Origin of the sequence: Syntrophus buswellii, from assembly GCF_046097065.1 — a bacterium.
Classification (GTDB): domain Bacteria; phylum Desulfobacterota; class Syntrophia; order Syntrophales; family Syntrophaceae; genus Syntrophus; species Syntrophus buswellii.
Genome location: NZ_CP175563.1, coordinates 1265471 through 1380813, shown reverse-complemented (window position 1 = coordinate 1380813; position 115343 = coordinate 1265471). Strand labels below are relative to the sequence as shown.

The 115343-nt window shown below is 56.7% G+C and carries 92 protein-coding genes and 5 tRNA genes (2 of these 97 running past the window's edge); 24 read left to right on the top strand and 73 right to left on the bottom strand.

All coding sequences use genetic code 11. The annotated features are described in order from the left end of the window. The 24 genes from ACJ77P_RS06185 to miaB form a co-directional block, all read right to left on the bottom strand. Positions 1-1258, bottom strand: partial view of a PilZ domain-containing protein gene (locus ACJ77P_RS06185; protein ID WP_367360406.1) — the 5' portion only. It extends 746 nt beyond the left edge of the window; 1258 of the gene's 2004 nt are visible here — the first part of the coding sequence; its start codon is at positions 1256-1258; the stop codon falls past the left edge of the window. A gap of 356 nt (positions 1259-1614) precedes the next feature. Beyond that, positions 1615-2235: an alpha/beta hydrolase gene (locus tag ACJ77P_RS06180; protein ID WP_367360407.1), complete on the bottom strand. Its 621-nt coding sequence runs from the start codon at positions 2233-2235 to the stop codon at positions 1615-1617. 20 nt (positions 2236-2255) lie between these two features. Further along, positions 2256-3272: an ABC transporter ATP-binding protein gene (locus ACJ77P_RS06175; RefSeq protein ID WP_408999291.1), complete on the bottom strand. Its 1017-nt coding sequence runs from the start codon at positions 3270-3272 to the stop codon at positions 2256-2258. Beyond that, positions 3265-4326 carry an ABC transporter ATP-binding protein gene (locus ACJ77P_RS06170; RefSeq protein ID WP_367360409.1) on the bottom strand — a complete coding sequence of 354 codons (1062 nt, stop codon included), beginning with the start codon at positions 4324-4326 and terminating at the stop codon, positions 3265-3267. The genes ACJ77P_RS06175 and ACJ77P_RS06170 overlap by 8 nt, the downstream gene beginning before the upstream one ends. A gap of 84 nt (positions 4327-4410) precedes the next feature. After that, entirely contained in the window at positions 4411-5928 is a 1518-nt protein-coding gene (locus ACJ77P_RS06165; RefSeq protein ID WP_408999290.1) for a leucyl aminopeptidase, read from the bottom strand. 389 nt (positions 5929-6317) lie between these two features. Next, positions 6318-6392, bottom strand: a tRNA-Cys gene (locus tag ACJ77P_RS06160). 9 nt (positions 6393-6401) lie between these two features. Beyond that, positions 6402-6476 (bottom strand) — tRNA-Gly (locus ACJ77P_RS06155). A 74-nt stretch (positions 6477-6550) separates the two neighbouring features. Next, the gene (gene pgsA / locus ACJ77P_RS06150) at positions 6551-7135 is read right to left on the bottom strand and encodes a CDP-diacylglycerol--glycerol-3-phosphate 3-phosphatidyltransferase (RefSeq protein ID WP_408999289.1); all 585 of its coding nucleotides are present in this window, start codon (positions 7133-7135) and stop codon (positions 6551-6553) included. A 48-nt stretch (positions 7136-7183) separates the two neighbouring features. Continuing rightward, positions 7184-7837, bottom strand: a complete 654-nt coding sequence (fsa, locus tag ACJ77P_RS06145; RefSeq protein WP_408999288.1) for a fructose-6-phosphate aldolase — start codon at positions 7835-7837, stop codon at positions 7184-7186. A 296-nt stretch (positions 7838-8133) separates the two neighbouring features. Then, positions 8134-8640, bottom strand: a complete 507-nt coding sequence (gene folK, locus ACJ77P_RS06140; protein WP_367360413.1) for a 2-amino-4-hydroxy-6-hydroxymethyldihydropteridine diphosphokinase — start codon at positions 8638-8640, stop codon at positions 8134-8136. Positions 8641-8697: 57 nt separating this feature from the next. Then, positions 8698-9504: a 4-hydroxy-tetrahydrodipicolinate reductase gene (gene dapB, locus ACJ77P_RS06135; RefSeq protein WP_408999287.1), complete on the bottom strand. Its 807-nt coding sequence runs from the start codon at positions 9502-9504 to the stop codon at positions 8698-8700. Positions 9505-9585: 81 nt separating this feature from the next. Beyond that, complete coding sequence (dapA, locus tag ACJ77P_RS06130; protein WP_367360415.1) at positions 9586-10461, bottom strand: 4-hydroxy-tetrahydrodipicolinate synthase; 876 nt, start codon at positions 10459-10461, stop codon at positions 9586-9588. Between the two features lie 33 nt (positions 10462-10494). After that, entirely contained in the window at positions 10495-11763 is a 1269-nt protein-coding gene (gene lysA, locus ACJ77P_RS06125; RefSeq protein ID WP_367360416.1) for a diaminopimelate decarboxylase, read from the bottom strand. Continuing rightward, on the bottom strand, positions 11756-12217 hold the full coding sequence (locus ACJ77P_RS06120; protein ID WP_367360417.1) for a hypothetical protein: 462 nt from the start codon (positions 12215-12217) through the stop codon (positions 11756-11758). Before ACJ77P_RS06120 ends, lysA begins: the two co-directional genes overlap by 8 nt. 38 nt (positions 12218-12255) lie before the next feature. Beyond that, positions 12256-13674: an argininosuccinate lyase gene (argH, locus tag ACJ77P_RS06115; RefSeq protein WP_408999286.1), complete on the bottom strand. Its 1419-nt coding sequence runs from the start codon at positions 13672-13674 to the stop codon at positions 12256-12258. Positions 13675-13717: 43 nt separating this feature from the next. Beyond that, a complete protein-coding gene (locus ACJ77P_RS06110; RefSeq protein ID WP_367360419.1) occupies positions 13718-14923 on the bottom strand; it encodes an argininosuccinate synthase in 1206 nt (401 codons plus the stop codon). A 15-nt stretch (positions 14924-14938) separates the two neighbouring features. Beyond that, complete coding sequence (gene argF / locus ACJ77P_RS06105) at positions 14939-15847, bottom strand: ornithine carbamoyltransferase (RefSeq protein ID WP_367360420.1); 909 nt, start codon at positions 15845-15847, stop codon at positions 14939-14941. Further along, positions 15844-17037 (bottom strand): acetylornithine transaminase, encoded by a 1194-nt coding sequence (locus tag ACJ77P_RS06100; protein WP_367360421.1) that lies wholly within the window; start codon positions 17035-17037, stop codon positions 15844-15846. Before ACJ77P_RS06100 ends, argF begins: the two co-directional genes overlap by 4 nt. Before the next feature lie 67 nt (positions 17038-17104). Continuing rightward, positions 17105-17995 (bottom strand): acetylglutamate kinase, encoded by an 891-nt coding sequence (gene argB / locus ACJ77P_RS06095; protein WP_367360422.1) that lies wholly within the window; start codon positions 17993-17995, stop codon positions 17105-17107. An 86-nt stretch (positions 17996-18081) separates the two neighbouring features. After that, a complete protein-coding gene (gene hslU, locus ACJ77P_RS06090; protein WP_367360423.1) occupies positions 18082-19464 on the bottom strand; it encodes an ATP-dependent protease ATPase subunit HslU in 1383 nt (460 codons plus the stop codon). A 24-nt stretch (positions 19465-19488) separates the two neighbouring features. Then, the gene (gene hslV / locus ACJ77P_RS06085) at positions 19489-20073 is read right to left on the bottom strand and encodes an ATP-dependent protease subunit HslV (RefSeq protein ID WP_367360468.1); all 585 of its coding nucleotides are present in this window, start codon (positions 20071-20073) and stop codon (positions 19489-19491) included. Positions 20074-20092: 19 nt separating this feature from the next. Next, positions 20093-21022: a tyrosine recombinase XerC gene (xerC, locus tag ACJ77P_RS06080; protein WP_408999285.1), complete on the bottom strand. Its 930-nt coding sequence runs from the start codon at positions 21020-21022 to the stop codon at positions 20093-20095. Between the two features lie 51 nt (positions 21023-21073). Further along, entirely contained in the window at positions 21074-21574 is a 501-nt protein-coding gene (locus ACJ77P_RS06075) for a bifunctional nuclease family protein (RefSeq protein WP_367360425.1), read from the bottom strand. A gap of 14 nt (positions 21575-21588) precedes the next feature. Next, a complete protein-coding gene (miaB, locus tag ACJ77P_RS06070) occupies positions 21589-22908 on the bottom strand; it encodes a tRNA (N6-isopentenyl adenosine(37)-C2)-methylthiotransferase MiaB (RefSeq protein ID WP_367360426.1) in 1320 nt (439 codons plus the stop codon). Positions 22909-23555: 647 nt separating this feature from the next. Here miaB and ACJ77P_RS06065 point away from each other — a divergent pair. After that, positions 23556-24989: a tetrathionate reductase family octaheme c-type cytochrome gene (locus tag ACJ77P_RS06065; protein ID WP_367360427.1), complete on the top strand. Its 1434-nt coding sequence runs from the start codon at positions 23556-23558 to the stop codon at positions 24987-24989. A 201-nt stretch (positions 24990-25190) separates the two neighbouring features. On the opposite strand, the gene ACJ77P_RS06060 is transcribed toward ACJ77P_RS06065, so the two are convergent. Then, positions 25191-25267 (bottom strand) — tRNA-Arg (locus ACJ77P_RS06060). Positions 25268-25706: 439 nt separating this feature from the next. On the opposite strand from ACJ77P_RS06060, the gene ACJ77P_RS06055 reads away from it, so the two are divergent. The 4 genes from ACJ77P_RS06055 to ACJ77P_RS06040 all read left to right on the top strand — a co-directional run bounded on the left by ACJ77P_RS06055 (position 25707) and on the right by ACJ77P_RS06040 (position 28730). Beyond that, positions 25707-27269 carry a flavocytochrome c gene (locus tag ACJ77P_RS06055; RefSeq protein WP_367360428.1) on the top strand — a complete coding sequence of 521 codons (1563 nt, stop codon included), beginning with the start codon at positions 25707-25709 and terminating at the stop codon, positions 27267-27269. Positions 27270-27335: 66 nt separating this feature from the next. Continuing rightward, complete coding sequence (locus tag ACJ77P_RS06050) at positions 27336-28055, top strand: cytochrome c3 family protein (protein ID WP_408999284.1); 720 nt, start codon at positions 27336-27338, stop codon at positions 28053-28055. A gap of 42 nt (positions 28056-28097) precedes the next feature. Beyond that, positions 28098-28253, top strand: a complete 156-nt coding sequence (locus tag ACJ77P_RS06045; protein ID WP_367360430.1) for a hypothetical protein — start codon at positions 28098-28100, stop codon at positions 28251-28253. 174 nt (positions 28254-28427) lie between these two features. Next, positions 28428-28730: a hypothetical protein gene (locus ACJ77P_RS06040; RefSeq protein ID WP_367360431.1), complete on the top strand. Its 303-nt coding sequence runs from the start codon at positions 28428-28430 to the stop codon at positions 28728-28730. Between the two features lie 269 nt (positions 28731-28999). Here ACJ77P_RS06040 and ACJ77P_RS06035 read toward each other — a convergent pair whose 3' ends face one another. The 4 genes from ACJ77P_RS06035 to ACJ77P_RS06020 all read right to left on the bottom strand — a co-directional run bounded on the left by ACJ77P_RS06035 (position 29000) and on the right by ACJ77P_RS06020 (position 33122). Continuing rightward, positions 29000-31777, bottom strand: a complete 2778-nt coding sequence (locus tag ACJ77P_RS06035; RefSeq protein WP_408999283.1) for a cytochrome c3 family protein — start codon at positions 31775-31777, stop codon at positions 29000-29002. A 767-nt stretch (positions 31778-32544) separates the two neighbouring features. Further along, positions 32545-32621 (bottom strand) — tRNA-His (locus ACJ77P_RS06030). Between the two features lie 9 nt (positions 32622-32630). Beyond that, a tRNA-Arg gene (locus ACJ77P_RS06025) sits at positions 32631-32707 on the bottom strand. A gap of 247 nt (positions 32708-32954) precedes the next feature. Then, entirely contained in the window at positions 32955-33122 is a 168-nt protein-coding gene (locus tag ACJ77P_RS06020) for a hypothetical protein (protein ID WP_367360433.1), read from the bottom strand. Between ACJ77P_RS06020 and dprA the strand changes: the two genes are divergently transcribed. From dprA to trmFO, 3 genes are read left to right on the top strand one after another with little or no spacing between them, the layout of a single operon-like run. Beyond that, a complete protein-coding gene (dprA, locus tag ACJ77P_RS06015; RefSeq protein ID WP_408999282.1) occupies positions 33121-34305 on the top strand; it encodes a DNA-processing protein DprA in 1185 nt (394 codons plus the stop codon). The two genes, ACJ77P_RS06020 and dprA, sit on opposite strands and share 2 nt — an antisense overlap. Beyond that, on the top strand, positions 34290-36575 hold the full coding sequence (gene topA / locus ACJ77P_RS06010) for a type I DNA topoisomerase (RefSeq protein ID WP_408999281.1): 2286 nt from the start codon (positions 34290-34292) through the stop codon (positions 36573-36575). Before dprA ends, topA begins: the two co-directional genes overlap by 16 nt. 29 nt (positions 36576-36604) lie before the next feature. After that, positions 36605-37930 (top strand): methylenetetrahydrofolate--tRNA-(uracil(54)-C(5))-methyltransferase (FADH(2)-oxidizing) TrmFO, encoded by a 1326-nt coding sequence (trmFO, locus tag ACJ77P_RS06005; RefSeq protein WP_367360436.1) that lies wholly within the window; start codon positions 36605-36607, stop codon positions 37928-37930. Positions 37931-37951: 21 nt separating this feature from the next. Here trmFO and ACJ77P_RS06000 read toward each other — a convergent pair whose 3' ends face one another. The 3 genes from ACJ77P_RS06000 to ACJ77P_RS05990 all read right to left on the bottom strand — a co-directional run bounded on the left by ACJ77P_RS06000 (position 37952) and on the right by ACJ77P_RS05990 (position 40582). Then, positions 37952-38779: a lytic transglycosylase domain-containing protein gene (locus tag ACJ77P_RS06000; protein WP_408999280.1), complete on the bottom strand. Its 828-nt coding sequence runs from the start codon at positions 38777-38779 to the stop codon at positions 37952-37954. A 22-nt stretch (positions 38780-38801) separates the two neighbouring features. Beyond that, the gene (locus tag ACJ77P_RS05995) at positions 38802-40250 is read right to left on the bottom strand and encodes an HD domain-containing phosphohydrolase (protein WP_367360438.1); all 1449 of its coding nucleotides are present in this window, start codon (positions 40248-40250) and stop codon (positions 38802-38804) included. Positions 40251-40372: 122 nt separating this feature from the next. Beyond that, positions 40373-40582 carry a hypothetical protein gene (locus tag ACJ77P_RS05990; protein ID WP_367360439.1) on the bottom strand — a complete coding sequence of 70 codons (210 nt, stop codon included), beginning with the start codon at positions 40580-40582 and terminating at the stop codon, positions 40373-40375. A 214-nt stretch (positions 40583-40796) separates the two neighbouring features. Between ACJ77P_RS05990 and ACJ77P_RS05985 the strand changes: the two genes are divergently transcribed. Continuing rightward, the gene (locus ACJ77P_RS05985) at positions 40797-41555 is read left to right on the top strand and encodes a tetratricopeptide repeat protein (protein WP_408999279.1); all 759 of its coding nucleotides are present in this window, start codon (positions 40797-40799) and stop codon (positions 41553-41555) included. Between the two features lie 44 nt (positions 41556-41599). Here the strand turns inward: ACJ77P_RS05985 and ACJ77P_RS05980 are convergent, their stop codons facing one another. From ACJ77P_RS05980 to trpE, 15 genes are all read right to left on the bottom strand, one after another. Continuing rightward, entirely contained in the window at positions 41600-42394 is a 795-nt protein-coding gene (locus ACJ77P_RS05980) for a prephenate dehydrogenase/arogenate dehydrogenase family protein (protein ID WP_408999278.1), read from the bottom strand. Positions 42395-42428: 34 nt separating this feature from the next. Then, complete coding sequence (aroC, locus tag ACJ77P_RS05975; RefSeq protein ID WP_408999277.1) at positions 42429-43496, bottom strand: chorismate synthase; 1068 nt, start codon at positions 43494-43496, stop codon at positions 42429-42431. A gap of 92 nt (positions 43497-43588) precedes the next feature. After that, on the bottom strand, positions 43589-44149 hold the full coding sequence (locus ACJ77P_RS05970; protein ID WP_408999276.1) for a shikimate kinase: 561 nt from the start codon (positions 44147-44149) through the stop codon (positions 43589-43591). Continuing rightward, positions 44139-45422 carry a 3-phosphoshikimate 1-carboxyvinyltransferase gene (gene aroA / locus ACJ77P_RS05965; RefSeq protein WP_408999275.1) on the bottom strand — a complete coding sequence of 428 codons (1284 nt, stop codon included), beginning with the start codon at positions 45420-45422 and terminating at the stop codon, positions 44139-44141. Before aroA ends, ACJ77P_RS05970 begins: the two co-directional genes overlap by 11 nt. A 5-nt stretch (positions 45423-45427) precedes the next feature. Then, on the bottom strand, positions 45428-46264 hold the full coding sequence (locus ACJ77P_RS05960; RefSeq protein ID WP_408999274.1) for a shikimate dehydrogenase: 837 nt from the start codon (positions 46262-46264) through the stop codon (positions 45428-45430). Next, entirely contained in the window at positions 46257-47405 is a 1149-nt protein-coding gene (locus tag ACJ77P_RS05955) for a type I 3-dehydroquinate dehydratase (RefSeq protein WP_367360446.1), read from the bottom strand. Before ACJ77P_RS05955 ends, ACJ77P_RS05960 begins: the two co-directional genes overlap by 8 nt. Beyond that, entirely contained in the window at positions 47402-48496 is a 1095-nt protein-coding gene (aroB, locus tag ACJ77P_RS05950) for a 3-dehydroquinate synthase (protein WP_367360447.1), read from the bottom strand. Before aroB ends, ACJ77P_RS05955 begins: the two co-directional genes overlap by 4 nt. Further along, the gene (gene aroF / locus ACJ77P_RS05945) at positions 48493-49521 is read right to left on the bottom strand and encodes a 3-deoxy-7-phosphoheptulonate synthase (protein ID WP_367360448.1); all 1029 of its coding nucleotides are present in this window, start codon (positions 49519-49521) and stop codon (positions 48493-48495) included. Before aroF ends, aroB begins: the two co-directional genes overlap by 4 nt. A 376-nt stretch (positions 49522-49897) precedes the next feature. Then, positions 49898-50713 (bottom strand): tryptophan synthase subunit alpha, encoded by an 816-nt coding sequence (gene trpA / locus ACJ77P_RS05940; protein ID WP_367360449.1) that lies wholly within the window; start codon positions 50711-50713, stop codon positions 49898-49900. Next, positions 50710-51918 (bottom strand): tryptophan synthase subunit beta, encoded by a 1209-nt coding sequence (trpB, locus tag ACJ77P_RS05935; RefSeq protein ID WP_367360450.1) that lies wholly within the window; start codon positions 51916-51918, stop codon positions 50710-50712. Before trpB ends, trpA begins: the two co-directional genes overlap by 4 nt. Positions 51919-51947: 29 nt before the next feature. Continuing rightward, positions 51948-52634 carry a phosphoribosylanthranilate isomerase gene (locus tag ACJ77P_RS05930; RefSeq protein WP_408999399.1) on the bottom strand — a complete coding sequence of 229 codons (687 nt, stop codon included), beginning with the start codon at positions 52632-52634 and terminating at the stop codon, positions 51948-51950. After that, positions 52634-53428 carry an indole-3-glycerol phosphate synthase TrpC gene (gene trpC, locus ACJ77P_RS05925; protein WP_408999273.1) on the bottom strand — a complete coding sequence of 265 codons (795 nt, stop codon included), beginning with the start codon at positions 53426-53428 and terminating at the stop codon, positions 52634-52636. The genes ACJ77P_RS05930 and trpC overlap by 1 nt, the downstream gene beginning before the upstream one ends. Before the next feature lie 33 nt (positions 53429-53461). Next, the gene (gene trpD, locus ACJ77P_RS05920; RefSeq protein WP_367360452.1) at positions 53462-54472 is read right to left on the bottom strand and encodes an anthranilate phosphoribosyltransferase; all 1011 of its coding nucleotides are present in this window, start codon (positions 54470-54472) and stop codon (positions 53462-53464) included. A gap of 71 nt (positions 54473-54543) precedes the next feature. Next, positions 54544-55170 carry an aminodeoxychorismate/anthranilate synthase component II gene (locus ACJ77P_RS05915; RefSeq protein ID WP_367360453.1) on the bottom strand — a complete coding sequence of 209 codons (627 nt, stop codon included), beginning with the start codon at positions 55168-55170 and terminating at the stop codon, positions 54544-54546. A gap of 35 nt (positions 55171-55205) precedes the next feature. Then, on the bottom strand, positions 55206-56717 hold the full coding sequence (trpE, locus tag ACJ77P_RS05910) for an anthranilate synthase component I (RefSeq protein ID WP_408999398.1): 1512 nt from the start codon (positions 56715-56717) through the stop codon (positions 55206-55208). 459 nt (positions 56718-57176) lie between these two features. Here trpE and ACJ77P_RS05905 point away from each other — a divergent pair, with 459 nt between their 5' ends. Further along, entirely contained in the window at positions 57177-58682 is a 1506-nt protein-coding gene (locus ACJ77P_RS05905) for a diadenylate cyclase (protein ID WP_367360454.1), read from the top strand. Then, positions 58669-59736 (top strand): magnesium/cobalt transporter CorA, encoded by a 1068-nt coding sequence (gene corA, locus ACJ77P_RS05900; RefSeq protein ID WP_408999272.1) that lies wholly within the window; start codon positions 58669-58671, stop codon positions 59734-59736. Before ACJ77P_RS05905 ends, corA begins: the two co-directional genes overlap by 14 nt. A gap of 84 nt (positions 59737-59820) precedes the next feature. On the opposite strand, the gene ACJ77P_RS05895 is transcribed toward corA, so the two are convergent. From ACJ77P_RS05895 to ACJ77P_RS05860, 8 genes are all read right to left on the bottom strand, one after another. Then, on the bottom strand, positions 59821-60078 hold the full coding sequence (locus tag ACJ77P_RS05895; RefSeq protein WP_367360456.1) for a hypothetical protein: 258 nt from the start codon (positions 60076-60078) through the stop codon (positions 59821-59823). A gap of 22 nt (positions 60079-60100) precedes the next feature. Then, entirely contained in the window at positions 60101-61558 is a 1458-nt protein-coding gene (locus ACJ77P_RS05890) for an aldehyde dehydrogenase family protein (RefSeq protein ID WP_367360457.1), read from the bottom strand. Between the two features lie 66 nt (positions 61559-61624). Beyond that, positions 61625-63061, bottom strand: a complete 1437-nt coding sequence (gene gatB / locus ACJ77P_RS05885; RefSeq protein WP_408999271.1) for an Asp-tRNA(Asn)/Glu-tRNA(Gln) amidotransferase subunit GatB — start codon at positions 63059-63061, stop codon at positions 61625-61627. Positions 63062-63063: 2 nt separating this feature from the next. Further along, a complete protein-coding gene (locus ACJ77P_RS05880; protein ID WP_367360459.1) occupies positions 63064-64263 on the bottom strand; it encodes an amidase family protein in 1200 nt (399 codons plus the stop codon). A gap of 14 nt (positions 64264-64277) precedes the next feature. Next, on the bottom strand, positions 64278-66395 hold the full coding sequence (gene aspS, locus ACJ77P_RS05875) for an aspartate--tRNA ligase (protein WP_367360460.1): 2118 nt from the start codon (positions 66393-66395) through the stop codon (positions 64278-64280). 143 nt (positions 66396-66538) lie between these two features. Continuing rightward, positions 66539-68008 (bottom strand): ATP-binding cassette domain-containing protein, encoded by a 1470-nt coding sequence (locus ACJ77P_RS05870; protein WP_408999270.1) that lies wholly within the window; start codon positions 68006-68008, stop codon positions 66539-66541. 123 nt (positions 68009-68131) lie between these two features. Beyond that, on the bottom strand, positions 68132-69505 hold the full coding sequence (locus ACJ77P_RS05865) for a sigma-54-dependent transcriptional regulator (protein ID WP_408999269.1): 1374 nt from the start codon (positions 69503-69505) through the stop codon (positions 68132-68134). A gap of 20 nt (positions 69506-69525) precedes the next feature. Then, positions 69526-71316, bottom strand: a complete 1791-nt coding sequence (locus ACJ77P_RS05860) for a PAS domain-containing sensor histidine kinase (protein WP_367360463.1) — start codon at positions 71314-71316, stop codon at positions 69526-69528. A gap of 843 nt (positions 71317-72159) precedes the next feature. On the opposite strand from ACJ77P_RS05860, the gene ACJ77P_RS05855 reads away from it, so the two are divergent. The 6 genes from ACJ77P_RS05855 (at position 72160) to ACJ77P_RS05830 (ending at position 80840) form a co-directional block, all read left to right on the top strand. Continuing rightward, positions 72160-73497 carry an amidohydrolase gene (locus tag ACJ77P_RS05855; protein WP_408999268.1) on the top strand — a complete coding sequence of 446 codons (1338 nt, stop codon included), beginning with the start codon at positions 72160-72162 and terminating at the stop codon, positions 73495-73497. A gap of 462 nt (positions 73498-73959) precedes the next feature. Then, positions 73960-74823 (top strand): neutral zinc metallopeptidase, encoded by an 864-nt coding sequence (locus ACJ77P_RS05850; protein ID WP_408999267.1) that lies wholly within the window; start codon positions 73960-73962, stop codon positions 74821-74823. A gap of 39 nt (positions 74824-74862) precedes the next feature. Beyond that, on the top strand, positions 74863-75300 hold the full coding sequence (locus ACJ77P_RS05845) for a hypothetical protein (RefSeq protein ID WP_408999266.1): 438 nt from the start codon (positions 74863-74865) through the stop codon (positions 75298-75300). 105 nt (positions 75301-75405) lie between these two features. Next, the gene (locus tag ACJ77P_RS05840) at positions 75406-75762 is read left to right on the top strand and encodes a dolichyl-phosphate-mannose-protein mannosyltransferase (RefSeq protein WP_408999265.1); all 357 of its coding nucleotides are present in this window, start codon (positions 75406-75408) and stop codon (positions 75760-75762) included. Positions 75763-75826: 64 nt separating this feature from the next. Then, entirely contained in the window at positions 75827-77509 is a 1683-nt protein-coding gene (locus ACJ77P_RS05835; protein WP_408999264.1) for a dynamin family protein, read from the top strand. A 292-nt stretch (positions 77510-77801) separates the two neighbouring features. Beyond that, positions 77802-80840, top strand: a complete 3039-nt coding sequence (locus tag ACJ77P_RS05830; RefSeq protein WP_408999263.1) for a PAS domain-containing protein — start codon at positions 77802-77804, stop codon at positions 80838-80840. Here ACJ77P_RS05830 and ACJ77P_RS05825 read toward each other — a convergent pair. Next, positions 80834-82027 carry a hypothetical protein gene (locus tag ACJ77P_RS05825; RefSeq protein ID WP_408999262.1) on the bottom strand — a complete coding sequence of 398 codons (1194 nt, stop codon included), beginning with the start codon at positions 82025-82027 and terminating at the stop codon, positions 80834-80836. The two genes, ACJ77P_RS05830 and ACJ77P_RS05825, sit on opposite strands and share 7 nt — an antisense overlap. A gap of 366 nt (positions 82028-82393) precedes the next feature. Here ACJ77P_RS05825 and ACJ77P_RS05820 point away from each other — a divergent pair, with 366 nt between their 5' ends. Both ACJ77P_RS05820 and ACJ77P_RS05815 read left to right on the top strand, forming a co-directional pair. Continuing rightward, a complete protein-coding gene (locus ACJ77P_RS05820; protein WP_408999261.1) occupies positions 82394-85150 on the top strand; it encodes a PAS domain S-box protein in 2757 nt (918 codons plus the stop codon). Between the two features lie 133 nt (positions 85151-85283). Beyond that, complete coding sequence (locus ACJ77P_RS05815) at positions 85284-87860, top strand: PAS domain S-box protein (RefSeq protein ID WP_408999260.1); 2577 nt, start codon at positions 85284-85286, stop codon at positions 87858-87860. Between the two features lie 18 nt (positions 87861-87878). On the opposite strand, the gene ACJ77P_RS05810 is transcribed toward ACJ77P_RS05815, so the two are convergent. From ACJ77P_RS05810 to ACJ77P_RS05785, 6 genes are all read right to left on the bottom strand, one after another. After that, positions 87879-89246 (bottom strand): replication-associated recombination protein A, encoded by a 1368-nt coding sequence (locus ACJ77P_RS05810; RefSeq protein ID WP_408999259.1) that lies wholly within the window; start codon positions 89244-89246, stop codon positions 87879-87881. Between the two features lie 61 nt (positions 89247-89307). Then, positions 89308-89574, bottom strand: a complete 267-nt coding sequence (locus tag ACJ77P_RS05805) for a hypothetical protein (protein WP_408999258.1) — start codon at positions 89572-89574, stop codon at positions 89308-89310. 163 nt (positions 89575-89737) lie between these two features. After that, a complete protein-coding gene (locus ACJ77P_RS05800) occupies positions 89738-91108 on the bottom strand; it encodes a TrpB-like pyridoxal phosphate-dependent enzyme (RefSeq protein WP_367360860.1) in 1371 nt (456 codons plus the stop codon). A gap of 338 nt (positions 91109-91446) precedes the next feature. After that, positions 91447-92652, bottom strand: a complete 1206-nt coding sequence (locus ACJ77P_RS05795) for a hypothetical protein (RefSeq protein WP_367360859.1) — start codon at positions 92650-92652, stop codon at positions 91447-91449. A 355-nt stretch (positions 92653-93007) separates the two neighbouring features. Continuing rightward, the gene (locus tag ACJ77P_RS05790) at positions 93008-94750 is read right to left on the bottom strand and encodes an adenine deaminase C-terminal domain-containing protein (RefSeq protein ID WP_408999257.1); all 1743 of its coding nucleotides are present in this window, start codon (positions 94748-94750) and stop codon (positions 93008-93010) included. A 232-nt stretch (positions 94751-94982) separates the two neighbouring features. Then, positions 94983-95825: an SAM-dependent methyltransferase gene (locus ACJ77P_RS05785; protein ID WP_408999256.1), complete on the bottom strand. Its 843-nt coding sequence runs from the start codon at positions 95823-95825 to the stop codon at positions 94983-94985. Between the two features lie 146 nt (positions 95826-95971). On the opposite strand from ACJ77P_RS05785, the gene ACJ77P_RS05780 reads away from it, so the two are divergent. Beyond that, on the top strand, positions 95972-96724 hold the full coding sequence (locus ACJ77P_RS05780) for a universal stress protein (RefSeq protein WP_408999255.1): 753 nt from the start codon (positions 95972-95974) through the stop codon (positions 96722-96724). 8 nt (positions 96725-96732) lie between these two features. Here the strand turns inward: ACJ77P_RS05780 and surE are convergent, their stop codons facing one another. From surE to ACJ77P_RS05735, 9 genes are all read right to left on the bottom strand, one after another. Continuing rightward, complete coding sequence (surE, locus tag ACJ77P_RS05775) at positions 96733-97533, bottom strand: 5'/3'-nucleotidase SurE (RefSeq protein WP_367360855.1); 801 nt, start codon at positions 97531-97533, stop codon at positions 96733-96735. Positions 97534-97623: 90 nt separating this feature from the next. Further along, positions 97624-99540, bottom strand: coding sequence for a molecular chaperone DnaK (gene dnaK / locus ACJ77P_RS05770; RefSeq protein ID WP_367360854.1), 1917 nt, complete (start codon positions 99538-99540; stop codon positions 97624-97626). A gap of 71 nt (positions 99541-99611) precedes the next feature. Continuing rightward, entirely contained in the window at positions 99612-100184 is a 573-nt protein-coding gene (grpE, locus tag ACJ77P_RS05765; RefSeq protein ID WP_367360853.1) for a nucleotide exchange factor GrpE, read from the bottom strand. Positions 100185-100242: 58 nt separating this feature from the next. Next, on the bottom strand, positions 100243-100827 hold the full coding sequence (locus ACJ77P_RS05760) for an SIS domain-containing protein (protein WP_367360852.1): 585 nt from the start codon (positions 100825-100827) through the stop codon (positions 100243-100245). 354 nt (positions 100828-101181) lie between these two features. Then, the gene (locus ACJ77P_RS05755; RefSeq protein WP_367360851.1) at positions 101182-103302 is read right to left on the bottom strand and encodes a carboxy terminal-processing peptidase; all 2121 of its coding nucleotides are present in this window, start codon (positions 103300-103302) and stop codon (positions 101182-101184) included. A 73-nt stretch (positions 103303-103375) separates the two neighbouring features. After that, positions 103376-103675, bottom strand: a complete 300-nt coding sequence (locus tag ACJ77P_RS05750) for a hypothetical protein (RefSeq protein WP_367360850.1) — start codon at positions 103673-103675, stop codon at positions 103376-103378. 31 nt (positions 103676-103706) lie between these two features. Beyond that, complete coding sequence (locus tag ACJ77P_RS05745; protein ID WP_408999254.1) at positions 103707-104135, bottom strand: MSMEG_6728 family protein; 429 nt, start codon at positions 104133-104135, stop codon at positions 103707-103709. 179 nt (positions 104136-104314) lie between these two features. Next, on the bottom strand, positions 104315-105514 hold the full coding sequence (locus ACJ77P_RS05740) for an aminopeptidase (protein ID WP_408999253.1): 1200 nt from the start codon (positions 105512-105514) through the stop codon (positions 104315-104317). 63 nt (positions 105515-105577) lie between these two features. Further along, positions 105578-107293 (bottom strand): alpha-amylase family glycosyl hydrolase, encoded by a 1716-nt coding sequence (locus tag ACJ77P_RS05735; protein ID WP_367360847.1) that lies wholly within the window; start codon positions 107291-107293, stop codon positions 105578-105580. A gap of 158 nt (positions 107294-107451) precedes the next feature. Here ACJ77P_RS05735 and ACJ77P_RS05730 point away from each other — a divergent pair, with 158 nt between their 5' ends. Next, positions 107452-107772, top strand: coding sequence for a hypothetical protein (locus ACJ77P_RS05730; RefSeq protein ID WP_408999252.1), 321 nt, complete (start codon positions 107452-107454; stop codon positions 107770-107772). A gap of 12 nt (positions 107773-107784) precedes the next feature. Here ACJ77P_RS05730 and ACJ77P_RS05725 read toward each other — a convergent pair whose 3' ends face one another. Next, positions 107785-107985 carry a hypothetical protein gene (locus ACJ77P_RS05725; RefSeq protein ID WP_408999251.1) on the bottom strand — a complete coding sequence of 67 codons (201 nt, stop codon included), beginning with the start codon at positions 107983-107985 and terminating at the stop codon, positions 107785-107787. A gap of 494 nt (positions 107986-108479) precedes the next feature. Here ACJ77P_RS05725 and ACJ77P_RS05720 point away from each other — a divergent pair, with 494 nt between their 5' ends. The 3 genes from ACJ77P_RS05720 to ACJ77P_RS05710 all read left to right on the top strand — a co-directional run bounded on the left by ACJ77P_RS05720 (position 108480) and on the right by ACJ77P_RS05710 (position 113990). Next, positions 108480-110126, top strand: coding sequence for a PAS domain S-box protein (locus ACJ77P_RS05720; protein ID WP_367360845.1), 1647 nt, complete (start codon positions 108480-108482; stop codon positions 110124-110126). A gap of 138 nt (positions 110127-110264) precedes the next feature. After that, complete coding sequence (locus ACJ77P_RS05715) at positions 110265-111911, top strand: peptide-binding protein (RefSeq protein WP_367360844.1); 1647 nt, start codon at positions 110265-110267, stop codon at positions 111909-111911. 309 nt (positions 111912-112220) lie between these two features. Then, entirely contained in the window at positions 112221-113990 is a 1770-nt protein-coding gene (locus ACJ77P_RS05710; protein ID WP_408999250.1) for a methyl-accepting chemotaxis protein, read from the top strand. 144 nt (positions 113991-114134) lie between these two features. On the opposite strand, the gene uvrB is transcribed toward ACJ77P_RS05710, so the two are convergent. Continuing rightward, positions 114135-115343: the 3' portion of an excinuclease ABC subunit UvrB gene (gene uvrB / locus ACJ77P_RS05705; RefSeq protein ID WP_408999249.1), read on the bottom strand. 795 nt of this gene lie beyond the right edge of the window; 1209 of the gene's 2004 nt are visible here — the last part of the coding sequence; its start codon lies beyond the right edge, outside the window; it ends in the stop codon at positions 114135-114137.

The window sequence follows — 115343 nt, the reverse complement described above, 5'->3', positions numbered from 1 at the left end:
CGGCATGGTGGTGCACCATCCAGGCTTTTTCATAGGCCCTAAGCAGAGAGATATGGCTGTAGATCCGCCCATCCTTCTGATAGGTGAAATGCTTGGCGATGGCAGGACAGTCACTGTAGAGCTTTCTGTAAGTATCCTGAAAATTCTCTCGGAACGCCTGGATATGCTGGTATTTTGCCGGATAGATAAAATTGCTGTCAAACAGCAGATCCCAGAGCTGTTCCGTATCCACCTCGTTGATCATGTCTTCATCGTCTGTGGGGAAATTGTTCAACAGCTGATTCAATTTATTGTAGTCCTCAATCCCCATGTCCAGTATCGCTACCCCGAAACGGACCGATGATTCGTCCTTGCGGTAAATGACCTGCGCCTTGCAGTGAATCTTCAAAAGCCCGGCGTAACTGATCGTCATTTTCGGGATGATCAATCCCGGGATCAGAACGGCCGCATCGGACTTGTCGCTGATGGCGAAGCCCGAGGTGGAAATATCGATAATTTTGCGCTGGAAGGTTTTGCCCATGAAGGGATGCTCGAAGATGGCCGAAATCGATGGTAATTTATGCGTGCGGTGATTCCGGATCACCCTCTCTTCATGCTGTTCATCTTCAACCTGGATGGGACTGACGACAATTTCAACACCGGCAACGCTTTGCTGCTGGTAGATATGGCGGCAGGTTGCCGAGTAGAAGACGCCGTGTTCGTTGAACAGTCTGATGCTGGCCGGCACATCGCTCTTGAACCAGTAAAACAGGGCCGACAGTCCCGTCTTGAGGCGGAGGCGAAAGGCATGGGCACTGAAATCAACCAGTTCTCCCGTGGCCTGAAAGCCGTTTTGCATCAATTCGACCTTGATCTGATGGCATTGAAAGCGCGGAACCTGCCGTTTGCTCGTGATGGGGCTGGAGTCGGGGAGCTGCATCGTTAATCCGCCATCATTGGTGGTAAGTTTCCTCGGTCTGGCAAGGATGATGGACTGATCATGGTTGATGACCAGATATTCAAAATGATATCTCTCCAGCCGGTATCCTTCGTATTCCGAATCCCAGCGGCATACCACTTCGTCACCGAGGCAGGGCTCGGGATGAACCTTGACCAGAATTTCTTCATTGTACTGGGGATGCTTCAGGAGCGCATAAAGGGGATCCCCTTTGAAGTGAATGTGGTTGATAATATTGGTCAGTTTCTGCTTTTTGATGTATTCTCCGGACATGACGTCCCGGATCAGGTTGTTATGTCTGAATAGCCAGGATGGTCCCATTTCTTCCACCTGCAAACGACTGTCACATAAGGCGTTATTATTACAGATACTTCTCTCCCGAACGCTTTCAGTCATATTCATGTGTCTCCGGCAAATTTTTAATGCGATTGTCATTAATATGTAAAAATGGTGATCGGAATAGTTGTGATTCCACGGAAGACTTGCAATAATAATTCCAGTATTTTTGGGGGGACGCCGATCCAGGACGGGCCTGAAAGGCGGATCGATGCGAAGCATCAATCCGCTCCATGCGGTACGAGAGGATCAAGGCAATTCAGGACGTTACGATTTGCGGGGTTTTACGCTTTGCGGGAGGTCGGATCCGTCCGGTGAAATGAAGCATTTCTCCGAATTCGCTATTTTTCATGTCCTTCGTGGTTCAGAAAGTCATCCAAAACAGCGATCAGCTTCGATTCGTCGCCAAAAAAGAAGTGGTCCGCGTCATGAATAAGCTCAAAGCGACAGTTTATCTGTCGCGCCATATCCCTCATCCGCTCATGGGCGCAGAACGGGTCCCTCCCGCCACAGACCACAAGTCCTATCTTGCCGGCAAGGGAGGAAAAATCAAAATCCAGCAGATTGATGGGGGGTGCAATGAGCACGGCGGGGCGCACGCCGTCATGATTGGCCAGCCATTTCGCTCCGACCCAGGCGCCAAAGGAATATCCAGCAGGCAGAATATCGCCTTTCCCCTTGTTCCTCAGCCAGGATACGGCCCCCCCGATATCCTCCTGTTCGCCGATCCCGTTGCCGTAAGCCCCTTCGCTGCGGCCCACACCGCGGAAATTGAATCTCAGAGTCGAATACCCCTTGAAGAACAAGGCCGCAACCAGGGATTCCACAACATTGTTGTCCATTGAACCTCCCATCTGCGGGTGGGGATGACAAACCACGCCCCCCCTGTCTCCGGCATTTTCAGCATAGGAACCTTCCAGCTGCAAATTCCCTGAAGGGAAAAAAACGGTGTCCTCTTTCATAAAAAGCTCCTTCTTCCTCCTCATTGAACAGGGTGCTGTCCAATGTCTAAATGACAGGCCACAAAATGCCCGGGAAGCCGTTCACGCAGTTCCGGGTTCGAATCCTTGCAGGGGTCGATGCGTTCAGGGCATCTCGGATAAAAGGGGCAGCCCGCGGACGATGTGAACCGGGCCGCTGGGTCCTCCCGAAGGATCCGCCGATGCGGCTTGCCCGGATACAGTCCCGGAATGGCGGCAAAAAGGACCCGTGTGTACGGATGGAGCGGACGGCTGTAAAGTTCCCGGTTTTCCGCCAGCTCGACGATTCGCCCCAGGTACATGACGGCAATCCTGTCGCTCATGTGCCGGACGACGGCGAGATCATGCGTGATGAAGAGATACGTCAAGCCAAAGGACTGCTGAAGTTCCTTCAGAAGGTTCAATATCTGGGCCTGCACGGATACATCAAGGGCTGACACGGGTTCGTCGGCGATGATCAACTCCGGCTGCAGGGCAAGGGCCCTGGCTATGCCGATCCGTTGACGCTGCCCCCCGCTGAATTCATGCGGATAGCGGTCTATGGAATCCTTCGCCAGCCCCACCGTTTCCAGCAGTACGGAAACCCGCTCCCGGATTTCCTCCCCGTGCATGACGCGGTGAATGATCAGCGGCTCCCCTATGGCGTCCCCGGCGGTTTTGCGTGGATTGAGCGAGGCCTGAGGGTCTTGAAAGATCAGCTGAACCCTTCGAAAATAACCCTTCAATTCCTGCCGTCCATAGGCGAGGATGTCCTGCCCGCCAAACAAGATCCGGCCCTCGGTCGGCTTTTCCAGATGCATGATCAGGCGTCCCAGGGTTGACTTGCCGCAGCCGCTTTCACCAACCAGCCCCAGCGTCTCCCCCTTGAAGAGCGTCAGGCTCACCCCGTTGAGGGCGTGGATCCTGATCGGTTCCCGGCTGAAAATCTCCCGCTGGACGGTAAAGATCTTCTTGGCCCCGATGACTTCAAGCAGCGCCTCCCCTTTATTCGAATGTCCAGACGGATTTCTGTTATCCATGATGATGGCCGTTCAGTCCTGCTTCGTATCCTCTCTCAGCCCTTCCCGGAGCTCCCGCCGGCTGGTCCGCCTGGGTTTCCGGATGATACAGCCAGCAGCGGACGGCATGGCCGTGGCTCACCTCCAGCAGGCTCGGTTCCCTCTGCCGGCAGAGCTTCATGACCCGCCCGCACCGATCCTGGAAGCGGCATCCCGGCGGAAGGAGGTAGAGATCGGGGACCCCCCCGGGAATGACGGGGAGTAAGGCGGATCGATCGTAATCCCTTTCCGGCCTGGGCAGGGAGCGCATCAGCCCTTTCGTGTAGGGATGCAGGGGAGAAGAAAACAGCTCCCTGACCGGCGCCTTTTCAACCACCCATCCCGCATACATGACAACAGCCTGCTGTGCCGTGTCGGCGACAATGCCCAGGTTATGGGTAATCAGAATAACGGACATTTCGTTTTCCGATTTCAGGCGTTCGATAAGATCAAGAATCTGGGCCTGAATCGTCACATCCAGGGCCGTTGTCGGCTCATCGGCGATCAGCAGCCGGGGATTGCAGGCCATGGCCATGGCAATCATGATCCTCTGCCGCATTCCCCCGCTCAATTGGTGAGGATAGTCCCGAACGCGCTTTTCCGGATCGGGAATGCCCACCAGGTGCAGCATTTCCACGGCGTGATCCCGTGACTCCCTTTTGCTCTCCTGACGGTGAAGGCGCGTAACTTCGGCAATCTGATCGCCAACCCGGAGGACGGGGTTCAGCGACGTCATCGGCTCCTGGAAAATCATGCTGATGTCCCGCCCACGGACCCGGCGCATTTCCTCGCTGCCAAGAAGCAGAAGGTCGCGCCCTGCAAAAAAAACGGAACCGGAAACGATTCTTCCGGGAGGGGAAGGAAGAAGACGCATGATCGACAGAGCCAGGGCGCTCTTGCCGCATCCCGATTCTCCTACGATGCCGAGCGTTTCCCCTTTTTGAAGCTCCAGGTCCGCCCCATCGACCGCTCGAATGACCCCCTGGGAGGTTTCAAAGACTGCAGACAGATGTTCAACCTTTAAAAGCTGGGGCATGCCCTGTCTCCGCCGCTTCCTTTCCCGCACATCGTTAAAGGACCGTCCCCGAAGGGCGGTCTGTCTTCTCCGGAAGAAGGAGCATCAACGGGTTCCCTTCCGGTTCCTCAGCCATGAAATCAGAAGACGGACGCCGACGCCGGATGCCCCTTTCGGGACGTAGGGCCGGCCTTTGTCCAGCCAGGCGGGGCCGGCGATATCAAGATGCACCCAAGGGTAATCCCCGGCGAACCGGCTGAGGAACATGGCCGCGGTAATGGCGCCGCCATAGCGTCCGCCCGTATTTTTGTAATCGGCAATGTCGCTCTTGATCAGTTCAAGGTAGTCATCCCAAAGCGGCAATTCCCATACCCGCTCACCCGTGGCTTGTCCCGCAGCGGCCAGTTCCTTCTTCAGGGCGAAATCCGTCCCGAACATTCCGATGGCGACCTTTCCCAGGGCGACGACACAGGCTCCCGTCAGCGTAGCCAAATCCACGATCGCCCCGGGCTGATACCTTCCGGCGTAGGCAAGGGCATCGGCCAGGATCAAGCGCCCTTCCGCATCGGTGGAGATCACCTCTATCGTTTTTCCCGAAAGGGATGTCAGGACATCACCGGGCCGGTAGGCCCGCCCGCCGGGAAGATTCTCGGTGGCGGGGATGAGAGCGACGATATGAACCGGCAATTCCAGATCCGCCGCCGCCCGGACGGCAGCGATCACCGCGGCGGCTCCAGCCATGTCCGATTTCATCTCACCCATATTTTCAGCGGGTTTCAGGCTGATGCCGCCGCTGTCAAAGGTGATTCCCTTGCCGACCAGGACGATCGTTTCCTTCAGACCCTCCACCCCTTTATACGTGAGGATGATGAAGCGGGGCGGCTCATGACTGCCCCTGGCAACGGCAAGATGCGCATGCATTCCCGCTTCCTCCATCTGCCGTTCGTCAAGGACCTCCGCCTTGATCCTGGGACGGGACATGGCCATTTCAACGGCTTTGTCAGCCAGGATTCCCGGCGTCATCTCGTTTGCCGGAGCGGAAACCAGATCGCGGGCAAAGGAGACAGCCCCGGCAATCCTTTCGGCTTGTCGGGCCGCTTTCCGTACGGCGGGAAGGTTCTTCTTCTGCTCTTCTACGAGCGTGAACGCTTCGAATTCCTTGATCTTATCCCGCTCCAGGGTCTTGAAAGGCGTAAACTGATACAGGCCCAGAAGAACTCCTTCAACAATGGCCTCGGTAAGCTCTTCAAAAGAGAAACGTTCACCGGACCATTTTTTAAAATCGACAAAGGACGTCATCGTTTTTATATTGATGCCGCGGAGATACTGGGCCGCCTTGGCAAAGGCCCCGCGCAGTCTTTCCAGATCAAAGGCCTTTTTCTCCCCCAACCCCAGAAGAAGGATTCTCCGGATCGGCGGTTCCCCGCCTGGATACAGCAGGGAAACCTGATGGAGACGCCCCTGGAAATCTCCTTCCCGGATCATACGATCGATCCTGCCGGCGTACATCTCATCGAGATGTTTTGCCGCTCCGCTCAGCCCTTCCTCGCCGTCAAAAAAAGTCAGCGCGAATACTTCGCTCCCCGTCTCGGATATTTTGCCCGATTTGACCACAATCTCCATTGTCTGCTCCTTTCCCCCGGGACAAACCGAATTCCTGCATGCCTGTCACAGGCCATCTAATTACTTTCTCTTTTCGAGATTGTCAAACGGCATTGTCTCTCCTTGATGAATGGCTCCCGGACTTTCCGGTCCGCCCGGCGGCAGTGCCGGAAATTCTAAGGCCGCGGATCCTCTCGGAGCCCTGCAGGGCGGATGCTTCCCCCTGGGAACGGTTGAACGGTACCGATGGATTTCGGGAACGTGAAACCGGGCTCAGGACAATCGTGGGAAGTTGACGAAGAGGGGGACGACCTGGAGGGCTTCATGGAAATCCCCGTCATCTGGAATGGAAGGCGTTCTTAAGAAAATAAAAAGGCGTGTGAAAACACACGCCCGATTTTCCCTTAAAATGGAGGCGGCATCCGGATTTGAACCGGAGTATAACGGTTTTGCAGACCGCTGCCTTACCACTTGGCTATGCCGCCGTAAAAAAATGGAGCGGGCGAACGGATTCGAACCGTCGACGTCCACCTTGGCAAGGTGGCACTCTACCGCTGAGTTACGCCCGCTTCCTCAATCCCAGCAATGGTGGCCTGAATATAATAGATGGCCTGTTTTGTCAATAGAAATCTTACCGGCACCCCTATTCCCTGCCCATGAGGGTACTGTGATAGAACTTGATAAAGTAATCCAAGCCGGAATATACCGTAAAGAAAAGGGCAATATAGAGGATTACCATGCCCACGGCATGGGCGTCGATTCCCAGAAATGGATAGTGAATAATCAAAGCGGTTACGGCCACAGTCTGGCAGAGGGTCTTTTTCTTTCCCAGGGAGCTGGCGTCAATCACAAGTCCCTCCCCGGAGGCTATGCTGCGCATGCCGTCTACGGCAATATCCCGAATGATCGTAATCGCTACAGCCCACGCAGGGATGCGGCCGATGGGAATCATGAGAATCATGGCCGTATTCACGATAAGCTTGTCTGCAATAGGATCCAGGAACTGGCCCATTTTTGTGACAATTTCATACTTTCTCGCCAGATAGCCATCCAGGAGGTCCGTCAGCGCCGCGGCAACAAAACAGAATGCAATCACCAGGCTCCACGTCAAACCCGGGTCCATCAGAAGGAAAAAGAGGACCGGAATAAAACCGATCCTCCCCATGGTGATGATGTTGGGCAGATTGAAGATTTTCTCCCCCGATGAAATCAGTGGATGTCGATTCATTTTTTTCTGCGAGATAGTCATCTAATGCTCTGGCAAAACGGGGCTTTCCTATTTTTCAAGTTTAACAACCTTTTTCCAATCCGCGAGAAACAATTCGATGCCCTTGTCCGTCAAGGGATGCTTTGCAAGCTGTTCGATGACCTTGAAGGGTATGGTCGCAATATCGGCTCCCATAAGCGCCCCTTCAAGAACATGGCGGGGATGGCGGATGCTGGCCACAATGACTTCCGTATCAAACCCGTAGCAATCATAGATGGCTAGAATCTGTTCTACAATATCCATGCCGTTATGGGCTGCATCATCGAGCCTGCCCACAAAGGGGCTGACATAGGAGGCGCCGGCCTTGGCCGCCATCAAGGCCTGAACCGGCGAGAAGACGAGGGTCTGGTTTACGGAGATCCCCTCTGACGACAGGATCTTGGTTGCCTTCAACCCCTCCGTGGTCATAGGAACTTTGATCACCACCTGCTCACCCAGCTTGGCCAGCTTTTTCCCCTCTTCAACCATCTCCTCCACTTTCAGCCCCACAACTTCGAGGCTGACCGGTCCACTGACCCTCTCCAGAATTTCTGCGACGACGTTTTTGAAAGGCTTTTTCTCCCTGGCGATCAGGGATGGATTGGTGGTTACGCCATCCACCATTCCCAGGCTCAGGCCTTCCTCAATTTCACGGATGTTCGCCGTATCGATAAAAAATTTCATGGCATTTCCTTTCAGGATTCTTTCTTCTGAATCCTTTCATATTTTTTGAAACAGGCTTCACTGCAAAAATTCAAGGTGACCCCGTTGAGAGTCCCTTTATAGGCATCCTTTTCGGGGATGTACGTTTTACAGTAAGGGTCCTGAACGAGATCCCCCCCTTGAATGATTCGTCCGTCGAGAGAGTGGCTTACCTGAGGCTTCTTTCTGGATGCAGTGCCCAGCAGGCCCTTTGTGAGCCGGTAAAGAAGATAAGCAACAACGACAAAAAAAAGAAAACGAAAAATCATGCTGTCAATTCAACCCTGTACGATACGTTCCACTCTGCTTTCGTCCTGAAGCCTCTTCATCAATCCCCGGATGGACACCCCGAAGCCCGGATGGATGACATAGGATGCCAGTTCGTTGAGAGGAACAAGAACAAACCGTCTTCGATGAAGTTCCGGGTGGGGAATGACGAGATCGCTTTCCTGAATGACCTCCTGTCCGTAAAGAAGAAGGTCCAGATCAATGATCCGTGGTCCCCAGCGGGCCGTTCGAATTCTCCCCATGCCGGCCTCGATCTTCGAGAGGGCGTTGAGAAGCTCCCTGGCGCTCAGGACGCTCCTCACCTCGACAACGGCGTTGACGTAATCATCCTGGTCTTTCAATCCGACGGGTTCGGTCCTGTACAGCGATGAGCAGCGCAAATATTTAACGCCGCTCACGTCACCAATGCGCCTGACGGCCTCCAGGCACTGCCCCACAGGCCCTTCCCGGTTTGAGCCGATCCCGATATAACAGATGACCCCCGAGGTCTCTTCCAAAAGAATCTCTTCCGCCTGCCCCACGGTTACGCTACTTAGTTCGTTTTCCCGGATTTTCTACGTCCTGAGCCCGAGGACATCCTGCATGTCATAGAGCCCGGGTTTCTGCTCAACCACCCACTTCGCCGCCCGAATGGCCCCCTTGGCGAAGTTGTCCCTGCTGTGGGCGCGATGGATCAATTCCAGCCTCTCACCGACGGCGCCGAAAAGGACCGTGTGTTCACCCACGATGTCTCCGGCCCTCAGGGTCTGGATCCCGATTTCCCTCCGCGGACGCTCTCCGATGAGCCCTTTTCGCTCATAGATCCCCACTTCGTCCAGATCGCGGCCCAACGCCTCTGCAATGATGTGGGCCATTTTCATGGCTGTCCCGCTGGGCGCATCTTTCTTCAAGTGGTGATGGGCCTCCAGGATTTCCACATCATAGTCGTCACCGAGTATTTCCGCCACCGTCCTGATCACCTTGAACAGGACATTGACGCCCACACTCATGTTGGGGGCAAGGACACAGGGGACGTTCCCGGCTAAATCCAGGATTTCCTCCATCTCCTCCGGGGAAAAACCCGTGCTGCCTATGACCATGGGCTTCCCATGCTGTACGGCGAATCGGAGATTCTGCAGCGAGGCCGCGTGGCTCGTAAAGTCGATGGCGACATCCCCCCGGGATACGCAGTCGGAAAAATCGCTCTCGATAGCAACCCCCCGCTTTCCCAGTCCCAGGATTTCACTCACATCCCGCCCGATTGCAGGATGATCCCCTCTTTCAACGGCGGCCGCCAGATCGATCCCCTCCTCGGCCTCCATTAAACTGATTATCCGGCCTCCCATTCGTCCACCGGCACCGGTCACAACGGCTTTCACCATGGATTCCACTCCCTGCCATGCCGATTCCCGTCACGGGACAGAAATCGCGAATTTCATTAACGTATCCAACGGCTTGTGCTGCTAGGCAATGAGGCGATAATGGCGCATGGCCTGCCTCAGCCTTTCCAGATTCCCCTCCGACATCCGGCACAGAGGAAGACGGACGTCAGCCGACATTTTTCCCATCATTGCCAATGCCGCTTTGACCGGGACCGGATTGGTCTCAAGGAACAGGGCATCAATCAGGGAAACCATCCGGTCGTGCAGCTCCCGGGCTTTTTTCAGGTCTCCGGCTTCAAAGGCGTCCACGAGCCCTGCCATATCCGCCGGGGCGACATTGGAAATCACGGAGATGACGCCCTTTCCTCCCAGCGTCAACAGGGGAAGCGTAAAGAAATCGTCTCCCGATAGAACGGAAAAGGTGCTGTCGCAGAGCTGAATCACTTCATTCATCTGCTTCAGAGAGCCCGAGGCTTCCTTGACCCCCACGATGTTGTCGATTTTCGCCAGCCGGGCCACGGTTTCCGGAAGAATGTTCACTCCTGTGCGGCTGGGAATGTTATAGGGGACGATGGGCATGGGGACGCTCTCAGCCAGGGTCTTATAATGCTGATACAACCCTTCCTGGCTCGGCCGGTTATAGTATGGTGCCACCACCAGTGCGCCGTCGGCGCCGGCCTCGTGGGCGTGCCGGGTCAATCTCATGGCCTCCGCCGTGCTGTTGGAGCCCGTTCCCGCAATGACAGGAACCCGCTTTTTCACGGCGTCAATGGTGATCTCGATAACCCGGTCATGCTCGGCATGAGAAAGTGTCGCCGATTCCCCGGTAGTTCCGCAGGGGACGATACCATCCGTTCCCGATTCGATCTGGAACTCGATCAGCTCCCTCAACGCTTGCTCATCAACTTCGCCATTCTTGAACGGCGTCACAATCGCAACAATCGCTCCTTTAAACATATTCCTCCTGTCCGCCTCCCTTTTTTTTCAGGATTACCCTGGCTGTTTGATCAGAAACGGCGGGATTTCCTCATGGGATATCAAATCGGCATAAGTCTCCCGCTTACGAATGATATGATACCGATCCTCCCGCACCATGATCTCCGGAATTCTCGGCCGCGAATTGTAATTGGAAGCCATGGTGAAACCGTAGGCTCCGGCGCTGAAAACAGCCAGCAGGTCGCCTCTCTCGAAAGAGGCTATTTTTCTCGCCTTGGCAAGATAATCTCCGGATTCGCAGATGGGACCGACCACATCGGCCACAATTTCCTTCCTGTTGTCCAAGGCAACCGGCCGGATTGCATGAAACGAGTTGTAGAGGCTCGGTCGGACGAGATCGTTCATCCCTGCGTCCACGATGATGAAGTTTTTATTGTCCGTACTTTTCGTGTAGAGGACTTTCGTGACGAGAATTCCCGCATTGCCGACAATGACTCTTCCCGGTTCGAAGATGAAGGTGCAATCCAGGTCCCGGGCGGCCGACAAAACCGCTTCCGCGTATTCCGAAGGGTGAGGAGGCGTCTCCGAATCGTAGGTAATGCCAAGCCCTCCCCCCAGGTCAATATAGCGGATGTCGAAACCCTCCTCTTTGAGTTGGCGCACCAGACCGGAAAGACGATCCAGGGCTTCGACAAACGGGGACAGGCGGGTCACCTGGGAACCGATATGGCAGCTCACTCCCTTGATATCGACATGCTTCAGAGAGTTCGCCAGGCGGTACGTCTCCAGAGAGCGTTCGATGTCGATCCCGAACTTGTTTTCCTTGAGTCCCGTTGAGATATGGGGATGGGTCTTTGGATCCACATCCGGATTGACCCTCAAAGCAATGCCCGCTCTGAGCCCGAGGCCCTGCGCGCATTGGTTGATCACCTCCAGTTCCTGCCAGGATTCCACGTTGAACATCAGGATGTTCGAGCGCAGGGCGTATTCAATCTCATCCACGCGCTTCCCTACCCCCGAATACACGACTTTCCCCGGATCTACTCCAGCCGAGAGAGCACGGAACAATTCCCCCCCTGAAACAATGTCCACTCCGCCCCCCTCATCGATGAACACCTTGAGGACGGCCAGGTTTGAATTGGCCTTCACGGCGAAACAGATCATGTGGGGCACGTCGGCAAACGCCTCTTTAAAGACGCGGAAATGATTCCTTAACGTCGCGTAGCTGTAGAGATAGAAGGGGGTGCCCACCTCTTCCGCAATCCGGGAAACCGGGACCTTCTCGCACATCAACTGCTGATTGTCATATAGAAAGTCATTCATGTTCTTTTAAATCACCCTGCTGCATCGTTTGCAATGCCACGCTCCCGGAAGGCTCGCTGCAGTATCCCAGGGCGTTGCATACCACAATCCGGTAAAAATAGCTGTTGTCAACCTTCACGTCGGTATCGGTCCATAAGTAGCGGCGTCCGGCTCCCTCGTATTTCAGCCCCGGGTCCCCGGGATTCAACTCCTGAATCACCACATAATTCCGCGGACAGCCCTCGCAGAGGTCTTCATCTGGGAACTGCTCGCTGCGCAGAATTTTGAAGCGTCCTTCGGGGATGTCCGCACTCCAGCGCAGCTCAATTCCCTGCCCACTCCTTTCCGCCCGCAGATCGGAAACGGCGGAAGGTACGACCATCCTCAGCGGAACAGGGTCGGCCTTTTTCCCGCAGCCCGGAATCCATCCGAGAATGGCCCCGGCCAGCAGAAGAACGGCAAGGAAACGCCCCATGGACGGCCTCCTTCCCGGCGAATGCATCGGAACAGGCGTCATGGCGCCTTCCTTCTTCCGGGACGAGAACGGCCCTGGGCCTCAATGCGCCGGATCTGCTCCCGAACCTGCATCCCTGCCGTCCCCCCATAACTTGTCCTGCTCTGCACCGAACTCCGGATGGAAAGGCGATCGTACACATCCTCGCCGATCAGTGGGCAGAAGCGGCCAAATTCCTCCATGGACAACGAGGCCAGATCCTTCTGAGAATCAACGCAGAAACGGACCAGCCTTCCGACGATTCCATGGGCCTCTCGAAAGGGAACACCTTTCATGACGAGATACTCGGCCAGATCCGTCGCCGTCGAAAAGCCTCCCTGGGCCTCCTGAACCATTTTTTCCCGGTTGAAGTTCAGATGCCGGACCATTTCCCCCAGGATGTTCAGGCAGGCTTTGACCGTATCAACGGTATCGAAAAGGGGCTCCTTATCTTCCTGGAGATCCCGGTTGTAGGTCATGGGAAGCCCCTTCAACAGGGTCAGCAGAGCCACAAGATTACCGTAAATCCGGCCCGTCTTTCCCCTGATGAGCTCCGCCACGTCCGGGTTCTTTTTCTGCGGCATGATGCTGCTGCCCGTCGTGAAGGCATCGGAAATTTCCACAAAATGAAACTCCCCGGTGGACCAGAGAATGAGATCTTCGCAGAAACGGCTAAGGTGCATCATGATCAACGAGGCGTCAAAAAGGAACTCCGCGATAAAATCCCTGTCGGAAACCGTATCCATACTGTTGTGGGATATTTCGGGAAACCTGAGCAGACGGGCGACGTAGGCCCGGTCAATGGGAAGAGAGGTGCCTGCCAGAGCGGCAGCCCCCAGAGGCATCACATTGACCCGGCGATGGCAGTCCCGAAGACGCGACTCGTCACGGTCGAACATTTCCCGGTAAGCCAGGAGGTAATGGGCAAGAAGGACCGGCTGAGCCTTCTGCAGATGCGTATAGCCGGGAAGGATCGTTTCAGCCTCCTCCTCGGCGAGCTCGAGAAAGGCTGCCTTGAGGGATGCCACACCATCGAGGATCGCCATGATTTCGGCCCTGAGATAGAGCCTGACATCCAGTGCGACCTGATCGTTGCGGCTTCGGCCAGTATGAAGCTTTGCCCCTGCCTCTCCCGTTCGCCCAATCAGGGCTTTTTCAATCGCCATGTGAATGTCTTCGTCTTCAGGTGAAAATTCGAAAACACCCCCTTCGATCTCCCGCAGAATGTCCTTCAGGCCGGTCTCAATGGTACGGGCCTCGCCGCGGCTGACGATCCCCTGGCGGGCCAGCATCTTGGCATGTGCGATGCTGCCTTCGATATCATAGCGAAAAAGCCTGCGATCATAGGAGATCGAAGCCGTAAACGCCTCGACAAGCTCATGGGTCGGCTCCTGGAAACGCCCTCCCCAGGGCTTGCTCCGCTCCTTTTTATCCTTCATGGCCCCTACCCGATATTCCCATTTGCAGCGGAAGTCAGCCGCCTTATTTCTTCATTGCCGCAATGCGCAGCCTCAGGGCATTGAGGCGAATAAATCCCGTTGCGTCCATCTGATTGTAGACTTCATCCTTCTCGAAGGTGGCAAAGTCCTCACTGTACAGGGAATAGGGAGACTTTCGACCCACGACGATGCAGTTACCCTTATACAGCTTTATCCGGGCTGTTCCCGTTGCCTTTTTCTGTGTTTCATCGATCAGGGCCTGCAGGGCTTCCATCTCCGGGGCGAACCAGAATCCGTTGTAGGCCAGCTGGGCATACTTCGGGATCAGGGAATCCCTCAGGAGCATCACCTCCCTGTCCATGGTGATCGATTCCAGGGCCCGGTGGGCCGCCCAGAGCACCGTTCCCCCGGGTGTCTCGTAAACCCCCCGAGACTTCATGCCGACGAACCGGTTCTCTACCATATCGACGCGGCCGATCCCGTTCGCACCGGCAATCTCATTGAGCTTTTCCATGAGAGTCGCCGGACTCAGGCGCGTGCCGTCAAGCGCCACGGGATTGCCCTGCTCAAAATCAATCTCCACGTAGGTCGGCTTGTCCGGTGCGGCTTCGGGAGATACGGAGATTGTAAAGATGTCTTCCGGAGGCTCCGCCCATGGATCTTCCAGAATGGCCCCCTCATGGGAAATGTGGAGAAGATTCCGGTCGCTGCTGTACGGCTTTTCCCGGGTAAGCGGCAGGGGAATGCTGTGCTTCTCCGCATAATCGAACATATCCTCGCGGGATTTGAAGTGCCAGTTGGGATCCTTCCAGGCGGAGATGATCCGGATGTTGGGCTCCAGGGCCATGTAGGTCAACTCGAAGCGGACCTGATCGTTTCCTTTTCCTGTCGCCCCGTGACACACGGCATCGGCCCCCTCGGCCCGTGCGATCTCCACCTGGCGCTTGGCAATCAGAGGCCTGGCCAGAGATGTCCCCAGAAGATAGGTTCCCTCATAGATGGCATTGGCTCTCAGAGCGGGAAAAACAAAATCCCGGGCAAATTCTTCGCGAAGATCATCGATGTAGATCTTGCTCGCCCCGGTTTTAACCGCCTTCTCCCGGAGGCCTTCCAGCTCTTCCTTTTGACCCACATCCGCCGCAAAGGCAATGACTTCACAACCATATGTTTCAATCAGCCATTGAACGATAACGGATGTATCCAACCCGCCGGAATAGGCGAGGACAACTTTTCTGATCCCGGTGTTCACTGTTTTTCTCCTTTCCTACATCAATAGTTCCATGATCGCTTTCTGAACATGCAGCCGGTTTTCGGCCTGATCGATAACAATCGACTGGGGACCGTCAATGACTTCCTCTGCTATTTCTTCTCCCCGATGGGCGGGAAGGCAATGCATCACGACGGCATCCTTCCCTGCCAGGGACAGCAGATCGCTGCTGATCTGATAGGACTGAAAGGCTTTGACGCGCTCCTCCTGCTCCTCCTCCTGTCCCATGCTGGCCCACACGTCCGTATAGAGTACGTCGGCGTTTCTGGCCGCTTCAGCCGGATCCCGGTGGAGAACGATCCCCTCCTGTGCCTCCCTGATCCCCCTGGCGAGAATGGATTCGTCCGGATCATAGCCTTCCGGGCAGGCCAGCGCCAGGTGAAAAGGGAGCCGCGCGGCGGCATTGATCCAGGAATTGGCGATGTTGTTCCCATCGCCGATGTAAGCGATTTTTTTCCCCTGGAAAGTTCCCTGCTTCTCCATGAGGGTAAAAAGGTCGCTCAGGATCTGACAGGGATGGAGAAGATCCGTCAGCCCGTTGATCACCGGAATGTCGGCGAAGGCGGCAAAGTCTTCCACCATCTGCTGGGAATAGGTCCGGATCATGATTCCGTCCAGATAACGGGACATGACCTGGGCCGTATCGCTCACCGGTTCGCCCCGGCCGAGCTGCGTATCGCGCGAGCTGAGAAACAGCGCCAGACCGCCGAGCTGGTAGATGCCGACTTCAAAGGACACCCTGGTCCGCGTCGACGATTTATCAAAGATCATCCCCAGCGTCTTACCCTTCAGGGGAGCGTAGGCGACCTTCTCTTTGTACAGCGACTTGAGATGGCGGGCTTTTTCAAAAATCTCTTTGAAATCCTCAAGACCGAGATCATAAACGCTTAACAGATCCTTCTTCATGGCATCTCTCCCATCGCCCTGTCCAGAATGTCGACCGCCCGGTCGATGTCGGATTCCGATAGAATCAAAGGGGGAACGAAGCGCAGCACGTTTTCGTTCGTGCAGTTGATCAGCAACCCCTTTTCCATACAGGAACGGACAATGTCGCCCCCCTGTATCGTCAACTCCATTCCAAGGATCAATCCCCGTCCACGAATTTCCTTGACGAAGGAATATTTCCCCTTTAATTTTTTCAGGCCCTCACGAAAACAGGCTCCCTGCCGGCGGCAGTTCTCCAGAACACCCTGCCGCAGCATGGTATCCAGTACCGCAAGCCCCGCAGCCATGGCCAGGGGGTTTCCGCCGAACGTGGAGGCGTGAGTGCCCGGGACGAAGGCGGAAGCAACCTTTTCTGTCGCCAGAACCGCCCCGAGAGGAAAACCGTTGCCCATGGCCTTGGCCAGCGTCATGATATCGGGCTTCACCGAATCATGCTCATGGGCAAAGAGATAGCCGGTGCGCCCCATCCCGACCTGCACTTCGTCGAGGATCATCAAAATACCCTTCTCATCGCACAGCTCCCGGACCTGCCGCAGGTAGTCCTTATCGGGAACCCGGACTCCCCCTTCCCCCTGGATGGGCTCCAGGAGCACGCCGCAGGTCCGCTCCGTCAGGGCGTCCTCGAGGGCCGCCAGATCGTTGAAGGGAACGTACTTGAACCCCTCCGGCAGCGGCCCGAAACCGACCTGAAATTTATTCTGGCCCGTGGCGGCTATCGTGGCCAGGGTTCGACCATGGAAGGAATCCTTCATGGTGACCAGCTCACGACGTTCCGGCGCCATATGCTCAAAGGCATACCTGCGCGCCAGTTTGATTGCACCCTCATTGGCTTCGGCGCCGCTGTTGCAGAAAAACACCTTGTCCGCAAAGGAGTTTTCCACCAGCCGGCTGGCAAAGTGGATCTGGGGCTCAATATGGTAAAGGTTCGACACATGCATGAGGGTTTCTGCCTGCCGCTTGATGGCCGCGACGACCGCAGGGTGCGAATGTCCCAGGCTGCAGACGGCAATGCCGGCCACGAAATCAAGATATTCTTTTCCGTTGCTGTCCCAGACCCGGACTCCCTCCCCTCTGGTCAAAACCACGGGGAACCGCCGATAGGTCCCCATAAGCGTCTTTTCTGAAAGGGCAATCAGTTCTTCTGTCGTCATCTCTTTTCCATTTCTGCCGGCGCCCGTTTTTTCCCTCGGGCGAAACACTCTCGGGACTTTTTCCGAATTAAACCACCAGCTCCGTTCCGATTCCCTTATCGGTAAACATTTCCAGGAGAATGGCATGCTTCTGCCTTCCATCAACGATGTGAGCCTTGCGTACGCCCTCCCGGAGGGCCTTCAGGCAACACTTGACCTTTGGAAACATCCCCCCGTCAATGGTGCCGTCTTCGATCATTCCAAGGGTTTCCTGGTTGGTCATCGTGTTGATCAGTTCTCCCTGCCTGTTCAGAACTCCCGGCACATCGGTCAGCAGAATGAGTTTTTCCGCCTTCAGGGCGGAAGCGACGGCGCCCGCCACGAGGTCCGCGTTGATGTTGAACGTCTCTCCGTTGTCACCGGCGCCCGTAGGGGCGATCACGGGGATGAACCCGTCACGGACCAGTACGTTGATCAAATCGACATTAATCTCCCTGACCTTTCCGACCAGGCCGATGTCGATGATCTCCGGCGGCGTGTCCTTGGCCTTCTCGTCGCTGAGGTAATACTTGACCGCCGAAATGAGATTGCCGTCCTTGCCGCTCAATCCCACGGCCTTTCCGCCCTCGCGGTTGATGAGGCCAACAATCTCCTTGTTGACCATGCCCACCAGAACCATTTCCACGATGTTCATCGTTTCCTCGTCGGTTACCCGCATCCCCTGAACGAACCTGGCGTCCTTCCCCAGTTTTTTCAGAAAGGCGCCGATCTGCGGACCGCCTCCATGGACGACGACCGGGTTGATCCCGATATATTTCATCATGAGGACATCCCTGGCGAAGGATTGCTTCAGCTCTTCATCCACCATGGCATGGCCGCCGTATTTGATCACGACGGTCCGGTTATAGAAACGTCGAATGTAGGGAAGGGCTTCAAGCAGAATCTCCGCCTTCTCCATGGGCTTTTCAATGCTGTTCATACCAACCTCATGACCTCGTAAAATCCGTCAACCGATTTCTGTTTCAGCCGCAGGAACCAGGGGTGCCCGTTCCTCCCGAAGGTTCGTTAAAGAATGTAACGGCTGAGATCTTCATCTTCAATGATGTCGCAAAGCTTGTCCTCTACGTATTGCGCATCAATGACCACTTCCTGTCCCGAGAGCTCCGGGGCGTCGAAGGAGATGTCCTCCAGCAGAATTTCCATGATGGTATAGAGTCTCCGTGCGCCGATATTTTCCGTTCGTTCATTGACCACTGCCGCGACATCGGCGATTTCGGCGATGGAATCCTCCTTGAAAACGAGCCGGACGCCTTCCGTGGCCAACATTTCCGTGTACTGCCTGAGAAGCGCGTTGTTGGGCTCCTGGAGGATGCGGATAAATTCCTCCTTCCCGAGGGAATCAAGCTCCACACGGATGGGGAAGCGCCCCTGAAGTTCAGGGATCAGATCCGAGGGCTTTGACGAGCTGAAGGCCCCCGCGGCAATGAAGAGGATATGGTCGGTTTTGACCATGCCGTAACGGCTGTTCACATTCGACCCCTCCACAATGGGCAGGAGATCGCGCTGCACCCCTTCCCGGGAAACATCCGGCCCGGAGGGCGTGTCGCTTCCCACGACTTTGTCGATTTCATCGAGAAAAATAATCCCCGACTGCTCCACTCGCTCAATCGCATTGCGGGTCACCTTGTCCATGTCGACCAGGCGCTGCGCCTCTTCCTCCTTCAGTATTTCCATGGCCTCGGAGACGTTTACCCGGCTGATCTTTTTCTTCTGCGGCAGGAAATTCCCAAACATTTCCTTCAAGTTGAGGCCAAGGTCCTCGATGCCCGACGCGGAGAAGACCTCAATCATCGGGCCGCTGCGCGATTCGGTCAATTCGAGATCCACGTGGCGGTTGTCGAGTTTGCCTTCATGGAGAAGACGCCTCAATTTTTCTCGCGTCGAATCATAGGTCTGGGGCTTATCGTTCTCCTCCGTCAACCGGGTGTGGTTCCCCATCATCTCTTCAACGTTCCGCTCGACCGGTTTTGGAGGGAGCAGGAGATCCAGGAGCCGTTCCTCGGCAATCTCAGCCGCCCTCGCGCCGACCTTTTCCTGCTCTTCCGCCTTGACCATGTTCACAGCCAGATCCACGAGATCCCGGATCATGGATTCAACGTCCCGGCCGACATATCCCACTTCCGTAAACTTCGATGCCTCCACCTTGAGGAAGGGGGAATTATCGATTTTGGCCAGCCTGCGGGCAATCTCCGTTTTTCCCACCCCCGTGGGTCCGATCATGATGATATTCTTGGGGGCGATTTCATCACGGAGCTCGTCGGGCACATTCTGCCGCCGCCAGCGGTTTCTCAAGGCAATGGCTACCGCGCGCTTGGCATCATCCTGACCAATGATGTGCTGATCCAGCTTTTCAACGATTTCCGCAGGTGTTAATGAATTTGATGACATGCAGCGTCTCCTTCCAGCAGCTTCTCAGCTCCGAGCCCTGGTCTTGCGAGCCTTCTTTCCTTCTCCTTCGTTATCCTCTTCGATCTCCAGCTCTTCCACCGTGATGCGGTCGTTTGTATAGATGCAGATTTCGGAAGCGATCTTGACCGCTTCCCGGGCAATATCCGTTGCCGGCAAGTCGGTATAACGGACCATGGCGCGGGCTGCAGCCAGGGCGTAGGGTCCCCCTGAACCGATCGCCATGACGTCATCGTCGGACTCGATAACGTCTCCATTTCCGGAGATGATGAGAAAATGCTCTTTGCTCACGGCGATCATCAGGGCTTCAAGATGGCGAAGCACCCGGTCCGTCCTCCAGTCCTTTGTGAGTTCCACCGCTGCCCGCAGCAGATTTCCGCTATACTGCTCCAGCTTGGAATCGAAACGGTCGAAAAGGGTGAAGGCGTCGGCCGTTGTTCCGGCAAATCCGACGATCACTTCATCATGATACAGCCTCCTCACCTTCCTGGCTCCGTGCTTCATGACCGTTATGTCCAGAGTGACCTGCCCGTCACCGGCCACAGTCACCTTGCCCTTGTGCCGAACCGCCAGTATGGTCGTTCCTCTCATTTTTCCCATCCTGTCTTCATCAACCTCCCCGGGCTTTTGGATGTGCCCTGTCATACACGGCCATCAGCTGATTTACACTGACCGCCGTGTATTTCTGCGTCGTCGAAAGACTTTCATGGCCCAGGAGCTCCTGGATCGACCGCAGATCCGCCCCCGCATCCATGAGGTGCGTGGCGAAACTGTGACGGAGCATGTGAGGGCTCACCCTTTTTTGAATGCCGCTCCGGGAGACATGCTTGCTCAAAATTCTGGCGACGCTTCGTGTCGACAATCGTCCGTTCCGGCGGTTGACAAATACGGGGACAGGCAATGGCCCCCCCCGGTCCTCCGCCGGCCTCTGCCCCTGCTTTTCCCCGAGGTAACTCTTAAGCGCCGCCTTGGCCGTCCCTCCCACAGGCACAATCCGCTCCTTCCTCCCCTTCCCGCGGATCTTGACAAGCCCTTGGGACAAATCAAGATCCTCCTCATTGATCCCCGCCAGCTCACTGAGGCGGATACCGCTGGAGTAGAAGAGCTCCAGGATGGCCTTATCCCGCAAGCCGAAGAGATCCCTGCTGAAGGGAAGATCCAGCAAGGCAAAGACTTCATCGACAGAAAGAACGGAGGGGATGTATTTCTCCCTCCGTGGGGATTGAACGGCCTCCAAGGGATTTTGACGGATCTCTCCGCAAGACACCAGAAATCTGAAAAATGCCCTCAGGGACGCCAGTTTTCGAGCGATCGTCACCTTTTTGAGTTTGTTCCGGAAGAGACTCCCCAGAAAGGATCTCACCGTTAAATAATCCACCTGATCCCAGGAAGCGGCCGATGAGACCTGCGCCTCAGGGCAATTCTCCTGAAAATATCTTTTAAATTGCCTCACATCATCCAGGTAATTTCTCCGTGTGTGGGCCGAGAGGTTTCTCTCCAGGTCCATATAGCGATCAAACCCCTCGATCCGCTTATCCATTCTCAGCGCCTCACGGAGCGTTCCCGGATTTTCTCCCTGGAAAGAAAAACATTACATTTTATATTTGCCGAAATCGTCATTGGACAGATTTTCAAGAAACTCCTTCATCTTTTCCTGCTTGAGCTCATCCACATCACTGGCGTTCGGATCAAAGTCGATACTCCTCGCTTTTTCAATAACCTTGTCATGGACAAAAATAGGCGCGTTCACCCGCAGAGCCAGGGCAATGGCGTCACTGGGCCGCGAATCCACGGTATAGTCCTGGTTGTCCCTGGTGAGGATAATGCTCGCGTAAAAGGTATTGTTTCTGACATCATGTATTTCAACCCGGGTGACCACGGCTTCCAGGGTCGTCAGCACATCCCGCAGCAGGTCGTGAGTCATGGGGCGGGAAAATTTGATCTTCTCCAGTTCCGTCGCAATGGCGCTGGCTTCGAATATACCGATCCAGATGGGGATGGCCTTTTTTTCCTGAAAATCCTTCAGGATGACGATCGGGGTGTTTGTAATCGGATCAATCGTTAATCCGGATACTTTCATTTCAATTTGCACGAAGGTATCTCCTTTCAGAGCATTTCTCCCCGGAGGGAATGCAGATAAGCTTCTTTGATGCGCACAGGAACAATCGTTCCAACCAGATCCCCGTGACCAGTGAAATTTACGATTTTATTCGTACTTGTCCGTCCCATGACATCCGACCGGCAATTCTTGCTGAAGCCCTCCACCAGGACTTGTTCTATGTGCCCCTCCATCGCCTTGTTTTTCTCCAGTGTATGCAACTCCTGAAGGGACTGCAAGATCCGAAGCCGCTCCTTTTTAAGAGGCTCGCTGACTTTTCCTTCCATTTTCAAGGCTGCCGTTCCCTGCCGTTCCGAGTATTTGAACGAAAAAAGAGTATCAAATCTGATTTCTTCCATCATGTCAATTGTTTCTTGAAAATCCCCGTCCGTTTCACCGGGAAATCCTACGATCACATCCGAAGAAATGCTGATTTCCGGGCAGGATCTTCTCAACTTTTCCACTTTTTCGAGATAGTCGTTTTTCGTATACCGCCTGTTCATCAGGGAAAGGATGCGATCCGAGCCCGACTGGACAGGCAGATGAATGTGCTTGCACAGCTTGCCCAATTGAGAAAAGGCTTCAATAAGGGAATCCGAAATATCCTTGGGATGTGAGGTGGTAAAGCGGATCCGTTTTATCCCTTCAATCTTTTCAATTTCGCTGAGCAGTTCGACAAAACCCGTCGCCCCTTTCGTCGACCTGCCGTAAGAGTTGACATTCTGCCCCAGGAGAGTGACTTCTTTCACGCCGGACCGGGCAAGACCGGCAATCTCCTCCAGGATATCTTCCAAGGGTCGGCTCTCCTCCCGCCCCCGCAGGTAAGGAACCACACAATAGGCGCAAAAGTTGTTGCACCCCTGCATAATCGTCACAAAGGCCGTCACCTTGCTCTTCCGAGGCGGGGTCAGGATTCCCAGGGACGGTGTTTTTTCGGAAAGCGACGTTTCCACGATCTTTTTTCCGGTTTTTTCTATTTCGGAGATGAATTCCGGAAGCCTGTGAATATTGTGTGTGCCAAAAACAAGATCGAGATCCGGTACTTTCAGCAAGAGCCGCTCGCCGAGCTGTTGAGCGACGCAGCCGCCCACCCCGATGATCAGGCTCGCCTTTTTTGTTTTCAGCCTCCGGTATCTTCCCAGTGTGCTCATGACCTTCTGGGCCGCTTTTTCCCGGATGCTGCAGGTGTTGAGAAGGATCAGATCCGCCTGGCCGACGTCATCCGTACAGACGTATCCTTCCTTTTCCATCAGCGCCGCCATCTGCTCAGAGTCGTGAACGTTCATCTGGCAGCCGATCGTGGAAATATAGAGATTCTTCTTATCCAATCGAACTTGTGATCCCGAATATTTATGAATATTTTTAATTACTAATATGCACCTTATGGTTAGTCAACACATTTTTATCTGCAAGGTGTTTCAGCCTCAGACCGTCTTCGAATCCGGACAGACGGGGATATGAAATTCCGCCGCTGGGGAACTTCAGGCTCGATTGACGGGATTCAGATCCGTCACAACGGCCTCTTTTTATACCCGATTGCAGGATGAACGATGTCCGGCTGATAACCCCATCGCCTTTACGCTCAGGAAAATCAGGCTTTCCAAACGCTCTCCAGAACACTCTTTTTGTGTTGACCCCCGAAAACAGAGGGGGCAAAATATAGGAACATCGTAAAATAAGCAAGAGGGAAAAGCGGCTCGAGTAAAACAAGAATTGGAAATTTTTTCACCGCATTTCCGGCCGTCGCGTCTCCAGGGTATACGTTCCGGCGGCCGATCTTCCAACCGAAATTCATCTTTATTTTCTAATACATAAACAGCATGAAGGCTGCTTCGCCCCCCTCTGCGATCCTGGAAGGGCGGTCCTGATTGTTACAGAGCTCACCGGGCAGACGTTATTTATCATTTGCATACACAGATATTTCCCTTATAATCTCTTCTATTACTACTATATATGGAAAGGAGGATGGCTTCGCATGAAGATTTTCGGAATCATTTCCACGGCCGTCGTGACGTTGCTGCTTGCCTTGTCGCCGGTCGCCGAGGCGGACCACAGCGCCCTCGTCGGTAAAGGGCCTTTCAAGAACGGCCCTGAGGTCACCAAGCGGTGCATAGAATGCCACGAGAAGGAAACCAGGGACTTTATGAAGACCGTTCATTGGACATGGTCCAAAGTTCAGTTCGACAAAAAAGGCAGAAAGGTCGACATCGGCAAGGTCAATGCCCTGAATAACTTCTGCGTGGGACTTCCCGGAAACTGGCCCCGCTGTACGAGCTGTCACGCCGGGTACGGCTTCAAGGATGCCGGTTTCGACTTTTCCAAGGCGGAAAATGTCGATTGCCTGGTCTGCCACGATACAACGGGCACGTACAAGAAATTCCCCACCAGTGCGGGCCATCCTGTTTATGAAGGGGAAAAGAAAGAATTTCCCAAGGGAAAGCTGTGGCTGCCCGTCGACCTCGTCAAGGTGGCCCATTCCGTCGGCCCCACCTCACGGGCCACGTGCGGCTCCTGCCATTTCTATGGAGGCGGGGGCGACCATGTAAAGCATGGTGATCTGGACACATCCCTGATCAATCCGACCCCGGAGATCGATATCCACATGGGTGGTGCGAAGAAAATGGAGTGCCAGGAATGCCACCAGGCCAAGGACCACCTCCTGAAGGGCGAAGCCGCCTCCGTTACCATCTCCCATGCCGCCCCCACCCACATCGACTGCAGTGATTGCCACACGGGCAGCGTTCATAAAAACGCCCTGGTCAACAAGCACACCGAGAGGGTGGCCTGCCAGAGCTGCCACATTCCGACGTTTGCCAAGTCCATGCCCACCAAGGTCTGGTGGGACTGGTCCACGGCGGGCCGCGAGGTTAAGCCTGAAGACGCCCCGAAGGACCAGTACGGCCAGAAGACCTATGACCGGATGAAGGGAGACTTCAAATGGGAAAAGGACGTCGTTCCCACCTACATGTGGTTTAACGGGACCTTTGATCGCTACCTGGCGGGAGAAAAGATCAACCCGGCCGAACCGGTCCGGCTCGCCACCCCGATAGGCAGCCGAAACGATCCCAAGGCAAGGATATACCCCTTCAAGATCATGAAAGGAAAGCAGCCCTACGACAGCGGGAACAACACGATCGCCTTTGTACAGGTCTTCGGTGCGCCGGACAGCAACGCCTACTGGGTGAAGTACGACTGGAACGCCGCCATCGCCTCCGGCATGAAGGCAGCCGGCCTGCCCTACAGCGGCAAGTACGGTTTCGTGGAAACCGACATGGCCTGGCCGGTCCATCACATGGTGGTACCCAAGGCGAAATCACTCAAGTGCCTTGACTGCCATAGCGAGAAAGGCCGCCTTGACTGGAAGGCCCTGGGCTACAAGGGGGATCCGATGAATGCGAAAAACCGTTAGTCAGGAAGAATTGCCGGCATGGCGCATATCCATGAACGGAACAGTCCGCTTGCTCTTTAAAAATCAGCTTTTAGGGAGAAGATTTCAGCAGAGGGGAAAGGGCTGAAGTTTCGATGCTGAAGACACGATGACCTCTGAAAAGCATCGATTTTTCAGAGGTCACTTTTTGTTGGGTACGTGCTTTGCCGCAATGCGGAATTATGGCGCGCCCGGTAGGATTCGAACCTACGACCAACAGATTCGAAGTCTGCGACTCTATCCAGCTGAGCTACGGGCGCAAGCTTGTTGGTTACACATGTCTCTGTTCCGGGATGGGCGAGTCAGGACTACTCCCATTCAGAGCCCATGTTTTGAGATCCTGTTGAACGTCAGGGGGTCCTGGCTTTGAACGGGCACCCGGAAACACAAGGGAACCGTATATATGAGGTTCTTGATGTTGTCAAGGATCAAAACGGGAAAGGATCTTCCTGAAAGGATGTATCCTTGACTTTTCATGGAATGAGGGGCCGAAGTAAGAGCCATGAGGTTGTCGGTGGCTTGTCAACCCGCTTGAACCCTGGTTAAAAGGTGACGCCTTGAAAAGCTTATGAAAGCCCTGTTTCTGGTGGGAATAGAAATGGGGCTTTCTTGTAGCAGGGGATTCGTTGTACAGGGAAAATGGGGTTCTTTTTTGACATTGTGTAAATTCAATATCGTTTAACGAAAGGAGGTTACACTATGAAACCAGAAAAGGAAAGTATGGAAGGCAACGGCGTAAGCAGGCGATCGGTCCTCAAGGGGGCTGTCGCCATGGGCGCTGTGGCGGTGGGCGGCGGCCTGGCGCTCAACATGTCCGCACCCGATAGGGCAGAAGCGGCCGTCAAAAAGCTTCCCTCCAAATGGGATGAAACGTGGGATGTTGTCGTGATCGGTTCAGGCTTCGCTGGACTCGCAGCGGCGGCGGAAGCGGCCGGCGGAGGCGCCAAGGTCATCATCCTCGAAAAGATGCCGACTTACGGGGGGAATTCCATCATCAACGGCGGTGAGTACAATTCCTGGGACGACCAATTGCATTTAAGGGAAAAACTGCAGTTGGGAGAGGACAGCGTTGAACTGCACAAAAACGATACGTTGAAGGGTGGAGACTTCTACAGTTTTCCTGAACTGGTCGAGGTCTTCGTCAACGGGGCAACACCCGCCCTGAACTGGATGATTGAGGAGGGGGGATGCAAGCTCAGGAATATCCTGAACCGCACGGGCGGTCATTCCGCCTATCGAACCCACACCAACGTCGAGGGTGTCGGTCGGGGCTACACGGAACCCCTGAAAAAAATCGCTGAGAGCCGCGGCGCTAAAATCCGCCTCAACACAAAATTAACCTGGATTTGGAGAAGGGATGCCGATTCCCAGAGCCCCATCGAAGGCGTGGAGGTCGTAACGGGAAGAAAAACGGTTAACATCCGGATCGGCAAGGCGCTGATCATGGCTTCCGGCGGCTTTGGCAGAGACAAGAAGATGTTGAGAGAATACAATCCCGGCATTCTGGACGAGTACAACTGCACGAATCACCCCGGCGCAACAGGGGAAACCATCCGGATGGCCCAGGCCATCGGCGCTGATTCCCTTCAGCTTGCGTTCATTCAATTGTACCCCTATGCGGCACCCGACACGGGAATCCTCGATGTCCCCGCCATCTATCCCTTCCGGGGCCCTGGTTACGGCATTGTTTACGTGAACAAGCTCGGTAAGCGTTTCGTCAATGAAATGGAGCGCCGCGACGTTGTTTCCATGGCCCAGATCAAAACCAAGATGAAACCGACCTATTCTCTGTTCTGCGAGGCGATGATTCCAAAAATGGGAACAAAGGAAGAAGTGGAAAAGGGAATCGCCAAAGGCCGCTTCGTCAAAGCCGATACAATGACGGAGCTGGCTCAAAAGCTGGGAATTCCGGCAGACAGCCTGGGGGAAACCATCAGGAACCACAATCGGTACATGGCCGAAGGTAAAGACCCCGAATTCGGCCGCCAGTTCACGAAGGTGATGATTCCCCTGACGGAAGGCCCCTTCTATGCCGTAGCCCAATGGCCCGCTGTGCATCACACCATGGGGGGGCTCCGCATCAACAAGGATGCCCAGGTCATTGATATCTGGGGAAAGGTCATCCCCTGTTTTTATGCGGCAGGAGAAGTCACCGGCGGAGTGCACGGCGCGAACCGCCTGGGCGGAAATGCGATTCCCGATGCCATTGCCTTTGGACGGATGGCCGGTACCAATGCGGCAAAAGAGAAGAGGAGAACATGACCGGAAGGTAGGTGCGGTTATTTCATCATCCACTTTCCTTATTCTTCACATCAATGAAGGTGACGTATGAAAAAATTACTGTTTCCAGCGTTTTTGATTGCATCGCTGTTCTTCCTGCCCTATGTCCTGGTGGGGGATTTGAGTGTCGAAGCGGCCAAACCTGAAGCGGTTTCCTGCAAGACCTGCCATGCCGATCTGGCCTCCGTTCTTCCCAAGGGACATCCGCCCGTCGCAGAAAACAGCCTGGCCTCCTGCATGCCCTGCCATCCGAGTGATTTCGAGGGGAGGGCGGAGAAGAATCTCTTTGCGACGCGGATGCACATGGCCCATCTTCCCCCCAGGGGATCTCTGGACTGCACGGCCTGCCATGAATGGATGCCGGGCAAAAGCTTTGGGCTCATCGGCCGGGAGGGATCCTGGGGAGCACCGGATGCGAAAGACATGGATTTTTTGCGGACCATATTCAAGTCCTGGGCAGGCTCCGGCTATATGGACCATCTGCATGCCGCGGCAGGGATCGGTTGTACCCAATGCCACGGCAAAGGATTGCCCAGAGCCGATGACACGGTAGAGAACGATCGCTGCCTTGTCTGTCATGGTCCCATGGACCGGCTTGCCCAGAAAACGGAGCCGAAGGAGTTTAAAGACCGCAATCCCCACAAGTCGCATCTGGGAGACATCGCCTGTACAGTCTGTCATAAAGGACATGCGGAATCCAAGGTCTATTGCCTGGAATGCCACAAATTTGACATGAAGATCATGGGGGCCGTTGAAGCCAAAAAATAAACGCAACAGGCTTCGGGTCTGACTTCTCGAAGGGGGGAAAAGGTGACGGTCGTTCCCTCCCCCCTTTTTTCCTTCGGCGGGGAATCCCCGGATCCCGACATTCCCCGCGTGTCGATGCCCCCGGGACGGAGCATCTCCCTCCAGGAGATCAGCGCTTCTCCAGGCGAGGGAGCCGTCGATGCTGAGTCACCTGGATGAACCTACTTGAAATGAAAGGAAAGGAAAGGAAAGGCTATGAAGACGATCCCCTCGATGATTTGCTCCTTTTTTCTGATCCTCCTTCTGCTTCCAGACCCGGCGGTCGGCTCATCGGACTGGGTGGAATATGGAAGGTCCGATCAGGGGGACATTTACCTGTATCACCCGGCGACCATGAAACAAAAAACGAAGGATATCATGCAGGTGTGGGTCAAGGTGGTGTTCTCCGATAAAGGGAAAAAGCATTACGCTCAGTGGTTGAAAAATAAAGGTGAGCCGGTCGAAGGATATGAAAAGCTTTCTCACACGCTGTCCTTGATGGAAATCGACGCGAAATCCCCGAGATTCCGTATTTTATATGGCTCTGAATACGATATGGATGATAAAGAACTCTTCAGGGGATCTCGTGATGCCCCCTGGAAAGACATCCTTCCCCGTTCCACCCAGGAGCGTTTAAAAAACAATATCTTGAAATAAGAACGTTGCCCTTCCTCAACACAGGGCATTCCTCAACATCAGGACGGCGCTGCGATCCTTGCACAGAAGAACGGCGCCGTCTTTCTATATGGAAGCCCTGAAGGGCCGCCGTGTCATCCCCCTGCGGTCAAAAAAGGACAGAGCAGCCCTCCCGTCCAGCCGGCGGATTTTTGCGCACGACGGTGCGCTCCGGGCGCCTCCGCCGGCAGGCAGCCCCCCGGCAAGTGCACCACTGCAGACCCTTGGCGTACCTCTCTGATCCTCACCCATCACAACGTGAACACCGCCCAGAAAATGAGGACCGTCAAGAGCAGCCCAAGAAGAACGCTTGCGATTCCGAATATGCCGGCAAAGAGCTGGATGCCCGTTCCCGGCCCCTTGCAGGCAACCTCCTCCAGTCGGTTTTCCCGAAGGATCCGTTCGTATTCCTGCGGCCGCTCTCTCCTGAGCGCCTCCAGGGTGTAGCTTCCCGTGAAGATGTTCTTCTCCAGGGGAAATTTGTCCGGAATCAGGTGGTTATTGAAAAAGTGAATGGTGAAGATGAAGACCGACGCCAGGAACGCCTCTTCTGAATGAGCCAGCGATACGATGTTGATCATCCAGCCCGGCATGACATAGGAGGAAAGCTCCGGTATCCACATGATAATGCCGGAAAGCCCGATGAGGAACATCCCCCAGAAAACAGCCATGAAATCGAATTTTTCCCAGTACGTCCAACGATCGAACTGTGGCTTTTCGCCCCGGTTGAAGAACCATTTGAACATCCCCCCGATATCCTGGACGTCTTTGAGGCGCGGGAAAAGAGAATCCGGGCCGAAGAGCCTTCCTAACCAGCCCTCGAACCTGAAGCCGGGAAACAGGAATTTAAGGGACAACCAGCAGGTATAGAGGAATAGAAGCCACATGACGACCGCGCTGACACGGTGCACGGTGCCTGCGTTCTCCACGCCTCCCAGGAGGCCGACCAAGGTCCTGGCCCATGCGGCATCGGGATACTTCAACGGAAATCCTGAAATCACGACACCGAAGAAGGAAAGGATCAGCACAATGTGCATCAAGCGATCCCGCGGTGAAAAACGCCTGACGTACTGGCGGCCCAGATCGCCGGGCACGGCCGTCTCGACGTTCAGACCTTCCTTGATACGACAGCTCTGCTCCACATAGACCTTACGGCACCAGAGAAGAGAATGAACCCAGAAGAAGGCAAAGACCGATACCAACAGGCCGATCATGAATTTCTCCGTCAGGTAAAGGGAAAGAAACTTCTCGGGATTCCCGGGGTCCGGGTGCGGTACATAAGAAACGAATCTGGGGTGAAAATCAGAATGGCACTTTCCGCACGTCCCGACCAGCACCCGGGGATGCAGGGCAGAATCGGGATGGTCGGCCGGAAGAATGTTGTGCCCCGTATGACAGTCCTGGCAGCCCGCCACTTTTTCATAGTTTCCCAGCTGTCTCGCTTTTCCATGATACGTCTCTCCATAGCCGCTCACCGCATGGGGAAATGCCCCATACTTGCCGGCAATGCCTCCCTCACGGTGACACGAAACGCACAGGTTCGTATAGTGTTCTCTCTTATCGGCCAGGCCTTCCGCCGTCGCCGGAAAGACGGGAACGTCATGAACGCCGTGACAGTCGCCGCAGGAAGCGGCCTCCTTACTTCCGGCAAGAAGCCGGGCCCCATGACCCTTTGTCAGGTATGTGCTCTGGTCATGGCACTTCGTGCAGGTCTGCATTGCCGCAGCTTCGTCCTTCCCCGCCGATGCGGATTCTGAAGGATGGATGTCGGTATGGCAATCGAGACAGGTGAGTTTGGCCTTCACGGCATGGGCGCTCTTGGAATATAAGCCGTCCGTGTCCCGATGACAGACGGCGCAGGAAATCGACTTTTGGGGTTCCTTTCCGGACATGTGCCGATTCAGATCCTGGATGCCCTGATGACAGGCGGCACAGCCCAGTACCCCATGGGATGTGGAGGCAAAATGCTCCTTGAACTTGGAGTCCGAATGGCAGGAGGTGCAAGCGGCAAGCGACAAGGGGGGCGGCGCTTCGACTTTGGCCTTCACAATCATTTTCCCGGGTGCTTCCTTGGGATGGATTCCCGAATGGCACTGTACGCAGGAAAATTTTTTGACCGTCGCATGGAATCCCGTTTTCGAGATATCCCCGTGGCACGATGCGCAGGAGGCCGTTTTGACGGGTTCAGTCCTTTTCATGTGCTTGGCGATATCTGTTACACCCTTGTGGCAGGCGGCGCAGCTGAGCTTCCCATGCTTTGTCTGGGAAAAATACTGGCGATATTCCGGTTTGGAATGGCAGGTGATACAGCTCGGACCTGCAGCCTCCTTTGCCGTTACGGCTTTTTCCGAAGAAGAGGGTGGTCGTGCGGCGGTCTTCGGGCTTTTGCCGTCTGCGGCCGGAGCTTTTTCCGTCGCGGTTTTGCCTCGATTTTCCGCCGCCTTGCCCGCATCGGGCTTTGGGGCAAAGCTCAGGGGGAGCAGCGGCGATGGAGTTACATTGCCGAATTGGTGGCAGTTGGAGCACATGAACTCGGATTTTTTGTGCTGGAAATGGCAGAGAAGACAGTCCACGTCAGTGCCTAAATGCGAGTTGTGAGGGTTCGGCAGCGAAGGCCCTCTGGCCGGCGCCTTTGCAAGCCCCTCCCTGCTGTGACACTTGATGCAAACCTCTTGACCGATTTTTCCGTAAGGGGTTTTCGGGCCGTGGCATTGTTCGCAGGAAATGCCTGAAAGCATGTGGACATGGCTTGTCGGCATCTTGGATTTAATGGAAACCTTGTCCCTTGCATGACATGGCATGCAGCCCTTGAGCGTCATGCTCCTTGTGTCCATGTGGGTCCCGGGAAGGACTTTTTCCCCGCCATGGCAGGCCTGGCAGTCTCCGGGCGGAACATTGGACAGGCGCTTCGGCATCCCGGAAGCGGCGCCAGAAAGGGCGAAGAAACAAAAAACACCGATAAAGGATAGGATGGTGAGAGAAAGAAAGGGCTTGATACTTCCTGACAGAGACTTCCGTTGTGTTTTCATGGATGGCATCTCCGAGGTAATGAGGAAGCGGTTCAACTTTGTTCCTGCCTGGGGTTACCCGCTTCAGGCCAGGATATGAAAAATCTTCGATACGGCCTCATGGACCGTTGACGGGAGCAGCAGGGGCGTCCCATCCCGTATCCTTCGGTTGCAGCTTTTTTCACTGCATCGTTTCCAGTGATGCACCCGAAGGCAACACAGTCTGCCATGGCCACCGTTTCTTTAGAGGCTTCGATTCCCGCGTTTGCCACGCCCGTGAGCATCCGTCGCCGGACCACTGCTGTTTTCTTTGCGGGATGGGCGCTCTTTTCACTGCCAGAAGAGATCCTCCAGGAAGATTTTCCCTGTCAGAGGGTTCGTCAGGAATATCCGGCCGCACGGATCCTTATGGAACTATAAAAGCACGAATTTTCCATGTCAAGCGTATTCTGGCCGGTTCTATCCTGAAAGAAAGGTCGCAACTCCTGTAACTGCAGGCATGAAGAGAGCTTTTTCCTGCGGGAGATACACGTTTTCATCGTCCGGGGCGCTGCGTTGCTCTTTTTCCCCGGATAAAATTCAGAAAGAGCGCCACAGACAGAATCGCGTCCCGCACGGAAGGTCCCCTGTGTACGAAATCTGATGGTCTGGAGACCTGGAGAACAGTCAGTGCAGGACTGCACACGTTATGGGGATTATAACAATTGACAGGGGAGTCAGAGTGCGAGAAAAGCCCTTTTCAAGGGGCTTCTCTTCATCTTGACAGGTTGGAATTCTGAATTTGTATATGGGGTGAGTGAAGGGACTTGAACCCTCAACCTCCGGGGCCACAACCCGGCACTCTGACCATTTGAGCTACACCCACCACACAATATGGTACGCCAGCAGGGATTCGAACCCGGGACCTACGGATTAGAAGTCCGTTGCTCTATCCAGCTGAGCTACTGGCGCATGAAGACATGCGATCCATCAATCAGGGAGGTGAGTATCTAAACTGCTTTTCCTGTTTTGTCAAGGCCGAATATATCATAGTTTTATATATTTAATTTCATATCATTTCTTTTCCCCGATCCGCTGGCCGCACCGGCGGCCTGTCCGATGTATCCCGGAGCGGAAGCAGGATGCCTTGCCTCGTCTTCTTGCTAAAAAGACTTGACACCATGCTATTATTCTATAAAGTACAAAGCCTTTTATCCGCTCATTCGATGGCGCACGGATATTGCACCGGCATGATCATGGATCCGCAGAGTTCAGCAGCATTCGCTCTGTTCAACTCCTGTTCCGGCGGCACTCCGCTTTCCGATCCATGAAGTGATTCTTTTGCCTTGACCACATGAATCTGGATGTTCGGAAGAACTTTAGTCATGGAGAACAATGAGCTCTTATATTGGCTGGCCTTGAGATCCGCAAGCGGCATCGGGAACGTTACATTTAACTCCCTTCTTGGATTCTTTCCATCCCCCTACCACGTCTTTCAGGCCACCTATCCGGAACTCCTGAGGATTCCGGGTATCGGCCCCAAAACGGCATCAGCGATCAAAGGGTTTCATCAGTGGCAGAAGCTTGAAAATGAGTTGAAAGAGCTGAATAAATTTCATATCCATCTGGTGACTTTACATGACAGAGAGTATCCGGGTATTCTGAAGAACATTTTTGATTATCCCCCCCTCCTCTATGTCAAAGGAACACTGGAAGAGGGTGATCTGAATATTGCCATGGTCGGATCACGGATGGCAAGCACCTATGGTGTCTATACGACGGAAAGGCTCGCCAGGGAGCTGGCCATGAATGGAATGACCATCGTCAGCGGAATGGCCAGGGGCATTGATTCTGCAGCCCACAGAGGAGCGCTTGCCGGCAGGGGCAGAACGATCGCGGTTCTGGGCTGCGGTCTGGATGTAATTTATCCTCCTGAAAACAAGGATCTTTATAAGAATATTTCGGAAAACGGCGCGGTGATCTCCGAATACGCCCCGGGCACACCACCCAACGCCCCGAATTTTCCCATGCGCAACCGGATCATCAGCGGCCTGTCCCTGGGTGTTGTGGTCGTTGAAGCGAACGAGCGCAGCGGCTCTCTGATCACGGCGCGCATCGCCATGGAGCAGGGACGTGAGGTTTTTGCGGTTCCGGGAAGCATCGATTTTCACGGATCGCGTGGAAGCCACAGGCTGATAAAGGAGGGGGCGAAATTGATCGAGAATGTCGATGACGTTCTCGAAGAAATTCTGCCCCAGATAAGGCGAACACGAAGGGAGCTCCTCCCGGGCGAGAAAAAGGGGAGCACGGATCTTCGGGAAATGAGGCAGCCGGACCAGGAGACTTCCGTTTCCCATCCTTCATCAGAGCGTTCATTCAGCGAACATGAAACAATGATTTTGAATCTCCTGGCATCCGGAACCGTTGACATTGACACGATCATCGCTAAATCAGGACTCAGTGTCAATGAAACGATGAATTGCCTTTTAAATCTGGAACTGTACGATGCCATTCTGCAGTTGCCAGGAAAGCTTTATAAACGTAAGGAGACTCCATGCCCGATTCCCTGATCATCGTCGAATCGCCGACGAAGGTAAAAACCATCAAAAAATATCTCGGAGCGGATTATGATGTCCTGGCTTCGAAAGGGCACATCAAGGATCTGCCCAAAAAGACGCTCGGGATTGATCCGCAAAACGAGTTTCAGCCCACTTACAGCATCCTCGATGACAAGAAAAAGGTCATCGCCGATTTAAAAAAGGCGGCGAAACATGCGAGCCGGATTTATCTTGCCCCTGATCCCGATCGTGAAGGCGAGGCAATCGCCTGGCACATCGCGGAGGAGTTAAAGGCCAAGAACAAGGAAGTGTATCGTGTTTTGTTCAATGATCTCACAAAAAACACCGTTCTGGACGCACTAAGCCACCCCGGAGAGCTGGATTTCAACAAATACGAAGCTCAGCAGACAAGACGCATTCTAGACAGGCTGGTCGGCTATCAGATCAGTCCGATTCTGTGGGAAAAGGTAAAAAGGGGACTCAGCGCGGGGCGTGTCCAGTCCGTCGCCGTCCGGATGATCTGTGATCGCGAAGAGGAAATCAAGGGATTCAACCCCGAAGAGTACTGGAACATCTCCGTGCATCTCAAAGGCGAGAACCCCCCTCCCTTCGAAGCCAAACTGGTCAAGATCAACGGCAGGAAGGCCAAAATCGCCAATTCGGCGCAGGCCGAGGGCATCGTAACGCTCTTGTCCGCTCCGATTTCTGCGGGAGGCGACCCGTCTTCACCTCCCCGGTTTGTCGTCAGCAAGCTGGAGAAGAAAGAAGTCAAGAAGGCCTCCCTGCCTCCCTTCACGACGAGCAAGCTGCAGCAGGAAGCATCCCGGTTGCTTCGCTTTTCGGCCAAAAAAACCATGATGACGGCCCAGAAGCTTTATGAGGGGATTGAGCTGGGAGAAGAGGGGCCCGTGGGACTGATCACCTACATGAGGACGGATTCCGTTCGGATCGCCGACGATGCCCTCCAGGAGGTCCGCTCTTATATCCGGGAAAATTATGCCCCTGCTTTTCTGCCTTCAAAAGCACATGCCTATAAAAATAAAGGAAAGACCCAGGATGCCCACGAAGCGATCCGGCCGGCCTCGCTGAATTACAAGCCTCAGGATGTCAAAAAATTTCTGACGCCCGATCAATTTCGCCTATACTCCCTGATCTGGAATCGCTTCGTCGCAAGTCAAATGAACCCGGCCCTTTACGATCAGACAACGATCCATGTATCGGCCGATCCCTATCTCTTCCGCTCCCAGGGGGCGATTCTGAAATTCGCCGGTTACACCATCGTGTACACCGAGGGAAAGGAGGAGAAGGAGCAACCCGAGGACGCGGAAGCGGAAGGCATTCTTCCCGATGTCAAGGAAGGGGAACAGCTTACCCTTTTGAAGGTCAAGTCCGACCAGAAATTTACTCAACCTCCGCCGCGGTTTTCCGAAGCCTCACTGGTCCGTGAGCTTGAAGAAAAAGGCATCGGGCGGCCCAGCACCTATGCGAACATTCTGAGCACCATTCAGGACCGGAATTACGCAAGGCTGGAACAGGGAAAGTTTCACCCCACCGAACTGGGAATGATCGTCACGGAACTCCTCGTCAAGAACTTTCCCAAGGTGCTGGATATTTCTTTTACGGCTTCAATGGAAAACCAGCTCGACCTGATCGAAGAGGGAAAACAGAAGCGTCTCGATACCCTGCAGGAATTTTACGCCCCTTTTGAGGAGGATCTGAGCAAAGCCAAGATCGAAATGAGGAACATCAAGCGGGAGGAGACGCCGACGGATCTGATCTGCGACAAATGCTCGAGCCCCATGGTCATCAAATGGGGAAGAAACGGCAAATTCCTTGCCTGTTCAAACTACCCCGAGTGCAGGAACACCATGAACATTCCCCAGGGCGACGGCACCGAAAAAAGGAGCCCCGGGGGGGAGATGACAGAGACCCTCTGTCCGCAATGCGGCAAGAACATGTTGATCAAATTCGGCCGATTCGGCCGTTTTCTGGGATGCTCCGGCTATCCTGACTGCAAAGTTACCATGCCGATCAGCCTCGGGGTCAAATGCCCACAGGAAGGCTGCAACGGCGAGATCATCGAAAAGCGGACCAAGAAGGGACGAAGTTTCTTCGGATGTTCCAACTATCCCGACTGCACGTTTGCCCTGTGGGACAGGCCCGTGCCCGAATCCTGCCCCCGATGCCATTCCCCCTTTCTGGTTGAAAAGTACTCCCGCAACGAGGGAACCTACAAAGCCTGTCCCAACAAGGAGTGCGGATACACGGACAAGGACCAGTAATTTCAGTGGGCATTTTTAAAAAGAAGGACATGCACGAAGAGGACCCCGTCACCATTATCGGCGCAGGTCTAGCGGGATGTGAAGCGGCTTGGCAGCTCCTCAACCGGGGGCATTCTGTTGTCCTTTATGAGATGAAGCCGGAAAAATTTTCTCCGGCCCACCGGTCCGGGTCTCTCGCAGAGCTCGTCTGCAGCAATTCGCTCCGCTCCAACGTGTCGGATCATGCAGCAGGTCTTCTGAAGGAAGAAATGCGCAGGATGGACTCGCTGATCATGAAGGCGGCGGATGAAACCTCCGTTCCCGCCGGAAAGGCATTGGCTGTTGATCGCCATGCCTTCTCCCGCGTTATTGAAAACCGCCTCAACAGCTTTACCAACCTGACGATCATCCGCAAAGAAATGATCGAAGTCCCTTCCGAAGGCATTGTGATCATCGCCACGGGGCCGTTGACTTCCGATGGCCTGTCTCATGAGATCGCCAGGCTCACGGACAGCTCCTATCTCTATTTTTACGATGCGATTTCGCCGATCATTGAAGGAGATTCCATCGATCTCGAAAAGGTTTTCAGAGCTTCTCGATATGACTCCACAGGACAGGGTGACTACCTGAACTGCCCCATGGAAAAAGAGGAATACGAAAACTTCTGGCGGGAACTGATGGGCGCACAGACCGTACCCCTTCGGCATTTCGAGGATCCGAAGTATTTTGACGGCTGCCTTCCCATCGAGGTGATTGCCTCTAGAGGCATATCCACGCTGGTCTTCGGCCCCATGAAACCGGTGGGAATTCTCAACCCGAAAACAGGGAAAATCCCCTATGCCGTGATACAGCTCCGCCAGGAAAATCGGGAGGCGACCCTTTTCAACATCGTCGGGTTTCAGACCAAGCTGACCTGGCCGGAACAGCGCCGGATATTCCGGAAGATCCCCGGCCTTGAAGAGGCGGAGTTTGCGAGATACGGGAGCATTCACAGAAACACCTTTATCAATGCTCCGGCACTGTTGGAACCTACCCTTCAATTAAAAAAGAATGAGCACATCTTCTTCGCCGGGCAGATCTCCGGCGTTGAAGGATATATCGAATCCACGGCCATGGGACTGATCGCCGGATTGAGCGCGTCCGCATTTCATCGCGGCAAGGCCTTCCCTCCGCCGCCGCCGGTCACCGCCATGGGTGCGCTTGTCAACCACATCACGTCCGCAGAGAGCCGGAATTTCCAGCCGATGAACATCAATTGGGGATTATTTCCAGCCCTGCCTCAGAAATTGAAAAAAAGAGAGCGCGGCGCCTGCCACGCCCTCCGCGCCCTGACATCGCTGGATCGGTGGAAATCGGAGACGTTGCGTGAGCTCTGAAGGTGGGTTTCGCAGTCTGATTTACACTTCCGTTGCCCTGGAGTAGTTCGCCGTGACCCGGGCCACGTAATTCCGGGTTTCCGGTGGCATCTTCCCGGGGTTTTTCTCGACGTTTCCCATTCCCCAGTTATAGGCGGCAAGGGCGAGTTTCACATTGCCCTGATAACGGTCCAGAAGCCCCTTGAGGTATCGCGTACCGCCCATGATGTTTTCTTCGGGATTGTAGTAATCTTTCACCCCGAGTTCCCTCGCCGTTGCCGGCATTAACTGCATCAGCCCCATGGCCCCCTTGGGTGAGGTACTGTCCGCCTTGAAATTGCTTTCCACCTTGATGACACTTTTTATCAACTCAGCATCCACTCCATAGGTTTCGGAAGCCTTCCGGATGAGGGTATCGTAGTGGCCGTTCGAAGAGGGTGTGTCAGGCTTTTGTTCCTTTGATACGTGAATTGACGTTTCTTCGCTCCCCTCCGGTTCCGGAACATAACCGGAAAGCACGCAGCGCACCTCCTCGAAGATCTGGGCCGCCCCTTCGGTCTCTGTTTCCCCTGACAAAATCCTTAACAGATGACCGTTCATTCTGAGTTCAATACGCTTCAGCAGCAATTCAATCGCCGCCTTGGAGGACGGTGGCGAATCTTCTAAAACGGGCTGAGCGGCCGACGAGGAACGTGCGGCCTCGTCAAGCATCCCGCGGAACAAAGTACCGGAATCCTCACCGTTTTGGTCCTGGCTGCCGGCCTGCTCTTTTTGAAGATTCCGCAGAAGGGCCTGATTCCGTTGCGCGATCTCCATCATGGAATACGGTGTTGTCATAAACTGGATCGATGCCTCGTTTCGAAGTTTCATGTTGGAATGGATTCATCAATGCTTACAGGCTTTGCAAAAAGCATTCAACAAGAGTGCCGTCAAACTGCTTTCCACTGTTCTTCTTGAGTTCCTGAATCGCGCGATCCACGGACATGGACTTTCGATAAGGCCGATTGCTGGTCATTGCGTCAAATGAATCGGCAATGGCCAGCAATCGGGACAAAAGCGGAATTTTGTCTCCTGAGAGCCCGTGAGGATACCCCTTGCCGTCGTACCGCTCGTGATGGTGCAGAATGATTTCCCTTTCCCGGTCCAGAAGCATGACCGACTTCAGGATGCTTTCCCCGATCCCCGGATGGCTTTGAATGACTTTATATTCATACTCGGTAAGCCGGTCAGGCTTCAGGAGGATTCTGTCCGGTATGGCAATCTTGCCGATATCGTGCAGCATGCCCGCAATCCGGACACTTTCAACCTCCTCATTGGAACGCCCCATATGCTTTGCCATGGTGATGACTTTATCCATGACCCGGTAGGAGTGCTCCTCCGTATAGGAGTCGCGAACCTGTATCGAAGCCACAAGGGATTTAAACGTGTCGATGAGATTGCGATAGAGACTTTCGTACAACACCTTGTTTTCAACATTCAGGGACGCCCTTTTGGTCAAAGTCTGGATATAATCCAGTTCCCTCTTTGAGAAGGCGATCCCCCGTTCCTTTTTCCGGATCGTCAGTACCCCGAAAACCTGGTTTCTGATCATTAAAGGCGCACAGATCACGGAGGGAAATGCCTCAGAACATTCGTCCGAGGTGATGATCATGGCTTCGCGGCTGTGGGCCGCCTTCTCCAGCGCACCTTCGATCTGCGGGAAGATTTTTGTGCTGTAAGTCTCAGAATTTATCCCCTTGATGATGTGGGGATGAAACCGGCGCTCCTCGACATCATAGAGCAGCAGCTCGCAATCCCTGCCCCCGACGACCTTCATGGCCAGTTCAACGACATCTTCAAAGATATAGTCATTGTCACCGAAGGAGTTTTCGATAGTGTCGTAAATGTAGTTTCGAAGCGATAAATCCTCGCAATGACCCTGCAGCCGGCGGGTTCTGGAATTCCTTTCCAGTTCCTGGGCGGACAAAGCCTCCCTCTGCCGCAGGGATACATCGACTTTAAAGAGCAGCTCATCGATACGAAACGGCTTCCGGATGAAGTCAACGGCACCTTTTTTCATCGCGGAAACAGAGGTTTCGATCTCCGGATAGGCGGTCATCATGATCGTGAGGACCGTAGGCTGAACCTCCTGAATGCTCTCCAGCAAATCAAGCCCGCCCATGATCGGCATCATCACATCGCTGATAACGATGTCATAGGTCTTTTGCCGGAGAAGATTCAGAGCCTCCAACCCGTTTTCCGCCTCGCTGACTTCATAATGCCCCTCTGTCTCCAACGCTTCTCGAATTAAATCTCTAATGTGGGGATAATCATCAACAACGAGAATTTTTTTCTGGTTCATGAAGGTATTTTGCATTTCAACGGCACTGTCCATATCTCCAGGGAGGATTTCTGTCGTCTCGTCAATCGGTTGGTTGCTGCGCACGTTGAGTCCATTTCAAAGGGCTGTGATCTTCTGGACCATTACGCACTTTTTACAATGATATCGCGGATGTTATAAGAGATTTTTTCAAAGGTGATCGCTTTGTTTTCAGGCGAGGGAGAGATTGTTACGCAGTCACGATAGTGTGAACCGGCATCGGCGGCACCATGATTTCTGTTTTCTACTTTCGTTCGGACGTGCTTATTGTAAGCCTTAATGACGCTGTCAACTTGATAAACGGATACCGGCATAATACAACCTCTTGCTTTTGATTTCCTGTTGACCCATCTATTGAATCGGTAGAAACAAGAAAATCTTTAGGGACATTTCCATTTTGAATTTCATGATATTTTTTCCTCGGAACGGAGACTTTTTTTATTTCTGGAATTTTTCTTGCAATTCTCTATACATAAATATTCACAGCCGTGTTGTTGAGGCATCACAAAACACCTCCGGGGAATTCAAATGAAAAATACCATCAACAGGGAAGAAGTGGGGCGAATCGAAAAAAAATTGAACGAGGCCAGGGTTCTGCTGCAGCAGAACAAACTGCATTCTTCACTGGTCAAATTCAAGGAGTCTCTGGAAACGCTGCTCAGGACAAAAATGCTGCCCTCAGATTCAAAGGATCTGAACGATAAGTTCAATCATTTTCAGGCACTCATATCGAATACCCCGGCTTTTACAGAGATGTACGGTGCCGTGGCGTTCCGTGACAACGACGCCGCAACGACTCTGGAATTCGTCAAGCAGCTGCTGATCATCAAGGATGAGGAAATAAAGGGGTATATGGAAGAGCAGGCCGGCGGATCGAACGAAAACCATCACGAGACAGATCCTTCCGACGAGCCTGAAGAATCCAGAATCGAGAATCTTGCAAAAGAAGCAAAAAGCTTCATCGACAGCGATGATTATGAGACCGCAAAAGACATCATCGGCGGCAACGATGAAATCCTCTGGTGGCTTCTCCAATGTTACAACACGTCAGGCATTGAACACCGTCGGCAGGGGCGTTATCGGGACGCTCTTCACGACTTCAAGAAAGCCCTCGCCCTTCAATCCGACGATGAAGGATTGTATTACAACATTGCCCGGATCCATATTGAACTGAAGGATTGGAAAGAAGCCCTGGGCGCCATTCAGGAGGCCTTGAAAATTAATCCCGAATTCCAGGAAGGAAAGCTTCTGGAATCATTCCTTAAAAGGACAGCCCCTCCGGCCTAGGCGCCGTCCTTGATCCCGATCTTGTATCTCCCGGAGATCTTTTTTCAGGACGGATTTCTTTTGACCATTTCCGGGAAGCGGCTCCCTGCCGTTTCAAGTCGCTTCTGGAGGGTCCGGGCATCGCGTTTCTCAATGAGATTCTTCAATTCCTTCATGGTTTGTTCATAGGAGTCCAGAATGGCGGGCAGATAGGGATTCCGGGTGAGGATTTCCGAATACATGCGGGCATTGTGACTGAACACTTCTTTGATAATCCTGATTTTCTCCTCAAATATCGGTGTCATGTAGGGCTTCAGGGTTTCGATATCCGTCTCCATCGCATTCATGGCAAGGCCGAAGGTCATGGTGTTGAAATGGTTCAATCCCTGGATGATGCTCATGAACCGATCATGCTCCTCCGGAGATGTCTCTACAATCCTCGCTCCATTGTCCTTCAAAAGCGTGCGCAGCCAGGCAAGCCATCTCCCGCTTCCGGACCGGGCCGGGCAGATCACGAAGGAATATCCCTCCAGTGAAGGAACTTCCGGGCCGAAGAGGGGATGGCATCCGATCACATCGCATTCGGCGCAGCGCAGCATGTCCTTTACAGGCTCCGCCTTGAGGGAGGTGATATCCATCAGCAGGGCATCTTTTGCCATGAGCGGTCCGATCTGTTCGATCACCTCCGTCGTAACACCCACGGGCACGCTCACGATCACAACGGAACACCGTTCGCCCATCTCGGCCAGGATCGTTCCTTCATTTCTTCCCGCGATCAAGACCGAATAACCCAGGCTTTTGAAAAATTTCTCAAACCACCTGCCCATGTCCCCTTTGCCGCCAATAATACCAATATCCATGTATCCTGCCCGCCTTTCGTTCACTTTATCCCGGTCACGGCGTCACCGCCTTCTGCCGCAGCAGATGGTCCGCCAGAACGATCTGCACCATGGCCTCACACACGGGAACGATTCGCGGGATCACGCAGACATCGTGTCGACCACCGATTGAGAGCGTCGTCGGATGGCCCTCCGCGTCAATCGTCTGCTGTGACCTGGAAATGGACGGAATGGGCTTGCAGGCCACCCGCATCACGATTTCTTCTCCGCTGGTAATCCCGGCCAGAATCCCGCCGGAGGTGTTGGACAGGAATCCGCCGGGACTCAGGGGATCGTTGCTCTCCGATCCCAGCATGTCCGCCACGGAAAACCCTGCTCCGATTTCCACCCCTTTGACGGTTCCGATGCTCATGAGGGCACCGGCCAGGTCAGCATCCATCTTGTCGAAAACCGGCTCTCCCAGCCCTGCCGGACAGCCCCGCACCACGATTTCGACGATTCCTCCCAGGGTATCCCCCTGCTGCCGGACCTCAGCCAGCCGATCCAGCATTCTGGCTGCAGCTTCCGGATCAGGGCAGTACAGGGAATTTTCAAGGGATTCCCTGCGGATCCTCCCCGGGCTGCCCCGGGAGATACAAATGCCCCCCAGGGCCACCGTATAGGCCAGGACCTGGATCCCCGCGGCTTCCGTCACCAGCGAAGCCACAGCCCCGGCCGCCACGCGGGCCGCCGTTTCCCGTCCAGAGGCCCTTCCTCCCCCGCGATGGTCCCGGAGTCCGTACTTTCTGTAGTACGTGTAATCTCCATGCCCGGGTCGAAAAACGGACCGCAGGTGCTCATAGGCTCCGCTGTCCGCATCGCGATTTCGAATGAGGAGCGCAATCGGCGTCCCCGTGGTTTTTCCCTCAAAGACGCCGGAGAGGATTTCCACGCGATCCGCCTCCTGCCGGGGGGAGGCAAAACGTTGCCCGCCCGGTTTTCTTCTGTCGAGGACGGCCTGGATCTGCCCTTGGGAGAGCGAAAGCCCCGGCGGGCAGCCATCGATAACGGCGCCGAGAGCCGCTCCATGAGATTCCCCCCAGGTGGTTATCCGAAAGACCCTTCCAATGGTGTTCCCTGACATCGCTGCCTTCCCTTCTCCTCTGCCTGCGGCCCTCTGGGCTGTTCATCCCCGAACCGGTCAGCCATTTCCAGGATCCGAGGCGGAACGCTCATTCACTCCCCGAAGGAGAAATGTCTGAGAATGCGATCCGCGACCTCCCCCGGCGACACATTGGCGGTGTCGATGACCAGATCGGCCAGAGAGCGATAGATAGGCATTCTCTGCGCCAGAATCTCCTTCGTTTCCTCTATCATGGACTCCATCGATTGTTCAGCGGATTCCGTCCCGGAAAAAGACGGCCGCTTTTCAAGGCTGGCCGGATCCTGCAGAATCCGCCGGACAAGGATCCCTTCCCGGGCCGTCAGCAAAACGATCCAACCCATGGATTTCAGCAATCGCGCATTGTCCGGATCCAGGACTGCGCCGCCCCCCGTGGCTACGACACAGCGGTGCATGGTACGAAGGGAACGAAGGGCGGCTTTTTCGCGCTCCCGGAAATACGTCCAGCCCTCCTGCTCCACCATGTCCCGGATGGATCGCCCTTCACGCGCTTCAACCAGGACATCGGTGTCGTAAAAAGGACGGTTCAGCCGCCGGGCCAGTTCCCGGCCCACAGAGGTTTTGCCGGTTCCGCGGTATCCGATCAGGATGATGGTTCGGTCATCACGGGTCATTCTTTCCCCCTCCAGGCGCGCCCTGTGACAGCTTCTGCAACTCGTTCCAGAATCCGGGAAAGGATTTGCCGACACAGTCCCGGTCCGCAATCCTGATTCCCGGAACGGCCAGGCCGGCGACGGCAAAGCTCATGGCGATCCGGTGGTCGCTGTAAGTCTCGATGTCCCCTCCACAGGGACGCCCGCCGTTGATGATCAGGCCATCCGGTGTTTCCCTCGCTGAAATGCCGATTTTATGCAGCTCTGCTGCAAGGGCCGCCAGGCGGTTGCTTTCTTTGATGCGCAGGTGGGCCGATTCCGTGATGACGGAGCGACCAGGCCGGAACGCCGCCAGGACGGCCAGCGAAGGGACCATGTCGGGAATGTCTCCCATGGCGAACTCCATATCACCGCCGTGGAGCTGACCGCAGGCGACTTCTACGTCCCCGTCCCTCCATGCCACGGTGCATCCCAGGTCTTCGAGAATCTTCAAAAAGCGTGCGTCTCCCTGCAGGCTCGCAGCCGTAAGGTGCGGCACCCGGACCCGGGCCAGCCCCAGGGCCGCGGCCAGAAAGAAGTATGAGGCGCTGGAATAATCCCCTTCGATGGTGAAGGAGCGGGCCCGATAGGCTTGGCCTGACGGGACGCAGAAGGTGTTGGCGGCTGGCTTTTCAACGGCAACGCCAAACTGCTCCATCACCTGGAGCGTCATGGCGATGTAAGGTTCTGAGACCGTCCGGCCGGCAAGCTGAATCCCGACATTGCGTGCAGCGTAGGGAGAGCTGAGGAGCAGCGAGGATACATACTGGCTGCTGTCCAGATCCTCAAATACGACTTGCCCGCCCGGAAGTCCGCGCGATTGGATCAGAACCGGGGGGCATCCCGGATTTTCCGGCGTTTCGACGGACACCCCCATGGAGCGCAAAACCCGAAGAAGCGGCTCAACGGGCCTCTCGCGAAGACGGGGCGAGCCATCCAGGACAAAGCGGCCCTCTCCCAGGCAGACCAGTGAGGTCAGAAACCGCAGCGCCGTCCCGTTGTTTCCTACGAAGATCCTCTCGGGCGGAACGGAAATTTTTCCCCCTGTCCCGCCAATCCGGAGTTCACCCTCCTCCACCTCAATCTCAGCGCCAAGAAGCTCCAGGGCTTTGATGAGATACAAGGTATCGTCGGCCAGCAGGGCATTGCGCAGCCGGGATGGTCCTTTCGCGAGAGCAGCGGCAATCAACGCGCGCTGGGTGATGCTCTTTGAACCGGGGACCCCAAGGGTTACCTCCCGGTCGGATCGGCCCATGGGGATCATGCCTGCTTCCCTTCCCTTCTTTCCAACTCCTGCTTCACAACCTGCCGCATCCGGTCCACAGGGGGCTCCAGCCCGGTCCACAGCCGGAACTGCGCCGCACCCTGTTCCACAAACATATCCATCCCCGACAGAACGGCGCAGCCCGCCTCTTCCGCTTCGCGGAGAAGCCGCGTTTTCATGGGATTATAAATCACGTCGGCGACAAGGCGGAAGCGGCGGAGCGCGGCGGCGGGTACGGGTGAAAAATCGATCTCCGGGACCATTCCGACCGGTGTCGCATTGATCAGGATATCGCCTGCTAGGTCCCCTATTTCCGCCAGAGGATAAAAAGGGCAGCCGAACTCCTCGGCAAGCCCCCTCCCCTGCTTCTCCGTCCGATTGACCACCACAGGGACCCCGCCCTCGGCAAGCAGGCCGTACAGGGCAGCCCGTGCCGTTCCTCCGGCTCCGAGAACAACGATCCGCTTTCCGAAAAGATCCGTCACCTTTCGCAGGGCCCGAAGCAGCCCCTCCCAATCGGTGTTTGTGCCCTGCAGGCGCCCCTCTCGAAGGATCACCGTGTTCACGGCTCCGATGCGACGGGCCTGATCATCGAGATCGTCGAGAAAGGCCATGACATCCCTTTTGAAAGGAATGGTTACGCTGGCCCCCCGGTATCCCTCCCGTCTCAGTTTTTCCACGGCCTGCTTCAGGTCGGACACGTCCCAAGCCTCATAACGGCCGGCAAGGCGCAGGAGTTTCAGGGCGGCCGAATGCATGAGGGGCGAAAGACTATGGCCTATCGGATGGCCGATGAGGGCAAGGAGAATGGGGCTGCGGAATTGATCAGTCATTGGATTCGACATCCCCGGTGCCGCGTTCTGAAAAGGGCTCCATGCCCCTCCCCCCTGGGCTCCGCTCCCCCCTTTCCTCTTCCGGTGACCTCACCGTCCCGGAAAGGCCGCCTGATGCCTTTCGGCCCAGGAGTTCAAGGATACGGAACAGTTCTGCGGCAGTCAATTGTCCCGGCGCTGTGGCGGTTTCTTCCCCCAGCGACGCGAAGGTAAAATGCGCCCCCAGCATGGGGGCCATGATCCGGCTGATTTTTCCCTGGTCCCCCATGGAAAAGGCGACGATCTCCTGCCCTTTACCCAGGGACCACGGAATGAGCCGCAGAATCCGCAGGTTATCGGTCATCGTCCTGGCAAAGGTCACGATCTTGATGACGCGGGCACCCGCCTCCCGACAGGACTTCCAGAGGTCCTCCAGGGCCGCGTCAGAGGGAGTCTCCTGAAAATTGTGGCAGGAAACGATGAGCTGCGTCCGCCCCAGGTAATCCGCGATGAGCTCTTTCAACGAATCCCTCAAGGCAGCTTGTGTGCCGAGTTCAAGATCCACATAATCGGCACCCAGCAGGATGGCCTTTTTCAGAACGGAGACCCGTTCCTCTTCGTTCTCATCTTTTTCTGCAGACGGCCGGCGGCCGCTTTCTTCCGGCTTTCTGCAGGTCACCACAATTTTTACGGGAAAGGGATTCTTCCGGATTTCCCTGATCAACTCAGGCAGACGATCCCCGTTGATCAGGTCCATCCTCAGCTCCAGCAAATCCGCCATCGGTGCAGCGTCACGAATCTGCCGGGCCGCCTTGTCCATTCCGGGGCCCACAATGGGAATGCAGACCCTGATCCGGCCCCGCCCCTCCCGCTCGTGGGGGCGGAGCGCCGCGGTCAGGGTATTCTGCAGATAGCGGGAAGCGGCGACCACATGGCCGAAGATGGCTGACAGAATGGAGGCCGGCATGGGGCCTTTATTGTACTGCACAAGGCGGCCGTATACCTGCTCCTCCTGAACGGGGTCGTATATTTCCATTCCCAGATCGGCTTTTTTCCTGCCGATTTCAAGGGCCAACGCGGCCCTTTCATTAAGCAGCTCGACAATCCGGGTGTCCGCACTCTGAATGGATTTTCTCAGTTCGTCCAGTGATTTCCCGCTCATGCCGCCATTTCCTCAAGGATCTTCTCCGGCAGGGAAAGCCCCACGTCCTTACTCATAAAGGGTATGCCGATTTTTTTCAACAGGATAAAGGGCAGTTCATTTCCCTCCTTCTTCTTGTCCATGGCGAGACGCCCCAAAACTTCCGGTCCGGCAACGTCTGACGGAATCCGGACGGGCAGGCCGAGGTCCCGGATCAGGGCTTCGATCCGCTCCCTCTCCTCCGGCGGAAGAAAGCCGCAACAGGCGGAAATCCGTGAGGCGGCTGTCATTCCCAGGGCAACCGCCTTTCCGTGAGGCAGGGTGAACTTAGAAGCGGCTTCCAGGGCATGCCCCAGGGTGTGGCCGAAGTTCAGAATTCTCCGGAATCCCGATTCCTGTTCATCAATCTCCACAACACCCTTTTTGATCCGGCAGGACCGTTCGATGACCGGCTCCAGGATCTCCAGGCTCCTTGCACGCAGGGCGCGAACTTCCCGCTCTAGCTGCTCAAAGAATCCCGGTTCGTCGATGAGTCCGTATTTGACAATCTCCGCCAATCCGTTGAGATATTCCTCATCGGAAAGGGTTTCCAGAAATTTGAGATCAGTAAATATCCGCTTCGGCTGATAGAAGGTCCCCAGGAGGTTTTTTCCCTGCGGGAGATTCACCGCCGTCTTTCCGCCGATGCTGCTGTCCACCTGGGCCATGAGCGTCGTTGGAATCTGGATGAAGGGAACGGAGCGCATATAGATGGAAGCGACGAACCCCGTCAGATCCCCAACGACACCGCCGCCCAGCGCGATGAGCATCGAATGGCGGTCCGCACCCATCTCAAGTAGCCTGGCTGTCAGTCCCAGGACGGTCTCCATGGTTTTTGAACCCTCGCCGGCGGGAAATTCCAGCAGTTCCACGGGGAGCCCCAATTCTTTGAGCTTTTCAAGAAAGGTCCTTCCGTAGAGTTGCGACACATTGGAATCGGTCACGATGACATACCGGTTCGCCGGATGGTCTTTCGCGATGAGAAGACCCATCCGATCCTGGAAATCATAGCCGATGCAGATTTCATGGGACTCGGAGAGACGCTTGTCGAGATTGATCTTGATCCGGTTCATACCAGCACCTTCGCTGTCGCACTCATGACATATTCCATCCTCCTGAGTTCATCCATCAGCTCGTAAAACGTTTCGGGTTTCAGGGACTGCGCCCCGTCGCAGAAGGCCTTTTCGGGCTGAGGGTGCATCTCCACAATCAGGCCGTCGGCGCCGACGGCCAGGGCCGCCCGGCTCAGGGGAAGGACGTATTTCCAGTGGCCCGTTGCGTGACTGGGATCGATGATGACGGGCAGGTGGGTCAGCTCCTTCAGTACAGGCACGGCACTGATGTCAAGGGTATTGCGGGTTGCCGTTTCGAAGGTCCGGATGCCGCGCTCACAAAGGATCACCTGGTCGTTTCCCGCCGACAGGATGTACTCCGCCGACATGAGAAGCTCCTCGATGGTGGTCATCATTCCCCTCTTCAGGAGAACGGGGACCCGTGAACGGCCGATTTTCTTCAGCAGGGCAAAGTTCTGGACATTGCGGGCCCCCACCTGGAGAATGTCGGTGTAGGATTCAACAAGGTCCAGATCCTCGGGATTGACGATCTCCGTCACCACAGGAAGGCCGGTTTTTTCCCGGGCCTTTGCCAGCAGCTTCAGGCCATCCTCCTCCAACCCCTGAAAGCTGTAGGGGGAGGTTCTCGGCTTGAAGGCGCCGCCGCGCAGAATGGAAGCCCCGGCCTTTTTGACAATGTAGGCGCTTTCGAGCAACTGCTGTTCGCTTTCCACGGAGCAGGGACCGGCCATGACGGTAAAGCTTCCGCCGCCAATGCTCACATTTCCCACCTGGACGACCGTATCCTCCTCTTTCGCCTCCCGGCTGCTCAGCTTGTAGGGCTTGCGGATGGGAACGACCTTGTCCACTCCGGACAGTGCCGCCAGGTACTTGAGCTCCTCACCTCCCCGCTCTCCCCCGATGGCCTTGACGACGGTCTGTTCCGTTCCTCGAGATGGATAAGCCCTGTAGCCGATGGATTCAACCCAGTCCACGACATGATCAATCTGACGTTCCGTTGCGTTTCTTTTCATGACGATAATCATGAGATTCTTCTCCTTTGCCGGCCTTCCCAATTTACACCGGGGAAGGCACCAACAGAAATGGCCATGGTGTCTGCTGCCACCATGGCCATAAAAGAAGAAAGCCATGGGCGGCGCTTCCTGATCTGCCCATGGCTTGGTGTTTTTATTCGTTAGTTCAACCCACCCGAGACAATGGACAGATCTCCATATAAAAATACCAATAATAATAGCTAAAGTAATTGGATTTCATCGTGCTTTGTCTTCCGTCCATTTCCGTTTTCTCTTCCTTCCTCTCCAAATCCTCTTCATCGGAAAAAGAGGTGCAGAAAGGCAATCTCGTACACGTTACCGATACAACCAAACACCTGCGGGATCAAAACACAAAGCAGGCATTCTGTCAAGAAGAATATCCTTCCTGCCTCATGGCCCCTTTGATTGTCCGGGCCAGGGCCGACACCCGGGGCACGAGGTCGGGGCTGTGGGCAAATTCGGCAATGAGGCGCACAAAAGCGCTGCCGATGACGATCCCGTCCGCCAGGGGGCCAAAGGCCCCTGCCTGCTCCGGCGTGGAGATGCCGAATCCAACGACCAGGGGCAGATCCGTACAGGCGCGAATCCGGGCAATGTCCCGCGTCACGCTTTCCATGTCCGGCCGTGCCGTTCCCGTTACCCCGGTGATGGAGATGTAATAGAGAAATCCCCGCCCCTGGCGGGCGATCAGGCCGATCCGCTCCGCCGAAGTGGTCGGCGCAATCAGGGAAATGAAATCCATCCCCCTGGAATCGGTTTCCCGGCGGAGCTCACCGGCTTCTTCCGGGGGAAGATCGACCACGAGCAGGCCATCAACGCCGGCCGCCTTCGCCCTGTCCGCGAAACGCTCGATCCCGTATGCATAAACGGGATTGTAATAGCCGAAGAGAACCACCGGCGGCAGATCTTCCGTTTTCCTGAGGTCTTCGATCATGTCGAGAATGTTCTCCAGCGTCGTTCCCTTTTTCAAGGCCCGCTGGGCCGCCTCCTGAATGACGGGACCGTCCGCGGTGGGGTCGGAAAAGGGGACCCCGATTTCAAGGATGTCGACTCCGGCCTCTTTCAATCCGATCATGATTTCCCGGGTTTTTTCCAGGTCGGGATCTCCGGCCGTCACATAGGCAACCAGGGCCTTTTCTCCCCTCTCTTTGAGCTTTTGAAACACCTGTCCAATTCGGCTCATTCCTCGACCGCACCTCCTTTCTCCATCCGTCTGGCAATTTCTTCCGCGTCCTTGTCCCCCCGGCCGGAGAGATTCACCACGACAACGTGATCCCGGTTCAGCGTGGGAACGAGCTTCATCGCATAAGCGACGGCATGGGCGCTCTCCATGGCGGGGATGATCCCTTCATAGCGGGAAAGGGCATGAAAGGCCTCCACGGCCTCCTCGTCCGTCACCGTGACATAGGAGGCCCGGCCGATTTCGGAAAAGTAGCTGTGCTCCGGGCCGACGCCGGGATAATCCAGCCCGGCGGCGATGGAGTAGGCGTCCCGGATCTGGCCGTGATCATCCTGAAGCAGAAAGGTGCGGTTCCCGTGGAGCACCCCCACGCGGCCGCCGCTGATGCTCGCGGAATGGAGGGTTGAATCCATCCCCTTGCCCGCGGCCTCGACGCCGTACATGGCCACGCCCTCATTGTGGCGGAAGGGATAAAAGAGCCCCATGGCATTGCTCCCCCCCCCGACGCAGGCGATGAGGATATCGGGCAGACGTCCCTCCTTTTTCAGGATCTGGCGCTTGGCCTCGCGCCCGATCACGCTTTGAAAATCCCGGACCATCATGGGATAGGGATGAGGCCCTGCCGTCGTCCCTATCACGTAAAAGGTGTCCCGGACGGCGGATACCCAGTAGCGCATGGCCTCGTTCATGGCGTCCTTGAGGGTTGCTGTTCCCGAAGAGACGGGGATCACCTCGGCGCCGAGGATCTTCATGCGAAAGACATTGGGCGCCTGCCTCCGTATGTCCTCCTTCCCCATGAAAATTTTGCATTCCATGCCAAACAGCGCCGCCACCGTTGCCGTGGCGACCCCATGCTGACCCGCTCCCGTTTCCGCAATGACCTTTCTTTTGCCCAGCCGACGGGCCAGCAGCGCCTGTCCCAGGGTGTTGTTGATCTTATGTGAACCGGTGTGGTTCAGGTCCTCCCTCTTCAGATAGACCTTCGCTCCGCCCAGGACTTCCGTAAGCCGCTCCGCAAAGTACAGAGGCGTGGCTCTTCCTGAATAATCCTCTAAATAGCGTGCAAATTCCCTTCGAAAGCTTATGTCCCGCCGCGCCTGACGGTAGGCGGCCTCCAGTTCGATCAGGGCCGGCATGAGGGTCTCGGCGGCGTAGCGGCCCCCGAACACTCCGAAATGCCCCCGTTTATCCGGTAACGCACCCTTCATTTTATTCACCTTTCCGTTCTTACAGTATCTCAGTCCCGCGCGCGGGAAAAGATCCGGTAATTTCCCCGCTCATCTCCCGCCGGGCGTTTCTCTTCCCCTGCCGCCGAAGTCCGTAGGACCTCTCCGATCACGGCCCGGATTTTATCCGGATCCTTGATTCCGGGGGAGGATTCCACTCCGCTGTTGACATCCACGGCATGGGGAACAACCCTTCGAATCGCTTCCCCGATGTTCCCGGGGTTCAAGCCGCCGGAAAGGATCAGGGGAAAGCGCTTCCGGATTCGTACCGCCAGCTCCCAGTTGGAAAGCCGCCCCGTTCCCCCGTAGAGGGCCCCTTCCCGCCTGTCCAGGAGAAGCGCCCGGCAGGGCCAGGTTTCAAGGGAGGGCAGGTCCTCTTCGCTCTCCGGAGAAACGGCCCGGATCAGTACCGAGGAAGGAAACTGCCGGCAATAGTCCGGACTCTCATCCCCGTGAAGCTGAAGAAGATCCAGGCCGCAGAAAGCCCGTATTTCCTTCACCCTCTCCACGGGTTCATTTACGAACACCCCCACGCGGATCACCTCGGGCGGCAGCCGGCGAATCAGTTCTCTCGCCTTTTCGGGAGAGACATAGCGGGGGCTCCGGGGATAAAAGATGAATCCCAGGGCGTTCGCGCCGTTCTCCGCCGCGGCGAGGGCATCGCCCAGGCGGGTCATTCCGCAGATCTTGATCTCCATCACGGCGCCACACCCTCGTTTCCAAGGAGCTCCCGCAACTTCTTCCCGATATCGGGGGCCGTCATCAGGGTCTCCCCGATCAGAAAGGCGCCAATGCCGGCAGCCATCAACCGCTCAATATCCTCCCGGGAGCGGATTCCGCTTTCCGTTACGGCGATCCGGTCCCGCGGGATGAAGCCGATCAGCTCCAGGCTGGTATTCAGATCGGTCACAAAGGTCTTGAGGTCCCGGTTATTGATCCCGACAATGTCCGCACCGGCCGCCAGGGCGCGCTCCAGCTCCCCCCGGTCGTGAACCTCTACCAGGGCCGCCATCCCCAGCGCGCTTGCCAGATCCAGATACTCCTGCAGCTGGTTCTCCCCAAGCATGGCGACAATCAGGAGAATTGCGTCGGCCCCGAGCATTCTGGATTCATAGATCTGCCAGGCATCCAGGATAAAGTCTTTCCGCAGGAGTGGCAGAGCCACGACGCGCCGGATGATGTTCAGATTAAGCTTTTCACCCCCGAAGAAGGTCCGGTCCGTCAGAACCGAGATGGCCGCCGCCCCGTTTTGCTCGTAGCTCTCCGCAATCAGGGCGGGGTCGAGGTCCTTCTTCAGCGGCCCCTTTGAGGGAGAACGGAATTTCACCTCGGCAATGACGGCACATTCCCGGCCGGCCAGGGCGCCTTTGAAATCCCCGCACGAAGGAACATCCTTCACCATTTTCCGAAGTTCGTCAACAGGAAGGGTCATTTTGAGCTGATTGACATCCCTTCGCTTCTCTTCAAAAATCTGATCCAATATCGTCGTCATGCCTTCACCTGAGTTTTTTAAACGATATCTCGGCTAGCTGTTGCTCAATTCGATGAGTTCCTGGAGTTTCTTCGCGGCTTTTCCACTGTCGATGCAGTCGGCGGCAACGGCAAGGCCTTCCGGGATTGTTCCGGCCTTTTCTCCGGCCATGATGGCCAGCGCGGCGTTGAGGAGAACGATGCTCCGGCAGGCCCCCTCCTTTCCTGTCAGCACATCCCTCGTAATCCTGGCATTGGCGGATGCATCGCCGCCGGCAATATCCTCCAGGCTGAACGTCCGTCCGAAGAAATCCATCGGATCAATATTGTACGTCGAGATCAGCCCATCCTTCAGCTGGGACACCCTCGTCGGCCCCGTGACCGTTGCCTCATCGAGGCCATCGGAACCGTGAACGACGAAGGCCCGTCGCGCCCCCAGATTTTTCAGAACGCCGGCAAACATTTCCGTCAGTTTTGCATCATAGACGCCGATGAGCTGGGCATTGGCTCCGGCCGGATTCGTAAGGGGGCCCAGCATGTTGAAAATCGTGCGTATTCCGATTTCCCGGCGGGGTCCGATGGCATACTTCATGGCGCCATGGAGTTTTGGGGCAAAGAGAAAACCGATCCCCAACTGCTGGACGCACTCTTCCACGATCTCCACGCCGGCACTGATGTTGACCCCCAGGGCCTCCAGCACGTCGGCGCTGCCGCAGGCGCTGGATACGGCCCGGTTTCCGTGCTTGGCCACGGTGATCCCGGCTGCGGCCACGACAAAGGCCGCCGTGGTGGAGATGTTGAAGGTGTTCATCCCGTCGCCGCCCGTACCGCAGGTATCCACAATGACCTGCGCCCGGGCGTCGATGCGGGTTGCCTTCTGCCGCATGCTCCGTGCGGCCCCCGTCACTTCGTCCACGGTTTCCCCCTTCATCCGCAGGGCCGTCATGAAGGATCCGATCTGAGCTTCCGTCGCCCCCCCCTCCATGATTTCGTTCATCGTTGACGTCATCTCCGATTCGCTGAGATTGACGCCTTCAACCACCTTTGCAATGGACTCTCTGATCATAGAAAAACTCCTCCCTTTTTTTTAAGGTATTTGATCGTTATGTTCTTCTCCCGGCATCCGACCCAAGTCCCTCAGGCGCAGAGAGCTGAAGGCCTCAGGACTTCGGAGCGCTGCGCCTCCTGCCTGCCTGAGGCGATGAGCTTCAGGAAATTTCTCAAAATGCGCTTGCCGTTGGGGGTAAGGATCGATTCAGGATGGAACTGTATCCCCTCCACGGGATATTCCCGATGCCGGATGCCCATGATTTCGCCGCCTTCCGTTTCTGCTGTCACTTGGAGACAATCCGGAAGGGACCCCCTTTCCAGGATCAGGGAATGATACCGTCCCGCCGGAAAGGGGTTTGGAAGCCCCTTGAAGAGGGTCTGACCGTCATGAACGATCTCCGAGGTTTTGCCGTGCATGATCCGGCCGGCCCGGACCACCTCGGCACCGAAGGCGTATCCAATCGACTGGTGGCCGAGGCAGACCCCCATGATGGGAATCTCCCGATAAAAGGCCCGGATCACATCCGCCGTTACCCCCGCGTCTTTCGGAGCGCCCGGCCCCGGCGACAGGAAAATGGCCGCCGGTTCCATTTTTTCAATGCTCTCCAGGGAAATCCGATCGTTCCGATAGACCTCCACGTCCTCGCCCAGCTGCCTCAGATACTGAACCAGATTAAACGTAAAGGAATCATAATTGTCGATCATCAGAATCATGGCATGACCTCTTCTTCTCTTTTTTTTATTATCTATTAGGTTATGATGTCCGACGGGCTCTGGCGGATTTCAAATCCCGACAGGACCAGCTCCACGGCCTGGCGCATGCCGGCCGCCTTGTTGACTGTCTCCTGATATTCCGTCCGGGGATCGGAATCGGCGACAATGCCGGCTCCCGCCTGGATATGCATCTTTCCCTCCTTCAACAGGATGGTGCGGATGGTAATGCAGAGATCCATGTTTCCGGAAAAGCTGAAATAGCCGACGGCTCCGCCATAGGGCCCCCTCCGGACCGGCTCCAGTTCCGCAATGATCTCCATGGCCCGGATCTTGGGAGCCCCGGTCAGGGTGCCGGCGGGAAAGACGGCCTTCAGTACGTCAAAGGCATCGAGGCCCTCTTCCAACTGAGCCTGGAGAGAAGAAACGATGTGCATGACGTGCGAGTAGCGCTCAATCACCATCAATTGGGTGATCTGAACACTTCCGGTCCGGGCGATCCGCCCCAGGTCGTTCCTCCCCAGATCCACGAGCATGACATGTTCGGCCCTTTCCTTGGGATCTTCCAGCAGCTCATCGGCCAGCCGCCGGTCGTCCTGTTCCGTCGCCCCCCTTGGCCTGGTTCCGGCAATGGGCTTGAGCTCAACAATCCCCTCTTCCAGGCGGACCATGACCTCGGGGGATGATCCGATCAGAACCGTATCGCCCAGCTTCAGGAAAAAGAGATAGGGAGAGGGATTGGTAAAGCGGAGAGCCCGGTATAGATCCACCGGATCAGGATGGATTTCACTGGTTAACCGATGAGATAGAACAACCTGGATGATATCGCCGGCCCGGATGTATTCCTTTGCCCGCTCCACGCTGTCCCGGAAAGCCTCCGGCGTCATGTTCGAACTGAAATCGGCGGATGAGGCAGCCGGGATCGATGACCCCGCCGGTACAGCCGGCTCCTGCAGCAGCTCCACCATGGCATCGATTTTCCGGGTGGCCTCCAGGTAAAGTGACGACAGGCTCTGTTCGCCATCGATATGGACGCAGGCCACCACCTTGATCGTATGGCGGACGCGGTCAAAGAGGATCAGCGTGTCCGTCACGAGGAATACGGCCTCTTCCGTCTGCAGATCATTCTCCCCGGCACAGGGAAGCCGCTCGAAGTAATTCACCATCTCATATCCAAGAAACCCGACGGCGCCTCCGTAAAACCGCGGCAACCCCTCCACGGAAACCGGGGAATAGCGTCGGAGAATCTCCTTGAGGAACCTGAGCGGATCGCCCTGATGGGCATGGCGGGAGGTTTCCCCCTTTTCCTCGATGACCACTTCATCCCCTGAAATCCGGAAAACCAGGCGGGGATCCGCTCCGAGAAAGGTGTACCGTCCCCACTTCTCGCCTCCCTCCACGCTCTCCAGCAGAAAGGCATAAGCGGAATCCCGCAGCTTCATGAATACGGAAACGGGCGTTTCCACATCCGCCAGAATTTCCCTGTAAAGCGGCACCAGGTTCCCCTGTTTTGCAAGTTCTTCAAATGTTTTATAATTCGGTGCATACATGATCTGCTTTTTCTCCCGGAAAATAAAAAAGGCCGTGAAATCCTTCACGGCCTTTTTCCCTGACTTGTCGTACAAAATAAAAGCCGCGGAGGTCTCTGGGAGCGTCTCCACGGCTTCAGTTTTTATGTCTTAACGTCTTACCGGCGGACAACCCCCTGTTCTGAGGCCTGCCACCACCAGTTCATAGCGTATCGATTCGAATTCATCTTGTTCAACCCTTTCGGAAATCCTTCAATTCCTAAATGTGGTTGCTTTGTATCAGGAATGCTGAACTTTTGTCAAGGACAATTTTCTCTGTTCCCTAAAATTCCCCTTTGGTCATTCCTGCAGGCCTGCTGAAGAATTCTTTCGATAATTCAGTATGTTCTTGACACGATCCGGAAGCTTTTCATATAAAGAAACCTCCTAAAGAATGCACCTGGAAGTTTGCCGGACTCTCGGAACGAAAAGAAGGTTACTATGCTGTCTCGCATCTGGTCGATGCTCAAAAGTATTCAGATTCAGGATGTCCTTGACATCGCGATCATCGCCATCATGATCTCTGCGTTGCTGGTCTGGTTCAAGGATCGGGCGTCGCGATTCGTCCTCTTAGGTATCGGTGTCCTCGGCGTCATCTACATGCTGGCCCGCCTTTTCCAGCTCTACCTCACCACGCTCGTTCTCCAGGGGTTTTTTGCCAGCCTGCTCTTCGTCCTTGTCGTCATCTTCCAGGAAGACCTGCGCCGTTTCTTCGAACGTCTTGCCCTCTGGGGACGCTTTAAAATCAATCTTCGAGAAAAAGCCGGCGCGACGTCACCGGCGGAGGTCATCGCCTATACCGCAGACAATCTCGCCCGCCAGCGCATCGGCGCCCTGATCGTCATCGCCGGCAAGGATCCCCTGGACAGGCATCTCACCGGGGGCGTCCGCCTGGATGGCCTGCTCAGCGAAACACTCCTCGACAGCATTTTTGACCCTCATTCCAGGGGGCATGACGGAGCGGTTGTGATTCGCGACAATCGCGTCGAACAGTTCGGCTGCCATCTCCCCCTGACAAGCAACATCCACCCCAAGCGCCGCTACGGACTGCGACACACGGCCGCCATCGGCCTGTCTGAACGTTCCGATGCCCTTTGCGTCGTCGTTTCAGAGGAACGGGGCGTCGTGTCCGTTGCCCGGAGAGAGAAATTAACCGGGGTTGACAATGCGGCGGAGCTGAGAAACATTCTCGAAAATTTCTACGCTCAAAACGCACCCGCCCGGCCCCATCACCCGTTCCTGGCCTGGCTGAAGAAGAACCCCAAGGAAAAAGCCGTTGCCTTCGCGCTTGCCTTTATTTTCTGGCTTTCCTTCGGTTACCAAAGGGATTCGGTCCGAAGGGATTATTCCGTACCCATCGAGTATGTCAATCTCGCGCCCGACCGCATCCTGGAAGGCTCCCGCACAACCGAAGCCATGGTTTCCCTGACGGGATCTTCCCAGACGTTCCGGCTCCTGAGCCCGAACAAGCTTCGGGTTTCAATTGATCTTGATAACATCGAAACCGGCCGACACGACATACCCCTGACCGGGAGCATGGTCACCCTGCCGATCGGCCTGACGGTCAACAACATCAAGCCGGAGCACATAGCGATAACGGTATCACGGGTTGTTGAGGCCGATGTGCCCATCGAGGCCGTCATCAACTCACCCCCTCCCGGCTGGACGCTCCAGCGGACGCTGATCTCCCCACCCTTCGTCAGGATCCTCTTTCCCGACAGGCTGCGGTCCAAGCGGCTTCGAATCAAGACGGAGCCGATCCAGGTCCAGCCTACGGCAGATTTGCAGATCTTCGACGCCAAACTTGTTTTGCCGGCGGATGTTCACATGGAAGACGGCAAAACGCCCAAAGTGACGGTCACGGTAAGACTGACCAGGAACGTTTCGGACTCCTCCTCACATTCCCGGGAACCTTCTCAAGCGGAACTGGAACATGACTCGAACTAAAAAATCCCGCTCGGCCAAAGTCGGCCTGCCACCGGGCTCTCTCGTTCAGGTCGGGGAAAAGCTCACAGACACGTTCAACATATTCCTGGTCTATTATGACGAAGAATCCCTTCAGGAAATGGAGATCCGCAAGATAGCCGGTTGTTCAACCTTCCTCAGAAAAACCGGCGTAACCTGGATCCATGTTCAGGGCATGCCGGAAATCCCCGTTCTGGAAGAACTCGGCCTGCACTTCGGCCTCCATCCCCTCACCCTGGAGGACATTCTGAATACGGACCAGCGGCCGAAGACGGAAGATTACGGGGACTACCTCTTTATTGTGCTGAAGATGTTTTACAATGCCGGCTCCAGCAGGGAGGGCCTCCAGTCGGAGCAGATCAGCATCCTGTTCGGCTCCAATTTCGTCCTTTCCTTCGAGGAAAAAGAAACCGACACCTTTGAAGCGATCCGGGAACGACTCCGCAGCGTCAACGGACGGCTGAGAAAGAGCGCCGCAGATTACCTGGCCCACGCCCTCGTAGACGCCGTGGTGGATCACTACTTCCTGATCCTCGAACATATGGGCGAGAGAATCGAACAGTTGGAAGAAGAACTGGTAACAACCCCTTCGGCGGGATTCCTCAATGCCCTTCAGGGATTAAAGAAGGAAATGATCCTTCTGAGAAAATCCCTCTGGCCCCTGCGGGAAATGATCACCAGCCTGGAGCGCTCCGAATCTCCCCTCATCAGCAAGTCCTCCATGCTTTATTTCCGGGACATTTATGATCACACCATCCACATCATCGACACCCTGGAAACCTACCGGGACATGCTGTCCGGTATTCTGGACATTTATCTGTCCAGCATCAGCAACCGGATGAACGAAATTATGAAGGTCCTGACCGTCATCGCGACGCTCTTTATGCCTCTGACCTTCATTGCAGGAATTTACGGGATGAACTTCAAGTATATGCCCGAGTTGGAGTGGCGCTGGGGCTACGCCATGGTCTGGGTTTTTCTGCTGGCCACTGCGGCAGGAATGCTGCTGTATTTCCGCAAAAGGAACTGGTGGTAGGGGGCGGAACAGTGAGCAGGGCTATCGGGGAAAAGGCGCCCCCCCACGGGTGGGGGGACGCAGCGGATCGGCGTCCATCGGGTATCAGGATTCAAAAACCATCTTCTGGACCTGCAGTCCCGGGACCGCCCTCAGATTCTTTTCGAGATCATTACAGGCGCCTTCATCCCCGAAAAGTTCAAGAAGAAGCAGTCCGGAGGTTGAACACGTCTTTTCGTCCACTTCATGGAGACCGAGTCTTGTCTTGATGCTGCATCCATATTCGGTGAGCACTTTCTGAACCTGCTGTGCGTTCGCAACGCGGTTTGTAACGAGAATCCCGATTACGGTTCTGTTTGCCATGACTATCCTCCTCAATAAAAATTTACGCCTTTCCGACGCTTACACCTTCTCGACGGAAGCCGATCAGGGCCTTGGGCTCGAGAAACGCCTCGAAGCCGAAGTCGCCGCATTCGCGGCCGTTTCCCGACCGCTTGAAACCGCCGAAGGGCGCCGCCAGATCCATGAGGTCCAGCCCCGAGCCGTTGAGGGTGACCTGTCCGGCGGGAATGCGGTCGGCAAGGACGCGCAGCTCATCCATATCCCCTCCCTGGATGTAGGCGGCCAATCCGTACTCCGTGTCACTGGCCAGTTCAATGGCCTGCTCGACCGTGTCGTACCCCTGGATGACCAGCACCGGCCCGAAGATCTCCTCGCGCACGATGGTCATGTCCGGTGATGTGTCGGCAAAAACCGTCGGCTTCACATAATAACCCCTGTCGAACCCTTTGACCCGTCCCGGCCCGCCCGCCACGACGGTCGCCCCTTCGGCAATGCCTTTCTCGATGTACGCCTGGATCCGCTCATACTGATTTCCATTGACCACCGGCCCCATGAAGGCCCTGCTGTCCGGCGGGCCGGGCTGAAGCTTCTCCACCGCCTCCCTGGCGGCCTCTTTCACCTCTTCCATGCGGTCATTCGGCACGATCATGCGAGACGGGGCCGAGCAGGTCTGGCCGGCATTGAACATCAGCCCCCTCACACCACGCTCCACGGCGCCGGGAAAATCCGCAGACGGCAGGAGAATGTTCGGGCTCTTGCCGCCGAGCTCCTGATGGACCCGTTTCACGGTGTCGGCTGCGTTGCGCGCCACGTCGACGCCGGCCCGGGTCGATCCGGTGATGGAGACCATATCGATGCCGGGATGACTGGAGAGAGCCGTACCGACTGTTGGACCATCGCCGTAAATCATGTTGAACACGCCGGGGGGGACCCCGGCATTGTGCAGCAGCTCGGCGATAACCTGAGCGGAGAAGGGCGAATATTCCGACGGCTTCAATATGACGGAACAGCCCGTTGCAAGCGCCGGAAGCACCTTTGTCATAACCGTCACGGCAGGCCAGTTCCACGGGGTGATCAGGCCGCAGACACCGATCGGGGTCAGTCGCACCAGGGTGGTGCCCCGCAGCCTGTCGAATTCAAAGGTCCTGAGCGTCTCCACGGCGATCCGGGCATGGTGTAGAGCCCCGGCGATGTGCGCCTGCCGTGAGACCCATTTCAACGCACCCATCTCCTCGCTGACGGCCTCGCATAATTCGTCATAACGCTGCTGAATGCCGTCAACGATCCGCTCCAGCAGGGCCAGCCTCTCCTCCCGCGGCGTACGGGAATAGCTCACAAACGCCTTGCGGGCCGCAGAAACGGCGCGATCGACATCTTCTTTCTCCCCGAGACGAATTCGGCCGGCAATCTCTTCTGTTGCAGGGTTGACGACGTCGAAGGTGCCGTGTCCGCTCGGCTCAACCCACCGGCCGGCCACGTAAAACGTGAGGTGATTTCTCATGGATCTGCTCCTTTGCCGGAATATTCCGCCGCGGCCGAAGGGTCCGTCACGATGGGGACCTGCCGCCTATGAGGCGGCACCCAGTTTTTTGGCAAGCAACTCCCGTATGATCTTCGGATTGGCCTTCCCGCCGGAGGCCTGCATCACCCGGCCGATGAGAAATCCCATGGCTTTGCCCTGTCCGCGCCGGAAATCGGCAACAGCCTCCGCCTGTTCCTCCAGCACCCCGTCGATCATGGCGTCCAAGGCGTTTGGATCGGATACCTGCCGGAATCCAAGGGCCCCCACGATTTCTTCCGGCGCTTCATCGCCGTCGAAGAGGCGGACAAGCACCTCCCGTGCGGCGTTGGCGTTGATTTCATCCCTGGAGAGCATGTTGAGCAGCGCGGCAAAGCGGGCCGGCGTCACCGGCGTACCGGCCAGCTCCTGACACCGCTCTCTGACGGCGGGCGCCAGCTGCGTAGTCAGCCAGTGCATGGCCGTGCGCGGCGCGATTCCTTGATCGATCAACGCGTCGAAGTAGTTTGAAACCTCCGGGTCCGAACTCATGAAGGTCGCCTCTTCTCCGGTGAGGCCGTACTGCGCAACAAAACGCTCGGCCCGCTCGGCAGGCATTTCCGGAAGACGCGAACGCATCGCTTCGATCCATTCCCCTGACAGTTCAATGACCGGCACCGTGGGGTCCGGAACGCAGGGGCCCTCAAACTTCCCCCGCATCGCAAGGGTGACTTTCTTTTCCGGATCCCAGAGGCGGGTGTGGAGGGTCACCGCCTCTCCCGCCTGCACGGCCGCACTCTGGCGGCTGATCTCGTAGGCGATGGCATCGCCCACGTGGCGGATGGAATTCATATTTTTCACTTCCACCTTGGTGTTCATCTGGCCCGTCCCCCGGGGACGGATGGAAATGTTCGCATCGACGCGCATCGTGCCGTTTTCCATGCTGCACTCGGAGGACCCGACATAACGGACCCGTGTGCGCAGCGCCTTGAGGAATTCCATCGCCTGATGGGGCGTATGAAAGTCCGGTTCCGTGACGATCTCGACCAGGGGCGCGCCGGCGCGGTTGAAATCCACCAGGCTGATGGGAGACCGCCCTTCCATTTCATGGACCAGCTTGGCGACATCCTCCTCCATGTGGATATGATGAATGCGAAGTTTGCTGGGTTTGCCTTCTTCGTCCGTGATGGTGACGGTTCCGCCGCGCGAAAGGGGAAGATGCGCCTGGGAGAGCTGGTAGCCCTTGGGAAGATCCGGATAGTAGTATACCTTCTGGTCAAAGGCGCTTCTGGGCTGAAGATCCGCCCCAAGCCCCAGGCACAGAAGAGAAGCCTTTTCAACGGCCTCACGGCTCAGACGGGGAACGGCACCGGGAAGCCACAGGCAGGTGGGGCAGATATTGGTGTTGGGTTCGTCGCCGGGGCGGTTGGGGCAGTCGCAGAACAATTTCGTTGCGCAATTGAGTTCAACATGAATTTCCAATCCGATGACCGCTTCAAATTCCATTGCTAGTTACCTCCCTTGCCCATGGTCAGAAGATGCCCGCCCAGGTCGAGGAGACGCGCGTCGCTGAGCCTCGGGGCAACCAGTTGAACCCCCGGCTGATCTTCGCCCGTGGCCGATGGAAGGTACAACACGGGCTGACCGGTTACATTGGCGAAAGCCGTCAGGGAAAACCGGGCGTAGAGGTCGGTTATCGACGCCGGGTCACCGGATGAGGCGCCGCTCACAGCCGGCAGGACCAGGAAGTCCACCTGCGACAGAATTCCAGCCATCTCCTTGACCAGACGGGCGCGGATGCGGCAGGCGTTTTCATAGGCGTCGTAGCGCTCAAACTGGAAAAAGGCGCCCTGAAACAGATAGCTCTTCACCAGCGGTCCAAAGGCCGCGCCGCGTGAGAGGAGATACATCTCGTTCCAGTTTCTGGCCCCCGGGATGCGCTGACCGTAACGGACCGAGTCGTAGCGCCCGGCACAGGAAGAGGCTTCCACGGAACCGACGATGTTATGGACAAGCGAAAACAGGGGAAATTCCGGCAGGGAGATCTCCCGTATGGCAAAGCCCGCCCGATTCAGATCTTCCACGGAGGCGCTGAAGGCGTCCTTATGCCCGCCGTTCAATTCGCCCTGAGCTTCGGCAAGAACGCCGACGGTCGTCGTCTGCGGGTCCACCGGCCGGGGGGAAAAATCCGGGATCTCCTCTCCGGGAAGGGAAAAATCCCTGTCGTCCGGTCCGGCCACGGCCTTGAGAATCTCCCGAAGAGTCTCCAGGCTTCCGGAAAGGAGCCCGCAGCATTCCATGGACGGGATCAAACCGACCACACCGAAGCGGGACACCAGGCCGTAGCTCGGTTTGAAACCGCAGCAGGCTGCGCGCGAAGCGGCCAGGCGGCTCTCTCCCGTCAGGTCTAACACAAGCTCGGCATCGGCTTCCCTACGGGAAATTGCCTCGCCGGCCCTGCTTCCCTCCAGGCCGAAGCCGAATTCGCTCATGCGCGTTGACCCGCACAACGAGGCCCCGGCCTGACGGAGCCGCTGCACAAGGGTTGCGTCCTCCAGCGCCGTAAAATTGGCAAGGGCCTTTGAACCTGCGTCTGTCGGCCAGGATGCCACGGAAATGTTCGGCTGAATCGCAATGTTCACCCCCTGTAACGGACCGCCCCCGGAAAGGCTGTTTTCAGGACTGCGATAGAAAAATATTGAATCCATTCAAATGTCTCCCCTTATTCCAGAATGCTGGCCACCTTGAAGTAATTCCCCTTGACCGCCGGCGCGCTCTTGAGCAGCTGGTCCCGGGAAAGAGCGGATTGCCCTTCGACGGTTCCCGGCCGCATACGGTTGGCTGCGGGGGCGACGGTCGCCATCGGCTCCTCAGCCCCCGCCTTGTCAGCGGCAAGCGACGCCAGCTCGTCGGCCTGAGACAGGACCTTCTCCAACTGCGGACGCTCCTCCGCGGCAATGCCGATTCGCGAGACCCAGGACAGGTGATCGATCCTGTTTTCCCCTTCGGCTGTTCCCGGCAGAACATCCCGGCCTCCGAGATTCAGAAGCCCCAGTTCAGCCAGCTGTTCATTCTTGACCGCAGAAGGTGCACCGGTCAGAGGGCAGACGGCACGGCGGTTTTTAGGAAAGGCGATCACTTCGCGGATGGACGGGGTTTGCAGAATCATCGACACGGTGCGGTCCATGCCCAGCGCCAGGCCGCCGTGGGGAGGCGGACCGAAATCGAAGGCCCGCAGGAAAAAGCCGAATTTTTCCCTGGTCTCTTCTTCACTCAGCCCAAGGGCGGCAAAGATCTTTTTCTGCAGGCTGCGGTCGCTGATGCGGATGCTGCCGCCGCCGAGCTCCTCGCCGTTCATGACGAGGTCATAGGCCCGTGAACGCAGCTTCAACAGCTCCTCAACATTTTTCGGATCGAAATCGGTGCACTCCGGAGCGGTGAAGGGATGGTGGCTCGAGGTGACGCCCCCTTCCCCGTCCTCCTCAAACAGGGGGAACTCTGTAATCCAGACCGGAGAGAAGCTGCCGGCGGGGATGATCCCCAGCCGATTCGCCAGGTGCAGGCGCAGTTGGCCGAGTACGGATGTCACAACGCGGTAGGAGGGGTCGGCAATCATGATCAGAACGTCCCCGTCTTCAACGTCAAATCTCCTGCGCAACGCCTCCAGCTCGTCGGTGCTGAAAAACTGGACAATATTGGACTCAAGCTTACCCCCTTCGGCGCGCATCCAGGTCATGCCCTTGGCGCCGAAGGACGGCACGATCTCCCTGGCATACTCGTTCTGCAGGACATTCTTGCTGAGCCTTTCGGACTGGCCCTTGATGTTGATGCCCTTGATGCAGCCGCCACGCTGCAGAATCTGGCGGAAGATCGAATAATTCGTTGAGGAAAAAAGATCCGTCACATCAACAAACCGAAGGCCGAAGCGCAGGTCGGGCCGGTCGGATCCCGTTGAGTCCATCGCTTGAGCATAGGTCATGCGGGCGAAGGGTCGGGCCAGGGCGATACCGCCGACGGCGAACATCCGGACGGTCAGCTCTTCGATCAGATCATAGAGAAATTCCTCATCGATGAAAGAGGCTTCGATGTCCAGCTGGGTGAATTCCGGCTGCCGGTTGGGGCGGAGGTCTTCATCGCGGAAGCAGCGCGCCAGCTGAAAGTAGCGCTCCATGCCGCCGATCATGAGGAGTTGCTTGAAGAGCTGCGGCGACTGGGGCAGCGCGTAAAAATTCTTCGGATGGATGCGGCTCGGCACCAGGTAGTCACGTGCGCCTTCGGGCGTGCTCATGGTCAGCACCGGCGTCTCAATTTCCAGGAACCCCCGCGAATCGAGAAATTCCCGGACGCATTGAAAGATGCGGTGCCTTGCAACCAGGTTGTCCCGCATCGAAGGGCGGCGGATATCCAGGTACCGGTACTGGAGGCGCAGATCCTCGGCCACGCTTTCCGCACCCGCTGACTGGGCGCCCGCCACCATGGCCTTTTCGGAAACGGCAAAGGGCGGCGCATCCGACTCCGACAGCACGGTCAATTCCGTGACCAGCACTTCGAGATTTCCCGTTTCGATATGGGGATTTTCCGTCCCTTCAAGCCTCTTTCTCACCTCGCCGCTGACGGTGATGCAGTATTCGGAACGCAGCGCCGCCGCACCCCGGCAGACGTCGCTGAGCGCGACTTCCGGGCTGAACACGATCTGCACAATGCCGCTCCGGTCACGAAGGTGGATAAAAATCAACCCCCCGTGATCCCGGGATGCATCCACCCATCCGGCAAGAAGCACCCTGCGGCCCACATCCTCCAGGGTCAGCTGCCCGCAAAAGACGCGCTGGGAATAAAACATGAGAAAAGTCCTTTCTTATTCAACGATTAAGGTACGGAAGCACGAATGTGTACCGTGAAGGATATCAAAACTGATCCGATGTTTCAACATTTTAGCGAGGAAGGCCGGTCGCGATCGCCCCTTTTCCCCTTCGCGCCACCCGTTCAACGCTTTCCACCAAGATCGAGGACATGCTGGATGCAGGGGATCATCTCCGTTTCATGGTGCGTGACATAGATCATTGCCGTCACGTGCCGTCGGCCGATCTCTTCCATCAGCGCCAGGACCATGTCCCGATTCGATGGATCCAGCCCCTGGCAGGGTTCGTCCAGGATGAGCAACTCCGGGGATTTGATCATGGCCCGTGCGACAAGGACCAGGCGCTTCTCCCCGTAGGAGAGCTGGTTGAAGGGCTTGTCGGCCCGGTCTTCCATGCCGATGCAGGCAAGCCAGGAGTCGGCCAGGGCTTTCTGCTCCGCGTCCACCTTGCGGTACAGGCCGATGGAGTCAAAAAGCCCGGAGAGGAGCACCTTCCGGACATCAACGGGTTTGCGGTAGCGGAGCTGCAGCTCGGGTGAAACCAGGCCGATCCTCCGCCGTATCTCCCAGATGCTCTCGCCGCCCCCTCTTTTGTGGCCGAAGAGCCTGACCTCGTTGGCATAAACCTGGAGGTTATCCCCGGTGATCAGGGCCAGCAGGGTTGTTTTTCCAGAGCCGTTGGGTCCGACGACGGCCCAGTTCTCTCCACGCCGGACGCTCCAGTTCAGCCGGTCCAGGACGACAACTTCGCCGAAAGCGACATGAACGTTCCTCATCTCAACCAGGATGTCCGCAGCCGGTTCCGCCTTGCGGGCCGCTGTCGGGATCGGCCGGGGCAGGGACCTCGGAGAGATTCCTCTTTCGGAAAAGAGCTTCAACTTCTCCGTCGTACCGAGTTCTTCACGCTTTCCCGCTCCGGCGACACGGCCGTCCCGGATCACCAGGACGTGGGATATGCCGGGGATAATTTCTTCCGGGCGCTGTGTGATCAGCAGGATCTGCGTCCCCGTTGACATGAGCGCGGAGATCGCCCGGCCCAGGGATTCCCGGCTTGCCGCATCAAGACCTGCAAACGGCTCGTCCAGGATCAGAAGTTTCGGATGAGAACGCAGGGCCCGGGTGATCAGGACTTTTCGGATCTCCCCGTTGGAGAGAACCCGGATGCTCCGGCCCAGCAGGCAGCGGACACCCAGGAGGTCGTCGAAGGGTTCCACAGAGGCCCCATCCATGTCCCCGATTCCCAGCACCTCTCCGGCGGTCAGGCCACAGGCCTTCCCGCTGAATGCCTGGAAATCCTCCAACCGGGCTTCACGCAGCAGGATTTCCTCCTGAAGTTCAAAGGACAGGTAGCCGATCCTCTCCCCGGCCACCTCCGGTGCATGGCGGATCAGCTCCCCCCGTACGATCGGCACATCTCCCTTGATCGCCCGCGCCAGAACGGATTTCCCCGATCCGTTCGCCCCGAGGATCGCCCAGTTCTGGCCCGTGCGGATTTCCCAGCATGTACCGGGCAGAAGCAGAACGTCCCTTCTCCGGAGTGTTACCTCCCGAAGGGTGAGGAGCGGCATTTCCCTTTCTTCGCGCCTTTGGTCCATAGGCAGGCCTTTATGGATCGTACCGGAAGCCGTCGGTTATTTCCAAAGGCGGAAAGGACTGCCGCCTGGAAGTTTCTCATAAAAAACCCGCCTTTTGTTGCGGGTCCGGGCAAGGGAGCCCGTTCAGGATTTCAATCCGTACTTCTTCAGCTTATAGCGGAGCATCCGTTCGCTCAGCCCCAGCATCTCCGCGGCCCTGGTCTGGTGGTCGCCCGTTTTCTCCATGGCCTCCTTGATCATCTGCCTTTCAAGCTGTTCCATGGCGCTGCGGAGCCTGCCGTCCCCCTCTTCCGGCATGCCTCCGCCGGACGAGGCGGCCATCGCCTCTTCCCGGAAAGGCAGGTCCTCCAGGGAAAGGACTTCATTCCTGGCGATGACCACGGCCCGCTCGATGATGTTTTCCAGCTCCCGGACGTTTCCGGGATAGTCGTATTTCATGAGAAGGTCCCTGGCCTCGCTGCTGATGCCCACGATGTCCTTGCCGTTTTCCGCGACAAAGCGCTTCAGGAAGTGATCGATGAGGGCGGGAATGTCCTCCCGGCGCTCTCTGAGGGGCGGAATGGACATGACCACCACATTGAGCCGATAAAAAAGGTCCTCACGGAATGTTCCCTCCTTGACCATCCCCTCCAGATCGCGGTTCGTGGCGCTGATGATCCGGACATCGGCGCGGATGTTCGTGTTTCCCCCGACGCGCTGGAATTCCCTCTCCTGGAGGAAGCGCAGAAGCTTGACCTGAACGGGCATCGTCAATTCCCCGATTTCATCGAGGAACAGGGTGCCGCCGTCCGCCTCTTCGAACCTCCCGATCCGCCGGGCCGACGCCCCGGTGAAGGCCCCTTTTTCGTGGCCGAAGAGTTCGCTTTCAATGAGGCTTTCAGGAAGGGCGCCGCAGTTGACCGTCACGATGGGCTTTGACGACCGCGGACTGAGCTGGTGGACCAGGCGGGCCAGCAGCTCCTTCCCTGTGCCGCTCTCACCCTGAAGAAGGATCGTGGCACGGCTCGAGGCGACCCGGGCGGCCATGCTGGTGAGGGCCGCCATTTTCTGGCTTCCGTAAATGATCGAGTCGGTCGTGACTCCCTGTTCCTTGAGCTGCCTGCGGAGGATCTCGTTCTCCCGCAGCAGGGTCCTCCGCTCCGCCACCCGGTCGAGAAGAAGCAGCAGTTCATCAAATTCGAGGGGCTTGGTGATGTAGTCCACCGCGCCGGCCTTCATGGCGTCCACGGCCGTTTCAATCGTCCCGTAGGCGGTGATGATCACCACATCCGTTTCCGGGTTGAGCCGCTTGACTTCCTGGAGGACCTGCATCCCGTCCATGCCGGGCATCTTATAATCCAGCAGGACCAGGTCAAAGGCCCCCGTTGTCATGGATTGCAGCGCTTCTTCTCCGCTGCCCGCTTCCTCAACGGTGTGGCCTTCTTTGCGCAGGAAATCACGGAGCATTTCCCGCTGTGACTGGCCGTCCTCGACGACGAGGATATTCAGACTCTTCATGGCAATCGATACCGCCCGTTCTATGTCCTGGCATTTGATGGATTCTCCGTCGTTCTTTCCGACGGGAGAATCACTTCAAAGGTCGTCCCTTCCTTTTCCCGGCTCAGGACACGAATCTCCCCGCCATGTCCGCGGATGATCTCGTGCGCAAGAGACAGGCCGAGCCCCAGCCCCTTCTGCTTGGTCGTATATTCCGGGTTGAAGATTTTTTCCACCTCTTCCGCCGTCATTCCGCAGCCCGTATCGGAGATGCGGATAATCCGGGAATTGCGGCCATCGGCATGGAGGGAAATCTCGATAGAGCCTTCTCCGGAGATCGACTCCATGGCGTTCTTCACGAGGTTGAACAGCGCCTGCTGGAGCTTGTCCACATCCATGGGAATGATTTCAGGGTCGTCGCTCCAATCCGTTTTCAGAACAATTCCCCGGAAGGCGGCCTCCTCCCGGATCAGGTCCGTCATCTTCCGGAGGATTTCGGTAATGGAGTAATCGCGCATTTCCAGCCGGCGGCTCTTGGAAAAGGTGAGAAACTCTTCGATAATCCCGTTCAAGCGCCGAATTTCATCCCGGATGACGCCGGCCATATTCTGGAACTCAGCCGCTTTCTCCGGATCCGCCGGCATGAATTCCCGTTTGAGCCGCTGGCTGGCCATGCTGATGGCGTTGAGGGGATTGCGGATTTCATGGGCCACCCCGGCAGCCAGCTGGCCGAGGGAGGACAGCCGCTCCGCCTTTTCCAGGCGCCGCTCCATTTCGATAATCCCGGCCAGGTGGCGGTTCTGGTTCTGATAGAGCAGCCACATGGCGAGGATCGCAACGACAAGCGTAAAGAACAGGGAAAGAAACATGCTTCGGCGGTTTTCAGACAGGATTTTTTCGGCGCTTTCCCTTTTCAGGCCGATGCGGGCGACGCCGCCCACCCGGTCGCTGAGCTGAAAGGGCGCGGTAATATCGAGAATGGGCTGCTTTCCAAAGGTCATCTTCCGCGTTTCCATGCTTTTCCGGCCTGAGGAGACGCTGTGGAAGGCGGAGTCCAGATTCTTCCAGGGACCGGGAAGCTTTCCCGCCTGGCCAAGCAGTTTTCCATCGTGATCCCTGATCACGAGATAGAGAAGTTCACGCCCCTCGCCAAGCTTTTCCATGGCCTTCTCAACAGAAACCCTCAGTGCCCAGTAGCGGATAGCGTCCCTCTTCAGGGCGATCACCACCGTGCCGCTGTCATCCGCCCGCCGAAGGGCCACAAAATTGATGTTCTGCTGCTGAAGGGAAGAGATCAGATTGGCGCCGCTGGATACGGCAGGAAACCGATCCTTTTCGCCGTTTCCGCTGACAGGGGATTGGACGTACTGGCCGGAAAAAACGATGCTCCCCGCCTTGTCGATGACCGCAATCAGCCAGAGATTCTCCCGTTCGGCAATGGCATGAAGATATTCGTTGCTGATTTGATCCGTCTGCCACTTTTCATCCACATCCCGACCGATGACGGCCAGGGCGGAGGTCAGCCAGTTTTCCGGAGAGAAAGATTCTTCCCGGAGAGGGGTAAAGGTGGGTGCATTTTCATGCTGGGCAGCCTGAATCAGGGTTTTCAGGTTGTCCTCCGCCATCTTCCGCACAACGCTTATCGTAGCCAGGCCCTGGTTTTCCATGAGCCCGGTGAGTGAACGGTCGCTTCGCCGGATGTCCATAATGCCCATGAACAGGAACAGGGCGATAAAAACGACGCAGGCGATCGCCACGGAAATGGGCTGCAGAAACGAACGCTCATGGCCGGACACGGAATCCTGCCAGATCACTTTTTCCTCATCTTTCATGTCATGTTTCCCGCTGACGGTCCCTGGAGGGGTCAGCCCTCCGGTATTTCAACTCCGCCACGATCGACATCTTAGGGTGATCCATCAAAAAGTCAACCCCTTAAAATCGGGGCATCCAGAGGGGGGGGGATGGACCATGAGAATCACGGGAAGCCTTGGGCAGCCGGAACAAACTGGAAAATCCGCAACGGGGCAATCGGCGCGGTGCTTTCGGCCGGCAAAGTTTCCAGCGAATTCCGGCCCGGAAGAGTCTGGAGCGGATCGGAAGCCCTGCGCTTGAAAGCGCCAGAACCGGCAGCAGGCTCGAGGCAGGGGAGAACCGGCGTAGATCGCCTGGAACATCGATGGGCCGCTTTCGACAATATTGTCGAAGGGCGACATAACGGGACACCGTTGCATCTTCTTGTTCTTTCATGGTTTTTTAAAAAGGCTGATCTCATCTGTCGACATTTCTTGCCTCTGGGAAAAAGCCTCTTTTTATCCGCCCCTGAACCAAACTAAAATATAGAATCGTCATTTCAATATGTTACAGAATTATCACGCAACTGGCACAATCGATGCTTTCTTTAACGACAAAAGACGAAAATCCGGCGAATTCAAACGGGCAGAAGGAGCCGGGTTCCATAACTGAGAAAGCAATCCCGAAATCGTCTTATCCTCCTGGACTGAAGGGGAGCAAAAAGCTCCCCTTCAGTCTTTTTGCATGGGCCAACAAATCCCCCTATCCCCCCTTGCATTTTTCCGGGGCCATTATCCCGTTGAAGGAACACTCCTCTCCGTGCTAAATTCCTGCCACCCATTCCAACCGGAAGAGGTCTCGCACCTCTTCTCCAGAGGTCGTTGATGATAAAAACCGAACTGGATCTGCTGGTCTTCGGCAGTCTCCTCTTAACGATGTCGAGTCAGCAGGCCGTTGTCGAACACCCCGTCCTGGGCATCCGGGATGGAAAAATCGTTTTCGTCATGCCGAGAAAGGACTTCCAGGAAGGGGCCTATTGCGCAAAAAAAGTCCTGAACAGGCGCGATACCCTGATTATGCCCGGGCTGATCAATACCCATACCCACCTGGCCATGACCTGCTTCCGCGGCATGGCGGACGACCTCCCCCTGATGACCTGGCTTCATGAGCGCATCTTTCCCGCGGAAGCGCAGCATGTCAGCCCGCAGATGGTGTACGCCGGATCGCTCCTGGCCATGGCGGAGATGATCCTGTCCGGTACGACGACCTTCTGCGACAGCTACTTTTTCGTGGATTCCGTCGCCCGGGCAGCCATGGACGCGGGCATGCGGGCCGTTGTCTCCCAGGGATTCATCGATTTTCCCACACCGGACACCCCCGATCCGTCCCGGCAGCTGGACACCGTGGAACGGCTGATCGCCTCCTGGAAAGGCGCCTCGCCTCTGATCCAGCCCGCCCTCTTTTGCCACTCCCCCTACAGCTGCTCTCCGGAAACCCTTCTCCGGATCAAGGCGGCGGCCTCCCGGGAGAATCTTCTCTATATGCTCCACCTGTCCGAAACCCGCGAGGAGATTTCCCTGATTCAGGAGCGCTACGGCAGAAAGCCGGCGCTCTTTCTCCGCGATCTGGGAGTCCTCGATTCAGCGACCCTCGCCGTCCACTGCACGTGGCTCGACGAGGAAGAGATGGCGGTTCTCGCCGAATGCGGCGTCCGGGTTTCTCACGCCCCCCAGAGCAACATGAAGCTGGCCTCCGGAATCGCCCCCATCCCGGCAATGCAGGCCCGCAGGATTCCCGTCTCTCTCGGCACGGACGGCTCCGCCAGCAACAACGACCTGGACCTTTTCCGGGAAATGGACACGGCGGCCAAGATTCACAAGATCGCCACCATGGACCCGACCGTCATGAAAGCCCGCCAGGTGGTCCAGATGGCCACCCTCGACGGCGCCAAGGCCCTGGGACTGGAGGAGCGGATCGGGTCCATCGAGGCCGGCAAGGCCGCCGATCTCATTATCCTTGATTTGAATCAGCCGCATCTGACGCCGATGTACGACCCCTTTTCCCACCTCGTCTATGCCGCAACCGGATCGGATGTGCTCACCTCCATCATCAACGGCAACGTCGTGATGGAAAACCGGGAACTCCGTCACCTGGACCTGGATGCCATCATGAAGGAGGTCAAAGCGATTGCGAAAAGAATCAAAAAGGGTCATCGTGACTAAGCCGGTCCTCATCGGCGGGCAACGCCCGCTTTTCCTCCCTTCAAGGAGAGGAATGGCCTTCACCACGGAGACTCAATTCAACGATGCTTTCCCGGGCCACATAAGACAGGAATGACGGCCCCCTCTTGCCCGTGCCGGAAGAGCGGCTTCGCATGGCCCCCGCACCGGAATGGATGGTGCGGGAAGGCATGACGCTGACACGAAATGTTCTACTGAACAACCGGGACAGCCACAAAGGACCCCCATCCGGGGAAATTTCCTTGACATCACCAGAATCAGGAGTATGATGGAAGGTGTGCTAACTACCTGATTCATTTAACTTATAAGATACTTTGGATCAAGGAGCGCCAGGCCGGGGGCGGAGACATCTCAGCCCCCGGCACGGGCGGATGCAGGACGGGATCGTTCCCGGCGGATGAGCCGGTCCGGGAAGCCCGGCAATGAATTCAAGGGGGAGATGGAATGCGCTGGAGGGGCGAAAGACAAAGTGACAACGTTGAAGACCGTCGAGGCATGTCCCTTCCGCGCGGCGCCAAGGTGGGCGGCCTGAGCGGTCTGGGCATACTGGCGATTTTTGTGATCAGCATGTTGTTCGGCATTGACCCGTCCGCTGTCCTGCAGAACCTTTCGCAGCAGCAGCCTTCATCCGTCTCCGTTCCGCAGAGCGGTCAGACGGCTGGTAGTGACGACATGCGCGACTTTGTTGCCGTTGTGCTCGCGGAAACCGAAGATGTCTGGAGGAGCGAATTCCAGAAAATGGGGCGCACCTACCAGGAGCCGAAGCTGGTCCTTTTTTCAGGTTCCGTTGAATCGGCATGCGGGATGGCGGGTTCCGCCGTCGGTCCCTTCTACTGCCCGGCCGACCGGAAGGTTTATCTCGATCTGAGTTTTTTTGAGGAGCTGAGGACACGATTTGGCGTTTCCGGTGATTTTGCCGAGGCCTATGTCATTGCCCATGAGGTGGGCCACCATGTGCAGACGCTGCTGGGCATCACGGAGAAGGTGAACAGGCTGCAGCCGCAGCTGAACGCTTCGGAGAAAAACAGATTGTCCGTCATGGTGGAATTGCAGGCGGACTGCCTCGCAGGCGTCTGGGCTCATCAGACGGAGAAGAGCCGCAGGATCCTCGAAGCCGGAGACATTGAAGAGGGGCTCAATGCCGCCAGTGCGATCGGCGACGACCGGATTCAGAAAAGTTCGCGGGGCTATGTTGTTCCGGACTCCTTTACCCATGGGAGTTCCGCCCAGCGGGTGCGCTGGTTCAAGACCGGGCTCGAAAACGGAACGTTCCAGGGCTGCAACACCTTCAACACTGACCAGCTGTAGGACTTCGGCGCGCGTTACAAAGGAAAAAGTGCGGAAAAGATGAATCCCATGAAAATCATGGTCTCGTTGTTCAAATACTGCTGGGTTCTCCCGGTATCATGCATCGGCATGATACTGCTCCCCTTTGTTCTTCTCTCCGGGGGGGGCGTCTCTTTTGCGACCGGCGCCATCGAGGCGCAGGGGGGTCTGCTGCCTGCCCTGTTGTCCTCACGCCGCTTTCGATTCTCCATTGCCGCGTTGACCGTCGGCCACGTCATTTTCGGCCCGGACCGCGACAGCCTCCGGCGTTGCCGCGATCACGAGCATGTTCATATCCGGCAATACGAACGCTGGGGGCCTTTTTTACCCCCTCTTTACCTCCTGTCGAGCGCCGCGGCCCTGCTTCGTGGCCGGGATCCATACCGGGACAACAGGTTTGAACAGGAAGCCTTTCGTCTTTCGGACCCCTCGGATGGGCCACAGGGGCAGAGAGCTTAACTCATCTGAGAGTCTCAAGGTTTTTTTCTAAGAAGCAATCTCCCGTCGTAAAGGGGCGGGTGGCTCTTAAACGGAACGTTTCTTTTGGCAGGAAGGAGGAGAAAAATGGACTTCAAAAAAATTGTTGATCAGGTCAAGGATGCGGCTGAGGACCTGAAGGAGAAGGCCGGGGCGAAGATCAAGGAGGCCCGTGAAAATCTGGATCAGGACCATGACAACATCCCCGATGCCCTGGAAGGCCTGACGGACAAAGCCAAAAAACTGGCGGAACAGGCGGAGGCAAAGGCCAAGGAACTGGCGGAAAAAGCGGAGGACACCTTTGATGAGGCAGCGGACAGGCTGGGGAAGATGGCGGACCAGACCAAGGCCAAATTGGGCGAAGTCAAGGACGAAGCGGAGAAGGCCGTAGGCCAGGCACGCGAGAAACTGGGAATGTCGGACAAGGACGTAAAAAAGAGCTAGCTCCGGGAATCGATGTTCAAAACTTCCAGGGACGCTTCCCTCACATGAACCGAGAGGAACAACCATGACGGTACAACAGCGTGTCCTCAGCCCGGAACTGAAAAGGAAATACGACTGGCTGAGGGATGTTCTCCAGCGATGCCTGTCGCTGGCCGACGCATGCGCGGAAAGCGAGTCCTCGTCGATTCTGAGGGAGCGTCTCCTGCTTCTGCAGTCGGCGGCGCTCTTTGTCATTGTCGGCGAGGTGAAGTCGGGCAAGAGCAGCTTCATCAACGCCCTTCTCGGAGAAAATGTGTGCGAGGTTGCACCGGATCCCTGCACGGCGGTCATCCAGGAACTGGTCTATGGCGAAGAGTACTCAAAGACGGTCCTGGGGGATTTCTGGGAGAGGGTTCGTCTGCCCAGGGCGGTCCTTCAGGACATAACCATCGTCGATACGCCCGGAACGAACTCCGTCCTCCGCAATCACCAGACGATTACGGAAAACTACATCCCCAAGAGCGATCTCGTCGTCTTCGTTTTTCCGGCCAAGAATCCCCATACCGCGACGGCATGGGAGCTTCTCTCCTTTGTGCGGCAGGACTGGCACAGGAAGACCGTCTTCATTTTGCAGCAGGCTGATCTTGCCACCCAGCAGGAGCTGGCCATCAACTCGGACCGGGTGAGGCAGTACGCCCGCGAGCGCAACGTCCAGAACCCCATCTTATTTACGGTCTCCGCGAAGCGGGAAATGGAGGGAGCGTCGGACAGCGGTTTTGCGGAGTTTCGGGAATATCTGCGCAACACCGTGGAGAGCGGCGAGGTCTGGAGCATGAAACTGGAGGTGTCACGGGACACCGTCCGGAAAATCGCCGGCGACCTGCTTGCGAAACTTCGCACGGAGGAGGCCTCCATTGCGGAGGACAAGGCCTTCTACCAGGACCTCCTGGCCAGGGTGGACGGGCGCCGTGAGAAGGCGCTTTCGCTCAGGCGGCTGGTGGTGGACAGTCTGGGCGTTTCCTATGACCGTCTTGCCTCCGGACTTGAGGAGGATTTCCGGCAAGGCTTGGAGATCGGGACGATCCTGCGCCGCTCCATTCCCTTCCTTCGCGATAAGGATGTAAAAACATGGATCAACGAAACCCGCGAAACGTTCGAGCGAACGGCTGAAAAAGAGATTGAGGCCGAGTCCTCCCGCATTTCAAAGGACCTCTCCGATGAGATGAAAACCATGCTCGATGATCTGACCACGGCCATCGAGCACCGGCGGGAGGGGCAACAAAAGGCCGGATATCCCGCCGCCGCGGACCGCATGGAGATCCTCGAACGGCTTCGGCACCAGCTCCAGGACCTCCGCATCTCAGACATCGTCACCGAAAAAGGCGTTCAGGGCTCCGAACTCGGCAAACTCACGCTGACCGGCGGGGGGATTGCGGCCATTGGCGCTGTCATCGCCATGGCAACGCACCTCATCGCCTTTGACATAACCGGCGGTATCCTGACCGCTTTAGGGACCGGCCTGGTCGCCGCAACACTGCTCTGGAAGCGTTCGGCGCTCATGAATGAATTCTCGGAAAAGATGACGACATCACGAAATGAGTTCCGGGAGCGCCTGGATCGAGAGATCTCTTCCATGTTCGAGCGGCTTTTCCTTGAAATTCAATACGACCTCAAAGAGCCGTTGTCGCGCCTCGACGAAAAAACATCCCGGATTGGTTCCCTCATCGAGGAGGCGCGGCGCATCCGGGATGCTGCCGATCTGCTGTAAAACCGATGCGGAACGGCCCGCCGGGCCGACTCCACGCGATCCCACGGACTTCCAGGTATTCCGCAACGGCATTCCAAGATTCTCCTTTCCATCCCCATCCCGCCTTCAGCCGTCGACAGATCCGCATTAAAATCTCAAGCCCGGGCTGCCCGGAGGGATTCTTTTTCAACGGCGCACGTCAATCACAGGTACCCGCCGGATGCCCGGTTGACATGAATCGATAAACACGTTAATCTGTATTAAATAAATGTTAATACGTCACTATCCTTTCAGCCTAACACGCGGGAAGTCCATGAGCGAACTTTCGGAAACGAGCCGTGATCTTCTTCAAGAAATCGCCGCCCTGCAGGAGAGGATCCGGGAGCTTGAACAATCCGCCGCCCTGCGAAAGCGGGAAGAGGACTCCTTGCGATTCTCTCTGCAGCAGTTGCGGCTCCTCATCGACACCGCGCCGGATTTGTTCTTTCTGAAAGACCTTCAGTACCGTTACCTCCTTGTCAATACCGCCAATGCCCGATTCTTCGGCCGCGGGGAGGAGGAGATCCTGGGCAGGACCGACTTCGAACTCATGCCCGGTGAGGCGGCCCGCGCCTGCCGGGAGAGTGATCAACGGGCTGTTCGCAGCCGGGCGCTCGTGGTCAACGTGGAGCCGGTAGGGGAAAGATTCTATGAAACCCATAAATTTCCCCTCTTTGTGGCTGGCGAGGTGGTCGGGGTCGCCGGCATCGTCCGCGACACCACCGATCATAAACGGACAGAAGAAGCGCTCCAGAACAGCGAGGAGCTCCGGAATACGATCCTGAACAATGTCGGCGCCTATATCTTTCTCAAAGACAGAGGGTCTCGCTATACCTATGTCAACAGCATGGTGGGCCGGCTCTTCGGCTCCAGCGAACAGGAAATCATCGGGAAAGACGACACCAGCTTTTTCTCAGCCGCCTCCGTCGAAGAAATCAGGAGAAGCGACCGCCGCGTCATCGAGCATGGAGAAACCGTTACCCGCGAAGAGGTTGATCTTGCTTCGGCGGATCAGGCGCCGCGGACATACTGGACGGTGAAGATCCCCCTCAGGGACGGCAGCGGAAGCATCTACGGCCTGTGCGGCATCTCCACGGACATTACGGCCCTCAAGCGGGCCGACGAGGCCATGAAGCTCAATGCCGAACGAACGGAGGCGCTGCTGCAGCTGAATTCAATGACAAGCGCCTCCATCCACGAAATAACGGATTTCGCCCTGGAAAAAGCCGTCGAACTGACGAGGAGCACCATCGGCTACCTGGCCTTTTTGAATGAGGACGAAAGCATCCTGACGATGCACTCCTGGTCCCGATCCGCCATGGCTCAATGTGCTACAGAACAGAAGCCCATCCACTATCCCGTGATCGCCACCGGCCTCTGGGGGGAAGCCGTGCGGCAGAGGAAACCGATCGTTACAAACGATTACGCGTCGCCCAACCCCTGGAAAAAAGGCTGCCCCGCCGGTCACGTCGAGGTGATCCGGCACATGAACATTCCCGTGTTCGTTGAATCCCGCATCGTGCTGGTCGCCGGGGTAGGAAACAAAAGGGACGACTACCATGAAACGGATGTCCAGCAGCTCACCCTGCTCATGGAGGGTATGTGGCGGCTCATCGAGCGGAAAAAATCGGAAGAAGCGCTGAAATCCTCTGAAAGCCGCCTTGCCAACATCATCGAGTTTCTTCCCGACGCCACCTTTGCGATCGACCTTGACGGGAAAGTCATATCCTGGAACAGGGCGCTCGAAGAGCTGACCGGCTTTTCCGCGGAAGAAATGGTCGGCCGGGGAAACTATGAATACGCCATCCCCCTCTACGGCGAGCGGCGCCCGATCTCCATCGACCTGCTCCTTTCGTGGGATGACGCAATTGCCGGGAAATATTCCTTCATCAAAAAGGATGGCGATACCGTCTATGTTGAAGCAGAGATGCCCTTCGTGCGCAGGCCGAGCCGGCTGATGCGGGGCAAGGCGAGTCTTCTTCGCAACGAAAGGGGAGACGTCACCGGGGCCATCGTCAGCATGCGCGACATCACCGACAAGAGACGCCTGGAATCTCAACTGATCCAGGCACAGAAGATGGAGGCGATCGGCACTCTGGCCGGCGGCGTCGCTCACGATTTCAACAACATCCTCATGGGGATCGAGGGATACGTTTCCCTGCTTCTTCAGGAGATCGATCCGCACCACCCCCATCACGAATATTTAAAGCACATCGATGAACAGGTTCAAAGCGCCTCCGGCCTTACCCGGCAGCTCCTGGGCTTCGCCCGGGGCGGCCGGTATGAGATACAGCCCGTCGACATCAACAAGCTCATCAAGAAGAGCTCTTCCCTGTTCGGCCGAACGAGGAAGGAGCTCACCATCACCAGAAAATTCGACAAGAACCTCTGGACCGTCGAGGTTGACCGCGGCCAGATCGAACAGGCCCTCCTGAATCTCTACGTCAACGCCTGGCATGCCATGCCCGCCGGGGGACAACTCCTCCTCGAAACAAGGAACGTGACCATCGGCAAGGATGACATGATGCCTCACGCCATGCCTTTGGGTCATTACGTCATGATCCGTGTGGCCGACACGGGAATCGGCATGGACGAAGAGACAAGCAAACGGATCTTTGACCCCTTCTTCACCACGAAGAAGATGGGAAGGGGATCCGGATTGGGGCTGGCCATGGTTTACGGGATTGTCAAGGGACATGGCGGCTTCATTTTTGTTGACAGTGAACCGGGGCGCGGTGCGGCCTTCACCCTCTATCTCCCCGCATCGGATAAAAAAGTCCTCGAAGAGAAGCCGCCTGAATCGCATACCCTCAGAGGCAGCGAAGTGGTCCTTCTGGTCGATGATGAGCCCACCATCCTTGCCGTGAGCAAAGCCATGCTCGAATTTCTGGGATATACGGTCCATGAGGCGACAAGCGGGCAGGAGGCCATCGCCTTTTACCGGAAAAAGAAAAACGACATCGGCCTGGTCATTCTCGATATGATCATGCCTGAACTGTCAGGGGGAGAAACCTTCGACCGCATCCGGGAACTGAACCCTGAGGCAAAAGTCATGCTCAGCAGCGGCTACAGCCTCGATGGTCAGGCGCAGTCGATCATGGACCGGGGGTGCGGCGGATTTATCCAGAAGCCGTTCAACATCGAAGGCCTCTCCAGGAAGATCCGGGAGGTCCTGGACGCGCCCTGCCGGAGCCGCGTCACAGACGCGGCTCCGGCTGCGCCGAGGGACCAGGAAGCGCAGAAGGCCGCCGATGGGGAGAGCGAGAACTTCCCGGTTGAGGACATCCCCCCGCCCAGGGACCGGTCTCAGTAAAACAGGTCCTGGGGAGGCATATTGTGTAGCCTGCGGATGTGGGAAAAAAGGGTGTCGGGGAGATAACGGCCCCAGAGATGAATGGGAATGGAATCCACCTCGATTCGAGGGCTGAACCCCACGGCAAAGAGATACTCCACCAGGAATTCGATGTTGAGGGGGATATTCCCCTTGTAATCCTTATTGTCCCGCTGGGTGATGATCCGCTTTTCGTGGATGGAATTTCCCAGTTCCGATTCAACCAGGTCGGGGAAGGTGGTCAAGATGACTTCGATCTTGATGGAATCTTCGGCATTCCCGAGCAGGTTTGCCAGACCGCGCCTCAGGTAAGCCTCCGAAAGCCCGCGGTTTCCGACGTGCTCCCACCAGCGTTTCTTTTCGTAGCGCCTGCAGACCTCTTCCCGATTCCAGGGAATCTCCACGATCAGATTGACGGCGTTGTAAAGGCCCTGAAGGGATTCCCTTTCAACGATCCGGCAATTCCGGCGCTTCGAAAGAGACTCCTCGATCATCAGCAGCTCTTCCGGCGTCCCGACCATCTTGATGCCGCCGACATCATGGATGGTGAGGAACTCCGGGTCGAAGGAAATTTCTCCGGAGATGAACTTTCGAGAGATGATCTCTTCAGCCTGGGCGAATTCCTCCACCATTTCCTCTTCAGGAGTCAGCAGCAGGCTGAGGGGAACCCCCATCCGGCTGGCCCGCTCCCCCGCCAGTTTCTCGGCTTCGGACTGCACGATGCTGAAAAGCCATGACGCGATTCTGCGATTGGCCTTCTCCGCCACGCGGCGGGGGCGCTTGATGCGACAGGCGGCAAGAAGCTCTCCCGCGTCGCCTAAATACATGACGCCGTTTATGGGGGCATCCCGGTAGAAAAAATCCGGATTCCGCTGATATGTCGAAAGCAGCTCACGGACACGCGGGGAGAGGTCCCCCTGGAAGCTGAGGAGGGCGTTTCGGAGCTGCCCCTTGAAAGAAATGGGATGTCCCGTGCAGGCTGCAGGCTGCGGATGAAGCTCGTGAACGAGAAAGCGGGTAAGGTCCTGCAGCGTCTCGCCCAGGATGAACCCGTCGGCAATGAGGATTTCCGTGAGGCGCCGGGCATCGCTGGGTTCCAGCTTTTCCCGGAACCACCGTTCGGCAATCTGAAACAGCTCTCCCCGATGTACAAACCCGCTTAGAAACATGGTTCCCTCCGCCTCCAGCCGTGATTGGACCTGTCGTCCTGCGCGATCGCCGAACAGAAGAATCTGAGCCTGATCTGGACCTCTCGCGTTTGAAAGGATATTGTAATGATCTGAACCATAATTAAAATGCTTCCCTCCTGTCAAGACAATCTCAGAAAGACCACCCCTGAACCTTCTCATGGGAATTCCGCATCGAGTTCAACATAACAGGAAAACGGGAATGTTTCTTGCCTCTCATGATAATAAAATCTGTCAATCTTCTGACAAAAGTGATAAAATTTTTTGTCTTTTATTTCCTTATATAATGGACCTTTTTTCTTTTCACGGTCATCCTTTTGAGATCCGATACGGGAGAAAACCGATCTGATGGGACACACGGACGCAATAAACAGGGGACATCAGGAACTCCTCGATGAAATCTCCTCGCTGAAGCAACATATTCAAGAGCTGGAGCGGTACAAGGCAGAGCATCAGCACATGGATGACTCTCTCAGGGAAATCGAAGCGAAATATCGCTTCATCATGGGAAATACCGCGGACATCATCCGCATCCTGGACTTGAATCAGCGTTGCGTCTATCTGAGCCCCTCCGTGTTTCGAATCCGTGGGTTCACCGTCGAAGAGGCTTCAGAAAGAACCATCAATCAGGACCTTACCCCGGAATCCCTGCAGCAGGTCCGTTCTGCTTTCGAGGAAGAAATGAAGCTGGAAGCGACCGGGACCGCCGATCCGGACAGGACCAGAACGATGGAAATAGAAACCTTCAGGAAGGATGGCTCCCTGATCTGGATGGAAGCCAATTTTTCCTTTATCCGGGACACGCAAGGCAAACTCACCGGAATTCTCGTCATATCCCGGGATATCAGCGAACGGAAGAAGGCGGAACGGGCCTTGAAAAAATCGGAACAGGCCCTCCGGACGATTCTTGACAACACCTACGACGCGATTTTCATTCATGACCTCGAAGGACGGATCCTGGAAGGCAACCAGAGAATGCTTGACCTCTACGAAATCACGAAAGAACAGGCGATCCGCTCCACCATCATCGACGATTTTTCCTGCGAGGGCAGCTCCCTGGCGGAGCAGAAGGAACGATGGGACCGGGTCATGAAGGGGGAAACGGTCACCTTTGAATGGAAGGCAAAGCGGCCGAACGACGGCTCCCTGTTCGATGTCGATGTCGCCCTCAAACGGATCGATCTTGGCAGCCGTCCCGTCGTACTGGCCAATGTCCGGGACATCACCCGGCGCAAAGCGACGGAGACGGCGCTCCGGGAAAGCGAAGAGAAGTTCCGCGCCGTTGTGGAAAACAGCCGGGACACGATCATGCGTTTTGATCGCCGCCATCGCCTCCTGTATGTCAATCCCAACGTGAAGGAACAGACCGGAATTCCCCCCGGGAACTTCATCGGAAAAACCCTTGAAGAAGCGGGAGCCCCCGAAGAGCTTTGCTCCCTGATGGAGCAGGCAACGGAGCAGGCCTTTCTCTCCGGGGAGATCGGCCGCACGGAGTTCCAACTTCCCGACGGAACGTGGCTGGACTCGATGCTCATTCCCGAACGGGACGCCTCCGGAAAGGTCAAGGCCGTCATCTCTTCATCTCACGATATCACGGCCCACAAGCAGAATGAAGCCCTCTGGAGGGTCCTGTTCCAGGCGGCTCCCCTCGCCATCTGCGTCATCGATCAGGACAGGATCCTGACACGGGTCAACGATCATTGCGTCCAGACCTTCGGGTACCGGCCTGAAGAGATGGTCGGCCGGAGGACGGATTTCCTCTACTTCAGCGACGACGAATGCAGGGCCGTTGGGGAATCCCTTTATTCACCATCGCACTACGCGACGAAGGAGGTGCGGATGAAGCGGAAGGACGGAGAGAAAATCTGTGTCCTGCTGAGCCGGTCGTATCTCAACGGCAGGGACGCGTCCGGAGGATCCATAATCATTGCCCAGGACATCACGGCGCGCAAAACCCTTGAAGAGCAACTGCGCCAGGCCCAGAAAATGGAGGCCATCGGCCAGCTCGCCGGCGGGGTCGCCCACGACTTCAACAACATCCTCCAGGCCATCCTGGGCTACACCAATATGGTGCTCTTCTCCATGGGACAGGACAATAAGCACTACGGAAAATTGAAGGAGGTGGAAAAGGCCGGCGAGAGAGCGGCGGCTCTGACCCGCCAGCTTCTCGCCTTCAGCAGGCGGCAGGTGCTCCAGCTCGGCCCCCTGGACTTGAACCAGGTCGTTGACGATCTGATGAAGATGCTCCGTCGCCTAATCGGCGAAAACATCGAGCTGAGCATCCTTCCCGGCCACGCTCTAAGGAAGATTAACGCCGACCGGAGCCAGATCGAACAGGTGCTCATCAATCTCTGCGTCAACGCACGGGATGCCATGCCTGATGGAGGCCGCCTGTCCATTGAAACTCAAAACGTCTGGCTCGATGAAGACTATTGCATCCACCATGATTGGGCGAAGCCGGGCCGGTACGTCCTCTTGAGCATTACGGATTCAGGCTGCGGCATGGACGGGGAAACGCAGAAAAAGATCTTCGAGCCCTTTTTTACGACCAAGGAAAAGTCGCATGGCACAGGTCTCGGCTTGGCCACCGTTTACGGCGTCGTACGGCAGCACGACGGCATGATCCAGGTCTACAGCGAAACGGGGAAAGGCTCCCGTTTCAATGTCTACCTACCGGTCACCGAAAGCACCGACGAAGAAATCCTCGAGGAAAGACAGGTCCCCTCCCCGGGCGGCCATGAGACCATTCTCATGGCGGAAGACGACGAACCGCTTCGTTTTCTGACGACCGAGATGCTCAAGATGGCCGGATATCGAGTCCTGGCCGCCGTCGACGGCGAGGACGCACTGCGAATCTACCAGGAGCACGGCCGGGAGGTCGACCTGCTGCTGCTGGATGTCGTGATGCCCCGCAAGGGCGGACGTACCGTCTATGACGAAATCCGCGCCATCAACCCCGAAATCCGCTGCCTTTTCATGAGCGGATACAGCGAAGACGCCGTGCACACGAACTTTATTCTCGACCATGGACTCAAGCTCATCCAGAAACCCTTCAAGAGCCTGGATTTGATGAGGATGCTCCGCCAGGAACTGGACCGCCGCTGACGGGACGGCATCAAAGAGCGTCCTGCGATTTCACCTTTAACGATCCGCATTGAGCGAAGATCCTTCGTTGAGTGCGGATTTCCCCGGAAATCCAGATTCAATCGTCCCTATCGCAACCACGAGAGAGGCAGAGATGACTGAAACGCAAAAACGGAGTCGCATTGACAGAATAAGGGACATGGTCCGGGAAGCCCTGGAGGATGAGGGTTCCTCTCCCCTGTTTTCAACCAAAGGAGAGGATGAAATCGATAGTCTCGCCGTTTCGATTCATCAGCTGATCGAGCGTGTAAAGCTCAGGAAGGCCGATGAACCACTCTGGGATTCCTACAAGACGCTTGACGAAATCATTGACGCCCTTCCAGACGCCATCTTTGCGATTGATCGCAGCGGGAAGGTCATCGCGTGGAACAGGTCCATGGAGCAGTTGACCCAGGTTTCCAAAGGGGAGATGATCGGCAGGGAAAGGTATGAATACGCCATTCCCTTTTACGGCAGGGCCAGACCGCTTCTGATCGATCTCGCCCTCCTGCCGGATGATGATTATGAGAAAGATCACTATAACTATGTCTTCAGGAAGGGCGGTGCCATCCTGTACGCCGAGGCCTACGTGCCAAGCGCCTATGGCGGAAAGGGTGCCTATCTTTCGGGAACCGCATCAAAATTACGCGACTCTTCCGGAAAGATCATCGGCGCCATCGAATCCCTTCGCGACATTACCGAACGCAAGCGCACGGAAGAAGCTCTTCGTAACAGCGAGAACCTTCTGCGGAACATTCTTGACGGCTCACCGATCCCTCAATTTGTAATCGGAAGGGATCACAGGGTCGTGATGTGGAATAAGGCCCTTGAGAAATACAGCGGGGTCAGGGCCGAGGAGATGGTGGGCACGGATGGCCAGTCCGTCCCCTTCTACGGAAAGAAACGACCCACGATGGCCGATCTGCTCATAGACGGGGCTGTGGAGAAAATCCCGCTGCTCTATGAAGGGAAGTACGCGAAATCGGTGCTCGTGGATGGCGCTTACGAGGGGACGGACTTTTTCCCCGAGATCGGGGATGGAGGGAAGTGGCTCTATTTTACGGCGTCAACCATAAAGGATTCCAAGGGAAGCATTCTCGGCGCCGTGGAGACCCTGGAGGACGTCACGGAACACAAGCGGGCCGAGGAGATGCTCAAGGAAAGGGAAGAGTTCCTGTCATCGATCATCGAGAACATTCCCAACATGATTTTTATCAAGGATTCCCGTGAATTGAAATTCATCCGGTTTAACAGGGCCGGCGAACATCTTCTTGGATACAGGAGGGAGGAACTGATCGGCAAGAGCGATTACGACTTCTTCCCAAGGGAGCAGGCGGACTTTTTTCTTAAAAAGGACCGGGAGGTGCTGGAGAGCGGGCAGCTGTACGACATCCCCGAGGAGCTCGTTGAATCGAAGTCGGGGACACGAATCCTGCACACCAAAAAGATTCCTATCCCCGACAGAAATGGGAAACCCGCCTACCTCCTCGGCATATCGGAAGACATCACCGAACGCAAACGGGCGGAAGAAGAGCAGGATAAGCTACGGGCACAGTTCGCCCAGGCCCAGAAGATGGAATCCATCGGCAGGCTGGCCGGTGGCGTCGCCCACGACTTCAACAACATGTTGGGGGTCATCATCGGGTACACGGATCTGGCCTTCAGCAGGGTGGATCCGGCTCACCCTGTCGCTGCCGGCCTGCAGCAGATCCGAAAGGCTGCCGAACGCTCCGCCAACCTGACCCGGCAGCTTCTGGCCTTTGCGCGCAAGCAGACGATCGTCCCGAAGGTGCTGGATTTGAACGAAACCCTTGAAAGCATGCTGAAATTTCTGCGGCGCCTCATCGGCGAAGACATCGATCTCATCTGGCAGCCGGGCAATGGCCTGTGGCCGGTTAATATGGATCCCTCCCAGATCGACCAGATATTGGCCAATCTGTGCGTCAACGCCCGGGATGCCATTGCCGGCATCGGCAACATCACCATTGAAACGGAAAACGTCACCCTCGGCGAATCCTGTCGAGCCCGCCATCCGGATTGCGTCCCCGGCGACTATGTGCTGCTGGCCGTGAGTGACGACGGTTTCGGCATGAGCGGGGAGATCCTGGAGAACCTCTTCGAACCGTTCTTCACCACCAAGGAGTCGGGAAAGGGCACGGGCCTGGGGCTTGCCACAGTCTACGGCATCGTGAAACAGAACAATGGGTTTATCGATGTAGACAGCCAGGAGGGTAATGGCTCCAACTTCAAGATCTACCTGCCCCGGTACAAAGGCAGGCTCGAAGGGTTACAGGAAGAGGGTCCCGAGGCGCCGCCCCGGGGTCATGAGACCATTCTGGTGGTTGAGGACGAGGAGGCGATCCTGAAGATGAACATCATGATGCTCCAGGAACTGGGTTATACCGCGCTGGCTTCCTCCTGTCCGGATGATGCCCTCCGTATCGCCGGTGAGCATCCCGGCGAGATCCACCTGCTCCTGACCGACGTGGTCATGCCCAGGATGAACGGACTGGAGCTTTCCAGGAGCCTTCTTTCCCTGCACCCGAAGGTAAAATGCCTGTTCATGTCAGGCTATCCGGCCGATGTGATTGCCCAGCACGGCGTGTTGGACAAATCCCTGAATTTCATTCAGAAACCCTTTTCGCTGCGTTCCCTGGCCGTCACATTACGGGGGGTCCTGGAGAAAAAATAGCAGGCAGAGGGGTTTTTCTTATGTTTCGGGGGAACCCGGCCCGTTTTTCCGGGCCTTCTCCAGGAGCTTTCTCCATTTTTCCAGGCGGTCCCGAATCGTCCGCTCATAACCGCGGTCTGTGGGGCGGTAGAACGGCGGCGTTTTTCCGGAAAGGGCTTCCGGCAGATAATCCTGGGGAACGAAAGCGTCTTCATAGTCATGGGCATAGCGGTAATCCCGTCCGTACCCGAGATCCTTCATGAGTCGCGTCGGGGCATTGCGGATGTGGAGAGGAACGGGAAGCGTTCCGGTGGAAGCGATCGTCTCCTTCACCCGTCTGTATCCGGCATACAGGGCATTGCTCTTGGGCGCCGTCGCCAGGTAGACGGCGGCCTGAGCCAGGGCCAGCTCGCCTTCGGGCAAGCCGATGAACGAAAAGGCCTGCATGGCGGCGACGGCAATGTTTAACGCCATGGGATCGGCATTGCCCACATCCTCCGACGCAAACCGCACCATCCGCCGGGCGAGATAGCGAGGGTCCTCTCCGGCGGAAAGCATCCGTCCCATCCAGTAGAGGGCGGCATCGGGATCACTACCCCGGAGGCTCTTGTGGAAGGCGGAGATCAGATTGTAATGTTCCTCCCCCGACTTGTCGTACTGAAGGGATTTTCGCTGCAGGGCATCCTCCACCTGAAGGCGGGAAATCCGCCCCGGTTTCCCCTCCCCCACAGCCAGAAGGGAAGCGACGGCCTCCAGGCTGTTGAGGGCGGTCCGGGCATCCCCGTCGGCGGTGCGGACAAGGTGCTCCAGGGCATCCGGATCTAGGGTCAGTTCGAGGGCTCCCAGCCCCCGTTGGCGGTCGTTCAATGCGCGGGAAATGATCCGGGCCAGGTCCTCCTCGGAATAGGCCTTGAGCACCAGAACCCGGCAGCGGGACAAAAGGGGGGCAATGACCTCGAAGGAGGGGTTTTCCGTCGTTGCCCCGATAAGCGTGATCAGGCCGCTCTCCACATGGGGAAGGAAGGCATCCTGCTGGGCCTTGTTGAACCGGTGGATCTCGTCGACAAAAAGGATCGTTTTCTGCCTGGAATCCCGCCACAGGGCTTCCGCTTCCTCCACAACCTTCCGAAGTTCCTTGACCCCGGAAAGCACGGCGGAAAAGGAAGTGAACCAGGCCCTGGTTTCCCCGGCCAGTATCCGCGCCAGGGTGGTCTTCCCGGAACCCGGAGGCCCCCAGAAGATGACGGAAAAGAGCCGGTCTTCCTCGATCGCCCGACGCAGCAGACTCCCCTCCTTCAGGAGATGGCCCTGCCCGGAAAACTCCTCCAGAGTCTGCGGCCTCATCCGATCCGCGAGAGGCCGGCGATCCCGGTCCGCCGCCTGTTCGTTTGATTTCAAGTGATCCATGGCCGTTCCACGTTCTGCAAGACCTCTGCGGCGCTGATGCGCCTTTGGTCCCGACAGTCCCCTAATCCTTCATTTTGCCGCGTTTTTTGGCCGCCTCGATCAGTTCGATGAGAGAAGACACCTTGTTTTTCGGTTCCTGACGGCAGAACCGTTCCCAGGTTTCCGCGGTCATCTGTTTCCGCAGGCACGCCTCCGCCGGGATGCGGGATTCCCAGCACGAAAGGACGCGGATGCAGGGAAGATCTCCGGACTCGCGACGGCAATAGGAAAAAGGGACTTCATGACCCAGACGGGGACATCGTATGGTCAGGTCGTCAAAAGATTCCATGAGAGCACCGAGAAGGATCTCCGGAGGGAAACCCCGTTCCTGCCGCACCCCCCGCTGATGACAGGGGAGTCACAGGGCCTTTCGATCCGGAGAGGAATGAGGGGGATACGGCGGGGAAAGGGGCTGAACCCCTCCCCGTTTCCCGCCGCAGGATCCGCCAAAATCAGAAGCTCCGGGGTTTGGGCATGTTCTCCACCGCCTGCAGGACGCGCTGGATTTCTTCATCCGGCAGTTCATAGGGCACCAGGTTGCCTGACAGATAGGCGTCGTACGCGGTGAGATCGATCAAGCCGTGTCCGCTCCAATTGAAGAGAATGACCTTTTCCCTGCCCTCCTCCTTCGCCCTCCGGGCTTCTTCCACGACGGCGGCAAGGACATGGCAGGTTTCCGGCGCGGGGACGAACCCTTCCGAACGCGCCCACTTGATTCCGGCATCAAAGGTGTCGAGCTGGTGGAAGGACCGGGCCCCGATGAGCCCCAGATTGAGCAGGTGGCTTACAATGGGCGCCATCCCATGATAGCGCAGCCCCCCGGCATGGATCGGCGCCGGGACGTAATCATGCCCCAGGGTGTGCATCGGCAGCAGGGGCGTCATTTTTGCCAGATCTCCGAAATCATAGGCAAAGGGGCCCCGGGTCAGGGTCGGGCAGGAGGAGGGCTCCGCCCCGATGATCTCCACCTGCTTTCCCTCGATCTTATCCTTGACGAAGGGCAGCGACAGGCCCGCGAAGTTGCTTCCGCCGCCGCAGCAGCCCATGACCACGTCGGGATAAATCCCGATTTTCTCCATCTGCTTGTGAGCCTCCAGGCCGATGATGGTCTGATAGAGGAGGACGTGATTCAGGACGCTCCCCAGGGCATAACGGGTGTTCTTCGAGGTTACGGCGTCTTCGATCGCTTCGCTGATGGCAATCCCCAGGCTGCCCGGGGTATCGGGATATTCGGCCCGGATCTTCCTCCCGATCTGAGTCACCTCACTGGGGCTGGACAGGCATTCCGCCCCCCAGGTATTCATGAGCATCCGCCGGTAGGGCTTCTGCTCAAAGCTGACCCGGACCATGTATACACGGCATTCCAGATCGAACATGGCGGCCGCCATGCTCAGGGCGCTGCCCCATTGTCCGGCCCCCGTCTCCGTTGTCAGTCTCTTGATGCCGAACTGCCTGTTGTAGTAAGCCATGGGAACGGCGGCATTGGGCTTGTGGGATCCGGCAGGGCTGACCCCTTCGTTTTTGTAATAGATCTTCACCGGCGCATCGAGGAGTTTCTCAAAACTCCTGGCCCGGTACAGGGGCGAAGGCCGCCAGATCAGGTACTTCTCCAAAACTTCTTCAGGGATGTCAATCCATCGCTGCGTACTGACTTCCTGTTCGATGATGTTCATGGGGAAAATCGGGGCCAGATCATCGGGACCGACAGGCTGCTGCGTCGCCGGGTGAAGTGGTGGGCTGAGGGGTTTCGGGAGGTCCGCCTGGATGTTATACCATTGCCTGGGGATCTCGCTGTCTTCCAAGACAATCTTACGTGGTTCCATATCTTTTTCTCCTTTTTTAACTGATTGATCGTATTTCCGGCGCCTCTTTCTCCAGTGGCGGAAATGATTAAAAAAGCCATGGGGTTTCCCATGGCTTTCCGGTTTGCGTCAAAGGCATGGGAAGGATTTTTCCACCCACACCTGAAAGGAATGTTATCTGATCATTGTGGGCGGGGACTATTCAAAGGCCACCACCAGCCCACCGGCTGATTCGCAGGAGATGTCATCATTACGATAACCTGTCACCATCCGACTTTAGCTGAAATTTTCCAATCCCGCTACCATAGGCGGCCGGATAAAGTCAAGCCCTTATTTGAAACCAGACTCGCCCATCGCCCCTACCTGTCCAGGTTGGCCAGGATCCCCTTGTCCCGGCGGTACCACAGATTCGGCATGATGTGGTACAGGAACCGGGAAACCGGCCCGATGTATTCCTTGACCCGCCGGTCGAGCTGGCAGGACTGGATGAGCAGCTCCTTCATCTTCGCTTTGTTCCCCCCTTCATTGAAAATCTGGTAAGCGCATTGAAAGAGCGGGCTGTACATATTCTTCTTTTCCAGGAAGCGGTGAACATTCTTGATGGTGTTGGGGCCTTCCGGCGTCCCGTCGATGCGCGCCAGAACCTTCAGATTGGTCTCGATGGGGTTGCCGTTGTAGAGTTCATAGAAATATTTGCCGTAGCGATAGTTCTTGCTGGCGTAGGAGGAAAGGGTCACATACATGTCCCCCACCCCGGCCTGGCTGTAGAAGGCCTGAAAGTCGCCTCCAAGAAGCTTCGACAGGGACCGGATTTCGACTCCGGAGCGGGCGAAAATGGTGCCGGGGAACGAATCGCCCAGATTCAGGGAATCGGCAACCCCTTTGATATTGGCCACAATGTTCTTCAGGGATCCGCAGGCCTCCACACCCACGATGTCGAAATTGTAGTAGGAATTCAGCTCCCGGCGATTGAACTGGAACAGCTCCTCCCGGACAAAGCGGCATATCCGGCCCTTTCCGGCAATCGTCACGCATACGGGACGCCCCAGGGCGATGTCCACGTCGAAGAAAGGCCCCCCGATACAGACCACCTGATATTTGTGCTTCAATCGGTGAAGATGGTTGTTGATCAGCTGGGAAGGCGTAATGAGTTCCTTGGTCAACTCATCGGATGTCAGCCCCTTGATCGGCGAAATGAGGCAGGTATCCCCCGCTTTCTTTTCCAGCAGGGGCTCCAGGTAGCTCAGCAGTTCGGGAAGACGGTTCGTGGTGACCGACAGCATGATGACATCGTGATCCTCCACGATCCTTTCCAGATCGTTGGTGGCAACGACATGGGGTGACAGCCTCGGCACCTTCTCCATGCCTCCCACCAGCCGGGCAAGATCCTCGGTCAGATGCTTGGGGTTGAGATGGTCTCGATTGATGGCCCGGCAAACGTCCGCGTCGTGATAATAGATGTCAACCTTTTTGTTGTCCCGGCCGAACTTGTATGCGAAGGATGTCCCCAGACGCCCGGGTCCGATAATGGCAATCCGACTTGCATCCAGATTAAAATTCAGCATGACGTTGTTTTCCCACCTGTTGCCGGCTCCGCCTGTTTCATCGTCATCTCACAGCGCATTCCTTCCGGCGGAACTCCGGAGTGCCTGCACCCGCCTGCAGCCTTCCCGGCGGATTCCTCTCCAGGGTTCAACATTCCCGCCTCGATTCCGGGGTTTCCTATACGTAAATTTCCGCCTTATTGCAACAGGGATGTGAACCCTGCCGGGAAAGAACGGCGGAACGGGGAAGCATCGCTTCTCCGGTAGCGGGCCGCATTCATGGGGAACCCCCGCGGCGGAGAAACAACGGTATCGTACCAGATGGAACGACCGGGCCTTCCGGCGGAGTCGGCCCGCCGGAAGGCGAAAACGGGGATCACTCGCTGAGCGGCAGGATTTTTCGATCCCGCATGCGGACATATCCCTCATGGGTAATCCGCAGATGGGGGATGGAGGCCGTTGTCAGGGTATCGAGCGTCAAGACGGGTTTTTCCCACCTCGCACCCGCATTCTGCAGGGCTTCATCCAGATTTCTCATCTGCGCGGCCAGGGTTTTCAGGGGCGCAAGGGAAACGACCCCGCACAGGGGAAGGGGACATTCGGCCACCACTGTTTCGCCGATGGCGAACACGGCCCCTCCGCCGATTTCCCTCAGCCGTTCGATGACGGTCCGGATCGAGGCCATATCGGCGCCGGCGCAGAGCATGTCCACCGTATCCCAGGATGTCGTGGTGCCGCAGGCCCCCATCTTCAATCCGAACCCTTTAAGAAATCCCGTAAAGGATTTTCCGCCACCCGTCCGGTTCAGGGCCGCGGCATAGAGAACATCGGCCGCATCTTCCGGATTGTCAAAATCGATGATCTTTTCTCGGGTGACCAGGCGGTTCACCAGCTCCATGGCTCGGCATCGGCCTGCTTTCCGCGGTTCCTCCAGCTGATAGCCTGCTATTCTGACGGAGGAGAAGAGGGCTTCAGGAAATTCGACATGCCTCGGCTCGACGAGGGTCTTCCCTTCCGAAAAAACCGTCTTTCCCGCGATCAGAATCCTTCGGGGTTCATACTCCGCCGGAGAGGGGATCACGACGACATCCGCCGCCTTTCCCGGAGACAGGGAACCGAGCTGATGGTCCAGGCGGAAATGCTCCGCCACGTTGATCGTCACCATCTGGTAGGCCTGAGCGGGCGGGATGCCCAGCTTCAGAGCCGAGCGCAGGGAGCCCTCCAGGTAGCCCTGCTCCAGGAGTTCCTGGGGATCGACGGAATCCGTGCAGAGGGCCATCCGCCGGAAATCCAGGTTTTCCCGGAAGAGAGGGGCTATTTCCGGCAGCTCCTTCCGGATGGAGCCCTGGCGGACCATGACCCAGCACCCCAGCCTCAGCCGGTCCATGGCTTCTGCGGCCGTGATGGGTTCGTGATCGGAGGAGAAGCCGAATCCGGTATAGGCCTGGAGGCTCTTGGCAGGCGCCCCGGCCGTATGGCCTTCCGCACGCTTTCCCAGGAGGATCGCCATCCGGGCCAGTTCCTGCACCCGGCTTCCCTGCGTTCCTTCAAGAAACAGGTTGCTCCAGTAGATTTCCCCGACCCCCATGCATTCCGGATCCTCCAGGTAGGGGAGATACGCTGCGTTATCCGGTGCGGTACGTTCCAGGGCGGGCGTCAGGGTGCACAGTGGCGGGAGGGTGTAATAAAAGCGGATCGGCTGGTCCTTCAGCGCCCGGACGAGGGGCTCGATCCCCAGAATGCCGAAGAAGGATGCAAATTCGATCAGCTCCGTAATGATCGTCGTCGTTCCGCCGGGAAGTACATGGCGGATGAATTCCTCGAGGCCGGAACGCATCAGGATGTGGGTGTGGCCGTCAATCAGTCCGGGAAGGAGGGTCATTCCTTCGGCATCGATCACCTCGGTCCGGTCATCCCGGACACAGTCCGAATCAGGCCCCGCGTAGGCGATTCTTCCCCCGGCAATCCACAGGGACTGCCCCGGAAGGAACTCGCCGGTAAAGGCATTGAAAAGCGTTCCATTCTGAATAAGGGTTTCCGCCGGCTCCTTCTGCCGGGCCACATCTGCCAGGCGCCTGGAGCGCGCCGTATCTTCCTCGAAATTGATCCGGTTTTTCATCGTCTCCCCTCCTTTGGTTCCAGTCACAACCGTTTTCAAGATGGATCAGAGATCACCGACTCGAAACGTCGCCTTTCCCTGCCGCAGGCCCGTCTTCCTTCCGTGAGGACGGGAAAAAACACGGTACAAGACGTTCTGAACATTCTGATTCTTAAATGATATGAATGTAGGAGGCCTGGATTTTTTTGTCAACGATAAATCCGGCCCATCTAGACGGACTCCTGTTCCGTGATCACGGCCGCTTTCCTGCAACGACGGCAAATTCTCTGCTGTGCGCTGAAAAAGGCGTCCCCGCCACATCGGAATAATACCCTTCGACGGCAAACCCGCACGCCGCAAGCTCCCTTTCCAGGTCCTCGGGGCTGAAATACTGCAGCCAGTTGTAGATCGTCCGCGTACCGCCGGCCTCGATGATCGTGTACTTATCGAGAACCACCTTTTCCTTTTCATACTTGAACGTATTGAGAAAGCCGTAATAACTGCCGGGAGACCAGAAGCCGTTGAGGAGACCGGGTCCATACTCCGTCTTCTCTTCCCGTTCGTCGAAGGCCACCGGGGAATACACATCGAGGAGCACGGAACCGGAGAGTTCGAGAAGCCCATGGAACCGGGACAGGATCGTTTTTCTCTGTGCGGGGCTCAATGCACAGAAATCGCACATGATCATCACGATGAGATCAAAGCGATCGTCCGTTTCAAAATCCAGGTAGTTCATGTTTACGTAATGAATGGCCAGCCCTTCCCAGGTGGCCGCTTCCCGGGCATAGCGAATGGATCTCTGCGAGAAGTCGATGCCGGTCACGGCGGCCTGCCTTCGAGCCAGCCTCACGGCATACAATCCGGGCCCGCAGCCGAAGTCGGCTATCTTCTTTCCGGCCCCGATGTCGAAATGGGAGGCAATCCAATCTGCGGACCGGTCGATGAAGGAATGGTTGCGGGATGCGACATCCATTTCCCGGTCCAGGTGAAACTTGAGCATCTGCTCAGAGGTGTGTTCATCCGTCCACAGATCGGCGGCCGTATAAAACTGGAATGGATCCGGCGGTGTATTGATTTCCTCAAGGCGTTCAAACATCGAGATTTCGTCCCACATCCTGGATGACATTTTTTTCAGCGTATGGCCGTCCCGAACAGCGGGAAAAGGCGTTGAAGGATCCGGCCTCTTCTGGTAAATGGAACCAAGGAAGACCGAAAAACGATGAAAAAGGAGAGCGGAAAGTCATGAGCCGTACCGCCGTCCAATCCATTCTGGTTCCTCTGAGCGGGCTGACGCTCAGTTCAAGGGCTGTCGCCTACGGGGTTTATGCCGCCAAAAGATTGAATGTTCCCCTGGTCGGATTGTACGCGGGCAAAGCCCTGGAAGATTCTCCCACCGAGGAGATCCTCGTCCGCAGCTTTCAGAAGGACTGCAATCTTTCCGGAATTTCACCAAGCCTGAAGAAAATTCCCGACCTTTCCGCAGACTCGATCTATGCGGCTACGGGCAACGGGGAGGGCAGCCTCCTGCTCGTGCACCGGAAGGGCCTGGACAACGGCCAAAATGACGCCGTTTCCTTTTCTGAACTCGCGACACGCCCCACCCCGGCCTCTCTGATGGTCATCCCCCCCCAGTTTCTGGAAATTGAAAGCATGGGGCTGGTCTATGACGGCAGCGGGGAATCGGACCGCGCCCTGGACCTGGCCGTCGCCCTCTCCCGCAGCGCCGTGTGGCCCCTGACGATTCTCCTCATTTCGGAAGACCAGAGCCGGATTGCCGACCTGAGCAGAACGCTGGAGGATTATTTCGAACAGAACGACCAGGATACTCCCATCGACTGGGTGACCGTCGCCCTGCTGGGGCCGGTGGACGAAACGGCTCTGCAGTTTGTCCGGGAAGGATCCATCGAATTGCTGGTCCTGGCCCTGACGGGAGTGGATCAGCAGGGCCGCCGCCTTTTCCAGGAGAGCCCGATACCAGTCATTGCCGCCCGCTGAAGAACCCTCTAGTCAGAGCATTCACATTTCGTTGACGTAAAGAGGGTGCTTTCCTGCCCCAGGAGCTCCTTCAAGCCGCCGATGGCATCATGGCGCGTCATATCGTTATGGATCGGGGTAATGGAAATCATCCCCCGGCTCAGGGCGCTTCCGTCGGAATCGGGCTCCTCCTGCTCCGAAAGCTGCGTTTCACCCGCCAGCCAGTAATAAAGCCGTTCACGGGGATCGACCCGCTTGTCGAAACATTCGATGAGGCGCGCCTTTCCCTGCCGCGTTACCGCGATCCCCTTGATCTCGCTTCTCGGCAGGGGCGGCACATTGATGTTCAGGGCGACGCTTTTTCCGGCGAAATATTTGATCATGAAGCGGGACATCATCCGGGCAAAGTCGGCGGCAACGGTATAATCGGCATTGCGCAGCGTGCCCAGCGAGACGGCCATGGAGGGAACCCCCAGGATCGCCCCCTCCGTCGCCGCGGAAACCGTTCCGGAATAGATGACATTGATTCCGACGTTGGAGCCGATGTTGATCCCCGAAACGACGAGATCCACGGGCTTTTCCGAAAGCTCCTTGATCCCGATCTTGACGCAGTCCGCCGGCGTCCCGGAGACGGCGTATCCCAGAAAGCTTCCGTCCTTGTTCGTGCGCCTTATCATGAGGGGGCGATTGAGCGTGATGGCATGCCCGACAGCGCTCTGCTCCACTTCCGGCGCCACGATCAGGCAGTCGGCCTCCTTCGACAGTTCCCGGTACAGGGCGCTCAGCCCCCTGGCATAGATCCCGTCGTCATTGGTCAGCAGGTACCTCATTGCTCTCCTCCCTTCTTCCGCACAAACAAAGATGCCCGGACATCAGGTCTCCTGACATCCAGGCATCCGCCGGGTTTTATCAACCCCGGTTTATTTTACCTCTTCGAAATCGGCGTCCACGACGTCATCGTCCTTTCTGCCCGCCTCCTGGGCTCCGGCACCGGGACCCGCCCCGGGCTGAGGGCCTCCACCGGGCTGCTGGGCGGTTTTTGCGTACATCGCCTCGGCCAGCTTGTGGGACGCCGTCGTCAACTCTTCCTGGGCGGACCTGATGGCCTCGAGGTCATCGCCTTCCACGGCTTTCCGGACCTTCGCAATCGCCTCTTCAATGCGGGCCTTTTCCGCGGCATCCACCTTGTCGCCGAACTCCTTGATGTTTTTCTCGACACCATAGGCCATGGCATCCGCCGAGTTTCTCGCTTCCACGAGATCCTTCTTTTTGCGGTCCTCTTCCCCATGGGCCTCGGCTTCCCGGACGAGCTTCTCGATCTCGGACTCGGAAAGGCCGCTTGACGCCGTTATCTTGATGCTCTGTTCCTTCCCAGTTCCCAGATCCTTCGCGGAGACATGGACGATTCCGTTGGCGTCAATGTCGAACGTCACCTCGATCTGCGGAATTCCGCGGGGCGCGGATGGGATCCCGACGAGATCGAACCGACCCAGGGTCCGGTTATCCGACGCCATGGAGCGTTCTCCCTGAAGGACATGAATGCTCACAGCAGGCTGATTGTCCGCCGCGGTGGAAAAAATCTGGCTCTTCCGGGTCGGGATGGTCGTGTTCTTATCGATGAGCCTGGTCATGACGCCGCCGAGAGTTTCAATGCCCAGAGACAGAGGCGTCACATCGAGGAGCAGGACATCCTTGACTTCACCGGCCAGAACGCCGCCCTGAATGGCGGCACCGACGGCCACGACTTCATCGGGATTGACCCCCCTGTTGGGCTCCTTGCCGAAAATTTCCTTTACCTTCTGCTGAACCCTCGGCATCCGGGTCATGCCTCCGACAAGGATGACTTCATCGATATCCTTCGCCGCCAGACCGGCATCCTTCAGCGCCGTCCGGCAGGGTCCCTCAAGCCGGTCGATCAGCTCTTCCACGAGCGCCTCCATTCTGGCCCGCGTCAGCTTGATGTTCATATGCTTGGGCCCTGAGGCGTCGGCGGTGACGAAGGGCAGATTGATGTCCGTTTCCATGGCCGAGGACAGTTCCATTTTCGCCTTCTCCGCCGCTTCCTTGAGGCGCTGCAGGGCCATCTTGTCGCTGCGGAGGTCGATTCCCTGGTCTTTCTTGAATTCATTGACCAGATAATCAATGATCCGCTGATCGAAATCCTCCCCGCCCAGATGGGTGTCTCCGTTGGTGGATTTGACCTCGAAGACCCCTTCGCCCAACTCGAGAATGGAGATGTCGAAGGTGCCTCCACCCAGGTCGAAGACGGCGATCTTTTCGTCTTTTTTCTTGTCCAGTCCGTATGCCAGGGCCGCCGCCGTCGGCTCGTTGATGATCCGGAGAACATTCAAGCCGGCGATTTTTCCAGCGTCCTTCGTGGCCTGACGCTGGGAGTCATTAAAATACGCCGGAACGGTAATGACGGCGTCCGTGATCTTTTCCCCCAGATAATCCTCTGCGGTCTGCTTCATTTTGACCAGGATCATCGATGAGATCTCAGCGGGGCTGTAGGCCCTTCCCCTCACCTCAACCTGCGCATCTCCATTGGACGCCTCGGTGATATTGAAGGGGCTGATGCTCTTGTCATATTGAACTTCCTTGGAACTATATTTCCGGCCGATGAGCCTTTTAATCGCGTAAACGGTGTTTTCCGAATTGGTCACAGCCTGCCGCTTGGCAACCTGCCCGACCAGCCGTTCGCCGCTTTCCGAAAAGGCCACGACGGACGGCGTCGTTCGATTGCCTTCCTGGTTGGCGATGACGACAGGGTCTCCCCCTTCCATGACGGAAACGCACGAGTTGGTCGTTCCCAAATCGATTCCGATAATTCTTCCCATAGAAATTTCATCCTCCTTAATGTCTGATGGTGTTGCTGTATTCCAATGTCATAGATTCCATGTATGTCTATCTACTTCCTGCGTCTGCAGACGGAAACCTTCGCCGGTCTCAGCAGCCTTCCCTGATAGAGGTACCCCTTCTGGTATTCATCGACCACTTGTCTGTCTTCATGCGAATCGCTTTCAACCTCCAGCATGGCCTCATGGACGTTGGGGTCGAAATCCAATCCGCAGGCCGCGACCGGTTCAACACCATACTTTTCCAGACAACCGAGGAACTGATTCCGTACGAGGGCCAGCCCCTCCTGAAAAGCTTCCATATTGTCGGAGCCGCATGCCGCCTCCATCGCCCGGTCCAGGCTGTCCAGAATCGGAAGGAAATCCCGCAGCAGATTTTCATGCCCGTATTTTACGAGATCGGCCCTTTCCCTGGCCGCCCTCTTTTTATAATTCTCAAGATCGGCCAGCGCGCGGAGATAATTATTGTAGTGCTCCGCAACTTCCTTTTCCTTCAACTCCAGCTGGGTCTTCAGGAATTCAGCGTCCTGGCCGGCATTGTCCTGGCCCGTCAACTCGTCATACAGCCCCTCCTCGATGGATTCCGGAGCGAGGTCTTCCTGATCTTTTTTCTCCTTCTCTGTCATGCCGCAACGTATTTCCTTTCTGAATAGTTCCCGGATTGTTTCCTGCCGGTCCGGATCCTCATTTAAGTTCAGGCCTCTGAAAAAGCTTGAAATCGATCATTTCGCAGATGACATGACCGATGGCAATATGCACTTCCTGGATCCTAGGCGTGCTGTTTGAGGGGACATTGAGAAAGTAATCCACCTTCCTGGCGATGTCTCCGCCATCGTGTCCCGTCAGCCCCACGGTAATCAGGCCCATCTTCCCGGCCACTTCAAGGCCCTTCAAAACATTGGGCGATTTTCCACTCGTACTGATTCCCCAGGCGATATCGCCTGCCTGCCCGATCGCTCGTATCTGCTTGCTGAAGATTTCCGAAAAATCATAGTCGTTGCCGATGCTCGTTATGACCGACGTGTCTGTCGTCAGGGCGATGGCCGGCAGAGGGGGTCTTTCGATGATAAAGCGATTGACGAACTCCGCCGCGAGATGCTGAGCATCGGCGGCGCTGCCGCCGTTTCCGAAAATCAGGATCTTGTTTCCGGACTTCAGGGCGCCGGTTACGGCTTCGATGACATTCACCAGCCGGCCCAGGTTTTCGTTCAGAAAAATGTCTTTGAGCTGAGCGCTTTCCTTAAATATTTTGATGATATGGTCTTCCATGGAACCCGTACGGCCCGATCCTTTCCGTTATCTGTCTCAGCAAATCCGGAGCTAATATATTTATCGACCCCAGGCATGTCAAGGGCACGGGGCCGGATAAATTCCAATCTGAAGTCTCACGGACAAGGGGACGAATCGCGGAAGGCGGCGGAGGCCGGAAAGGGATTCAGGCGCCGGAAAGCGCAGGGGTGATGCCGGGGCGTTCACGGTTGAACGATTGGGATTCGCTTCGACACCGCACCCCGGACAGCGGAACATGGGAAGCGGAACGGGTGTTCCGCCCCAGCCGGAAACGGGCTTCCAGGCCGGCTGAGGCCATAGGGAACAGATGAAGGAGGCTCCCCGGAGTTCACGTCAATTCGAGGAGAATCCGCCTCGCGGGGCATTGCCGTAACCCATGGTCACCATGTCGAGAAGGACGTTGACGCCCTCGTTCACAAAGGGGGCATACTGCTCCTTTGCCTTCTGCCTCAGCTCGGTGTAGGTCTCCTTCTTCTTCGCACCGTTCTTTTTCGCACCGTTTTCCTTGACCATGTCCCTGCGCAGGTCGGCAAGCCTGATGATGCCTTTTTTGGCAGCCGCTTCCTTGCTGGTCCGAATGATCTCGGCGAACTTCGCGTCCTTGGCGACCCGCTCCCTGGATCTTGCCGCCAGGTTCGCAAGCATGGCCTGTGTGACAGGCGTCCATAGAGGCAACCGTCCCTGCGATCCAAGGAAAGGTGGGATCCTCTGGGCCGGAAGGGGGTAATCCAGGGCCGTTTCACCGACGTCTTCAAGGGTGAACCAGAGGGGCAGCTTCACGTCCGCTTCGACACCGGTCTTCTGCGTGGATTTGCCACCGGGAAGAAAGAACATGCCCGTGGTGACGGTCATGCCGCCCAGGTTCCAGGGAAGGGGCATCATGACCTGCACGGAGCCCTTTCCAAAGGTATGATCCGATCCGACAATCACCGATCGGGCGTAGTCTTTGAGAGCGCCCGCCACGATCTCACTGGCCGATGCGCTCAAGCGGCTTGTCAGCACAACAAGGGGTCCTGTATAGAGCGCACGTGGATCTTCCCCGGGAAAGGCCATCAGCTTGTATTTGTAGCCCGCCGGCCCCACGACGGCCGAGCCGTTGGCCAGAACAGTCACCTGATCGAGATGGTCCCTGGTCGCTACGATCCCCCCCTGGTCGACAAAGAGACCGGCGAGGCGCACCGCCTCCTTCAGGAGTCCCCCGCCGTTGCGCGAAAGGTCGAGCACGATTCCATCGACACGACGTCCCCTGGCCTCTCCAAGCAGCCGTTTAACATCTTCGTAGCAGGACTTGTCTTCCTTTTCATCGCCGTAGAACGAAGGGAGATCGATCACGCCGAAGGTGTAGCGCCGGTCGCCGGCTTTGCGCGTCACATATTCGATGCTGGCCTCCTGCTCCTTGAGTTCCACCTTGTCGCGTATAAGCGCGACATTGAATCGGGTCGTGCGCTCCTCCTGGCGGAGGATGGTAAGGACGACCCGCGTCCCTTTCCTGCCGCGGATCATCCGGATCACATCGTGCAGATCCATGTCGATGACATTGACGGGCCGTTCCCCTTCCTGGGCAACGGCGATGATCCTGTCCTTCGGCTTGAGCAGACCCGACCGGGCGGCGCTTCCGCCGGCGGTCAACTCCTCGATGACGGTAAAGCCATTGTCGCTGCTCAGGATGGCCCCTATCCCCTCCAGGGAAAGCTGCATGGAGATCCGGAAATCTTCAAATTTTTCAGGGGACAGATAGTTCGTGTGGGGATCCAGGGCCAGCGCAAAGGCTTCGGCCGCGCTCGTGAGAAGCTCTTCCGGATTGCGTTCGATCACCCTCATGGTCTGCAGTTCGTAATGGTGAATCTGCTGCTTCCTGGCCTCTGCCAGGTCGATGCCCGTCTGCAGGGTGTTTTCAATCCGAAACTGCACGAGCTTTCTGAGGAGGTCGTACTTTTCCGCCTTCGTTTTCAGATAGGATCGCTTGCTGACGTTGATGTTCAGCTCCGCCGCCTCGTCGAGCCGATAGTCCGCCGCGAGGATTTTCCGGACCATCTCCTCGTTCTCCCGCGCCCGCGCAACCAGCACGTCATAGACCGGTTTCAGCGCAGCGCAATCGCCTCTCTGCATCCCGGCAAACAAGCCATGGAGAACCGGCCTCAGCCTTTCCACATCGGACGAATACAGGATCGTTTTGGATGGGTCGAGCCTCTTGATCATCTGTTCGATGGCCTGGGCCTTGACCTCCCTGGTTATGGTCTTGACTGCGTAATGGTTGGAAAGAAACCCCTCCATGACCATCGGCAAACGGCGGCAGGAAAGATTTTCCGACACCGAGGAAAGGGGCAGGAACAGAATGAGCAGGGGAATGAGCACGACACTCCGCCAACATGACCATCCCCTTCTGCCGGAGGGGGATGCGTTCCGGAGACCGGGGGCATTTCCGGGGATATTCCTTTCGATAGAATCGTTCATGCCGGTATTCCTTTTCTCGTTCCGTAGTGTTGAGGCCGGGTTTTCCGTCTTTCGTTGTTCTCTAAAGGGAAACTCACCTCATGTCCTTCTGGAGAAGCTGTCGTATTTCGCTGTTCTGCCGAAGAATTTCGTCGTTCTGCCGAATCAGGATACGCAGGAAATCCATCTGGGCCCGCCCGATGATCTGGGCGACCTCCTCCGGGTATTTCGCCTTCCTTATCTGGTTTTCCGTTTCCGTTGCCACCTGATCCGCCAGCTCCGGAAGCCTTCCAGCTTCGCAGGCATTGACCTGCCGCACGGGTTCCGCAGCCAGGGCGGTCCCGGCGAACACAGCCCAGGCGATTCCAGCGAGGAACAATCCGCCCACGGTCATGGTCCTTCCTCCTTTCCCGTCTCTTTCCCCCTCATGGATTTCCCGAGGAAGGATGAAGCCATTTCTCCTCATTCCAGACATAGGGAAGCGTCGGCGGCTCCCGCCAGCCGAACTGTCCGTAATATGCGGGATCCTTCCGCAGGAGATTGGAGCGGTGCGCGGCATGAAACGCCTCGTCACCGAACCAGGGCGGCAGGACGACTTCCCCCTCGACGGCCATTTTCTTCATTCTGTTCCGGTATCCCCGGCGCTCCCATTCCTCAATGGCCAGGTTGTAGTAGAGCTTCAGGGCATTGAGATACCCCGCCCACATCCGGGCGGCGGGATGACGGCTCCAGCCCGTTCCGACGGTGATGGCACGGATCAGCTGGAAGGCCTCCACGCGCTGCTTTCCGAGCCTTCTGTAATCCAGGGCCTGGAGGGACTGCCGGAAGTCGGGATAAGGAAGAAACGTCTGCATGCCTCACGCCCTTCTTCGGAAGACGGCTGAGTTTCTCATGCCCTGACGCAGCCCCTTCCCCACCGCAACACTGCCGGCGGCCCGCCAAAGGTCAGGCCGGAGCGGAAGCGTCTTCACCCCGCTTCTCCGCAGTTCGCATGGATGGAGTCCCTGGAACATTGCCCTGGCTCTTTCCACGCTCAGCAGCGGAACTCGCCGTTTTCATAGACAAGAATTTTCTTCCCCGTCGTCAGCTCCGCTGTGACGGTCTTCGGCTCCGTATTCACCAGATCCCAGTGCAGGGCGGAATCATTGAATCCCAGCTTCCGCTTCATGCTCTTGTCCAGTTCAGCCGTATTGCCCGCATAGGTGTCAGAATAGGAGGCCCCCACGGCAATGTGGCAGTTCCCGTATTCCCCTCCGTAATTTTCGTCAAAAAGGGTATCCGCCATGAAGCGGTCAATGCGGGAGAAGCGCCGGTCTGTTAGGGAAAATTCTCCCACCCGGGAAGCTCCCCGGTCCATGGAAAGCTGCTTGACGACAAACTCCAGTCCCTTCTCCGCCTCGATGGAGACAGCCCTGCCCTTTTCAAACCGGAGCCTTACCCCCTCCACATAGTTTCCCAGGCGGAAGGAAGGCTGATTCGCATAATACGTCCCTTCCGTTCCCCGCCAGTCGGGAGAAAGAAAGATCTCGAAGCTGGGGATGTTGTGGCCGGAAATTCCGATCCATTTGCGCATGGCGCCGGGGGTGATCCTCAAATCCACGTTTTCCGACGCGACCGAAAAGGCCCGGACGGGGAGGCGATTCAACCAGGCCTTGATGTTTCCCACTTCGCGATAGACGGACATCCATGTTTCCACCGGCTGCCGCTCATCGAGATAGCAGGCCCGCATCAACTGCGCCGTGTAATCGCTCAGTGACAGGCCGGCCTTCTTCGCCATGTCCTCCGTCGGGACGGTGCAGAGCGTCCAGGCGTAGGCCCCCTGATCTTCCCGTTCGTTGAAGATGTCCCTCAGGGGTTTTCGGGAAAGCTGCGCCTTGGCGATAACGGCGGGGTCGATGTCGGCCAGGTGTGTCAGCGATTCCGGGGCGTGAAGATAAATGCGCCCGTTGAGATGGCCGTACAGCTCCCGGTCGCCGGGGGGGATGAAGACCAGCTGGTTTGAGTTTCCCCGGGAATAGAAGGAATGCTCCATGGCCGATGTGAGGTTCATCCGCTGAAGGACATTCATCCCCCTCTCAATCAGCTTCGCATACAGTATCTCGGCCAGGCGCAGGGCCGGGACATCGTACTGGATGAGCACGATATCCCCCTTCTTGAATCGTTTCTTTCGTGCCGTGGTCATTCCCCAGATAAGGACATCCGCGTATCTTCCCAGGATCTCCGACGTCATCATGGGCTCCAATCCTCCTAATCCATTGTCATGCAGGCAGAATGCAGGGCGAGTCCGGGTCTCATTTCATTGGATGCGGTAAGCCCGCATGCCGCAGGGTTCGACTTCAATTTCCAAAGGGACGCAGCCTTCGAGGACCAACGACTCGCCTCTGATCATCTCCTGAAGCCGGCACCTGTCTTTCTGAAGAAGCATGTCGGACAGGGGGAGTTTGATCTTATAAGCGTTGGCCGTGTCCAGATTTGAAATCAGCAGAAACTTCTCCCGGGGGTTTTTTCGACCTTCCCGCACGGCAGCAATAAGCGCGCCATGCCCCTGGTCCACGAAACGGATGTTCCCGCCCTCGTGGAAGAGGGAGTATTTGTGAAGGAGGGTGTTTATTTTCCGGATCAGAACATCGTAGCGGTGGGGGGCCGGAAAGGATACGGAGCGCTTCCGCCCGATGAAATCGATCTTTTCGAGCACGCCGTGTTCCGTGCCCTGGACCATTCCGGTCTGGCCTGTGGCCAGAAGGGCCAGGGTAAAATAACGGGCCACCGCCGCTTCCGGAGTCCCGTACAGCTGCGCGGGCGCACCTGTGTCATGGGTCGTGACCGGGGTCAGAAAGCGGATGTTTTTGCTGATTTCATGAAGGTAGCGAAGATATTCCCGCAGATCTTCGGCAAAGGGGTGTTCCCAGGGATTGGCCAGCAGCAGGTTGAGTTCGCAGCTTGCCGCGGTTTTCAGAAGCGTATTGGAGTCGGAAAAGAATTCCGCCTGGATGATGAGGTCCGGATAAGCGCCGCGGAGGGAGCCGATCAGGTCCTCGATGAAGGCCGGATGGCTGGAATGAAGGTTGTCAAGACGGATCATGCCGCCGGTATAGGCGGCGTAGTTTGCCCAGAAAAGGGCATACTGCTTCATGTACGACCAGACCTCCTGCCTGATGCTCGGTTCGGGCTGGTCATACTGGATGACCGCCAGGTCCTCCCACCGGATCCATTTGTTCATGTGCCAGCAGCCCGCCCGCAGGAGGCCGTCCGGTTCGTCGTGGTCCGCAATAAACCATTCCGGACAGTGCGTGGCGACCTGGCTGGAAACACCCACATGATTCATGACGAGATCCACGCAGAGTTTGATGCCCTTTTCACGGGCCGCACGGACGAAATCATCGAATTGATCCAGGCCGCTTCGTGAATCGGCCGGATTCAGAAAGGAGGGATCGATGCTGAAAAGATCCGCTGCCGCATAGGGGCTTTCGGAATAGTCCATGGTGGTCACGGGAAGCAGATGAACGGTGTTGAACTCCAGATCCCGGATGTGATCCAGGGCGGCAATCCAGTCTCCGATATGGCCCGACACGCTCGGAATAAGCGTATACATCCTGATGTCCTTGGCGACCTCGGGATCGACAATGACCTTCGTCACGGGGCAGCGATCCCAGTACCACGTTTTTCCGCCGTCCGGAGAAAATTTGATCTTGAAGAGGAAAATTCCGCATCTCGACGGCAAAACCGAAAGGGTGAAGTTCCCGGATAAATTATTGTGAAATTCGACCTCGCCCCACTCTTCCGACTCGCCGACCAGATTCGTGTACAGCAGGACTCGGGCCGAAGGGCTCCCCTCCTCGAAGGTCATTTCCAGGAAAAGGGGGTCGTCTTTATAGATTCTGAAAAAAGCGCCGGGGGTCGTAGGCCAGGAGTGCTTGTGCTGCGCCTCTCCGGCGATCCGCATATTGCGCGATATCAGGGGGGGAATTTCCCTTCGAACAAGGGGCTCTGTATGATCGGCCGTTTTCTTCATAAGCGCTCGTCTTCCCGGACAATGCCGGACGTCCTCATGTAACGTTGAATGTGATCGATTTCCCGGAACGGGAATCCTGTGATCGACTCCATATGACGTTACCATCACAAATAGTCAACCGATATTTATGCGGGGAGGTCACCGGGGGAGCGATCCCTTTGAACGTTGCATCCCCTGTTCTGCCTGAGGCGGGAAATTCCGGCAGGTTTCCGCCGCCGCTGACGGCGGTGGCGGTGACAAGGGCGTTCGAGTCGCTTCGGGAATTCTGGCGTGGTGCAGAGGGCCGGCCTCCGGTCTTGCGGCAGGCCCGGGAAAATGGCTTTCCGGCAGGGGTTTCGCCCGCGCTCACGATGGAGCACCGGCTGTTCAGGAAACCATTTCGACTCCCCTCGGAACGGGCCCTCCGCTGCGGGCAGACGATCCGTACAGAAGATCCTTGCTGGCGGCGGCGCACGCCCCTCCTGAAATCGCCCCTTTGATTCCGCTGACTTCTATGAGTTCTTGTTGCTGAAATACTTGCCCGCTGAAGCAAACAGGACAACCTCTTCCATGGAAAGGCTGTCGCCGCTTTCCATGCAGGGATTCAGGTAAACCGTCCTGTTGCTCAAGATGGAATTGTTGAATCCGAACAGCCTGCTGCTGCGGGTTCGCGGTTTTTTGTGCGTATAGGAACTTCTTTTCATCTCGGCCATCGTGATCTCCTCCCAGCTTCAATACTGCCGTGCATTCGACCGTCGGCTTCTCGCCTGTCGGGTTGAGCTGATCCTTTCATATTGTGCGGAGATTGCAACACGGATTGAATACGGAACATATTCCAGGATGATCCTGGTATACGGAAGATTTTATGCTTCCCGCGCCAGGGGGAATGTTCTATACTGATCATGACAAGTTGTGCCCGCTGGGGGAGGAAGCGTCGGTGAGCTGCCGGAACACTCCATTTCTGGACGCTTCAGGAACTTCTATTCTCTGTTGACAAAACAGGCATCGCATAGTTTTTAGATTGTGCGACCCTTCTCAAAGGACCTTGCCCATGAACGATGGAAACAACCCTGGAAAGCGACCTCTCTCCGACAGGAGAGGGGCGAAGGGAGACTCTCCTCGGGCGCCGTCGGAATCCGGCCGGAGCCGGATCTTCAGGGGATCAACCGGACGGACCGAACCACGGCCCGCAGGGAAGAACCGAGCATTGATTGCGAAAATCACGGATTGCCAAGGGACGGACGGCGCCCTGGTTGAGCCGGAAAACATCTACCGGACCCTTTTCGAAAATGCCGGCGTGGCGATTGTCAATCTGGATGCACAGGGAAATTATCTCCATGCCAATGAGCACTATCTGGAGTTTATCGGCTACTCCTGGGAAGAGCTGAAAAACAGGCCAATGACGACGGAGATCCTTCACCCGGACTACGTCGAGGAGGCCAACCACCTCATCGAGCAGCAGAAATGCGGTAGAATCAAAGGGTTTACCCATGAAATGTATTTCATCCGGAAAGACGGTACACGGCGCTGGGGGGAAGTGAGATCGGCGACCAATCGTGATCGACAGGGGCGTTTGCTTTCCATCGTTGTGGCCATTACCGACAGAACGGAACGCAAGAAGGCGGAGGACAAACTGAAGCGCTATGCCGAGGCCATTCGGGACCTTTACGAGAACGCCCCCTGCGGCTACCATTCCCTGGCAGAGGACGGAACCATCCTCCGCATGAACGATACGGAACTCTCCTGGCTGGGCTATTCCCGCGACGAGGTGATCGGAAAGATGAACTATACGGACCTGATCCCCGCCGACCAGGAGGACGCATTCCGGAAAAGCTTCACGCTCCTGAAGCGGCAGGGATCGAGGCGCAACATCGAGGGTGAACTGATCCGGAAGAACGGGGACGTCCTCTCCGTGCTCATCGAATCAACGGCGGTGTATGATCAGGACGGCCGCTATCTCTTGAGTCGATCTTCCGTCTTCGACAATACGGAGCGAAAACGGGTGGAGAAGGCCCTCGCGGAAAGCGAGGCCATCTATCGGAACCTCTTTGAGAACGCCTCGATCGGCATGTGCCAGTTCACCATGGATGGAAAATTGCTGCGCATCAACAAGGCCTATGCCCGGATGCTCGGTTATGACTCGACCGAGGAAGTCCTTTCCATCGTCACGGATTCCGCAACCCAGATCCACGCCGATCCCCGGAACCGCGAAGAGCTTCTTTCCGCCCTGAACCACCGGGACTGGGTCTATGCCGAGCATCCCTATCGCCGAAAAGACGGCAGCATCATGATCGGGAAGGCGACGATCCGCAAGGTGGTCAAACAGGATGGCGCCACAGCCTACCTGGAAGGAATTGTAGAAGACATCACGGAGCGGAAGCAGGCCGAGGCCGCTTTAGCCCAGCGGGAGAAGGAACTGAGGATCAAGGCTCAGAACCTGATGGAGGTCAACACGACACTGAATGTCCTGCTGAATACCTTGGAAAGGGATCAGGAGGAGTTAAAGGAAAGGTTTCTCCTGAATATCCAGAAGCTGGTGCTTCCCTATCTGGACAGGCTGAAGAAATCACCCCTTCGCCAGGACCAGCTTGGATGCCTCCAGACGGCGGAAGCTCACCTCATGGATATCGCTTCCCCCTTTGCTCAGCGGCTGACCTCCAGCTTTTTGAACCTGACGAAAACGGAGGTTCAGATTGCCTGTCTCGTGAAGGAAGGCAAGACGTCAAAGGAAATAGCGGAGCTTTTAAATGCCAAGCAGCGGGTCATTGAATTTCACAGGGAAAATATCCGCATGAAACTGGGACTCAAGAATAAGAAGGGAAGGCTTGCCATGTTGCTGAGATCCTTCGCCTGACGGGGGCTCTTGATTTTTCCGGCAAAGGCTGATCTTTTGGCTCCAGGACGGAACCGGGATGGCTTTGTAAGGACAAACCCATGAGAATCCGACGAATTCTGTTGCAAAATAGCCCTTTCTAACATATCTTCCACCTTCATGAAAAGCTCCTTTCTACATTATCTCCTGGTGAGCCTTCTTGTCCTGGCCGGCGGATTGCTGGGATGCAGCCCGGCCGGGGACGAGCCCCGGCAGACCGGGGAGCGGGAAGCGGCAGTGCCCGCCTATGGCGATATCATCGTCGACGGCTCCATCGGGGACGCCAGCAACCTGATCCCCCTGCTCTCTTCCGACTCCACCTCCCACGGCATCGCCGCCCTCATCTACAACGGCCTGGTCAAATACGACAAGGACCTCAATATCGTCGGTGACCTTGCCGAGTCCTGGGTGATCTCCCCCGACGGCCTGGTCATCACCTTTCACCTGCGCCCCAACGTCCGCTGGCATGACGGCCACCCGTTCTCCGCTGAAGATGTTCTCTTTACCTACCGGCTCACCATCGATCCCAGAACGCCGACAGCCTACGCCGGCGATTTTCTCAAGGTGAAAAAGGCGGAGGCACTCGATCCCCTCACCTTCCGGGTCACCTATGACAAACCCTTCGCCCCCGCCCTCATGAGCTGGGGAAGCGCGATCCTTCCCAGGCATCTTCTGGCCGGGCAGGACATCACTCGGACGCCCCTCGCCCGGAAGCCCGTGGGAACCGGGCCTTACAAATTCAAGGAGTGGGTGTCCGGACAGAAAATCGTCCTGGTGTCCAATCCGGACTATTTCGAAGGCAGGCCGTACATCGACGGCTATATCCTGCGCATCATTCCGGACATGGCCACCATGTTCCTGGAGCTGCGGGCCTCCGGGATCGACCGGATGAACCTGACGCCGCTGCAGTACACCCGGCAGACGGAAAATCCCCTGTTCCGCAATAACTTCAACAAATTCCGTTATCTTTCTTTCGCCTACACCTTTGTCGGCTACAACCTCAGAAATCCCCTCTTTTCGGACCGGCGGGTCAGGCAGGCCCTGACCCTGGCCATCGACAAGGAGGAAATCGTTCAGGGGGTCCTGCTGGGATTGGGCAAACCCTCCACCGGCCCTTTCAAACCGGGGACCTGGGCCTATAATCCAAAGGTTCCGACCTTCCCCCACGACCCGGCCAAAGCACGGGCTCTGCTGGCGGAGGCGGGCTGGAAGGACCGCGACGGTGACGGGATTCTGGACCGCAACGGACAGCCCTTCGCCTTTGAGCTTCTGGTGAACCAGGGCAACGAAGTCCGATCCAAATGCGCGGAGATCATCCAGCGCCGCCTTGCCGAGATCGGCATTTCCGTAAAAATCAGGGTTGTGGAATGGGCCGCGTTCGTCAACGACTTCATCAACAAGAGACGCTTTGACGCCACAATCCTGGGATGGACGATTCCCCTCGATCCCGACCTCTACGACGTCTGGCATTCCAGCAAGACCGGCCCTCAGGAATTGAACTTCACATCCTTCAAAAACGAGGAAGTGGACCGGCTTCTTGAACAGGGGCGCGGCACCTTCGATCCGAAGGAGAGGAAAAAAATCTATGACCGGATCCAGGAAATCCTGGCGGAAGAGCAGCCCTATACCTTCCTTTACGTTCCGGACGCCCTTCCCATCGTCCAGGCCCGCTTCCGGGGCATCGAGCTGGCTCCGCTGGGGATCAGCCACAATTTCATCAGGTGGTACGTACCCAGGCCCGAACAGCGCTTCATCATGACCCGGTAGCCCTGTCGGTTACAGGGCAGTATCCCGTCGGCATCGTGGCCGGGGCTTCCGGGTTTTTCGCCGTCCCGCCTCCATCTTCTGCCAAGAGCCTTCCCAGGCACGCATCATCCCCCCTTTTTCTGACTCCCTGACCCGTTTTCCCCTTTCCAGAACGCACCCCTTCCGGCTTCGGATACGTACCGGCCCGTTAGTCCCTTATCGCCCCGTCAAAAAAAACCCCCGCCGATTATTTCCTGGAATATGAATTGCATAACGGTCCTTCGCAAGAAGCGACACCCCATACTATCGAGCGAAAAGGAGACTGTGCACATGAGACAAAGAAGCTTATCCCTGTCCTGGAAGATTGTCGGACTGGTGTTTTTTACCGTGGTGATGGTTGGTTTTTCATCGCTTGGGATGGTCTATTATTTCGTATCAAAAGGGCTTGACAAGCAGGCGGAAAAAGAAATGGCCGTCGTGGCTGCGGCCGTTCAGGCAAACATTCAGGAGGCCATGGACAGGACCAAAAAACAGGCGGCGATGATGGCCCTTGATCCCGAACTTGCGGCGGCGATGAAGGAAGGAGATGCGGACAGACTCCAGGCCATGGCCAAGGCCCTCCAGTCGAAGTACATGGTGGACTTTGTGACGCTGGTCGATTCCAGGGGGAATGTCATGGCGCGGGGCCACTCCGACCAAAGAGGAGACACTGTGAGCAATCAGGCGAACGTGACGAAAGCCCTGGCCGGAGAAAATTCGGCAGGCATCGAGGATGGAAGCGAGATCAAGTTCAGCCTGAGGGGCGGGGCCCCCATCATGGCCGACGGACGCATTACCGGCTCGGTTACGACCGGGATGAATCTGATCGCCACGAATTCCCTTGTCGATGGGATCAAGAAAATTTTCGGGGTCGATTGCACCATTTTCAAAGGCGATGAACGGGTTTCGACGACCCTGGCGCGGGGCGGCAAGCGCCTCGTCGGAACCAAAATGGACAACCCGGCCGTCCTTGAGACGGTTTTACGCAAAGGAAGTCAGTTCCTCAACAGGAACAGGATTGCCGACAAAAACTACAATACGGCCTACTGGCCGCTCATGGGCAGCACGGGTCAGATCACCGGGATGTTCTTCATCGGAAAGGACCGCACGCCGATGGAAGAAATGCTCCGATCCATGATTCTGATGATTGCGGGGGCCGGCATTCTCGTGGGAATCTTCATGGCCGTCCTGGGCTACTTCCTGGCGGGAACCATCCTCCGTCCCGTCCTGGGGAAAATGGATCTGCTCAACCAGGGCGCCGGAGAGGTTTCATCGGCAGCCAGACAGGTGGCGTCCGCCAGCCAGGTCCTGGCCGAAGGTGCGTCGGAACAGGCCTCCTCACTGGAGGGAACGTCTTCCTCCCTGGAAGAGATGTCCTCCATGACAAGGCGGAACGCCGACAACGCCGCCCAGGCCCGTGCCCTGATGCTGGAGGTTACAGCCGTCATCGACAAGGTGAATGTTCATGTCAGCCACATGGCAGCCGCGGTGAAGGAGGCCATTCAGACGAGCGAGGAAACGGGAAAGATCGTTAAAACCATTGACGAGATTGCCTTCCAGACCAATCTTTTAGCCCTCAATGCGGCCGTGGAAGCGGCCCGCGCCGGGGAAGCAGGGGCCGGTTTTGCCGTCGTCGCCGATGAGGTGCGCAACCTGGCCATGCGGGCGGCTCAGGCAGCCAAAAGCACCTCCGGACTCATCGAAAACACGATCGCAACCGTCAAAAAGAGCGGTGAGCTGACAGAGCAGACTCAGCAGGCCTTCCTGGAAAATGTCGAACATTCAGCCAAAGTCGCTAGCCTGGTCGAGGAAATTGCAGCGGCCTCCAGGGAGCAGGCACAGGGAATCGGACAGGTCAACAAGGCCGTGGCGGAAATGGACCGCGTCATCCAGCAGACCGCGGCCAGCGCCGAGGAATCGGCCAGCGCCGCCGAGCAGATGAACGAACAGGCTGGACAGATGACCTTCGTGATCGGGGAATTGACGACCCTGGTGAACGGCGAGGGCAGGCATCATGGAGACGCTGCAACGCGGGGAAAAAGAGCGGCTCAATCTGCCTGAGCGAAAAAACGGAATCCTGAGGCCGTCGCAGCCGGGGCGGACGCTCAAGCCTTTGAGCGGCTTCTCCTGAGGGGGTTCGCCCTGTTCTTTGAGGGGAAAAAGGGGTAATCCATGGGGGGGGTCCCCTTTTTCCCGGCTTTCCGTCTAGCTCTTGCCGCCCAGCTCCAGCTTCAATTCGGTGAGGTCTTTGATCTGATCCCGCAGAGACGCCGCTTTCTCAAACTCAAGCCTCCCGGCCGCCTCCTTCATCTCCGCTTTCAGCCTCCGGATCGTCTTTTCCAGGTCCGCATCGGAGAGATAGGCCGCCTTTTCCTCGGCGGCCACGGTAACGGAGGCATAATCCGCCTCATAGATGGAAGCCAGAATGTTGTCGATGGATTTTTTTATGGATTCCGGGGTAATGGAATGCTCCCGGTTGTATGCGTCCTGCAGGGTACGGCGCCGACCGGTCTCCTTCAGGCAGGCCGTAATGGAGCGGGTCATGGTGTCGGCATACATGATGACCTGGCCGCCTACATTCCGCGCCGCCCTGCCGCTGGTCTGAATGAGGGAGCGCTCTGAACGGAGAAACCCCTCCTTGTCCGCATCCAGGATTGCCACGAGAGATACCTCAGGAATATCCAGACCTTCCCGAAGGAGATTGACGCCGACCAGCACGTCAAACTCCCCCAGGCGAAGATCACGGAGAATGCCGACACGCTCCAGGGTCGAAATGTCGGAATGAAGATACTTCACCTTCACCCCCAACCCTTCATAATAGGTGGACAGATTCTCCGCCATCCGCTTGGTCAGGGTGGTCACCAGCACCCGCTCCTTCCGTTCCGCTCGTTTCCGGATCTCGGCCAGGAGATCATCCACCTGCCCGGAAACGGGCCGGACGAGAATCTCCGGATCCATCAGCCCCGTGGGGCGGATGATCTGCTCCACCACCTGGCGGCCTGCCTTTTCAAGTTCATAGGCCGCGGGCGTCGCCGAGATGTAAAGCCGCTGCTGGGGAAATTTTTCGTATTCCTCGAATCTCAGCGGCCGGTTGTCCAGAGCCGAGGGGAGGCGGAATCCGAACGTGACAAGGGTCTCCTTTCTCGACCGGTCTCCCCGGTACATCCCGATCAGCTGGGGGACCGTGACGTGGCTCTCGTCCAGGACAATCAGGGCGTCCTTCGGCAGGTACTCCACCAACGTGGGCGGCGGTTCGCCGGGGGCCCGTCCGGTGAGATGGCGGGAGTAATTTTCGATCCCCTGGCAGTATCCCATCTCCTCCATCATCTCGATGTCAAAGTTCGTCCGCTGCTCCAGGCGCTGGGCCTCCAGGAGCTTGCCGGAAGTCCTCAGCTCCGCCAGCCGACCCTGCAG

Excerpts from the sequence above, each read along its gene's own strand:
- dapA (WP_367360415.1), bottom strand. The coding sequence starts at position 10,461 with ATGTTTAAAGGAGCGATTGTTGCGATTGTGACGCCGTTCAAGAATGGC.
- ACJ77P_RS05790 (WP_408999257.1), bottom strand. The coding sequence starts at position 94,750 with ATGAAAAACCGGATCAATTTCGAGGAAGATACGGCGCGCTCCAGGCGC.
- ACJ77P_RS05890 (WP_367360457.1), bottom strand. The coding sequence starts at position 61,558 with ATGAGAAATCACCTCACGTTTTACGTGGCCGGCCGGTGGGTTGAGCCG.
- ACJ77P_RS05835 (WP_408999264.1), top strand. The coding sequence starts at position 75,827 with ATGACGGTACAACAGCGTGTCCTCAGCCCGGAACTGAAAAGGAAATAC.
- ACJ77P_RS05845 (WP_408999266.1), top strand. The coding sequence starts at position 74,863 with ATGAATCCCATGAAAATCATGGTCTCGTTGTTCAAATACTGCTGGGTT.
- argB (WP_367360422.1), bottom strand. The coding sequence starts at position 17,995 with ATGAACAGCATTGAAAAGCCCATGGAGAAGGCGGAGATTCTGCTTGAA.
- argH (WP_408999286.1), bottom strand. The coding sequence starts at position 13,674 with ATGAAGGATAAAAAGGAGCGGAGCAAGCCCTGGGGAGGGCGTTTCCAG.
- ACJ77P_RS06035 (WP_408999283.1), bottom strand. The coding sequence starts at position 31,777 with ATGAAAACACAACGGAAGTCTCTGTCAGGAAGTATCAAGCCCTTTCTT.
- ACJ77P_RS05895 (WP_367360456.1), bottom strand. The coding sequence starts at position 60,078 with ATGGCAAACAGAACCGTAATCGGGATTCTCGTTACAAACCGCGTTGCG.
- corA (WP_408999272.1), top strand. The coding sequence starts at position 58,669 with ATGACTCGAACTAAAAAATCCCGCTCGGCCAAAGTCGGCCTGCCACCG.
- hslV (WP_367360468.1), bottom strand. The coding sequence starts at position 20,073 with ATGAGAGGAACGACCATACTGGCGGTTCGGCACAAGGGCAAGGTGACT.
- ACJ77P_RS06055 (WP_367360428.1), top strand. The coding sequence starts at position 25,707 with ATGAAACCAGAAAAGGAAAGTATGGAAGGCAACGGCGTAAGCAGGCGA.
- dapB (WP_408999287.1), bottom strand. The coding sequence starts at position 9,504 with ATGGTGAAAGCCGTTGTGACCGGTGCCGGTGGACGAATGGGAGGCCGG.
- ACJ77P_RS05780 (WP_408999255.1), top strand. The coding sequence starts at position 95,972 with ATGAGCCGTACCGCCGTCCAATCCATTCTGGTTCCTCTGAGCGGGCTG.
- ACJ77P_RS06040 (WP_367360431.1), top strand. The coding sequence starts at position 28,428 with ATGAAACAAAAAACGAAGGATATCATGCAGGTGTGGGTCAAGGTGGTG.
- ACJ77P_RS06180 (WP_367360407.1), bottom strand. The coding sequence starts at position 2,235 with ATGAAAGAGGACACCGTTTTTTTCCCTTCAGGGAATTTGCAGCTGGAA.
- ACJ77P_RS05740 (WP_408999253.1), bottom strand. The coding sequence starts at position 105,514 with ATGATGACGTCGGAGATCCTGGGAAGATACGCGGATGTCCTTATCTGG.
- ACJ77P_RS05880 (WP_367360459.1), bottom strand. The coding sequence starts at position 64,263 with ATGGATTCAATATTTTTCTATCGCAGTCCTGAAAACAGCCTTTCCGGG.
- ACJ77P_RS05800 (WP_367360860.1), bottom strand. The coding sequence starts at position 91,108 with ATGGAACCACGTAAGATTGTCTTGGAAGACAGCGAGATCCCCAGGCAA.
- ACJ77P_RS05815 (WP_408999260.1), top strand. The coding sequence starts at position 85,284 with ATGACTGAAACGCAAAAACGGAGTCGCATTGACAGAATAAGGGACATG.
- ACJ77P_RS05745 (WP_408999254.1), bottom strand. The coding sequence starts at position 104,135 with ATGCAGACGTTTCTTCCTTATCCCGACTTCCGGCAGTCCCTCCAGGCC.
- ACJ77P_RS05860 (WP_367360463.1), bottom strand. The coding sequence starts at position 71,316 with ATGAAAGATGAGGAAAAAGTGATCTGGCAGGATTCCGTGTCCGGCCAT.
- ACJ77P_RS05785 (WP_408999256.1), bottom strand. The coding sequence starts at position 95,825 with ATGTTTGAACGCCTTGAGGAAATCAATACACCGCCGGATCCATTCCAG.
- ACJ77P_RS05795 (WP_367360859.1), bottom strand. The coding sequence starts at position 92,652 with ATGCTGAATTTTAATCTGGATGCAAGTCGGATTGCCATTATCGGACCC.
- aroB (WP_367360447.1), bottom strand. The coding sequence starts at position 48,496 with ATGAACCGGATCAAGATCAATCTCGACAAGCGTCTCTCCGAGTCCCAT.
- ACJ77P_RS05750 (WP_367360850.1), bottom strand. The coding sequence starts at position 103,675 with ATGACCGTGGGCGGATTGTTCCTCGCTGGAATCGCCTGGGCTGTGTTC.
- ACJ77P_RS05995 (WP_367360438.1), bottom strand. The coding sequence starts at position 40,250 with ATGAACCAGAAAAAAATTCTCGTTGTTGATGATTATCCCCACATTAGA.
- aroA (WP_408999275.1), bottom strand. The coding sequence starts at position 45,422 with ATGGGCCGATCCGACCGGGAGGTAACCCTTGGGGTCCCCGGTTCAAAG.
- ACJ77P_RS05870 (WP_408999270.1), bottom strand. The coding sequence starts at position 68,008 with ATGGACCAAAGGCGCGAAGAAAGGGAAATGCCGCTCCTCACCCTTCGG.
- trpB (WP_367360450.1), bottom strand. The coding sequence starts at position 51,918 with ATGAAGGGTGCGTTACCGGATAAACGGGGGCATTTCGGAGTGTTCGGG.
- argF (WP_367360420.1), bottom strand. The coding sequence starts at position 15,847 with ATGAAGAAGGATCTGTTAAGCGTTTATGATCTCGGTCTTGAGGATTTC.
- ACJ77P_RS05865 (WP_408999269.1), bottom strand. The coding sequence starts at position 69,505 with ATGAAGAGTCTGAATATCCTCGTCGTCGAGGACGGCCAGTCACAGCGG.
- aroC (WP_408999277.1), bottom strand. The coding sequence starts at position 43,496 with ATGTCAGGGAACACCATTGGAAGGGTCTTTCGGATAACCACCTGGGGG.
- trmFO (WP_367360436.1), top strand. The coding sequence starts at position 36,605 with ATGCACGAAGAGGACCCCGTCACCATTATCGGCGCAGGTCTAGCGGGA.
- ACJ77P_RS05825 (WP_408999262.1), bottom strand. The coding sequence starts at position 82,027 with ATGTTTCTAAGCGGGTTTGTACATCGGGGAGAGCTGTTTCAGATTGCC.
- ACJ77P_RS05850 (WP_408999267.1), top strand. The coding sequence starts at position 73,960 with ATGCGCTGGAGGGGCGAAAGACAAAGTGACAACGTTGAAGACCGTCGA.
- ACJ77P_RS06065 (WP_367360427.1), top strand. The coding sequence starts at position 23,556 with ATGAAGATTTTCGGAATCATTTCCACGGCCGTCGTGACGTTGCTGCTT.
- ACJ77P_RS06165 (WP_408999290.1), bottom strand. The coding sequence starts at position 5,928 with ATGGAGATTGTGGTCAAATCGGGCAAAATATCCGAGACGGGGAGCGAA.
- grpE (WP_367360853.1), bottom strand. The coding sequence starts at position 100,184 with ATGACAGAGAAGGAGAAAAAAGATCAGGAAGACCTCGCTCCGGAATCC.
- ACJ77P_RS05855 (WP_408999268.1), top strand. The coding sequence starts at position 72,160 with ATGATAAAAACCGAACTGGATCTGCTGGTCTTCGGCAGTCTCCTCTTA.
- ACJ77P_RS05985 (WP_408999279.1), top strand. The coding sequence starts at position 40,797 with ATGAAAAATACCATCAACAGGGAAGAAGTGGGGCGAATCGAAAAAAAA.
- ACJ77P_RS05955 (WP_367360446.1), bottom strand. The coding sequence starts at position 47,405 with ATGAGCGGGAAATCACTGGACGAACTGAGAAAATCCATTCAGAGTGCG.
- ACJ77P_RS06170 (WP_367360409.1), bottom strand. The coding sequence starts at position 4,326 with ATGCCCCAGCTTTTAAAGGTTGAACATCTGTCTGCAGTCTTTGAAACC.
- aroF (WP_367360448.1), bottom strand. The coding sequence starts at position 49,521 with ATGATTATCGTCATGAAAAGAAACGCAACGGAACGTCAGATTGATCAT.
- ACJ77P_RS05840 (WP_408999265.1), top strand. The coding sequence starts at position 75,406 with ATGGACTTCAAAAAAATTGTTGATCAGGTCAAGGATGCGGCTGAGGAC.
- trpE (WP_408999398.1), bottom strand. The coding sequence starts at position 56,717 with ATGTATGCACCGAATTATAAAACATTTGAAGAACTTGCAAAACAGGGG.
- pgsA (WP_408999289.1), bottom strand. The coding sequence starts at position 7,135 with ATGAATCGACATCCACTGATTTCATCGGGGGAGAAAATCTTCAATCTG.
- ACJ77P_RS06100 (WP_367360421.1), bottom strand. The coding sequence starts at position 17,037 with ATGACGACAGAAGAACTGATTGCCCTTTCAGAAAAGACGCTTATGGGG.
- ACJ77P_RS06020 (WP_367360433.1), bottom strand. The coding sequence starts at position 33,122 with ATGACTAAAGTTCTTCCGAACATCCAGATTCATGTGGTCAAGGCAAAA.
- ACJ77P_RS05755 (WP_367360851.1), bottom strand. The coding sequence starts at position 103,302 with ATGAACGATTCTATCGAAAGGAATATCCCCGGAAATGCCCCCGGTCTC.
- topA (WP_408999281.1), top strand. The coding sequence starts at position 34,290 with ATGCCCGATTCCCTGATCATCGTCGAATCGCCGACGAAGGTAAAAACC.
- lysA (WP_367360416.1), bottom strand. The coding sequence starts at position 11,763 with ATGAATGACTTTCTATATGACAATCAGCAGTTGATGTGCGAGAAGGTC.
- fsa (WP_408999288.1), bottom strand. The coding sequence starts at position 7,837 with ATGAAATTTTTTATCGATACGGCGAACATCCGTGAAATTGAGGAAGGC.
- ACJ77P_RS05805 (WP_408999258.1), bottom strand. The coding sequence starts at position 89,574 with ATGGAATCTTTTGACGACCTGACCATACGATGTCCCCGTCTGGGTCAT.
- trpC (WP_408999273.1), bottom strand. The coding sequence starts at position 53,428 with ATGACGACGATATTGGATCAGATTTTTGAAGAGAAGCGAAGGGATGTC.
- trpD (WP_367360452.1), bottom strand. The coding sequence starts at position 54,472 with ATGATCAGAGAGTCCATTGCAAAGGTGGTTGAAGGCGTCAATCTCAGC.
- ACJ77P_RS05820 (WP_408999261.1), top strand. The coding sequence starts at position 82,394 with ATGGGACACACGGACGCAATAAACAGGGGACATCAGGAACTCCTCGAT.
- ACJ77P_RS05905 (WP_367360454.1), top strand. The coding sequence starts at position 57,177 with ATGCTGTCTCGCATCTGGTCGATGCTCAAAAGTATTCAGATTCAGGAT.
- ACJ77P_RS05715 (WP_367360844.1), top strand. The coding sequence starts at position 110,265 with ATGAAAAGCTCCTTTCTACATTATCTCCTGGTGAGCCTTCTTGTCCTG.
- ACJ77P_RS05930 (WP_408999399.1), bottom strand. The coding sequence starts at position 52,634 with ATGGAGATCAAGATCTGCGGAATGACCCGCCTGGGCGATGCCCTCGCC.
- dprA (WP_408999282.1), top strand. The coding sequence starts at position 33,121 with ATGGAGAACAATGAGCTCTTATATTGGCTGGCCTTGAGATCCGCAAGC.
- ACJ77P_RS05980 (WP_408999278.1), bottom strand. The coding sequence starts at position 42,394 with ATGGATATTGGTATTATTGGCGGCAAAGGGGACATGGGCAGGTGGTTT.
- ACJ77P_RS06120 (WP_367360417.1), bottom strand. The coding sequence starts at position 12,217 with ATGGGGCGTTTCCTTGCCGTTCTTCTGCTGGCCGGGGCCATTCTCGGA.
- ACJ77P_RS06175 (WP_408999291.1), bottom strand. The coding sequence starts at position 3,272 with ATGGATAACAGAAATCCGTCTGGACATTCGAATAAAGGGGAGGCGCTG.
- ACJ77P_RS05735 (WP_367360847.1), bottom strand. The coding sequence starts at position 107,293 with ATGAAGAAAACGGCCGATCATACAGAGCCCCTTGTTCGAAGGGAAATT.
- ACJ77P_RS05710 (WP_408999250.1), top strand. The coding sequence starts at position 112,221 with ATGAGACAAAGAAGCTTATCCCTGTCCTGGAAGATTGTCGGACTGGTG.
- trpA (WP_367360449.1), bottom strand. The coding sequence starts at position 50,713 with ATGAGCCGAATTGGACAGGTGTTTCAAAAGCTCAAAGAGAGGGGAGAA.
- gatB (WP_408999271.1), bottom strand. The coding sequence starts at position 63,061 with ATGGAATTTGAAGCGGTCATCGGATTGGAAATTCATGTTGAACTCAAT.
- ACJ77P_RS05915 (WP_367360453.1), bottom strand. The coding sequence starts at position 55,170 with ATGATTCTGATGATCGACAATTATGATTCCTTTACGTTTAATCTGGTT.
- ACJ77P_RS06050 (WP_408999284.1), top strand. The coding sequence starts at position 27,336 with ATGAAAAAATTACTGTTTCCAGCGTTTTTGATTGCATCGCTGTTCTTC.
- ACJ77P_RS05725 (WP_408999251.1), bottom strand. The coding sequence starts at position 107,985 with ATGGCCGAGATGAAAAGAAGTTCCTATACGCACAAAAAACCGCGAACC.
- ACJ77P_RS05810 (WP_408999259.1), bottom strand. The coding sequence starts at position 89,246 with ATGGATCACTTGAAATCAAACGAACAGGCGGCGGACCGGGATCGCCGG.
- ACJ77P_RS06000 (WP_408999280.1), bottom strand. The coding sequence starts at position 38,779 with ATGAAACTTCGAAACGAGGCATCGATCCAGTTTATGACAACACCGTAT.
- ACJ77P_RS05990 (WP_367360439.1), bottom strand. The coding sequence starts at position 40,582 with ATGCCGGTATCCGTTTATCAAGTTGACAGCGTCATTAAGGCTTACAAT.
- ACJ77P_RS05970 (WP_408999276.1), bottom strand. The coding sequence starts at position 44,149 with ATGACCCGTGATGACCGAACCATCATCCTGATCGGATACCGCGGAACC.
- ACJ77P_RS05760 (WP_367360852.1), bottom strand. The coding sequence starts at position 100,827 with ATGGAAGACCATATCATCAAAATATTTAAGGAAAGCGCTCAGCTCAAA.
- ACJ77P_RS05830 (WP_408999263.1), top strand. The coding sequence starts at position 77,802 with ATGAGCGAACTTTCGGAAACGAGCCGTGATCTTCTTCAAGAAATCGCC.
- hslU (WP_367360423.1), bottom strand. The coding sequence starts at position 19,464 with ATGTCATCAAATTCATTAACACCTGCGGAAATCGTTGAAAAGCTGGAT.
- ACJ77P_RS05960 (WP_408999274.1), bottom strand. The coding sequence starts at position 46,264 with ATGACTGATCAATTCCGCAGCCCCATTCTCCTTGCCCTCATCGGCCAT.
- surE (WP_367360855.1), bottom strand. The coding sequence starts at position 97,533 with ATGAGGTACCTGCTGACCAATGACGACGGGATCTATGCCAGGGGGCTG.
- xerC (WP_408999285.1), bottom strand. The coding sequence starts at position 21,022 with ATGGATAAGCGGATCGAGGGGTTTGATCGCTATATGGACCTGGAGAGA.
- dnaK (WP_367360854.1), bottom strand. The coding sequence starts at position 99,540 with ATGGGAAGAATTATCGGAATCGATTTGGGAACGACCAACTCGTGCGTT.
- aspS (WP_367360460.1), bottom strand. The coding sequence starts at position 66,395 with ATGTTTTATTCCCAGCGCGTCTTTTGCGGGCAGCTGACCCTGGAGGAT.